Source organism: Streptomyces sp. NPDC056361 (assembly GCF_042262805.1).
In the GTDB taxonomy this organism is placed as follows: Bacteria; Actinomycetota; Actinomycetes; order Streptomycetales; family Streptomycetaceae; genus Streptomyces.
This window is the reverse complement of record NZ_JBHJQI010000009.1, coordinates 1-110147: the sequence shown is the minus strand read 5'-3', so window position 1 is coordinate 110147 and position 110147 is coordinate 1. Positions and strand designations below refer to the sequence as shown.

Annotated in this window: 97 protein-coding genes and 2 pseudogenes; 58 read left to right on the top strand and 41 right to left on the bottom strand. The window is 71.5% G+C overall.

Features of this window, described 5'->3' with window-relative positions:
- Positions 1–33: 33 nt before the first annotated feature.
- Complete coding sequence (locus ACFCY7_RS05125; protein WP_376481434.1) at positions 34–471, bottom strand: OsmC family protein; 438 nt, start codon at positions 469–471, stop codon at positions 34–36.
- Between the two features lie 101 nt (positions 472–572).
- Positions 573–1301, bottom strand: coding sequence for a type 1 glutamine amidotransferase (locus ACFCY7_RS05120; protein WP_376481432.1), 729 nt, complete (start codon positions 1299–1301; stop codon positions 573–575).
- Positions 1302–1643: 342 nt separating this feature from the next.
- On the opposite strand from ACFCY7_RS05120, the gene ACFCY7_RS05115 reads away from it, so the two are divergent.
- The 4 genes from ACFCY7_RS05115 to ACFCY7_RS05100 all read left to right on the top strand — a co-directional run bounded on the left by ACFCY7_RS05115 (position 1644) and on the right by ACFCY7_RS05100 (position 5419).
- Positions 1644–1970, top strand: a complete 327-nt coding sequence (locus ACFCY7_RS05115) for a hypothetical protein (RefSeq protein WP_376481430.1) — start codon at positions 1644–1646, stop codon at positions 1968–1970.
- Between the two features lie 58 nt (positions 1971–2028).
- Positions 2029–4413, top strand: coding sequence for a molybdopterin cofactor-binding domain-containing protein (locus ACFCY7_RS05110; protein ID WP_376481428.1), 2385 nt, complete (start codon positions 2029–2031; stop codon positions 4411–4413).
- A 14-nt stretch (positions 4414–4427) separates the two neighbouring features.
- Entirely contained in the window at positions 4428–4907 is a 480-nt protein-coding gene (locus ACFCY7_RS05105; protein WP_376481427.1) for a (2Fe-2S)-binding protein, read from the top strand.
- 80 nt (positions 4908–4987) lie between these two features.
- Entirely contained in the window at positions 4988–5419 is a 432-nt protein-coding gene (locus tag ACFCY7_RS05100; protein WP_376481436.1) for a MarR family winged helix-turn-helix transcriptional regulator, read from the top strand.
- 124 nt (positions 5420–5543) lie between these two features.
- On the opposite strand, the gene ACFCY7_RS05095 is transcribed toward ACFCY7_RS05100, so the two are convergent.
- Positions 5544–5921 carry a MerR family transcriptional regulator gene (locus ACFCY7_RS05095; RefSeq protein WP_376481426.1) on the bottom strand — a complete coding sequence of 126 codons (378 nt, stop codon included), beginning with the start codon at positions 5919–5921 and terminating at the stop codon, positions 5544–5546.
- 64 nt (positions 5922–5985) lie between these two features.
- On the opposite strand from ACFCY7_RS05095, the gene ACFCY7_RS05090 reads away from it, so the two are divergent.
- Positions 5986–7221: an MFS transporter gene (locus tag ACFCY7_RS05090; protein WP_376481424.1), complete on the top strand. Its 1236-nt coding sequence runs from the start codon at positions 5986–5988 to the stop codon at positions 7219–7221.
- An 85-nt stretch (positions 7222–7306) separates the two neighbouring features.
- On the opposite strand, the gene ACFCY7_RS05085 is transcribed toward ACFCY7_RS05090, so the two are convergent.
- Genes ACFCY7_RS05085 through ACFCY7_RS05075 form a run of 3 tightly spaced genes read right to left on the bottom strand, consistent with a single transcriptional unit; the run spans position 7307 to position 9991 of the window.
- Positions 7307–8146 carry a hypothetical protein gene (locus ACFCY7_RS05085; protein WP_376481422.1) on the bottom strand — a complete coding sequence of 280 codons (840 nt, stop codon included), beginning with the start codon at positions 8144–8146 and terminating at the stop codon, positions 7307–7309.
- The gene (locus ACFCY7_RS05080; RefSeq protein WP_376481420.1) at positions 8146–9417 is read right to left on the bottom strand and encodes a VWA domain-containing protein; all 1272 of its coding nucleotides are present in this window, start codon (positions 9415–9417) and stop codon (positions 8146–8148) included. Before ACFCY7_RS05080 ends, ACFCY7_RS05085 begins: the two co-directional genes overlap by 1 nt.
- Before the next feature lie 37 nt (positions 9418–9454).
- A complete protein-coding gene (locus ACFCY7_RS05075) occupies positions 9455–9991 on the bottom strand; it encodes a hypothetical protein (protein ID WP_376481438.1) in 537 nt (178 codons plus the stop codon).
- Between ACFCY7_RS05075 and ACFCY7_RS05070 the strand changes: the two genes are divergently transcribed.
- Positions 9884–10504 carry a peptidoglycan-binding protein gene (locus ACFCY7_RS05070; RefSeq protein WP_376481419.1) on the top strand — a complete coding sequence of 207 codons (621 nt, stop codon included), beginning with the start codon at positions 9884–9886 and terminating at the stop codon, positions 10502–10504. The two genes, ACFCY7_RS05075 and ACFCY7_RS05070, sit on opposite strands and share 108 nt — an antisense overlap.
- A 401-nt stretch (positions 10505–10905) precedes the next feature.
- Entirely contained in the window at positions 10906–11361 is a 456-nt protein-coding gene (locus ACFCY7_RS05065) for a hypothetical protein (protein ID WP_376481417.1), read from the top strand.
- Between the two features lie 304 nt (positions 11362–11665).
- Here ACFCY7_RS05065 and ACFCY7_RS05060 read toward each other — a convergent pair whose 3' ends face one another.
- Positions 11666–14374 carry an ATP/GTP-binding protein gene (locus ACFCY7_RS05060; protein ID WP_376481415.1) on the bottom strand — a complete coding sequence of 903 codons (2709 nt, stop codon included), beginning with the start codon at positions 14372–14374 and terminating at the stop codon, positions 11666–11668.
- Positions 14375–14760: 386 nt separating this feature from the next.
- Here ACFCY7_RS05060 and ACFCY7_RS05055 point away from each other — a divergent pair, with 386 nt between their 5' ends.
- Positions 14761–15531, top strand: a complete 771-nt coding sequence (locus ACFCY7_RS05055; RefSeq protein ID WP_376481413.1) for a hypothetical protein — start codon at positions 14761–14763, stop codon at positions 15529–15531.
- A 223-nt stretch (positions 15532–15754) separates the two neighbouring features.
- Here the strand turns inward: ACFCY7_RS05055 and ACFCY7_RS05050 are convergent, their stop codons facing one another.
- Entirely contained in the window at positions 15755–16333 is a 579-nt protein-coding gene (locus ACFCY7_RS05050) for a histidine phosphatase family protein (protein ID WP_376481412.1), read from the bottom strand.
- Positions 16334–16629: 296 nt separating this feature from the next.
- Complete coding sequence (locus tag ACFCY7_RS05045) at positions 16630–17511, bottom strand: winged helix-turn-helix transcriptional regulator (protein ID WP_376481410.1); 882 nt, start codon at positions 17509–17511, stop codon at positions 16630–16632.
- A gap of 138 nt (positions 17512–17649) precedes the next feature.
- Here ACFCY7_RS05045 and ACFCY7_RS05040 point away from each other — a divergent pair, with 138 nt between their 5' ends.
- Both ACFCY7_RS05040 and ACFCY7_RS05035 read left to right on the top strand, forming a co-directional pair.
- Entirely contained in the window at positions 17650–18906 is a 1257-nt protein-coding gene (locus ACFCY7_RS05040; protein ID WP_376481408.1) for an MFS transporter, read from the top strand.
- A 197-nt stretch (positions 18907–19103) separates the two neighbouring features.
- Positions 19104–20159, top strand: coding sequence for a helix-turn-helix domain-containing protein (locus tag ACFCY7_RS05035; RefSeq protein WP_376481407.1), 1056 nt, complete (start codon positions 19104–19106; stop codon positions 20157–20159).
- Between the two features lie 362 nt (positions 20160–20521).
- Here ACFCY7_RS05035 and ACFCY7_RS05030 read toward each other — a convergent pair whose 3' ends face one another.
- From ACFCY7_RS05030 to ACFCY7_RS05010, 5 genes are all read right to left on the bottom strand, one after another.
- On the bottom strand, positions 20522–21115 hold the full coding sequence (locus tag ACFCY7_RS05030) for a hypothetical protein (protein ID WP_376481405.1): 594 nt from the start codon (positions 21113–21115) through the stop codon (positions 20522–20524).
- Entirely contained in the window at positions 21112–22371 is a 1260-nt protein-coding gene (locus ACFCY7_RS05025; protein ID WP_376481404.1) for a hypothetical protein, read from the bottom strand. The genes ACFCY7_RS05030 and ACFCY7_RS05025 overlap by 4 nt, the downstream gene beginning before the upstream one ends.
- Positions 22372–22374: 3 nt before the next feature.
- The gene (locus tag ACFCY7_RS05020; RefSeq protein WP_376481401.1) at positions 22375–23166 is read right to left on the bottom strand and encodes an ATP-binding cassette domain-containing protein; all 792 of its coding nucleotides are present in this window, start codon (positions 23164–23166) and stop codon (positions 22375–22377) included.
- 72 nt (positions 23167–23238) lie between these two features.
- Positions 23239–23649: a hypothetical protein gene (locus tag ACFCY7_RS05015; protein WP_376481400.1), complete on the bottom strand. Its 411-nt coding sequence runs from the start codon at positions 23647–23649 to the stop codon at positions 23239–23241.
- An 83-nt stretch (positions 23650–23732) separates the two neighbouring features.
- Positions 23733–24155 (bottom strand): hypothetical protein, encoded by a 423-nt coding sequence (locus ACFCY7_RS05010; RefSeq protein WP_376481398.1) that lies wholly within the window; start codon positions 24153–24155, stop codon positions 23733–23735.
- A 628-nt stretch (positions 24156–24783) separates the two neighbouring features.
- Between ACFCY7_RS05010 and ACFCY7_RS05005 the strand changes: the two genes are divergently transcribed.
- Positions 24784–25299, top strand: coding sequence for an RICIN domain-containing protein (locus tag ACFCY7_RS05005; RefSeq protein WP_376481397.1), 516 nt, complete (start codon positions 24784–24786; stop codon positions 25297–25299).
- A 340-nt stretch (positions 25300–25639) separates the two neighbouring features.
- On the opposite strand, the gene ACFCY7_RS05000 is transcribed toward ACFCY7_RS05005, so the two are convergent.
- Positions 25640–26356 (bottom strand): flavodoxin family protein, encoded by a 717-nt coding sequence (locus ACFCY7_RS05000; RefSeq protein ID WP_376481395.1) that lies wholly within the window; start codon positions 26354–26356, stop codon positions 25640–25642.
- A 600-nt stretch (positions 26357–26956) separates the two neighbouring features.
- Here ACFCY7_RS05000 and ACFCY7_RS04995 point away from each other — a divergent pair.
- The 22 genes from ACFCY7_RS04995 to ACFCY7_RS04890 all read left to right on the top strand — a co-directional run bounded on the left by ACFCY7_RS04995 (position 26957) and on the right by ACFCY7_RS04890 (position 51796).
- The gene (locus ACFCY7_RS04995) at positions 26957–27619 is read left to right on the top strand and encodes a hydrolase (protein WP_116157574.1); all 663 of its coding nucleotides are present in this window, start codon (positions 26957–26959) and stop codon (positions 27617–27619) included.
- 5 nt (positions 27620–27624) lie between these two features.
- Positions 27625–28134, top strand: a complete 510-nt coding sequence (locus ACFCY7_RS04990) for a DoxX family membrane protein (RefSeq protein WP_376481392.1) — start codon at positions 27625–27627, stop codon at positions 28132–28134.
- 93 nt (positions 28135–28227) lie between these two features.
- On the top strand, positions 28228–28806 hold the full coding sequence (locus tag ACFCY7_RS04985; RefSeq protein WP_376481391.1) for a Dps family protein: 579 nt from the start codon (positions 28228–28230) through the stop codon (positions 28804–28806).
- Complete coding sequence (locus ACFCY7_RS04980) at positions 28806–30230, top strand: dihydrolipoyl dehydrogenase family protein (RefSeq protein WP_376481389.1); 1425 nt, start codon at positions 28806–28808, stop codon at positions 30228–30230. Before ACFCY7_RS04985 ends, ACFCY7_RS04980 begins: the two co-directional genes overlap by 1 nt.
- A gap of 151 nt (positions 30231–30381) precedes the next feature.
- On the top strand, positions 30382–31212 hold the full coding sequence (locus ACFCY7_RS04975; RefSeq protein WP_376481387.1) for an alpha/beta fold hydrolase: 831 nt from the start codon (positions 30382–30384) through the stop codon (positions 31210–31212).
- A gap of 46 nt (positions 31213–31258) precedes the next feature.
- Entirely contained in the window at positions 31259–32212 is a 954-nt protein-coding gene (locus ACFCY7_RS04970) for an alpha/beta hydrolase (RefSeq protein WP_376481386.1), read from the top strand.
- A complete protein-coding gene (locus tag ACFCY7_RS04965) occupies positions 32209–34095 on the top strand; it encodes an amidohydrolase (protein ID WP_376481384.1) in 1887 nt (628 codons plus the stop codon). Before ACFCY7_RS04970 ends, ACFCY7_RS04965 begins: the two co-directional genes overlap by 4 nt.
- Positions 34096–34109: 14 nt before the next feature.
- Positions 34110–34850, top strand: a complete 741-nt coding sequence (locus ACFCY7_RS04960; protein ID WP_356084746.1) for a GPR1/FUN34/YaaH family transporter — start codon at positions 34110–34112, stop codon at positions 34848–34850.
- A 45-nt stretch (positions 34851–34895) separates the two neighbouring features.
- On the top strand, positions 34896–35210 hold the full coding sequence (locus tag ACFCY7_RS04955; RefSeq protein ID WP_376481382.1) for a GNAT family N-acetyltransferase: 315 nt from the start codon (positions 34896–34898) through the stop codon (positions 35208–35210).
- A 47-nt stretch (positions 35211–35257) separates the two neighbouring features.
- Complete coding sequence (locus tag ACFCY7_RS04950) at positions 35258–35983, top strand: alpha/beta fold hydrolase (RefSeq protein WP_376481381.1); 726 nt, start codon at positions 35258–35260, stop codon at positions 35981–35983.
- A gap of 127 nt (positions 35984–36110) precedes the next feature.
- On the top strand, positions 36111–37442 hold the full coding sequence (locus ACFCY7_RS04945; RefSeq protein WP_376481379.1) for an ABC transporter substrate-binding protein: 1332 nt from the start codon (positions 36111–36113) through the stop codon (positions 37440–37442).
- Positions 37442–38407: a carbohydrate ABC transporter permease gene (locus ACFCY7_RS04940; protein WP_376481378.1), complete on the top strand. Its 966-nt coding sequence runs from the start codon at positions 37442–37444 to the stop codon at positions 38405–38407. The genes ACFCY7_RS04945 and ACFCY7_RS04940 overlap by 1 nt, the downstream gene beginning before the upstream one ends.
- Positions 38404–39291, top strand: a complete 888-nt coding sequence (locus ACFCY7_RS04935) for a carbohydrate ABC transporter permease (protein ID WP_376481376.1) — start codon at positions 38404–38406, stop codon at positions 39289–39291. Before ACFCY7_RS04940 ends, ACFCY7_RS04935 begins: the two co-directional genes overlap by 4 nt.
- Positions 39288–42065, top strand: coding sequence for an AAA family ATPase (locus ACFCY7_RS04930; protein ID WP_376481374.1), 2778 nt, complete (start codon positions 39288–39290; stop codon positions 42063–42065). The genes ACFCY7_RS04935 and ACFCY7_RS04930 overlap by 4 nt, the downstream gene beginning before the upstream one ends.
- Before the next feature lie 110 nt (positions 42066–42175).
- Positions 42176–43012, top strand: a complete 837-nt coding sequence (locus tag ACFCY7_RS04925; RefSeq protein ID WP_356084533.1) for an alpha/beta hydrolase — start codon at positions 42176–42178, stop codon at positions 43010–43012.
- 113 nt (positions 43013–43125) lie between these two features.
- Complete coding sequence (locus ACFCY7_RS04920; protein WP_376481372.1) at positions 43126–44211, top strand: LLM class flavin-dependent oxidoreductase; 1086 nt, start codon at positions 43126–43128, stop codon at positions 44209–44211.
- On the top strand, positions 44208–44822 hold the full coding sequence (locus ACFCY7_RS04915; RefSeq protein WP_376481370.1) for an FMN reductase: 615 nt from the start codon (positions 44208–44210) through the stop codon (positions 44820–44822). Before ACFCY7_RS04920 ends, ACFCY7_RS04915 begins: the two co-directional genes overlap by 4 nt.
- Before the next feature lie 59 nt (positions 44823–44881).
- Positions 44882–47716, top strand: a complete 2835-nt coding sequence (locus ACFCY7_RS04910) for a helix-turn-helix transcriptional regulator (protein ID WP_376481369.1) — start codon at positions 44882–44884, stop codon at positions 47714–47716.
- A gap of 135 nt (positions 47717–47851) precedes the next feature.
- Positions 47852–49099, top strand: a complete 1248-nt coding sequence (locus ACFCY7_RS04905) for a PucR family transcriptional regulator (protein ID WP_376481367.1) — start codon at positions 47852–47854, stop codon at positions 49097–49099.
- Between the two features lie 138 nt (positions 49100–49237).
- Entirely contained in the window at positions 49238–50089 is an 852-nt protein-coding gene (locus tag ACFCY7_RS04900) for an alpha/beta fold hydrolase (protein WP_376481365.1), read from the top strand.
- Positions 50090–50129: 40 nt separating this feature from the next.
- A complete protein-coding gene (locus ACFCY7_RS04895) occupies positions 50130–51038 on the top strand; it encodes a helix-turn-helix domain-containing protein (RefSeq protein WP_376481363.1) in 909 nt (302 codons plus the stop codon).
- Positions 51039–51082: 44 nt separating this feature from the next.
- Positions 51083–51796 (top strand): alpha/beta fold hydrolase, encoded by a 714-nt coding sequence (locus tag ACFCY7_RS04890; RefSeq protein WP_376481361.1) that lies wholly within the window; start codon positions 51083–51085, stop codon positions 51794–51796.
- 454 nt (positions 51797–52250) lie between these two features.
- On the opposite strand, the gene ACFCY7_RS04885 is transcribed toward ACFCY7_RS04890, so the two are convergent.
- The 3 genes from ACFCY7_RS04885 to ACFCY7_RS04875 all read right to left on the bottom strand — a co-directional run bounded on the left by ACFCY7_RS04885 (position 52251) and on the right by ACFCY7_RS04875 (position 56956).
- A complete protein-coding gene (locus ACFCY7_RS04885; protein ID WP_376481359.1) occupies positions 52251–54416 on the bottom strand; it encodes a glycoside hydrolase family 9 protein in 2166 nt (721 codons plus the stop codon).
- A gap of 185 nt (positions 54417–54601) precedes the next feature.
- A complete protein-coding gene (locus tag ACFCY7_RS04880) occupies positions 54602–55882 on the bottom strand; it encodes a glycoside hydrolase family 6 protein (RefSeq protein ID WP_376481357.1) in 1281 nt (426 codons plus the stop codon).
- Positions 55883–55990: 108 nt separating this feature from the next.
- Positions 55991–56956, bottom strand: coding sequence for a glycoside hydrolase family 6 protein (locus ACFCY7_RS04875; protein WP_376481355.1), 966 nt, complete (start codon positions 56954–56956; stop codon positions 55991–55993).
- Between the two features lie 348 nt (positions 56957–57304).
- Here ACFCY7_RS04875 and ACFCY7_RS04870 point away from each other — a divergent pair, with 348 nt between their 5' ends.
- Both ACFCY7_RS04870 and ACFCY7_RS04865 read left to right on the top strand, forming a co-directional pair.
- Positions 57305–58318 carry a LacI family DNA-binding transcriptional regulator gene (locus ACFCY7_RS04870; protein ID WP_376481353.1) on the top strand — a complete coding sequence of 338 codons (1014 nt, stop codon included), beginning with the start codon at positions 57305–57307 and terminating at the stop codon, positions 58316–58318.
- A gap of 22 nt (positions 58319–58340) precedes the next feature.
- Positions 58341–58730, top strand: a pseudogene (locus ACFCY7_RS04865) (family 1 glycosylhydrolase); the annotation flags it as partial.
- Positions 58731–58769: 39 nt separating this feature from the next.
- On the opposite strand, the gene ACFCY7_RS04860 reads toward ACFCY7_RS04865, so the two are convergent.
- The gene (locus tag ACFCY7_RS04860) at positions 58770–59741 is read right to left on the bottom strand and encodes a zinc-binding dehydrogenase (RefSeq protein ID WP_376481351.1); all 972 of its coding nucleotides are present in this window, start codon (positions 59739–59741) and stop codon (positions 58770–58772) included.
- 489 nt (positions 59742–60230) lie between these two features.
- On the opposite strand from ACFCY7_RS04860, the gene ACFCY7_RS04855 reads away from it, so the two are divergent.
- The 5 genes from ACFCY7_RS04855 to ACFCY7_RS04835 all read left to right on the top strand — a co-directional run bounded on the left by ACFCY7_RS04855 (position 60231) and on the right by ACFCY7_RS04835 (position 66160).
- Entirely contained in the window at positions 60231–61232 is a 1002-nt protein-coding gene (locus tag ACFCY7_RS04855) for an ABC transporter substrate-binding protein (RefSeq protein ID WP_376481349.1), read from the top strand.
- 67 nt (positions 61233–61299) lie between these two features.
- Complete coding sequence (locus ACFCY7_RS04850) at positions 61300–62862, top strand: sugar ABC transporter ATP-binding protein (RefSeq protein ID WP_376481347.1); 1563 nt, start codon at positions 61300–61302, stop codon at positions 62860–62862.
- Complete coding sequence (locus ACFCY7_RS04845) at positions 62859–63974, top strand: ABC transporter permease (protein ID WP_376481346.1); 1116 nt, start codon at positions 62859–62861, stop codon at positions 63972–63974. The genes ACFCY7_RS04850 and ACFCY7_RS04845 overlap by 4 nt, the downstream gene beginning before the upstream one ends.
- On the top strand, positions 63971–64978 hold the full coding sequence (yjfF, locus tag ACFCY7_RS04840; protein WP_376481344.1) for a galactofuranose ABC transporter, permease protein YjfF: 1008 nt from the start codon (positions 63971–63973) through the stop codon (positions 64976–64978). The genes ACFCY7_RS04845 and yjfF overlap by 4 nt, the downstream gene beginning before the upstream one ends.
- 111 nt (positions 64979–65089) lie before the next feature.
- Positions 65090–66160, top strand: coding sequence for an aldose epimerase family protein (locus ACFCY7_RS04835; protein WP_376481342.1), 1071 nt, complete (start codon positions 65090–65092; stop codon positions 66158–66160).
- Positions 66161–66236: 76 nt separating this feature from the next.
- Here the strand turns inward: ACFCY7_RS04835 and mmsB are convergent, their stop codons facing one another.
- The 3 genes from mmsB to chvE are packed head-to-tail and all read right to left on the bottom strand — an operon-like array spanning position 66237 to position 70188.
- Positions 66237–67481: a multiple monosaccharide ABC transporter permease gene (gene mmsB, locus ACFCY7_RS04830; protein ID WP_376481340.1), complete on the bottom strand. Its 1245-nt coding sequence runs from the start codon at positions 67479–67481 to the stop codon at positions 66237–66239.
- On the bottom strand, positions 67478–69022 hold the full coding sequence (gene mmsA, locus ACFCY7_RS04825; RefSeq protein WP_376481338.1) for a multiple monosaccharide ABC transporter ATP-binding protein: 1545 nt from the start codon (positions 69020–69022) through the stop codon (positions 67478–67480). Before mmsA ends, mmsB begins: the two co-directional genes overlap by 4 nt.
- Positions 69023–69078: 56 nt before the next feature.
- Complete coding sequence (gene chvE, locus ACFCY7_RS04820; protein ID WP_376481336.1) at positions 69079–70188, bottom strand: multiple monosaccharide ABC transporter substrate-binding protein; 1110 nt, start codon at positions 70186–70188, stop codon at positions 69079–69081.
- Positions 70189–70409: 221 nt separating this feature from the next.
- Here chvE and ACFCY7_RS04815 point away from each other — a divergent pair, with 221 nt between their 5' ends.
- The 4 genes from ACFCY7_RS04815 (at position 70410) to araD (ending at position 75880) form a co-directional block, all read left to right on the top strand.
- The gene (locus ACFCY7_RS04815) at positions 70410–71456 is read left to right on the top strand and encodes a LacI family DNA-binding transcriptional regulator (protein ID WP_376481335.1); all 1047 of its coding nucleotides are present in this window, start codon (positions 70410–70412) and stop codon (positions 71454–71456) included.
- Between the two features lie 346 nt (positions 71457–71802).
- Positions 71803–73509: a ribulokinase gene (gene araB / locus ACFCY7_RS04810; RefSeq protein WP_376481334.1), complete on the top strand. Its 1707-nt coding sequence runs from the start codon at positions 71803–71805 to the stop codon at positions 73507–73509.
- Between the two features lie 101 nt (positions 73510–73610).
- Positions 73611–75119 carry an L-arabinose isomerase gene (araA, locus tag ACFCY7_RS04805; RefSeq protein WP_376481332.1) on the top strand — a complete coding sequence of 503 codons (1509 nt, stop codon included), beginning with the start codon at positions 73611–73613 and terminating at the stop codon, positions 75117–75119.
- 47 nt (positions 75120–75166) lie between these two features.
- Positions 75167–75880 carry an L-ribulose-5-phosphate 4-epimerase AraD gene (araD, locus tag ACFCY7_RS04800; RefSeq protein WP_376481331.1) on the top strand — a complete coding sequence of 238 codons (714 nt, stop codon included), beginning with the start codon at positions 75167–75169 and terminating at the stop codon, positions 75878–75880.
- Positions 75881–75937: 57 nt separating this feature from the next.
- Here araD and ACFCY7_RS04795 read toward each other — a convergent pair whose 3' ends face one another.
- From ACFCY7_RS04795 to ACFCY7_RS04780, 4 genes are all read right to left on the bottom strand, one after another.
- The gene (locus ACFCY7_RS04795; RefSeq protein WP_376481329.1) at positions 75938–77383 is read right to left on the bottom strand and encodes an endo-1,4-beta-xylanase; all 1446 of its coding nucleotides are present in this window, start codon (positions 77381–77383) and stop codon (positions 75938–75940) included.
- A gap of 280 nt (positions 77384–77663) precedes the next feature.
- Positions 77664–79103 carry a glycoside hydrolase family 43 protein gene (locus tag ACFCY7_RS04790; protein WP_376481327.1) on the bottom strand — a complete coding sequence of 480 codons (1440 nt, stop codon included), beginning with the start codon at positions 79101–79103 and terminating at the stop codon, positions 77664–77666.
- Positions 79100–81319 (bottom strand): glycoside hydrolase family 3 N-terminal domain-containing protein, encoded by a 2220-nt coding sequence (locus ACFCY7_RS04785; protein ID WP_376481326.1) that lies wholly within the window; start codon positions 81317–81319, stop codon positions 79100–79102. The genes ACFCY7_RS04790 and ACFCY7_RS04785 overlap by 4 nt, the downstream gene beginning before the upstream one ends.
- 9 nt (positions 81320–81328) lie before the next feature.
- Positions 81329–82342 carry a LacI family DNA-binding transcriptional regulator gene (locus ACFCY7_RS04780; RefSeq protein ID WP_376481325.1) on the bottom strand — a complete coding sequence of 338 codons (1014 nt, stop codon included), beginning with the start codon at positions 82340–82342 and terminating at the stop codon, positions 81329–81331.
- A gap of 264 nt (positions 82343–82606) precedes the next feature.
- On the opposite strand from ACFCY7_RS04780, the gene ACFCY7_RS04775 reads away from it, so the two are divergent.
- The 9 genes from ACFCY7_RS04775 to ACFCY7_RS04735 all read left to right on the top strand — a co-directional run bounded on the left by ACFCY7_RS04775 (position 82607) and on the right by ACFCY7_RS04735 (position 92442).
- Positions 82607–83899, top strand: coding sequence for an extracellular solute-binding protein (locus tag ACFCY7_RS04775; RefSeq protein WP_376481323.1), 1293 nt, complete (start codon positions 82607–82609; stop codon positions 83897–83899).
- On the top strand, positions 83892–84881 hold the full coding sequence (locus ACFCY7_RS04770; RefSeq protein WP_376481321.1) for a carbohydrate ABC transporter permease: 990 nt from the start codon (positions 83892–83894) through the stop codon (positions 84879–84881). Before ACFCY7_RS04775 ends, ACFCY7_RS04770 begins: the two co-directional genes overlap by 8 nt.
- Positions 84878–85708: a carbohydrate ABC transporter permease gene (locus ACFCY7_RS04765; RefSeq protein WP_376481319.1), complete on the top strand. Its 831-nt coding sequence runs from the start codon at positions 84878–84880 to the stop codon at positions 85706–85708. The genes ACFCY7_RS04770 and ACFCY7_RS04765 overlap by 4 nt, the downstream gene beginning before the upstream one ends.
- 112 nt (positions 85709–85820) lie before the next feature.
- Complete coding sequence (locus ACFCY7_RS04760) at positions 85821–87230, top strand: glycoside hydrolase (protein WP_376481318.1); 1410 nt, start codon at positions 85821–85823, stop codon at positions 87228–87230.
- Positions 87231–87274: 44 nt separating this feature from the next.
- On the top strand, positions 87275–88321 hold the full coding sequence (locus ACFCY7_RS04755) for an endo-1,4-beta-xylanase (protein WP_376481317.1): 1047 nt from the start codon (positions 87275–87277) through the stop codon (positions 88319–88321).
- Positions 88318–89364 (top strand): Gfo/Idh/MocA family protein, encoded by a 1047-nt coding sequence (locus ACFCY7_RS04750; RefSeq protein ID WP_376481315.1) that lies wholly within the window; start codon positions 88318–88320, stop codon positions 89362–89364. The genes ACFCY7_RS04755 and ACFCY7_RS04750 overlap by 4 nt, the downstream gene beginning before the upstream one ends.
- Positions 89361–90221, top strand: a complete 861-nt coding sequence (locus ACFCY7_RS04745) for a PmoA family protein (RefSeq protein ID WP_376481313.1) — start codon at positions 89361–89363, stop codon at positions 90219–90221. The genes ACFCY7_RS04750 and ACFCY7_RS04745 overlap by 4 nt, the downstream gene beginning before the upstream one ends.
- On the top strand, positions 90218–90973 hold the full coding sequence (locus tag ACFCY7_RS04740; RefSeq protein WP_376481435.1) for a cupin domain-containing protein: 756 nt from the start codon (positions 90218–90220) through the stop codon (positions 90971–90973). Before ACFCY7_RS04745 ends, ACFCY7_RS04740 begins: the two co-directional genes overlap by 4 nt.
- The gene (locus ACFCY7_RS04735) at positions 90970–92442 is read left to right on the top strand and encodes a non-reducing end alpha-L-arabinofuranosidase family hydrolase (protein ID WP_376481311.1); all 1473 of its coding nucleotides are present in this window, start codon (positions 90970–90972) and stop codon (positions 92440–92442) included. The genes ACFCY7_RS04740 and ACFCY7_RS04735 overlap by 4 nt, the downstream gene beginning before the upstream one ends.
- Here ACFCY7_RS04735 and ACFCY7_RS04730 read toward each other — a convergent pair.
- The 5 genes and pseudogenes from ACFCY7_RS04730 to ACFCY7_RS04710 all read right to left on the bottom strand — a co-directional run bounded on the left by ACFCY7_RS04730 (position 92409) and on the right by ACFCY7_RS04710 (position 96106).
- Positions 92409–92858: a hypothetical protein gene (locus ACFCY7_RS04730; RefSeq protein WP_376481309.1), complete on the bottom strand. Its 450-nt coding sequence runs from the start codon at positions 92856–92858 to the stop codon at positions 92409–92411. The two genes, ACFCY7_RS04735 and ACFCY7_RS04730, sit on opposite strands and share 34 nt — an antisense overlap.
- Before the next feature lie 185 nt (positions 92859–93043).
- Positions 93044–93341 (bottom strand): annotated as a pseudogene (locus ACFCY7_RS04725) (NAD(P)H-dependent oxidoreductase); the annotation flags it as partial.
- Positions 93342–93458: 117 nt separating this feature from the next.
- On the bottom strand, positions 93459–93740 hold the full coding sequence (locus ACFCY7_RS04720) for a DUF6296 family protein (RefSeq protein ID WP_376481307.1): 282 nt from the start codon (positions 93738–93740) through the stop codon (positions 93459–93461).
- Between the two features lie 36 nt (positions 93741–93776).
- Positions 93777–95192: a DUF4157 domain-containing protein gene (locus tag ACFCY7_RS04715; RefSeq protein WP_376481305.1), complete on the bottom strand. Its 1416-nt coding sequence runs from the start codon at positions 95190–95192 to the stop codon at positions 93777–93779.
- A 122-nt stretch (positions 95193–95314) separates the two neighbouring features.
- A complete protein-coding gene (locus tag ACFCY7_RS04710; protein WP_376481303.1) occupies positions 95315–96106 on the bottom strand; it encodes an N-formylglutamate amidohydrolase in 792 nt (263 codons plus the stop codon).
- 305 nt (positions 96107–96411) lie between these two features.
- Between ACFCY7_RS04710 and ACFCY7_RS04705 the strand changes: the two genes are divergently transcribed.
- Both ACFCY7_RS04705 and ACFCY7_RS04700 read left to right on the top strand, forming a co-directional pair.
- Complete coding sequence (locus ACFCY7_RS04705; RefSeq protein WP_376481301.1) at positions 96412–96957, top strand: HPP family protein; 546 nt, start codon at positions 96412–96414, stop codon at positions 96955–96957.
- Positions 96958–97208: 251 nt separating this feature from the next.
- Positions 97209–98672: a SulP family inorganic anion transporter gene (locus ACFCY7_RS04700; RefSeq protein WP_376481299.1), complete on the top strand. Its 1464-nt coding sequence runs from the start codon at positions 97209–97211 to the stop codon at positions 98670–98672.
- A 5-nt stretch (positions 98673–98677) separates the two neighbouring features.
- On the opposite strand, the gene ehuA is transcribed toward ACFCY7_RS04700, so the two are convergent.
- From ehuA to ectA, 8 genes are all read right to left on the bottom strand, one after another.
- Positions 98678–99457, bottom strand: a complete 780-nt coding sequence (ehuA, locus tag ACFCY7_RS04695) for an ectoine/hydroxyectoine ABC transporter ATP-binding protein EhuA (RefSeq protein ID WP_376481297.1) — start codon at positions 99455–99457, stop codon at positions 98678–98680.
- Positions 99447–100082 carry an ectoine/hydroxyectoine ABC transporter permease subunit EhuD gene (gene ehuD / locus ACFCY7_RS04690; protein WP_376481295.1) on the bottom strand — a complete coding sequence of 212 codons (636 nt, stop codon included), beginning with the start codon at positions 100080–100082 and terminating at the stop codon, positions 99447–99449. Before ehuD ends, ehuA begins: the two co-directional genes overlap by 11 nt.
- Positions 100082–100756 carry an ectoine/hydroxyectoine ABC transporter permease subunit EhuC gene (ehuC, locus tag ACFCY7_RS04685; protein WP_376481293.1) on the bottom strand — a complete coding sequence of 225 codons (675 nt, stop codon included), beginning with the start codon at positions 100754–100756 and terminating at the stop codon, positions 100082–100084. Before ehuC ends, ehuD begins: the two co-directional genes overlap by 1 nt.
- A gap of 12 nt (positions 100757–100768) precedes the next feature.
- The gene (gene ehuB / locus ACFCY7_RS04680) at positions 100769–101686 is read right to left on the bottom strand and encodes an ectoine/hydroxyectoine ABC transporter substrate-binding protein EhuB (RefSeq protein ID WP_376481291.1); all 918 of its coding nucleotides are present in this window, start codon (positions 101684–101686) and stop codon (positions 100769–100771) included.
- A complete protein-coding gene (gene thpD, locus ACFCY7_RS04675; protein WP_376481289.1) occupies positions 101683–102579 on the bottom strand; it encodes an ectoine hydroxylase in 897 nt (298 codons plus the stop codon). The genes ehuB and thpD overlap by 4 nt, the downstream gene beginning before the upstream one ends.
- A gap of 127 nt (positions 102580–102706) precedes the next feature.
- Positions 102707–103111 carry an ectoine synthase gene (locus tag ACFCY7_RS04670; protein ID WP_376481287.1) on the bottom strand — a complete coding sequence of 135 codons (405 nt, stop codon included), beginning with the start codon at positions 103109–103111 and terminating at the stop codon, positions 102707–102709.
- A gap of 62 nt (positions 103112–103173) precedes the next feature.
- The gene (gene ectB / locus ACFCY7_RS04665; RefSeq protein ID WP_376481285.1) at positions 103174–104457 is read right to left on the bottom strand and encodes a diaminobutyrate--2-oxoglutarate transaminase; all 1284 of its coding nucleotides are present in this window, start codon (positions 104455–104457) and stop codon (positions 103174–103176) included.
- Between the two features lie 64 nt (positions 104458–104521).
- Positions 104522–105052, bottom strand: coding sequence for a diaminobutyrate acetyltransferase (ectA, locus tag ACFCY7_RS04660; RefSeq protein ID WP_376481283.1), 531 nt, complete (start codon positions 105050–105052; stop codon positions 104522–104524).
- Positions 105053–105428: 376 nt separating this feature from the next.
- Between ectA and ACFCY7_RS04655 the strand changes: the two genes are divergently transcribed.
- Both ACFCY7_RS04655 and ACFCY7_RS04650 read left to right on the top strand, forming a co-directional pair.
- Positions 105429–106526 (top strand): serine hydrolase domain-containing protein, encoded by a 1098-nt coding sequence (locus ACFCY7_RS04655; protein ID WP_376481281.1) that lies wholly within the window; start codon positions 105429–105431, stop codon positions 106524–106526.
- Complete coding sequence (locus ACFCY7_RS04650; protein WP_376481279.1) at positions 106523–107299, top strand: MerR family transcriptional regulator; 777 nt, start codon at positions 106523–106525, stop codon at positions 107297–107299. The genes ACFCY7_RS04655 and ACFCY7_RS04650 overlap by 4 nt, the downstream gene beginning before the upstream one ends.
- A 57-nt stretch (positions 107300–107356) precedes the next feature.
- Here the strand turns inward: ACFCY7_RS04650 and ACFCY7_RS04645 are convergent, their stop codons facing one another.
- Both ACFCY7_RS04645 and ACFCY7_RS04640 read right to left on the bottom strand, forming a co-directional pair.
- Positions 107357–108160, bottom strand: coding sequence for an endonuclease I family protein (locus tag ACFCY7_RS04645; protein WP_376481278.1), 804 nt, complete (start codon positions 108158–108160; stop codon positions 107357–107359).
- A gap of 188 nt (positions 108161–108348) precedes the next feature.
- Complete coding sequence (locus ACFCY7_RS04640) at positions 108349–108813, bottom strand: Lrp/AsnC family transcriptional regulator (protein WP_376481277.1); 465 nt, start codon at positions 108811–108813, stop codon at positions 108349–108351.
- Between the two features lie 119 nt (positions 108814–108932).
- Between ACFCY7_RS04640 and ACFCY7_RS04635 the strand changes: the two genes are divergently transcribed.
- Entirely contained in the window at positions 108933–110048 is a 1116-nt protein-coding gene (locus ACFCY7_RS04635; protein ID WP_376481275.1) for an asparaginase, read from the top strand.
- The last annotated feature ends 99 nt before the right edge of the window (positions 110049–110147 follow it).

The following is a 110147-nucleotide window of genomic DNA, read 5'->3' as shown; positions in this document are numbered from 1 at the left end:
GCCTTGTGAGGCGCGGCCAGGCGGGGGCGGGCGTCAGCCCTCGAAGCCGACCGTGCCGTCGGGCAGGATCGCCTCCACCCGGGCGCCGTGCTCGACGGTCCGGCTCACCGTGCAGAACTTCTCGTGCGTGAGGCGCACGCCGCGGGCGAACACCTCGGCCGCGCGCGGGTTGTTGTCCGGGAGGTCGAACTCGTAGCTGACCCTGATGCGCCCGATGCGGCCGTCGTCCTCGGGCCCCGACACCGACTCCACCACGATCCGCAGGTCGTCGTGGTCCACGGCCCGCGCGGTCCGGTCCACGACGAGGCCGCCGCAGCCGCCCATCGCGGCGAGCAGCAACTCGACCGGAGTGAACGAGGGCTGGGCGTCCGCGTCGTCCGCGGCGGCCATCCGCACCTCGGCGCCCCGGTCGTTGCGGGCGGTCCAGTTGCGGTACCCGGTGCGGACGGTCTCGATGCGGTAGTCGGCCATGACGGCGGTGCTCCTCGTGCTCGTACGGTACGGTCGCCGCCACGCAACCCCACCGCCCGCGCACCGCCAAGCGGACGCGCCGGACGCGCGCGGCGGCCCCGTCAGTATCCGTGGTCGCGGACGGCGACCGCACCGGCACGGGCTCGTACGACCGAACCCCACGCCTCCGCCACCGCGCCCCAGACCGTGCGGAGCACGGGCTCGGCGCGCCGTACGGAATCCACCGCCGCCTCCGGCGAACCGCCCGCCGCGCGGACGTCCTCGCCGTCGCCCGCCGCCCACTCCGCCACCGTCTCCGCGCCGACCTCGGGATGGAACTGCACCCCCCACCCCGCGCTTCCGACGCGGAAGGCCTGGACCGGGCAGTCGTCGCCGCCCAGGAGCGGTACGGCGCCGGGCGGCAGCGCGGCTATCTCGTCCCAGTGCCACTGCGCGGCCGGGGCGCCGTCCGGCACGCCGCCGAGCACCGGGTCCGCGGCGACGGCGGACAACCGGCGCACCGGTACGGCCCCCACCTCGGGTCCCTGGGGCCGTCGGGCGACCGAACCGCCCAGGGCATGGGCGAGGATCTGGCCGCCGAGACATATCCCGAGCAGCGGGACCTCGCCGGCCACGGCCTCGCGGACCAGCTCGCGGACCCGGGGGAGCCACGGCGCGGCCAGGTCGTCCTCGCAGTTGGCGGACCCGCCCAGGACCAGCAGCCCTGCGTGGCCGCCCAGCGACGCGGGGAGGGCCTCGCCCCGCCAGGCCCGCACCACGTCGAGACGGAGCCCTGCCCCCGCGAGGCGCTCGCCGACGAGGCCGGGCCCGGCCTCGCCCTCGTGCTCCACGACGAGGACGGCGGGCGCGGCGCCCAGGGCGTCCGGGGTGTCCGCCGTCGTTCTTACTGTCCCGGCTGTCCCGGCTGTCCCGGCTGTCCCGGCTGTGACAGTCGTGTGGGCTGTCGCAGTCGCCTCAGTCGCCTCAGTCGCCTCGATCGCCTCGGTCGTCATCGTCGTGCCCCTCCGTCGTCGTCACCCGGAACGCCTCGTCCGTTCGACCTCCCCGAGGATCTCCGATGAACCTCCGCCGCGGGACCCCCCGGAGCCGTCCCGCGCGGATGAGTAGCCCGCCGAACGCGCCTGAGTACGTCGACCGATACGCCGAGCGCCGCCCGCTGGTGGACTGGGGTCATGACTTCCGACGCCCGGCGCACCCGCTCCCTCCAGCACGTCACCGCCACCGGCACGGCCCTCGCGGTGGCCCTCGGCCCGCTGGTGATCGGTGCGCTGCTCGCCCGGTCGGTGGGAGGGGACCCGATGGTCTCCGTCAACGCCCTGATCGCGGGCGGCGGTCAGCGGGCCCGGATCTCCCGGGCGCAGCTCCGGTCGGGCGCGCGGATCGGCGCCCGGCGGCGGCCCCGGCTCCGCCGGGTGGCGTCCGGTCCGGGGACGCGGGGCGCGGCGGGACGGCGCCGACCTCTCCGAAGGGCTCCCGGAGCAACGGCGGATGAGCGATGATCCTCGCTGACGATACTCGGCAGTAGCAGGCCGGGGTCATGGCGAAAGGGCACACCGAATGGCGAGGCGGCACCCCGTGGGGGACGACCACACGAGCGACGCCGGGGACGGTGGCGCGGGCCCGGCCGGCGGGGGTGAACCCGGCATCGGCCGGCGTCGGTTCCTCGGGTACGTGCTGGCCGCGCCCACCCTCACCGTGGCGGCCCAGATCGGCGTCGAGGCGCTCGTGCCGCGCCAGGCGCAGGCCGCGGCTCCCGCGCTCGTGCCGTCGCTGCCGGGACCGGCCGAACTCCTCGACCTGAACGAGCTGCTGACGCTCGCGGCGCTGCCCACCAGCAACCTCATCACGATCCGGATCGACGCGGACGGCACGGCCCACTTCGCCCTGCCCCGGGCCGAGGTCGGCCAGGGCGTCACCACCTCCAGCGCCATGATCGTCGCCGAGGAGCTCGACCTGCCGCTGGACAAGGTGAAGGTCACCCTGGCCGACGCGCGGCCCGAACTGCTCTTCAACCAGCTGACCGGCGGCTCCAACACGACCTACTCCACCTACACCCCGATCCGGGTCGCCGCCGCGGTCGCGCGCGGCCGCCTCCTGCACGCCGCCTCGCTCGTCCTCGGCGAGGCCGTCTCCACCCTCACCACGAAGGCGGGCGCCGTCCTCTCCCCGGCGGGCGCGCTGCTCGGCTACGGCGACCTCGCCGCGAAGGCGGCCTCCGTCACCGACTCCGCGGTGGAGGTCACCCTCAAGGACCCGGCCCGCTTCCGTGTCGTCGGCACCGGTCAGCGGCGGGTGGACGCGCTCGAAGCGGTCACCGGGCGCAAGAAGTTCGCGATGGACCTCCAGGTCCCGGACGCCCTGCCCACCATGGTGTGCCGCCCGCCCACCATCAACGGCACGGTCCGCTCGGTGGCCAACCTCGCCGAGGTCCGGGCGATGCCCGGGGTCACCGACGTCGTCGCCGTCTCCACCGGCGTGGCCGTCCGCGCCCGCACCTTCGGCCAGTGCGTCGACGCCGTACGGGCGCTGAGCGTCGCCTGGGGACCCGGTACCGCCGAGGGCGCGTCCGACGCCACCGTCCTGGAGAAGCTGCGCCGGGCCGAACTGCCGCTGGTCGTCCCGGCCCTGCCGCTCCTGACGAAGGCGGTCGACGCCCGCTTCACCTTCCACTTCGCCAGCAACGCGGCTCTGGAGACCAACTGCGCCATCGCGGACGTCCGCGCGGACTCCGCGGAGATCTGGGCCTCGCTGAAGGCGCCGATCGTCGCCCAGGAGCAGATCGCCCTCAAGCTGGGCCTGCCGCCCACCGCCGTCCGCGTCCACGTCACCGAGGGCGGCGGCTCCTTCGGCCGCAAGCTGTTCTCCGACGCGGCCCAGGAGGCCGCCGAGATCTCCAAGGCCCTCGGCAAGCCCGTGAAGCTGATGTGGCACCGCACGGACGACTTCCGGCAGGGGCGTACGCACCCGATGTCCACGTCCCGGGTGCGGGCCACGTACGCGCTCGGCGAGGTCCTCACGTACGAGCAGCGGCACACGTCCGTCGCCACCGACTTCGGGCACGGCATCGGCGAGGTCCTGACGGCGGAGGCGGCCCGGCTGCCGGTTGCCGACGCCGCCTTCTCCCAGACGATGTTCCAGCTCACCCAGATCAGCCCCTACCACCTCGGCGTCACCACCCAGCTGCTCGCCGAGACGGACAAGGGCTTCAACACCGGCTCGATGCGCAACATCTACTCGCCCAACGTCCGCTGCGCGCAGGAACTCGTCATGGACGAACTGGCGAAGCGGATGGGCCAGGACGGGTACGCGCTGCGGCGCCGGCTCGTCAAGGACGCACGGGCCCGTGCCGTCCTGGACAAGGTCGCCGAGGTGGGGGAGTGGGGCCGGTCCATGCCGGCCGGGACGGCCCAGGGCATCGCCGTCCACACCGAGTACCACTCGGCCGTCGCGATCCTCGCCGAGATCGACTGCCGGCCGGAGACCGCCGGCCGCAAGGTCCCCAACGCGTACACCGGGCCGCGGGTGACCAAGGTGGTCTGCGCGGTCGACGTCGGCCTGGCGGTCAACCCGCGCGGACTCGAGGCCCAGATGATGGGCGGGATCGCCGACGGCATCGCGATCACCCTGACGTCCGGCCTCCACCTGCGTGACGGGCACTTCCTCGAAGGCAGCTGGGACCAGTACTTCTACACCCGGCAGTGGAACACCCCGCCCGAGCTGGAGATCATCGTCATGCCGCCGACCGGCGACAAGCCGGGCGGCGCGGGCGAGCTGGCCGTCGCCGGCGCGATGGCCGCCGTCGCCTGCGCGTACGGCCGGGCGACCGGCACGATGCCGACGGTCTTCCCGGTCAACCACGCGGAGCCGCTCGCGTTCACCCCCCTGCCGACCGTTCCGCCCGTCCCGGCCTCGCCCACCGACGGCCGCGACCGCACCATCTGAGAGCTGGAGTCCCCGTGCCGCAGCACACCTTCATCCTGAACGGCAAGGCCGTCACCGCCGACGTCGAAGGCGACGTCCGGCTCCTGTGGGTCCTCCGTGACGTCCTCGGCGTCACCGGCCCCAAGTACGGCTGCGGGGTCGGCGTCTGCCGGGCCTGTACGAGCCACCTCAACGGCAAGGCGTTCACGCCGTGCGCCGTGCGCGTCGACGACGTGGCCCCGACCGACGAGGTCACCACCATCGAGGGCCTCCCCGACACCGTCGGCAGCGAGCTCCACCCCATGCAGGAGGCCTGGCTCGACCTGGACGTCGCCCAGTGCGGCTACTGCCAGCCGGGCCAGATCATGACCGCGGTGGCGACCGTCCGCAAGGCGCGCGAGGCCGGCCGGGAGATCACCGAGGCCGACCTCGACGCCATCCGGAACATCTGCCGGTGCGGCACCTACCACCGCATCCGGCAGGCCGTCCTGGAGGGCGCTCAGCGGATGACCTGACCGGTAGTTCGTGCCACGAAGGCATTCTGTTCGTGCCACGAAGGTATTCTGTTCGCATGGCGAAGGACGATGGCGGGACGATGAGCGTGGTGACCGCCCTGGTGCGCGGCGCCTTCCTGGTGAACGCGGTCTACGCGGACGCGGGCCGGGAGTACGGGCTGACGCCGCAGCAGGGCCAGTTGCTCTGCGTGCTGATGCCCGGCCCGTCCGGGATGGGCGAGCTCGGCACCAAGCTGGGGCTCGCCAAGTCCAGCCTGACGGGCCTGGTGGACCGCACCTCCCGCCTCGGCTTCGTCCACCGCGAGCCGGACCCGGAGGACCGCAGGGCCGTGCGGGTGGCGCTCACCGAGGAAGGGGAGCGGATCGCCCGGGACTTCTACACGGAGACCTGCCGCCGCGTCGAGGAGCTGCCCGCGGGGCTCGGGGCCCCCGAGCGCGCGCAGTTGGCCGCCCTGCTCGGCCGGGTCGTCCAGGACAACGAGGTGCCCGTCGTCTTCGTCGACCCCGCCTGAGCTTCCCGGGCGCCTCACGCGGGGCGGGCACACCCGTGCCGAAGAGTTCGGCGAAGCGGCCGGTGAACAGGTCGTTCCCCTTGTACTCGGCTTGTACTCGGCGACCGGTCCGAAGGGGGCTCGGCTACGGCGATCCCGCCGTCAGCTTCTCCCGCACCGCGTCCAGGTACTCGGCCACCGCGTCCCTGTTCCGGGTCAGGCAGCGGATCCGGTCGGTCATCCGGTCCCGCTCGTCCTCCAGCGTCGCCAGCATCTCCGGGGTCGCGTCGGGGAAGTGGATGGTCCTCGGCTTGTTCAGGCAGGGCAGGATCTGCTTGATGATCCGGGTCGGCAGGCCGGCGTCGAGCAGTCCCCGGATCTGCATCACCCGGTCGACGTTCGACAGGTCGTAGACGCGGTAGCCGTTCGGCAGCCGGTCCGCGACGATGAGGCCCTGCTCCTCGTAGTAGCGCAGGAGTCTGCGCGGTGTTCCGGTCCGCTCGGACAGCTCGCCGATCCGCATGGGAAGCCCCCTCCGGGCAATCGCTTGACCCTCACACCGATGTGAGGGTTCGAGCATACGGAGCATGAGCCACGACACGACAGCGGCGGCCGGTCCGGCGACCCGCGCGCCCGCACACGACGAACACCGCCCGACCTCCGCCCGGTTGCCGCTCCCCGCCCTGCTCGCCCTCGCCACCGCCGTCTTCGTCACCAGCCTCACCGAGACGCTCCCCGCCGGCCTCCTGCCCGCCATGAGCGCCGGACTCGGCGTCGGCGAGGCCGCGGCGGGCCAGTCGGTCACCGTCTACGCCCTCGGCACGGCCCTCACCGCCATCCCGCTCGCCGCCCGGACCGCCGGATGGCGCCGCAAGCGCCTGCTCCTCACCTCGGTCGCCGGCTTCGCCGCCGCCAACACGGTCACCGCCGCCTCCTCCTCGTACGCGCTCACCCTGGGCGCCCGGTTCCTCGCCGGCGTCGCCGCGGGCGTCGCCTGGGCCCTGCTCGCCGGATACGCCCGCCGGATCGCGCCCGCACACCTCCAGGGCCGCGCGGTCGCCGTCGCGATGACCGGGATCCCGCTCGCGCTCTCCCTCGGCGTGCCGGCCGGCACCTTCCTCGGCGAGGCCGTCGGCTGGCGGACCGCCTTCACCGCGATGACCGTGATCGCCGCCGGGCTCCTCGGCTGGATCGCCCTCGCCGTCCCCGACCTGCCCGGCGAACCGCGCGGAGCCCGAGCCCCCGCCGCGCGGACCCTCAAGGTCCCCGGCGTCCTCCCCGTCCTCGCCGTCACCTTCGTCCTCGTCCTCGCCCACACCGTGCTCTACACCTACGTCGCCGCCTACCTCGGCCACATCGGCCTCGGCGGCTCCACCGGACTGGTCCTGCTCGTCTTCGGCGCCGCCTCGCTCGCCGGCATCGGGGTGACCGGCCGTCACATCGACCGCAGGCTCCGGGCCCTGACCCTCGCCGGCACGCTCCTCGTCGCCGTCGCGGCCGCCGCCCTCGCCGTACCGGCCGGGAGCACCGCCCTGGTCCTCGTCGCCGCCGCCCTGTGGGGGCTCGGCTGGGGCGGGGCGCCGACCCTGCTGCAGACGGCCGTCGCCGAAGCGGGCGGGGACGCCGCCGACACCGCCCAGACGATGCTGGTCAGCCTCTGGAACGCGGCCATGGCGGCCGGCGGCCTCGCGGGCGGCCTCCTCCTCGACCTGCTCGGCGCCGGCGCCCTGCCCTGGAGCGTGCTCCTCCTGCTCGTGCCCGTGGTCGCCGTGGTCGCCGGCGCCCGGGCCCACGGCTTCCCCGCCCGGCGCCGTCCCGCCTGACCGGCGGCCCCGCCCGAGCACGCCGGCGGAAAGGGCGCAGGCCCCCACCGTGGACGGTGGGGGCCTGCGCCGCGTACGGGACCGGTCAGACGGCCGGCGGGACGCGGGGCGGACGACCGGTGCCGCGCGTCAGCACGTATCCGCCGATGCCGGCCAGCGCGGCGAGGACGCCGCCCGCGGCCGTCCAGAGCCAGCGGTCGGACCACCAGCCGGAGGACCAGCCGTCCTCCGGGGCCGCGGCCTCGACGGCGGTGCGCCGGCCCGCCTCCTCGTCCGCCTCCGCCTGGTCGGCGGTGGTCGCCCCGGGCACGAGCGGCGCGCCGAGCGAACCGTCGCTCGCGTAGGCGCCGCCCTTGTCGAGCGTGTCGACGCCGATCCGCGCCGTGAACGGCTGCCCGAGGTCCTCCTCCGGCAGCCCGGTGACGGTCAGCCGGACGTAGTAGCTGCCCGGCAGCGGGTCGTTCGCCCACGCGTCGGCCGACGCGCGCACCGGCCGCAGCACACAGGCCAGCTCGGCGGTCGCGGCCTCCGGCGCCGCCGCACGGGACTGCATCCCGTACATGCACGGCTGCCGCCGCCGCAGCCCGTCGTACACGTCGATCCGCCAGGTGGCGGCCCCGTGCCGCAGGGCCGCTTCGGGCAGGGTCACCGTCGCCCGGACGGTGGACCGCTGCCCGGTGTCCGCCGGGAACACCCAGTACAGGTAGTCACCCGTCGCGGCCTGCGCGGTGGCCTGCTGCCCCGGGAGGAACCGGGCGGCGGTGCGGAACGTGGTCCCGGCCTCCGTCGGCCCCGCCCCCGAGCCCGCGCTCGCGCTCGGATCCGGCGTGGCGGAAGGGGAGTCGGCCAGGGCGGCGGGACCCGCGAGACCGAGCAGGGCGGCGCCCGCGAGCGCGGCCGTGGCGAGCATGCGTACGGTACGCATCAGTGGGTCCTCCAGACAGCGACGCGCCAGCGGGACAGCCAACCCCAGACCAGACCGGCCAGGAACCCGACGAGCACCAGCGCGCCGAGCAGCCACCAGCCGCGACCGAGACCGAACGAGGCCACGTCCGACGCGGTCGACGGACCGTCGACGACGTCCACCGTCAGTTCGATGGGCATGCCCGGCGTGGTCTTCACCGACGGCGGAGCGGAGAAGGAGTTGCTGACCTGGAGGCAGACGGTCTCGGCCGCCGGCTTGGCGTCCCCGGGGCCGTCGTCGAGGTCCGGCTTCGGGTAGCGCAGACCGGTCGAGACGACGTCCGTCCGCCCGTCGCCCGCCTCGGAGCCGCGGACGATCTCGCGACCGTGGAGGGTGACGGCCCGCAGCAGCACGCCGTAGTCGTTGTTGACCGCCCGGTCGGCGGACACGCTGACGGAGGCGCGCAGCTCCTGGCCGGGCAGCAGGTCCACCCGGTACCAGCGGTGCTCGCCGAAGGACTCGCGGTCCGTGTACAGGCCGGGCTTGAGCTGCGGGGCCTTGTCGCACCGCCCCGCGCCCTGCGTGGCCACCGGGGTGACGACCGGGTCGGCCGCGCGGTCCACCAGCTGGCGGACGCGGCGGGAGAGGTCCTCGGTGCGGTGGATGGAGGTGTACGTGCCTCCGGTCGCCTCCGCGATGCAGGTGAGCTGCTGCCGGGTCTTGGCGTCCGGCACCAGGCCCAGGGTGTCGATGACGAGGTGGATGCCCTTCGCCGCGATCTCCCGCGCCACCTGGCAGGGGTCGAGCGGGGCGCAGGTGTCCTCGCCGTCGGTGATGAGCACGATCCGCTTGGTCGCCCCGTCGTCGCCGAGGTCGTCGGCCGCGCCGAGCAGCGCGGGGCCTATCGGCGTCCAGCCCGTCGGGGCCAGGGTGGCCACCGCGGTCTTGGCCTCGGTCCGGTCGAGCGGCCCGACCGGGTACAGCTGCCGGGTGTCCTTGCAGCCCCGCTTGCGGTCCTGGCCCGGGTAGTCGGCGCCGAGGGTGCGGATGCCGAGCCTGACCTCCTCGGGGACCGCGTCGAGGACCTCGTTGAAGGCCTGCTTGGCCGCGGCCATGCGCGACTGGCCGTCGATGTCCTTGGCCCGCATCGAGCCGCTGACGTCGAGGACCAGCTCGACCTTGGGTGATTCCTTCGCCGGCTCGTCGGCGGCCGCGCCCGTCGGCAGGAGCGCGACGCTCAGGGCGGCGAGCAGCGCGCAGGCCCCGGTCGCCAACCGTTTTCTCGTGATCATCGCCGGATCGTATTGATGATTCTCCGACAAACCCAAATCACGTCTGGCTGTTGAGGAACCCGATCAGGCAGGCGCCCCACCAACCGGCCTGGCTGACGGTCGCCGCCAGGCCCGAGCGGACGAGCAGCCGCCGGGGAACGGCGGTGCTGCGGTGGGCTTCCAGGAGCTGGCCGAGCCGGTGCGCCCAGAGGCCGTTGACGGTGACGGCGACGACGAGCCCCAGCTTGACCAGGGTCAGCGGGGAGTGGAGGTCGGGGCGGAGGAAGAGCCCGGAGACGACGAGTCCGCCCAGACCTGCCCAGATCGGGGTCTGCAGGGCGACGGCGGTGTCGAGGACGCCGGCGAGCGGCCGCTTGCCCGTCAGCCACAGGACGGCGAACCAGTCGACGGCCAGGACCGAGCCGAGCCCGACGACGAGGAACGCCACGTGCAGGAATCGCGCCACGGTCAGCAGGGAGGCGTCCACGTGGACGTGTCCCGAGCTCCAGCAGGCCGCCGCTATCCCGGCGGTGGCGGCGAGCCCGAGGGCGGTGAGGAGCCAGGAAGGGGTGAGCTCCTGCGCGGTTCTGGACATGCAGTGATCTTTCGGACGTCAGGACGACATTTCTTAGGTAAGGCGAAGCTAAGTGTCGTCCGTGTGCACGTCAAGCCGGTGTGTTCCACGTCCCAATCGGCGAACCGGCCCGTCCGCCCGGTCCGGCTGCCCCGTCCGCCGGCCGGTCAGCAACGCCTCCTGAACGCCCACGTGCCGGACCTCCAGGCCCTCGCGGTCGACGGGAGGTTCGGCCCCGTCACGGAGCAGCACGTCCGCAAGTTCCAAACCCGCCTCGCCATCACCGTCGACGGCATCGTCGGCCCTCAGACGGGGGGGCGCACTCACGCGCTGAGCGAGCCTCTCGCCCAGACCCGGGGAGGGGGCCGCCTCACTCGTGGACGACGACGGCCTCCAAGGCCCAGGGCGAAGAACGTCCAGCCGTCGACCTCGGGGGAGTCCCTTTCCGCTGAGGCGGGAGGCGCTGGAGAGCGGACACGTCGGCGGTCGACATGTCTGCTACGTCCTCGACGAGTGAACCCAATGAGTTTCTGATCAACAGGACAAGCTGCGCGGTGTCCGGGCCGGAGCGACGCCTTGAAGATCTGGACGTCGGACGCACCCTCACCCTGCTCGCAGAGCGCCTTGTACGTCTCTGGCGCCGGTTGGCCACGGCCCCGGCCCCGCGCTGACTCGCTCGACCCGGCATGGAATCTCACCCACGCATTCGCATTCATTGACCGATCCACTTTGGATCGCATCCATCATTGAATCGTGCGCGAAATGCGCAATCCTGCCGACTTGCGATCAGGATTGCGGAGTGCTGCCCTGGAATGGGCAGGGGTAAAGGCGAAATGATCCGGCCCGAATGAGTGGCGTTCAGCCGAAGTAGGGGGAGCAGCGCGTCGTGTGACGACGGGATTCCCCGCGCTGTGACCCGCTATCGGAGGTTCACGATGACACAGGTCTCTTCTGCCCGCATTCCACTGCGCCAGATCATGGCCGTGCTCTTGACGGCCGCCCTGACGCTCTCCCTCTCGGTGGTGCTCACCGTCACCTCGACGAAAGAAGCAGCCGCCTCGTGCTCCGCCAGCCGGTTCAACGGAACGTGGCGCTCGTCCGACGCGAGGCTGAAGCGTATCGACGTATGGCAGGGAGAGGACTGCCACCTGTACGCCAGAGCCTGGTCCGTCTGCGAGAACGACTCGTCGCATATCTGCAGCTGGGGAAACAGGAGAATGGGAGACAGCCCCGAGCCGAACTTCCAGTTCGTCGGATACAACTGGAGCAACGCCGATGAGGTGCTGCACCTGCGGATGAAGGACAGGTCTCACCTCTCGGTGTGGGACAGCACCGACTACCACAACGGTAAGAAGGTCAGCTTCACGGTCGCGATGTACAAGAGCCGTTGAGCCCGCGAAGGGCAGCGACTCTGCCCGCGCCGCTACTGGACGAGACCCCCTACCAAGACAGGTGGGGGGCCTCGCCGCTCGTCCCCCGCCACGGCGCCACCGTCTCCGAAATGCCCCACGGCGGCGTCGACCGCTCCGGCTACGGCAGCGACCGCTCCCTGACGGGGCTTCTGAACCACACCCACCCGAAGCACGTCATGCCGTGACGCCGGCGCCCGTCCCGGCCGACGGACGGCGACTGGTCCGGGCAGGGGCACAACCGTCACCGTCCGAGAGAGCTCGCCGACCGTAGTGGTCGACGCCCTCATCCCGATGTGGACCGGCGAGTCCGTAGGAGGTTCTGCCGCCTGAGGACGAGTCGTCGCCATCGGCTGCGGGTGGTCTGTTCGTCGTCGAGCCAGCGAGGCGGGGCGTGGTCTTCGGGGAGGGGGAGGTCGGCCATGAAGTGGACGATGTCGATGGCGTAGGCGTGCATGCCGCCGCGGGTCTGTTCGCGGAGCCGCCCGAGGGTGTCGCTGAGGGCTTGGTCGTCGTCGAGGACGGCCTGGTGGAAAGCGGCGGCGATCTCGAGGGTGGGCAGTTTCGAGATCAGGCCTGCGATGTCGAGTTCCGCGCGCAGGGTGCGGACGCGGTCGTCGACGGTGTCGTGGCCGGCGTCGCGGACCAGTGCGGCGATCTCGGTGTTGATGGTGGTGGCGCGGAGGTCGAGTCCGGTCAGGAGGTGGTAGGCCAGGTCGAGTTCGTCGTCGGCCAGGTGGGGGTCGGTGAAGGCGATGGCCAGGGCGCGTTTGGCCTGGTTGTGGGCTGCTTCGCCGCGGACGGCGTGTTCTTCGGCCTCGGTGCGTCCGGCGAGGTAGGCGGCGGCGGCGCGTTCCGGCTCGCCCTGGAGCCAGTACAGGCCGCCGAGGACGCGCTGGTGGCGGCCCTCCCATCCGAGCTGCTGGGCTGCGGTGTGGGCGGTGGGGAAGTCGCCGGCAAGGTGGGCGGCCTTTGCGAGGCCGCGGCGGGCGGCGGCAGCCAGGCGGCCGCCGTGGTCGGCGACGTGCTGGTAGTCGCGGCGCGAGGCCTCCGGGTGTCCGATGTCTCGCCGGGCTTTCGCCCGGTAGTACACGGCCATCACGGTCAGGTCGTCGCCCAGCAGGCCCGAGTCGACGAGGCGGGTGAGCTTGTCGACGGTGTGCCCGCGGTGTTCGCGCTGGCGGCGGGCGAGCGTGGAGAGCATGTCGACGACCACGTCCGCCGGCGTGGCCGCGCCCACGCCCTCGGAGTGCTCGGGGCCTTCGGGTCCGGTGGTGATCGGGGCGGACAGGGTGATGGGCTCCCACACGGAGTCGCCGACGTAGGCGAAGGCGGCGTCGGTGAGCCAGCCGGGGGAGAGGCGGAAGTCGCGGGCGAGCGCGAGGCCTTGGCGCAGGCATCCCACCAGCAGCAGCCGGTCGCGTGTGTCGGTGTGCCACTGCTCGCCGAGCGCGGCGAACGCGCGCTCGGCGGCGTGCTGCCAGTCGGTGGGGCTCCACCGGTCGTCGGTGGGGTCGTCGGCGGTGCGCAGGGTGGAACGGATCAGCGCGTGGAGGTGGTAGGGCCACAGGCCGAAGGGGTGGTGGCGGATGAAGGGGCGTTCGGTCAGGCGCAGGGCGGCGGCCTCGTGGGCGAGGCCGGAGGCCTTGGTCGCGAGCGGGATGTCGAAGGAGTCGAAGAGGGTGGCCGAGCGCAGGACGTGCCTCTCGTCAGGGGTGAGGTCCTGCAGGGTGCGGGAGATCAGCGCGGGGAAGTCGGCGTCGAAGTCCGCGGGGGTGGGCGTCCGTCCGGTGCGGTGCAGCTGCAGGACACGCATCACCGAGAGGTCGAGGTAGAGCGGCAGCCCGTGCGAGCGGTCGCTGATCACGTGACGCAGGGCGGCGTCGATGAGAGGCCGGCTGTTACGGGTGAGGCGGCGGGCGAGGTAGCCGTCGCAGTCTTCGGGACTGAAGTCGCCGATGAGGACTTGGCGCTCGGGCACCCGGGGCGAGCCGGCGGTGCGCGGGGCGGGCACCCAGGTGGCGGGATCGGCGAGGTCCGGCCAGGCGGCCGGACCGGTGTAGTCGAGCTGGCCGGCGAGCGCGTCCTCGGCCCATTCGAGACGGGAGCGACCGGTCAGGACGAACAGGGCGTTGGGCATCAGCCACACGACGCGCTGCAGAAGCCGCTCCATCTCGCGGCGGGTGCGGTCGCCGGTGTCCTCGAACGTGTCGAACAGGACCACCGGTACGACGCGTTCGCCCGGCAGCCGGGCGATCTCCCAGGCGAGCAGGTGCGGGTAGTAGGAGAGCGCTTCGAGGTCGGGTTCGGCCTCCAGCAGGTCGGCGAGCCTTCGGCAACCGGACAGCGCGCGCACGGTCTGGCGTCGCTCGCGCAGTGCGCTCACGAGTGAGCCGACGACGTCGCCGACGACCGTGCCGATCGTGCCGGGCAGCAGCAGCGCCTGGGCGACGTCGGCGAGCGCGGACTTCATCTGCTGCGGCAGTGCCTGCCCGAACGCGCGGGCCAGGCCGCCACGGTTCAGGTACTCCTCGAGCGGCTCGCCCGGGTGGACGGTCTCCCAGTAGCGGCGCAGGGCGATGTCGAAGGCGGGCAGGGGCCGCCCGATCCGGGTGAGGGCCAGGCGCAGGGTGAGGACGATCTGCTCGAAGTCCATGCCGGCCGAGCGGGCCAGGTCGATGCGAACGGGCACGACCCGGACGCCGGGCCGGGCGGCCTCCGGCCAGTGCGCGGGCCGGCCGGAACCGGCGAGCACGGCCTCGATCTTCCGCGACAGCGTGGACTTCCCGATCCCGCCGACGCCGTGGAAATGCAGCACGTTGCGACGCGGCGCCTCCAGATCCTCGACATCGAACCCTGGCGCACTCACCTGCTGCAGGTGCTCGGTGAGCGCGGCAATGACGTGAGCCCACTGCGCCTGGCGGTTGGTGAACGCCTCGTCAGTACTCAACTCCTGGTCGTTCGACCCGAACAGCATCCGCAGATCCCGCGTCACACCCGCCCCCAAAGGTGATCACTGCCGGGCGCAACCTGTGCGCCGGCGCCGGCCGAGGGCCTTCTTCCGGTAGCCCACCCGACCGGTGGGCATTGTCTCAGCCGGGAACGGTGACGGCCAACACCCGCCGTCTTCCAGTGGGCGAACCGCTGCACCACACAGGAGAGGGCGCTCCACCCTCGGCAGTCGGTCCGTCTCCGCGACAAGACGGAGATCGGGGAGGACATCGGGGAGGACATCGGCGTCCCGCGTGTGTGGGACCTCATCGCCTGGATGCATGTGTGGCTTCCCCGGAAGAACGAGCGGCCGGCCCACGTAGGTCCGTCCTGCGACCCGAAGGACGGGTGGATATCCTGGAATGGAAGGAATTCACCATCTTCTCGGACATGTGCAGGAGCAAGGACATGGACCTGCTGCCGGTCGAGATCAAGGTCAACGTCGAGGGTGACGTGCCGAGCGCGCTGACGACTCTCGACGGCTCCCACGGCGCACTGATGATGCGTCGGATCTGGTTCGCCGAGGACCGCGACGGAGTGGCCGAGGGGCGGGTGCGGCTTCTGGAGGGCGGCGTGATCGTGCGCTTCAGGACAGGCGGGGGACCGGACGACCTGGTCGTCAAGTTGCGCCCCACCACCCCGGAGAAGCTGGTCGGCCGGTTCTCCGACGCGTTCGAGGTGGAGCCTGTCACGTACAAGATCGAGGAGGACTGGTCGAGGAACACCCGTGTGCTGGCAGCCTCTCTGACGCACGTTCATCCACCCGGGACGCTCGCGGCCGCGGTGGGAGACGGCGGCGACCCCGCCGCGCCGATCGACGCCGTGCAGGACCAGTTCCTGCACGCCTGCGCGCCCACCGTCCACATCGACGGGCTCGTCGCGCTGGGCCCGATCGTCTCGATGAAGATCGACGACGTCCCGCTGGACGATCTGGAGGTCGACCTGGAGGTGTGGTCGGCCGCCGGCATGGAGTTCCTGGAGGTGTCGACCCGGGTCAAGCCCAAGCACGGGGACGACGCCGAGGAGTTCAAGGAACGGGCCGAGCGCAAGCTGCGCAAGCTCGAGGAGGCGGTGCTGGACCGGGGAGTGACGCTGTCCGGACACCCTGACAGCAAGACCAGCCGCGTTCTCACCGCCCTGGCCCAGGCGGCACGTGTCTGAGACGGTCATCTGAGACGGCGACCATGACGGTCATATGAGACGGCGACCATCTGCGACGAGCATTTCGGCGGCTCGGTGACCCGTGTGCGACTGAGCGCCGCACCACGGTCCCGGGGTGGCGGTACGGGACGCCACGGTCACCGCCCCGGGCGGGGAGCCCGGCTGCGACGGTACGGCCGATGCCGTGGGCGTCGCGCGGACCGACGGCCGTCCGGGCACATGCTCAGGACGACCCGCGGGCGATCCGCAGCTCCGTCAGGAGCGCCTCGCCCGGGCCGAGGTCCGTCCAGGTGCCGTGGCAGGTCAGGACGGCGAGCGCGCAGGTCGGGAACTTGGTCCGTACACGGTCCAGGGCCGTCCCGACCGAACCGCCCGCGAGCAGCGTGATCAGGTCCTCCAAGCCCGGGTTGTGCCCGACGATCAGCAGGGTGCCGACCTCGTCGGGCACGTCGTGGAGGACGTCGAGGAGGTCCTGTTCGTCCGCCCCGTACAGCCGCGGATCATGACGGGTCGCGACAGGGCGCTCCAGTTCCGCGGCGGCCAGCTCCCACGTCTCGCGGGCCCGCCGGGCCGGGGAGCACAGCACCAGATCGGGCAGCCCGCCGGTCTCCGCCAGGAAGCGCCCGGCCGCCGGGGCGTCGCGCAGGCCGCGCGGGCCGAGAGGGCGGTCCCGGTCGGGTACGCCCTCGGGCCAGGCGCTCTTGGCGTGTCTCAGGACGAACAGCCGGTGTGACCCGGCGTCGCCGGACCCGGTGGACGCGGGAGTCCCGGCGGGATCGGGGTTCTCGGTGGACGGTGGCACGTTCCTGAGCGTAGGGGGTGGGGCCGCTGTCGGCCATGGACGCTGGTGCGAGAGGTACTGCTCCGGCTGGAAGAGCTGCTCTTCCTGGCGGATCCGGGGATCAGGGTGGCGTCGGTGCAGGACGACGGCGAGGCGATCCGCGCCCGATGTCCGGCGCTTCACATGCCCGGACGTCTCCTGCGGGCGTCGGCCATCCGGCCGTTCACCGTGTCGATCGCCTCGCGAACCTCCCGGGGAGGTCGGTCACCGTCGATCAGCTCCTCCGCCGGATCCTTCTTGCGCTTGTTCCGTACGTGTCAGTCCTCCGCGGCCAGGCGCCGTACCTCGGCCAGCGCCTCGTTCACCGCTGCCGGGATGTCCGTCACCGGGAAGCGCGCGTGCCGCACCGTGCCGTCACGGTCGATGACCAGCACGGTCCGTTTCAGTCGCAGCAGTTGTCCGGCGCGAAAGGTGGGCAGGCGCAGGGCGGCGGCGAGGCGGAGGTCGACGTCGGAGAGGAGGGTGAAGGGGATGTCCTCATGGCTCGCGAACACGCGCTGTTCGTCGGGGCGTTGGGTGCTGACGCCGTGCACCTCCGCGCCCGCGGCGCGGAAGTCCTCGTAGGCGTCCCGGAAGAGCCGGTTCTCCAGCGTGCAGCCGACGGTGCCGGGGATGTGTGACCAGCCCTCCGGTAGGGGGCTGGGGCTCCCGGTCGCCGGATAGCAGAACAGGACGGTGGCCACGCCGTCGGCCACCGGGTCGACCGGCGCGCCGTCCCGGTGACCGGGCAGCCGCAGGCGCGGCAGTCGCCGGCCCGTCAGGTCCGCGACGCGCCGTGCCTCCGCGCTCGTCTCGTCGGCGGTGCCGCTGAGAGAGCCGTCGCCGAGGAGCCAGCGGTCGGCCCAGTCCTGCATCGACAGCAGGACCGGCAGCAGCCCCCGGCCGCTCTCGGTCAGCCGGTACTCGTGCCGCGTCGGCCGCTCCTGGTACGGGACCTTCTCCAGCACCCCCGTCTCCACCAGGTGCGCCAGGCGCTCGGTGAGCACCTTCCGGGAGATGCCCAGCTCCTCCTGGAGCGCGTCGAACTTGTGGTGCCCTCGGGCGGTCTCCCGGATCAGGAGCAGGCTCCACCAGTCGCCGACCACCGCCGCGGCCTGCGCGATCGCGCAGGTGGCGTCCCGCTCGGGAACCGACCTCATCGCTACGTCTCCACTTCTGCGCGCACGGCTGCCGTTCGTCGGGACCATCTTGCGCCATGGGGTCGGTTCCGGATAGAAACTCACCTGGAACGAGTGAGTTCCCAAAAGAGACTAACAAGACCCGGGGGTGGGCGCCGCATGAGCGGAACACAGGCGATCCAGGAGCACGACCGACGCGACGACGAACGGGAGACCTCATCGCCGGGCGTCTTCTGGCGCTTCTGGGCCGCCGCCACGGTCAGCGGCGCGGGCACCGCCGTCACGGCCCTCGCCCTGCCGCTCGTCGCCCTCACCGTTCTGGACGCCACCGCTTTCCAGGTCGCCCTGCTCGCCGCCGCCGGGCAGGTCTCCTGGTTGCTGCTCAGCCTCCCGGCGGGCGTCCTCGCGCAGCGCGTGCCGCTGCGCCGACTCCAGGTCACGCTCGACCTCGTACGGTTCGCGGCGCTCGGATCGCTGCCGCTCGCCTGGTGGATCGGCACGCTCACGTATCCGCACCTGCTGTGCGCGGCGCTCGTCACCGGCTCGGCGACCGTGCTGTTCGACATCGGCAACTCGACCTTCCTGCCCGCCGTCGTCCCGGCCCGACAGCTGGCCGCCCGCAACAGCGTCATGTCGGGCACGCACGCCGTCACCGACACCGGCGGCCCCTCCCTCGGCGGCGTCCTGATCGGCGCGACGGGCCCGGTCGGCGCGCTCGTCGTGGACGCCGCCAGCTACCTGGCCTCCGCCGTGCTCCTGCGCACCCTCCCCGAGAGCCGCCCCGCGCCCCGCACCGGCGAGAGCGCGCTGCGGCTGATGCGCGCGGGCTGGCGGTACGTCACCAAGCACCCGGTCATGCGCCCCTGCATGATCTGGGCGACCGCCGCCAACTTCCTCAACGCGGCCCTCGTCGCCCTCACCCCCCTCTACCTGGTCCGCGCAGCCGGCCTCGACTCCGTACAGCTCGGTCTCGTCCTCGCCATGGACGGGGTCGGCGCGCTCGCCGGCGCCGCCGTCGCGGTCCGCGTGACCACGCGCCTCGGCACCGCGCGGGGCGTCATCGTGGCCGATCTGGCCGGCGGCGCGCTGCTCCTGCTCGCCCCGCTGACCACGTCGGCGGGGGACGCGTACTGGTTCGCCCTGGGCAACGCCGGCTTCGCCTTCGGCACCGTCATCGGCTCGATCACCACCCGCACCTACCGGCAGACGCAGTCGCCCCCGGAACTGCTGTCCCGCGTGATGGCCACGGTCCGCTTCGTCTCCTGGGGCGCGCTGCCGCTCGGCGCGCTCACCGCCGGCCTCCTCGCCACCCACTTCGGCGCCCGTACCGCGCTCTGGACCGTCTGTGCCGCCGCCCTCCTGCCCCCGCTCTACCTCTTCTCCACCAAGGTGGGCCGCCACCGCGACCTCATCTGACGCCCCGGCGCCACGACACCGTCAGATCGGCTGACCACGTGGACGCGTTCCGGCGACGGCACACGATCTACACAGCCTGGATCGCGTGTTCGAAGGCGGGTGCTTGATAATGATCACGGCGCGGTTGGGGTGAAGCACGGCGGTGCGACACCCGGCAGGGGGCTGGAGCGCTGCTGGATCGAAGTACGGGGGATCGCATGGAATCGCTGGTTGCGTCAGGTGCTGTCGCGGTGCGTGAGGACAGGTTCGACTGGTTTTGTGAAACGGTGTCCACCGAAGTGATGCCCATCATGCTCAGTACCCGGCAGGCGGCCGACTTCCGGGCGGGCATCACCTACCTGGACCTCGGCGTGGTGCGGCTGTCCGCCGTGGCTTCCTCGCCGGTGCTCTCGCGCCGCACCTCGGCGCACGTCCGGCGTGGCGATCCCGAGCACTTGCAGCTGGCGCTCATCACTCAAGGTGGCTTGCGCATCTCCCAGCGACGCAATGAATCGGTCGTCGCGGGAGGATTCGTGCTGACCGACACCTCACGGCCGAGCGAGGGGGAGTGCACCGGCGAGCAGATCGAGTCGGTGGTCCTGCAGATTCCCCGTCAGGCCCTGGCGCTGCGATCGGATCGTCTGGACCGCCTCCTCGCGCAGAGCCTGGCCGCACGCGAGGGGTCCGGGGCGATCCTCGCCGACTTCCTGAAGACGCTGCTCTCGTACGGCCCGGGCTGTCGTCCGGAGCAGCTGAACGGGATGGGTTCCGTCGCTCTCGAACTGGCCACCGCGTTCCTCGCGGGGCAGCTCGGTGACCCTGGCGAGGCGCCTGCCGAGGCCCGTGCGCAGGAGGCACTGCAGCGGATCCACCGCTTCATCGAGAACAATCTCGGCGACCCCGGACTGACTCCCCAGATGATCGCCGACCGGCACAGCATGTCCCTGCGGCACCTGTACAACCTCTACGCCGACCAGCCTCTGACCATCGCGGCCCACATCCGCCGAAGCCGGCTGGAGCGTGCCCGTGCCGACCTCGCATGCGGAGAACTGAGCAGCCAGCCCGTTCAAGTGATCGCGGCTCGCTGGGGTTTCCCCAGCCCCACCGGTTTCAGTCGGGCATTCCGCGAGGTCTACGGGGTCACCCCTACCGAGCACCGCGCGTTCTCCCTGGGGGAGCAGCGGCACGCAGGGGACGGAGACCCTGCACGCCACGCACACCACCACGGACTGCGCGGGCCTGCATTCTCCGCTGGAGACGGCATCACCGTGTGAACGGAGCCACGGGGCGACAAACCGGCAAGGCCACCACCGTCGGGGCCGCTGCCCTGGCCGTCGCCGGGGTGTCGGGTTCTGCAGGTCAGTCGGTCGCCGGATTGAATGACCGCCCCGTTGTGCGGCCGCGCCGAGCGGGTGGGTGCGGGGGAGGCGCTGGGGCCCTCGGGCCCGGGCCGTCGGCCGCCGACTGCCGCACAGGTCTCGCGGTACTCGTCCGGCTCGAAGCCCAGCGGGTCGGACTTCCGTCGGGTCTGCCCGGCCCGAGATCCCCTGTGAATGCGGGTACGCACCGGGTGGAGAATCTCGTCGATCGATCTGCCGGTGGTGACGCTCCAGCTGCCACCCACCCGTTGAATCGGTCAGCCGGAAACGTTGCGCGGCGGCTTGAGGCTGCTGAACGTGGCCCCGGCGACCAGGACCGCGACGCCGGCCAGGAGGGCGGCCGTGCTGGCTGCCGGGTGCAGGACGACAGCCCACGGCTGCGCGATGCCGCCGCCGCTCTTCCATCCTCCGACGGCGAGGACCAGCGGCACAGCGGTGAGGACCGGGGCTGCGATCCGCGCGCCGGTGAGCGGGTTGAGGATGAGTGCCAGGCCGAGGTAGAAGGCGGTGTTCCGGCCGATCGACAGGGCCACCGGCTCGGCGCCCGCGAAGTGTCCGAGGACGGCCATGCCCAGGGCGAGGGTCGCGCAGCCGACGGCGAGGGAGGTGTCGAAGCGGTGGACCGCCCGCACGGCGACCGATTCGGTGGCGCCCCGGGCACGGCCGGTGAAGGCGAGCCATGTCACGGCGGGGACGACGGTGATCAGCGCCGCGAGAAGGAAGTGCCCGGCCCCGCCCACCATCGCGGGTACAGGGATGAGGCTCTGTCCGAATGCCAGGCCTGCGCCGGCCGTCACAGCGGTGACGGCGGCGAGGGTGGGCACGTCACGGGATGCGGCCCACCAGTTCACCGGCCTGCTCCTTCAGGGTTCAGGGTCGGCTTCTGGTCGCAGCCGGTGAGTGCGGCCCGGTTCGTGTCGTACCAGGCACGCTGGCGATCGGAGGGCAGCGTGAGGACCATCCCGGCGAGTCTGGCGTCGTCGGGGGAGACCCGGCCCGGGACCGGTGTCGGAGGGGCATGGGTGGCGATGCCGGTCAGCCATGCGGTGAGCGGTCCCCGTGCGGGGAACGCCGGGTACCTGTGACTGATGCGGGCGCACGTGGGGATGGGGGGCAGCAGGGTGTTGGCGAGGTTGACGGTGATGTCCTGCTCGCGTACCTGACCCCTGCCTCCGAAGCCGGCCTGTCCGGGCCGGAGGACGCGGTTCTGGGTGAGGGAGGACGGCACGGGAAGGCCGGCGTCCTTCAGGCGTCCGCCGTAGGTGCGGGTGGTCGCGGCGATCCGGGCGCGTCCCGGAGTCTCGGGCCACAGGCACACTTCCGGGACGCCGGCGCTGTCGCAGACCAAAGCGTCGGGGTTCCGGTCGAGGACCGGGTCGTAGTCCATGTGCACGACCAGGAAGCCCGAGGCCACGGACGCGGCGACCAGGACGGTCACGGGCTTCCAGAGGCTGGACCGGGCGATCGCGAGGAGGCACGCGGTGATGATCCCGCCGGCGAACAGGAGTGGGGCCCACACGGCCATGGGGTCGATGACCGAGCCGACCGAGCAGCAGCTGTCGTAGGCGCCGGCCACGAGGTGGCGGGGCCACGGGGTGTCCCAGGATCCGGGGAACGCGGTCAGGCAGAACCCGGCGACCATCGCCAACGGTGCGGCCGCGAGCTGCGGAAGACGCCCGCCCAGGAGGTACCCGGACAGCGTGGCGGCCGCCATCAGCAGCGCATACACCACGAACATGCCCAGGTGGGAGAACGACGGAAGCGTTCCCGCGGCCGAGACCGCGACACCGATCGCGATGAGCATCCCGACAACGCCCATGGCCCACACCGGGACCAGAAGCGGCAGTGCGATGGCGAGGCGGCCGCGGGAGGGAGCCTGCCCGAAGACGTTGCCCCGGCGGAGGCGGGCGCTCTCCCACGCGCCGCTTGCCGCGCACGCGGCCGCGGCGAACGGGATCGTGTAGGAGGCGTTGCCGAGGACGGACGGCCCGTAACCGGGGACGGTGCCCATGGTGATCGGCTCCGACAGGAGCAGCAGGACGTAGGCGGCGAGGAAGACGAGCATGAGTCCGGCGGAGGACGACCGCAGGAGGGTGGTTGTACGCATCGGTCAGATCTCCCGTCCGACGAGTGTCGCGTAGGCGGCTTCGGCCTGCTCGCGCCCGCCCGTGGCGGTCGGTGCGAGGGCGTGGAAGTCGGCGGGGCTGCCCTGGAAGGAGATCTCGCCGTGGGCGAGGACGGCCACCTGCGTGTACAGGTCGGCGAGGTCTTCGGTCTGGTGCGTGGAGACGATCACCTGCACGCTGCCGGCGAGGTCGTCGACGAGCTTTCGGAACACCAGGCGCTGCGTGGGGTCGAGGCCGGCGGTCGGCTCGTCCATCAAGATCAGTTCACTGCGGTGGGTCAGTGCCCCCGCGATTCCCATGCGGCGGAGCTGCCCGCCGGACACCTGGTTGCTCTTTCGCTCGGCGAGGCGGGTGAGGTCGACGCGGCGCAGCGCGTCCTCGGACGCTCTCCACGCCGCGTCTTTCGGCATGCCTTTGAGCCAACCCGCGTAGGCGACCTGCTCGCGCACGGTCAGCCCGGGCATGGGATCGATCCGTTGCGGGATCCACGCCACGCGTTCGCGGTAGGCGGCCTGATGGCGGCCCTTCGCCGTGGCTCCGTCGAAGGTGACCGACCCGGAGGTGGGGGTCAGGTGCGAGGCGGCGATGCCCATCAGCGTGGACTTGCCGGCTCCGTTCGGCCCGAGGAGGACCGTCGCCCGCTCATCGATCCGGAGACTGAACTCGTGGAAAACGGGCGTCTTGCGCCGGTATCGGAACGAAACATGATCAAAAACCAGAGTCATGGATGGATGCGCAATCCGCCACCCCACTTCCGGCGGGATGGCTTTGGTCATGGGACAGTGGACGGGAGAGGGTCCCGGTGCTGAATCCACCGGGACCCTCGTACTGCTAGTTCGACGACCGCACTACCAGGCGACCTTCACGTACTCGACGGAGATGAACGTGCCGCTGGACACGTCCGTCAGCGCGAAGTAGTAGTTGCCCGCGTCGTCCGGGTCGCCGTAGTCCACCCACCCGCAGTAGTTCGTCCGGGTTCCCTTGGAACGGTCCGGGGCGCCGGAGACGTCCTTCCACAGGCGCAGCGAAGCGAAGTTGAACCCGTCACCGCCGTCCGCTTCGCAGCCCTGGAAGTAGATGCCGGTGTAGTCCCAGGTGTCGTTGTTGTCCCACCAGCGACGCGACTCGTTACCGGCCCGCCAGGAGTTGATGTGGGACTCGAACTGACCCTCGGCCGCGTGTGCCGGAATCACCGACACCGTACCCAGCAGCGCGGCGCCCGCCATCGCGCCGGCCCATGCCTTCAAACCGATCTTCACTTGATCCCTCTTCCGTGTGCGGTGCCGCCCCCACCGGGCGGCACTCTCGTGGGTCGGAAGCCGACCCCTGATCCGGCCTGCGGCTACCAGGCGACCTTGACGTAGTCGATGTCGATGTAGTCGCCGTTACCGACGTCCGCCAGCGCGAAGTAGTAGTTGCCCGGGTCGTCCGGGTCGCCGTAGTCGACCCACCCGCAGTAGTTGTCACGGGTGCCCTTGCTACGGTCCGGAGCGCCGGATACGTCCTTCCACAGGCGCAGCGACGCGTAGTCGTAGCCCCGGTAGTCGTCGTCCGACCGGCATCCCGAGAAGTAGATGCCGGTGTAGTCCCAGGTGTCGTTGTTGTCCCACCAGCGGCGGGACTCCGTCGGAGCCGTCCACCACGAGATGTGGGACTCGAACTGGCCTTCCGCGGTGACGCCCGCGGTCGCCGGCGTGACGCCGCCGATCCCGAGGAGCGCAACACCTGCCATCAGGCCGGCCACTTTCTTGCGCCGGGTGCTCATCGGATTCTCCTTTCCCTACTCGTTCGCCCCGAGTGAGGGCATGTCGGAGAGAGGAGACGTTGTGCGCTGCCTCCCCCCTGAGGCGCCCCGAACGCTAACTGCCGAGCACCCCATTTTGTAAAGGGGGATTTTTCTGTGGCTCAAATGAAACCCTCCCTTTCCCTCCCCGCTCGAGACGGGTCGTTTCCACAGCCCACCGCCCGGTTCGCTGCTCGCCAAATCGCCGCAGTGTTGGCCGAGAACCGTCGCTTCGAGGGGAGGATTCCGCAATCAGGGGCGCCTGCGCCGAATGGATGCGTGACGGACACGGAGCAGGTTTGACCAGCGGATGGGTGAGCACCTGGACAGCCGGTACGGCGCGAAGGGGGGAGCCGTACGGAGAGGCGGGGCGAACCCTGCACGGAATATGGAGTGGCCGTGCATTGATCGCACAGTGCGGCCATCCCCGAAAGTGTCTAATCGATTGCCGGCCCGGCAGTAGTGGTGCGCCACGCCCAGGATCGCATTCCTGCAATCAGGTCTGCTTCCGGTCCGCACAATCGACGCCTTGGCGACGCGATTGACATCTCACCCATGCGCCCGATGTGGGTGAAAATCAAGTTCGATCGTCCATGTGAGGAGAAACTTCGTGCGCCTGAACGCCATCAAAACCGTCCGCCGCGTCCTGAGTGCCGCCGGCGGCGCCCTGCTCATCTCGATGGCCCTGCCCGCCTCACCCGCCTCCGCCGCCGACCTGTCCGAGTGGTACTGGCTGGCCAACTGGAACAGCGCCAAGTGCCTGGAGGTGGGCGGCTGGTCCACCGCCAACGGAGCCGGCGTCAACCAGTGGGCCTGCCACGACGGAAACAACCAGAAGTGGCTCGGGGTCCCCCACGGCGAGGGAAGACTGATCTACAACGCCCACAGCGGCAAGTGCCTTGAGGTCAAGGGCTGGTCCACCGCCAACGGAGCCCAGATCGGTCAGTGGGACTGCCACGGCGGCGCCAACCAGCAGTGGAAGACCGACGTCCTGGGCGAAGGCGTCCTGCGCCTGATCAACGTGAACAGCGGCAAGTGCCTGGAGATCGGTGGCTGGCGCACCGACGACGGCGCCCCGGCCACCCAGTGGGACTGCCACGGCGGCGACAACCAGGTCTGGGCCTAACGAGCTCGTGCGCGGTAAGCGGTGAGACGTCGAGGACTCCGCCGACCTGGTGCTCACCTCTCCTGTCGTGGGTTCAGGTCTCAGGTCGGGGTCGGTGTACTGCCACTGCTCACTTCCCGCACCAACGGCCATCGGGACTGGGGCGAGCAGATCGAAGCCTGCCTCGATCGTGGCGCCACCGCGCGCTTACGGTGCTCGCCGTCCGCGGCAATCGGCACTGGAGCATCCCCCGCCACCGGTCCAGCTACAGACAGCTGCCGCACCGCAGCTCGGACCGCATCACGATCGGCACCCCGAGCCGGGTCTCCTCAGCCGCATTCCCCAGGTCCGCGCTCATCGCTCAACGGTGCTCGGGGTTCTCGAAGTCGAATCGGCAGCCGGCGTCCCACCCGGAGCGCTGGTTGCCGTACGCCGGGATGCCGCCGGCGTCCTTGAGCATCCGGGCGAGGTGCAGCAGGTTCCACGTCATGAACGTGGCGTTGCGGTTGGTGAAGTCGTTCTCCGGGCCACCCGAGCCCTCGTCCAGGTACGACGGGCCCGGCCCGGCCGGGCCGACCCAGCCGGCGTCCGCCTGCGGCGGGATCACGTACCCCAGGTGCTGCAGGCTGTAGATCACGTTCATCGCGCAGTGCTTGGCGCCGTCCTCGTTGCCGGTGATCAAGCAACCACCCACCCGCCCGTAATACGCGTACTGGCCAAGATCGTTGAGGATCGACGAGCAGGCGTACAGGCGCTCGATCACCTTCTTCATGACCGAGGAGTTGTCTCCCAGCCACACAGGCCCCGCCAAGATGAGGATGTCCGCGGCCATCACCTGCGAGTAGATGACGGGCCACTCGTCGGTGTCCCACCCGTGCTCCGTCATGTCCGGCCAGACACCGGTCGCGATGTCGATGTCCACCGCCCTGAGCACCTCGACCTGCACGCCCTGGCGCTCCATGATCCCGGTGCTGATGTCGATCAGCCCCTGCGTGTGGCTGCGCTCCGGCGACCGCTTGAGGGTGCAGTTGATCACCAGGGCGCGGAGATCACGGTAAGACGTGCCGGTGTCGGTCATCGATGCGTCCCCTTGCGGACGAGTGGGTGGTCGGGCGGCGCAACACCCGGCTGCCGACGTCGATAGGGCCCCGGGTTGGTCCGGCCGAAAATCCCGTCTACTGTCTCGCCTCGTCGGGCGGAATGATCGAACGCCGCGCCTACGGTCACGGAGTCGGCCACCCGATCACCCGCATGGCCCCGCACCGGTGACAGGTATCCCCGACCCAGATCGGCGGAACACTCTGGCCCCCTATGTGACCAGCAGCGCTGGCCGGCAGTTCACCCATGGGATCGCCAACGCGACTTCCGCGCGCCGGAGGTCCCGGCGACCCGGCTGAAGGCGCGAGGTCGGGCGCGCTGATCTGGTCTTTCTTTCTTCCGGCCGATGCCGGAGGTGGCAGCTGTCCTCTGCGCGATCACCTCGGAGTGCCGGCGTCGTGGCCTTGCCTCGTTCGCGCCGGTGACGCTGCACGGCTCTCGTCCTTGACCGGTTGTGCGCTGTCGTGCCAACCCCTGGGCGCAGGAGGTCAACTCGGTCGGTCGGGTCGTTCGTAGCTTGAAGAAGTGCCTCGCCGCGGACGCGGTGGGCACGCTACCGATGGCTTCGAAAGGACCCCTCATGTTCGACATCGACAAGGTGCAGGCCGCTCCGAGCAAGGACCTGCTCACGCCCGACAACTCGGTCATGCTCTTCGTGGACCACCAGCCGCAGATGTTCTTCGGCACCGGCAGCGGCGACCGCGCCGCGATCATCAACAGCACCGTGGGTCTCGCCAAGGCGGCCAAGGCGTTCGACGTTCCGGCCGTCCTGACCACGGTCGCCGCCGAGTCCTTCTCGGGCCCCCTGCTGCCGCAGCTCGCCGAGGTGTTCCCCAAGAACGAGATCATCGACCGCACCACCATGAACGCCTGGGAGGACGAGGCGCTCGTCGCGGCGGTCAAGGCGACCGGTCGCAAGAAGATCATCCTGTCGGGTCTGTGGACCGAGGTCTGCCTGGTGCTGCCCGCGCTCTCGGCGCTCGAGCAGGGCTACGAGGTCTACGTCGTGACGGACGCCTCCGGTGGTGTCAGCCCGGCCGCCCACGAGCACGCGCTGCAGCGGATGATCGCCGCCGGTGCCGTCCCGGTGACCTGGGTCCAGGTCCTTCTGGAGCTGCAGCGCGACTGGGCGCGCCAGGAGACGTACGGCGACGTCATGGAGATCGTCAAGGCCCACGCGGGCGCGTACGGCCTGGGTGTCGTGTACGCGCAGAGCGTCATCGGCGCGCACGCGGCCGGCTGACCCCTGTGGACACCGGCATTCTGATCCTGCGTCTGCTGGTGGGACTGCTCGTCGCCGGCCATGGTGTGCAGAAGGTCAGCTCGCACCTGGGCGGCAAGGGACTCGAGGGCGGCACCGAGGAGTTCCGCACCGACGGCTTCCGAGGCGGTGTCCTCACCGCTCTGGCGGCGGGTGGTGGTCAGATCGGCTCCGGCCTGCTGCTCGCCGCCGGCCTCCTGACCCCGCTCGCCGCGACCGGCGCCATCGGCGTCATGACCGTCGCCCTCACCGTGAAGTGGCGCCACGGCCTCTGGGTGCAGAACGACGGGTACGAGTACCCGCTCGTCCTCATCGGCACCGCCGCCGCCCTCGCCGCCACCGGCCCCGGCGCCTGGTCCCTCGACGCGGTCCTCGGCCTCACGCCGTACCCGCTGTGGTGGGCCGCCCTCGCGCTCGTGGCCGGTCTCGGCAGCGGCCTCCTCACCCGGCTCGTCCTGCACCGGACTCCCGCCGCCCCGGCGATCGCCGAGCGCTGAGCGCGAGCACCACAGACCGGGTCCGGCCGGCTGTGCACCCCCGACCGGGCGGCCGGGCCCACTCACCCACTTCTCCCTGTACAGGAGCAATCGATGGACACCCTCACGGACCCGCACGGCGGCGGCCAGCCGCTGCTGCACCAGAAGGGCGCCGAGACCCAGGCGTTCGGCACGCTCAAGCAGTTGCCGATCGGCCTCGGCCACGACACCCGCATGTACGCCTGCCAGCGTCTGAATCGCGTCCTCGCCGACACGCAGATCCTCCACTCCCTCTACAAGAAGCACCACTGGCTCATGCGCGGGGCGACCTTCTACTCGCTCCACCTGATGCTCGACAAGCACGCGGAGGCCCAGCTGGCCATCGTGGACGCGCTGGCCGAGCGGATCCAGAGCCTCGGCGGCGTCGCCGTCGGCGATCCGCGGCACGTCGCGGAGCTGACCGCGATCCCCCGTCCGCCGGACGGCGTCGAGCCGGTGCCCGTCATGCTGTCGCGTCTCCTCGACGCGCACGAGCGGATCCTGATCGACGCCCGCGACGCCGCTGCCCGGCTCTCCCAGGAGGGCGACGAGGGCAGTGCCGACCTGCTCGTCTCCGATGTCATCCGCACGGGCGAGGCGCAGGTGTGGTTCCTGGCCGAGCATCTCGTGGACACCCCTCTGGTGCACGGCTGATGGACACGTACGACGTCGTCGTGGTCGGTGGCGGGCCGGCCGGCGAGGTCGTCGCCGGCCGCGCCGTCGGGGCGGGGCTGACCGCTGTCGTCGTCGAGGCCGAGGCGGTCGGCGGCGAGTGCTCCTACCGTGCGTGCGTGCCGAGCAAGGCCCTGCTGCGTCCCGGCGCCGCTCGGGCGGAGGCCCGATCGGTCGACGGGGCCCGGCAGGCGGTCACGGCGGCACTGGACCCGGTGCGGGTGCTGGCCCGCCGAGACCGCTTCACCGGGCGCGGCGACGACACCGGCCAGGCCGACTGGCTCGACGGTGCGGGCGTCGCGCTCGTACGGGGGCACGGGCGGCTCTCCGGTGAGCGCCGGGTGGAGGTGACCGGGGCCGACGGCACGATCCGCATCCTGGGGGCCCGGCGCGCGGTCGTGGTCTGCACCGGCACGGAGCCCGCGCTCCCACCGGTCGAAGGGCTCGACCGGATCGGCGTCTGGACCAACCGGCAAGCCACCACCGCCGACGCGGTGCCCGCGCGGCTCGTCGTCATCGGCGGGGGAGTGGTGGCCTGCGAGATGGCCACCGCGTGGCGCTCGCTCGGCGCCTCCGTCACGCTCCTCGTCCGCGACCAGGCCCTGCTCACCGGCTGGGAGCCGTGCGCCGGCGAAGAGGTCACCCGGGGGCTGGGCGATCTGGGCGTCGCGATCCGCTTCGGGGTGTCGGCCGTCCGGGTCGCCCGTGACGGGACCACTCGTACCGTGACCGTGGAGACCGACGACGGCACCGCCCTGGTCTGCGACGAGGTCCTTGCCGCCGTGGGCCGTCACCCGCGCACGGCCGACCTCGGCCTGGAGACCGTCGGACTGCCCGTCGGCGACTGGCTTCCGGTCGACGACACCTGTCGGGTCACCGCGGTCGAGGGCGACTGGTTCTACGCCGTCGGCGACGTCAACCGCCGGGCGCCGCTGACCCATATGGCCAAGTACCAGGCCCGTGCCTGCGCCGCCGCGATCGCCGAGCGTGCCGCGGGCCGACCGGCCGGCACAGGAGGCTGGCAGGCGTGGAGTGCGCGGGCCGACCGAGTAGCCGTCCCCCGGGCCGTCTTCACCCGTCCCGAGGTCGCGAGCGTCGGTCTCACGGAACGCGCCGCACGCGAAGCGGGTCTCGCTGTACGCGCGGTGGAGTACCGCATCGACGACGTCGCCGGTGCCGCGCTCCACGCGGACGGCTACCGCGGCCTCGCGAAGCTCGTCGTCGACGAGACCCGAGGGATCGTCGTCGGCTGCACGCTCACCGGTCCGATGGCGACCGAGCTCGTCCACACGGCCACCGTGGCCGTCGTGGGCGAGGTCCCCCTGGAGCGCCTGTGGCACGCCGTGCCCGCCTTCCCGACGGTGAGCGAGGTCTGGCTCCGGCTCCTGGAGGCGTACGGCCTCTGAGGCCTGCCCCTTCTCCCGAGCCGGGTCCCGTCCGCCCGGCCGGCGCACATCCCCCACCCGAGTGGCGCGCATCCCCACCCGAGCGGCGCACCCCTCCCGCTCGACCGAGCACGCTCCCAAGCTTCCCCACCCGACAAGGAAACACCCACCCATGCAGCTCACGAGGCGCACCCTCGCCCTCGCCGTGCCCGCGACGCTGGCCGCTCTGCTCGGCACCGCACCCGCCGCGCCGGCGAGCCGCCCGGCCGCGGCCGACACCGACCGGCACGACCCCAAGCCGACGATCGTCCTGGTCCACGGAGCGTTCGCGGACGCCTCCGGCTGGAGCGGCACGATCCGGCGGCTGCAGCACGCCGGCTACCCCGTCCTGGCGCCCGCCAACCCGCTGCGCGGTCTCGCCGCGGACACCGCCTACCTGCGCAGCGTGCTGGCCGCCGTCGACGGGCCCGTCGTCCTGGTCGGCCACTCCTACGGCGGCGCCGTCATCAGTGGCGCCGCAGTGGGCAACAGCCGTGTGAAGGCGCTCGTCTACATCGCCGCGTTCGCCCCGGACAAGGGGGAGAGCGCGGCAGAGCTCGCCGCCAAGTTCCCGGGCTCAACCCTCGGCGACACCGTGAACCCGCGGTCGTACCCGCTGCCCGGCGGTGGCGCCGGCACCGAACTCGTCATCGAACGAGCCAAGTTCCACGGGCAGTTCGCCGCCGACGTACCCGCCGCCGAAGCGGCGGTCATGGCCGCGACCCAGCGCCCGGTCGCCACCGCCGCGCTGGAGGAGAAGGCCGGGGAGGCGGCCTGGAAGACGATCCCGTCCTGGGCGCTGATCGCCACCGCCGACAAGAACATCCCGGCCGCCGCCGAACGGTGGATGGCCGGGCGTGCCGGTTCGCACGTCACCGAAGTGGACGCGTCCCATGCAGTGGCGGTCTCCCGCCCTGCCGTGGTCACCCACGTGATCCTCGCCGCCGTGCGGGCGACCCGCTGACGCTCCGACCCCGCCCGTCCCGTACACCTCCGAAGGAGAGCCCCTCATGAAGAACCGTCCGGTCCTCGAACCCGCCGCCCAGGCCTTCGCCGACGCCACCGCCCAGCCGCCGTTCCTCTACGAGATCCCGGTGGCCGACGGCCGCAAGGCCGTGGACGACGTCCAGAACGGTGAGGGCGTCCCCCTGCCGGACGTCGACGAGGAGTGGATCACCGTCCACGGCGGCCCGACCGGCGACGTCCGCGCCCGGATCGTCCGCCCCCGCGGCGCCACCGGCCCGCTCCCCGTCGTCCTCTACATCCACGGCGCCGGCTGGGTCTTCGGCAACGCCCACACCCACGACCGGCTCGTCCGCGAACTCGCCGTCGGCACCGGGGCGGCCGTGGTCTTCCCCGAGTACGACCTGTCGCCCGAGGCCCGCTACCCCGTCGCGATCGAGCAGAACTACAGCGTCGCCCAGTGGGTCGCCCGCGAGGGGCACCACAAGGACCTCGACGGCACCCGGATCGCCGTGGCCGGCGACTCCGTCGGCGGCAACATGAGCGCCGCCCTCACCCTCATGGCCAAGCAGCGCGGCGACGTCGCGCTCGTCCAGCAGGTCCTCTTCTACCCGGTCACGGACGCGAGCTTCGACACCGACTCCTACCACCAGTTCGCCGAGGGCCACTTCCTGCGCCGCGATGCCATGAAGTGGTTCTGGGACCAGTACACGACCGCCGAGGCCGAGCGCGCCCAGCTCACCGCCTCCCCGCTGCGCGCCTCCACCGAGCAGCTCACCGGCCTGCCGCCGGCCCTGGTCATCACCGCCGAGGCCGACGTCCTGCGCGACGAGGGCGAGGCGTACGCGGCGAAGCTGCGGGCCGCGGGCGTCCCCGTCACCGCCCTGCGCGTCCAGGGCGTCATCCACGACTTCGTGATGCTGAACGCGCTGCGCGAGACGCAGGGCGCCGAGCTCGCCATCGGCGTCGCCACCGACGTCCTGCGCAAGGCCCTCGCATGACCGGGCCCTCCATGAGCATGCCGGTCGCGGGCCTCGTTCCCGCACCGCGGCGGGAACACGAGCACGCCGACCTCCTCGTCCGCAACGCCAAGGTGTTCACGGGTGACTCCGACCGCCCCGATGCCCGCGCCGTCGCCCTCCGCGACGGCCGGGTCGCGGCCCTCGGCGACGACCACGACCTCGCCCACCTCGTCGGGCCGGGGACCAGGGTCGTCGACGCGCTGGGCCGACGGGTGATCCCCGGCCTGAACGACTCGCACCTGCACGTCATCCGGGGCGGCCTCAACTACGTCCTGGAGCTGCGCTGGGACGGCGTACGCAGCCTCCGCCAGGCCCTGGCCATGCTGCGCGAGCAGGCCGGCCGCACGCCCAGGGGGCAGTGGATCCGGGTGGTGGGCGGCTGGACCGCCGAGCAGTTCGCCGAGCGCCGGATGCCGACCGTCGCCGAGCTGAACGCCGCCGCCCCCGACACTCCGGTGTTCGTCCTGCACCTGTACCAGTCGGCCCTGATGAACCGGGCCGCGGTCAAGGCGGCCGGGTTCACCCGGGAGACGCCCGACCCCCGAGGCGGGCAGATCGTCCGGGGCCGGGACGGTGAACCCAACGGCGTCCTCCTCGCGGCGCCGAGCGCCCTCGTCCTGTACTCGACGCTGGCCAAGGCACCTGCCCTCGACGAGGCCGACAAGCGGACGTCGACGCGTCACTTCCTGCGCGAGCTGAACCGCTTCGGTCTGACGTCCGCGGTCGACGCCGCAGGCGGCTTCCAGAACTTCCCCGACAACTACGCGACGGTCACCGACCTCGCCGGGTCGGGGGAGCTGACCCTCCGGATCGCCTACCACCTCTTCCCGCAGACGGCCGGGCAGGAACTCGCCGACCTGAAGCGCTGGACCGAGATGGTCAAGCCCGGGGACGGGGACGAGTGGCTCCGGCTGAACGGCGCGGGTGAGAACCTGACCTGGGCCGCCGCCGACTTCGAGAACTTCTCCGAGCCCCGGCCCGAGCTCGCCGCGGGCTACGAGACCGAGTTCGAGAGCGCCGTACGGCTCCTGCTCGAGAACGGCTGGGGCTTCCGGCTCCACGCGACCTACGACGAGACCATCCGCCGCGACCTGGCCGTCTTCGAGAAGCTCGCCGCGGAGGGACTCTTCCCCGGCGGCAACCGCTGGCTCTTCGACCACGCGGAGACCGTCTCGGCGGGCAGCCTCGACCGGATCGCCGCCCTCGGCGGCGCCGTCTCGGTGCAGAACCGGATGTCCTTCCAGGGCGCCGCGTTCCTCGATCGCTACGGCGCCGAGGCCGCCGCCCACACCCCGCCGGTCCGGGCCATGCTCGACCGCGGCCTGACGGTCGCCGCCGGAACCGACGCCACCCGCGTCTCCTCGTACAACCCGTGGGTCGCGCTGCACTGGCTGGTGACCGGGCGCACCGTCGGCGGCACCGCGCTCTATCCGGCGGGGAACCTGCTCGACCGGGAGACCGCCCTCGGCCTCTACACCCGGGGCGGAGCGCAGCTCACCGGCGAGCAGGACGTCAAGGGAACCCTGCGGGAAGGCTCGTACGGCGACCTCGCGATCCTGTCCGACGACTACCTCACCGTGCCCGAGGACGTCATCCCCGGCATCGAGTCCCTCCTCACCGTCGTCGGCGGCCGCATCGTCTACGCGACCGCGGAGTACGAGGGTCTCGACGAGGCCGTCCCGCCGGTGACCCCCGAGTGGAGCCCCGTGGCCCACTTCGGCGGCTACCAGAGCGGTGCCCGTCAGGCCTCGCTCGTGGCCGAGGCCGTCGCCGAGTCCGAGCAGCACCGCCGGTGGCGCGTCGCGCGCGGCTCCCTCCCCGACACACAGCCGTCGTTCGTCGACCCCTGCTTCGAGCACTGAGAGAGATCCACACGATGAGTACCGCCTCACCCACCGCCGACAGCGGCGACGACGCCCGGGCCGTCCCGCCGGACGTCCCCCCGGGACGCCGTTTCGAGCCGGACCTCCGGTCGATGACACGGATCAACCTGCGCCCCATCGCCTCACCCATGCCGCTCGGCTTCTTCACGATCGCCATCGCGTCCGTGATGACGGGCTGCCTCCAGCTCGGGATCCTCGGGGAGGAGGCCCGTGCCGCCGTCGCCTTCACCGTGCTGCCCGCCTTCGTCCTCCAACTCCTGGTCAGCTTCCTGGCCTTCGGCGCCCGTGACGTGATCGCGGCGACCCTGATGGCGGTGTTCGCCGGCAGCTGGTTGCCCTACTCGCTCATCATGCTCAGCGGCGCGGCCGACGGCCTGAAGGTCCTCGGCGTCTTCAACCTGGCACTCCTCTGCTTCGGAGCGCTGATGACCGCCGTGACCGGGCCCAAGCGGGCGCTGTGGCTCGTCCTCGCGGTGTCCCTGCCCCGCTGGGCGGCCACCGGCCTCGCGGGCGTCACCGGCGCCGAATGGCTGACGCGCACGTCCGGGGCGCTCGGCCTGCTGGTGGCGGTCGTCGCGATGTACACGGCGTTCGCCCTGATGCTCGAGGACATGCGCAGCGAGCAGGTCCTGCCCATCGGCCGCAGCGGCCCCGCCCACCTCGCCGTCGAAGGCGACCTCGCCGTCCAGCTCCGCAACCTGGAACGCCAGGCGGGCGTGCGCCGCACCCTCTGAACGCAGCCACCGCCCCCGTCACACCACGACCGCACAGGAGCACCCATGGAAACCCGAGTGACCGACCGGCCGGAGAAGTCCCGGTACGAGATCCTCGCCGGCGACGACGGCACCGAGACCGCGGGCTTCGCCGAGTACCACCTCTCGGACGGCGAGATCGCCTTCATCCACACCGAGATCGATCCCCGCTTCGGCGGCCGGGGTCTGGGCGGGCTGCTCGCCCGCGGCGCCCTCGACGACGCCCGGGTCCGCGGGCTGCGCGTCCTGCCGTACTGCCCCTTCATCCGGGGCTGGATCGGCAAGCACCCCGAGTACGCCGACCTGGTGCCCGAGGCGCGCCGCGCCCGCTTCGGCCTGTGAAGCACCCCACCCCCGCCTTCCCCGTCCGCACTCCGAGGAGTTCCCCCATGGCGCGACACGCCCGCCCCACCGTCGTCCTGGTCCACGGCGCCTTCGCCGACGCCTCCGGCTTCGCCCGTGTCATCCCCGAGCTGACCGCCGCCGGCCTGGAGGTGATAGCCCCGGCGGTGCCCAACCGCAGCCTCGTCGACGACGCCGCGTACATCGCCTCCGTGGTCCGTGCCGTCGAAGGCCCCGTGATCCTGGTGGGGCACTCCTACGGCGGCGCCGTCATCACCCTCGCCGGTACGGAGGACAACGTCCGCGCCCTGGTGTACCTCGCGGGATACGCGCTCGAGGAGGGCGAGAGCCTGGGCGAACTGCAGGGCCGCTTCCCCGACTCCGGTCTCGCCGACGCGCTCGTCCACACCCCGTTCCCGGTGGCCGGCTCCAGCGAGACCGGCACCGACGTCTCGGTGGCGGTCGACCGGTTCCCCGCCCTGTTCGCGGCTGACGTCGACCCCGGCCTCGCCGCGGTGCTCGCCGTCTCCCAGCGCCCCCTGGCCGCGCGGGCCTTCTCGGAGGCGGCGCCGGTCGCGGCGTGGAAGACCAAGCCCTCGTGGGGCCTGGTGGCCTCCGCCGACCGCACGATCAACCCCGACGTGGAGCGTTTCGGCTACCGGCGGGCCGGCATGACCACCGTCGAGGTCGACTCCTCGCACCTGGTCATGCTTGCCCAGCCCAAGGCCGTGGCGGAGCTGATCATGGACGCGGCCCGGTCCACGGGGCACTGATCCCACCCCGATTCCCACCCCGATCCGACGCTTGAACATCGAACGATTGGTCTCTGTCGTTCGAACGCTGTAGCTTTCCGAAACGCCCGCCGAGAACATGCGGCGGGCGATCGGAGGAAGCACACCCATGAGGTTCGGCGCGAGGCTCGCGCTCGCCGTCATCACCCTCGCCGTCACCGTCACCGCCTGCGGCACCCCGCAGGACAGCGGTTCGCGCTCGCACACCACCGCGGACTGCGCACCGTACGCCCGGTACGGCAAGCACCCCGGCACCGAGGTCACCGTCTACGCGGAGAACCGGGACCGGGAGGCCGATCTGTTCGAAGAGACCTGGGCGGACTTCGCGGACTGCACGGGAATCGACGTCCAGTACGAGGGGGACGGGGAGTTCGAGGCGCAGATCCAGGTCCGGGTCGACGGCGGGAACGCGCCCGACCTCGCCTTCTTCCCCCAGCCCGGTCTTCTGGAGCGCTTCGCGCGGACAGGGAGACTGAAGCCCGTGAGCGCGGGGGTCGCTGCCCTCGCCGAGCAGGGCTGGTCGGCGGACTGGAACAGCTACGCGACCGTGGACGGCGCCCTCTACGGCACACCACTCGTCGCGAACGTGAAGTCGTTCGTCTGGTACTCCCCGAAGTTCTTCCGCGACCGGGGACTGAGCGTTCCCCGCACGTGGTCCGAGCTGATGGCCGTGACCGAGAAGGTCGCGGCGTCGGGCGTCAAGCCGTGGTGCGCGGGCATCGAGTCCGCCGAGGCGACCGGCTGGCCCGTGACGGACTGGATCGAGGACGTCCTCCTCCGCCAGCAGGGCACGCACGTCTACGACCAATGGGTCGCCCACGAGATCCCTTTCGACGACCACCGTGTGATCAAGGCCATGGACACCGTGGGGTCCATCCTCAAGAACGACCGGTACGCCAACGGCGGTTTCGGTCCGGCCCGGTCGATGGCGTCGATCTCCTTTCAGGAGGCCGGCACGCCGATCCTCTCCGGCGACTGCGCGATGCACCGCCAGGCCTCGTTCTACGCCGACATGTGGCCGAAGGGCACCGAGATCGGACCCGACAAGGACGTCTACGCCTTCCTCCTGCCGGGGGCCGACCCGGCCGGCCGGCCCGTACTGGGCGGCGGGGTGTTCACCGCGGCGTTCGCCGACCGTCCCGAGGTGCGGGCGTTCCAGGAGTACCTGGCCTCCGCGGACTTCGCGAACGCGCGGATGAAGAAGGGCCCGTTCGTCTCGGCGCACAGGGGCGTGGATCCGGCGAACGCCGCGACCCCCGTCGACCGGCTCTCGATCCAGCTGCTCCAGGATCCCCGGACACAGTTCAGGTTCGACGGTTCGGACCTGATGCCGGCGTCGGTCGGCGCCGGGACGTTCTGGAAGGGAGCCGTCGACTGGATCGGCGGCGCGAGCACCCGGCAGGTCGCCGAGTCCGTCGAACGGTCCTGGCCGAGCCACTGATGTCGTTCGAAGCCGTCGCCCAGCAGCCCAAGCTGCTGTACCTGCTCCAGGGTGTCGCCGCCTTCGGGGCGGTGGTCGCCCTGATCCTGCTCGCACTGCACCGGGCGCCGGTGCGGAGGAGAGCCGCGGCCGTGATCCTGCTGGCCCCCGCGCTGCTGCTGCTCGCGGTCGGTCTCGTCCTGCCCGGTCTGCGCACTCTGGCGCTGTCGTTCACCGACGGCGGGGGCGGCACATGGGCCGGCTTCGACAACTACGTGTGGATGTTCACCGACCACCGGGCGCTGGTGGCGCTGCGCAACACCCTGTCCTGGGTGGTCCTCGTGCCGCTGGCGTCGACCGCGGTCGGTCTGCTCTACGCGGCGGCCGTCGCACGGTCGCGGTTCAGAGCGTTCGCGCTGTCCCTCGTCCTGACGCCGATGGCGATCTCCTTCGTCGGCGCGGGTGTCGTCTGGAAGTTCGTCTACGCCTACCGTCCCGCGGAGGCCGGGCAGATCGGGCTGCTGAACCAGCTCGTCGTCGCGTTCGGCGGCGAACCGAGGCAGTGGCTCGTGGACTCTCCCTGGAACGTCCTGTTCCTCATCGTGGCGATGGTGTGGACGCAGGCGGGCTTCGCGGCCGTCCTGCTGGCCGGCGCGATCAGGGCCGTACCCGCCGAGCTGACCGAGGCCGCCCGGCTCGACGGCGCGTCTCCCCGGCAGATCTTCCGTCGGATCACCCTGCCGTCGATCAGGCCCACGCTGCTCGTCGTGCTCCTCGCCCAGGGGATCGGCACCTTCAAGGCCTTCGACATCGTCAAGACCATGACCGGCGGACAGTTCGACACGGGCGTCCTCGCCCACGAGATGTACGACCAGGCCTTCCGCTACGGCGAGACGGGCCGCGGAGCGGCGCTCGCCGTGCTCCTCTTCCTCCTCGTCACCCCCTTCGCCGCCCACCAGGTCCTGGCGCAGCGGAGGACGGGGTGAACGGCGTCCGGGAGCGTCTGACCTCCCGCGCCTTCACGTCCGCCGCCGTGGTGATCGCGGTCCTCTGGACGACACCGACCCTCGGTCTCCTGCTCTCCTCGTTCCGCCCCGAGGAGGAGATCAAGACGACGGGCTGGTGGACCCTGTTCGGTGCGCCGCACCTCACGCTCGACAACTACGGCGAGGTGCTGTCCGGTGGCGGGAACGGGTCGGGGCGGCTCGCGGAGTACTTCCTCAACTCCGTCGTCATCACCGTTCCCTCGGTGCTGTTCCCGCTCGTCCTTGCCTTCCTCGCGGCGTACGCCCTGGCCTGGATCGACTTCAAGGGGCGCGACGCGCTCGTCGTCGGCGTCTTCGCGCTCCAGGCCGTGCCGCTCCAGATGGCGCTCGTCCCGCTCCTGAAGCTCTTCTCCCAGGGCTGGCTGTTCCTGCCCGCGTGGCACCTCACCGGTCCCGCGCGGTTCGGCCAGGTCTGGTTCGCCCACACGGCCTTCGCGCTGCCGTTCGCGGTGTTCCTCCTGCACAACTTCCTGGCCGGGCTGCCCCGGGACCTGATCGAGGCCGCCCGCGTCGACGGCGCGTCGCACGGGACGCTGCTGCTCCGGATCGTGCTGCCGCTGGCCCGCCCGGCCCTGGTCGGCTTCGCCGTCATCCAGTTCATCTGGGTGTGGAACGACCTCCTCGTGGCCCTGACCCTGTCCGGCGGAACGGCCGAGACCGCGCCGATGACGGTCCGACTGGCGAGCATGGCCGGGACCTACGGCAACGAGTGGCAGCGGCTCACCGCGGGAGCGTTCGTGGCGGCGCTCGTCCCGCTGCTCGTCTTCTTCTCCCTCCGGCGGCACTTCGCACGGGGACTGCTCGCCGGATCGGTCAAGGGATGAGCCCCGACCGGCCCGAGGAACAGGGCGCGGCGACGGGGCTGAGCAGGCCCGGGCTGCGAGGCCGCGAAGCCGAGCTGGATCGGCTGCGCGCCCTGGTCGAGACGGTGCGCGACGGCGAGGGAGGAGCGATCGCGCTCCTCCTGGGCGAGCCCGGGATCGGGAAGACCGCGCTGCTCCAGGAGGCCGTCTCGCGCGCGCGGGCCCACGGATTCCTCGTCAGCCATGGACGCGCCGAGGAACTGCACGAACTGGCGCCGCTCGCCTCACTGGCCTCGGGCCTCCTGCACGGTGACCCGCCGCTGCTCTCCGGCACGGACCTCGCGGACCTCGCCGGCCACCACGACCAGCGCATCTGGCTCGTCGAACGGCTCGCCCAGCTGATCGAGGAACGCTCGGCGGGCAGGCCCGTACTGATCGCGGTCGACGACGTCCAATGGGCCGACCCGCTGAGCCGTTTCGCCCTGAGCGTCCTGCCGGCGCGGCTGCTCAGCTCCCCGGTCCTCTGGCTGCTCACGAGCAGGGAGGACCCGGAGCTCTACGGGCAGGGGCCGCTGACGACGACCCTCCCTCTGCGGCCGCTGCCCGGGACGGCCCTGGCCGAACTGGCACGCGACGTCCTCGGCGGGGACGTGCCGGCGCGGGTCGGGGAGCTCCTCGACGGGGCGGGCGGCAACCCCTTCCTCGCGGCCGAGATGCTCTCGGGCATCGCGGCGACGGGCGCGGACGGGCCGGAGCCGCCCGAGCGGCTGGTCCTCGGCGTACGCGGCCGACTGGCCGACCTCCGGCCGGACACCCTGCACTTCCTGCGGATCGGCTCGGTCCTCGGCCGCGCGTTCTCGCTCGCCGACGCCGCCGCCCTGTGCGGCCGTCCCGCCTCCGGACTCAGCGCCGAAGTGGACGAGGCGATCGCGGCCGCCCTCCTCCACGACGACGGCGAACGCCTCCTGTTCCGCCACGACCTGCTCCGCCAGGCGGTGTACGCCGACCTCGCCCCCTCCGTGCGCCGGGCACTGCACCGAGAGGCCGCGAGTCGTCTCGTCGCGGCGGGCCGGAGCTCCGTCGACGCGGTCCCGCATCTGCTGAAGAGCGCCGAACCCGGCGACATGGAGGCGATCGGACTGCTCGGCACAGCCGCCGAGGACGTGATCGCCGTGATGCCCGACCTCGCCGCCGACCTGGCCGTACGGGCCCTGGAACTCGTACCGCCCCGTGCGCCCATGGCGTACGACGTGGGGGAGCGGGCCGTCGTCGCGCTGACCCGCGCGGGCCGGTACGCGCAGGCACGGGACACCGGCGACGCGCTGCTCGCCCGACAGCCGCCCCTGGACGTCTTCGCGCGTCTGCAGTGCGTACTCGGCGACACGCTGTGGCACCTCGACGACGTCCCCGAGCTGACCCGCCGCACGACGACGGCGCTGGCAGCCGTCACCGACCCGGTGATCCGGGCCCGGCTGACCGCCCGGCAGGCCCTGGCCCGGTCCCGCGGGAGCGACCTCGGGGCCGCTCGCGAGACCGGCGAACGGGCGCTCGCCGAGGCGGAGCGGGCCGGTGACCGGGAGGCGCGCGTCCTCGCTCTGTGGGGTCTCGGCGAGATCGCGCTCAACGCGGGCGACTGCGCCGCCGCCGTCGAACACCACACGGCACTGAGTGTGTTCGACTCGGCCTTCCTCCCCGAGGAGGCCGTCGCCCTGATCCACATGGACGACTTCGAGACGGTACGGCGACTGCTCCGGACGGCGGGCGATGCCCCCCTGCGCCCCGCCATGCTCATCTGGACCCAGGGAACCCTGAACATGGGGCTCGGCCGGCTCGACGACGCGGACGCAGACTTCGTCACCGCCGAGCGGCTCGAGGCGGACCTCCATGTGCCCGGCAACCTGGTCAACATCCGCGTCAACCGCGGCCTCCTCGCGCTGCTGCGCGGCGACCGCGAGGCCGCGCGGGAACACCTGGACATCGTGCGGGCGACCGTGGCCGACCGGCCGAACACGGGCAACCACGCCACGCACCAGTACTTCGAGGCCGTCGTCGCCGACGCCGAGGGCGACCACACGGCGGCGGCCGAACTCGTCCGGTCCGTGCAGCGCGACCACCCCTTCCTCCGGTGGCGCCTCCTGCGCACGCATGTCGTCCAGGCCGTGCACATCGCCCTGCGCGGCGGGGACCGGAAGCTGGCCGAGGACCTCGCGGCCCAGGCCGCCGCACACGCCACCCGCAACCCCACCGTGCCGACCGCCCAGGGGACGGCCGCCCACGCGTCCGCCCTCGTGAACACCGACCGCGGACTCCTGGAGCGAGCGGTGGGCACCCTCCTCACCGGCCCCCGGCCGCTGGCGCTCGCCGCCGCGTCCGCCGACCTCGGGCGCACGCTGCTGACCTCCGGCGACGCCGCCGCGACACCCGCCCTGACCAGAGCGCACGACCTCTACGCCCAGGCCGGGGCCGACGCCGAGGCCGACCGGGTCCGGTCCGTTCTGCAACGGGCCACACACCGCCAGGGCCGGCGCACCGGACGCCTCCGGCCACGCACCGACCAGGGCTGGGACGCGCTCACGGCCTCGGAACGCAAGGTGGCCCGGCTGATCGCCGCGGGCCACACCAACCGGTCGGCCGCGGAGGCCCTCGTCGTCTCCCCGCACACGGTCAACACCCATCTCGCGTCGATCTTCCGCAAGCTCGCGGTGCGCTCCAGGGTCCACCTGGCCCGGATCGTCCTCGCGGAGGACGGCGCCGGAACGGCCGCCGGCGACCGAGCGACCTCTGCGCCCCCGTGAAAGGTGCGGTGCGCGGGACGGCAACAGGAGGTGCGGGACCGGTCCTAGCGTGACGGGCACACCGCGCCGCTCCGACGCGCGGACCGTCCACCCGAAACGAGGGAACCCCTATGCCGTACATCACCGTGGGCCAGGAGAACACCACCCCCATCGAGCTGTACTTCGAGGACCAGGGCGCCGGGCAGCCCGTCGTCCTCATCCACGGCTTCCCGCTCGACGGCCACTCCTGGGAGCGCCAGAGCGCCGCTCTGCTCGACGCCGGCTACCGCGTGATCACGTACGACCGCCGCGGCTTCGGGCAGTCCTCGCAGCCGACCACCGGCTACGACTACGACACCTTCGCCGCCGACCTGAACACGGTGATGGAGACCCTCGACCTGAGGGACGCCGTCCTCGTCGGCTTCTCCATGGGCACGGGCGAGGTCGCCCGCTACGTCTCCACGTACGGCTCCGGCCGCGTCGCCAAGGTCGCCTTCCTGGCCTCCCTGGAGCCCTGCCTGCTCAAGAGCGACGACAACCCGGACGGCGTCGCCCCGAAGGAGTTCTTCGACGGCGTCGTCGCCGCCGTCAAGGCCGACCGGTACGCCTACTACACGGCCTTCTTCAACGACTTCTACAACCTCGACGAGAACCTGGGCACCCGCATCAGCGAGGAGGCCGTCCGCAACAGCTGGGACACCGCGGCCCGCGGCGGCTCCTTCGCCGCGTCCGCCGCGCCGGCGACCTGGTACACCGACTTCCGCGCCGACATCCCCGCCGTCGACGTGCCGGCCCTGATCCTGCACGGCACCGCCGACCGCATCCTCCCGGCCGAGGGCACGGCGCGCCCCTTCCACAAGGCGCTTCCGTCGGCCGACTACGTCGAGATCGAGGGCGCCCCGCACGGTCTGCTGTGGACCCACGCCGAGGAGGTCAACACCGCCCTCCTCGCCTTCCTGGCGAAGTGACACCGCACTGTTGATCCGCCGGGGTGACGCCGGAACGCCCGGCGTCACCCCGCCCCCCGGTTCCCCCGTTCCCCGGCGAGGGAACCGGACGAGCTCAGGAGAGCAGACACCCCATGCAGTTCGGCATCTTCACCGTCGGCGACGTGACGCCCGACCCCACCGACGGTCGTACTCCGACCGAGCGCGAGCGCATCAAGGCGATGGTGGCCATCGCGCTCAAGGCCGAGGAGGTCGGCCTGGACGTCTTCGCGACCGGCGAGCACCACAACCCGCCGTTCGTACCGTCGTCGCCGACCACCCTGCTCGGCTACATCGCGGCCCGCACCCAGAAGCTGATCCTGTCCACGTCCACGACGCTGATCACCACCAACGACCCGGTGAAGATCGCCGAGGACTACGCGATGCTCCAGCACCTGGCCGACGGCCGGGTCGACCTCATGCTGGGCCGCGGCAACACCGGTCCCGTCTACCCGTGGTTCGGACAGGACATCCGCCAGGGCATCAACCTCGCCAAGGAGAACTACGCGCTGCTGCGCCGGCTGTGGCGCGAGGACGTCGTGGACTGGGAGGGCACGTTCCGTACGCCGCTCCAGGCCTTCACCTCGACACCGCGGCCCCTGGACGGCGTCCCGCCCTTCGTCTGGCACGGATCCATCCGGTCCCCCGAGATCGCGGAGCAGGCCGCCTTCTACGGCGACGGCTTCTTCCACAACAACATCTTCTGGCCGGCCGACCACACACGGCGCATGGTGCAGCTGTACCGGCGCCGGTTCGCGCACCACGGTCACGGCCGGCCGGAGGACGCGATCGTCGGCCTGGGCGGACAGGTCTTCATGCGCAAGAACTCCCAGGACGCCGTACGGGAGTTCCGGCCCTACTTCGACAACGCGCCGGTGTACGGCCACGGCCCGTCCCTCGAGGACTTCACCGAGCAGACCCCGCTGACCGTGGGCTCTCCCCAGCAGGTCATCGAGCGGACCCTGTCGTTCCGGGAGACCGTCGGCGACTACCAGCGCCAGCTGTTCCTGATGGACCACGCGGGCCTGCCCCTGAAGACCGTCCTGGAACAGCTCGACATCCTCGGTGAGGAGGTCGTGCCCGTACTGCGGCGGGAATTCGCCAAGGGGCGTCCGGCCGACGTGCCGGAGGCCCCCACGCACGCGTCCCTCCGAGCCGCCCGGGAGGTGTCCGCCGCGTGAAGCTGACCGTCGTCTCCGCAGGCCTCAGCACCCCCTCCTCCACTCGCCTGCTCGCGGACCGGCTGGCCGAATCGGCCCGCGACGAACTCTCCGGCCGGGGGCAGGCGCCGTCGACCGAGGTCGTGGAACTGCGCGAACTGGCCGGCGACATCGCCAACCACCTCGTGACCGGATTCCCACCACCACGACTGAGCGCCGCGATCGACGCGGTGACGGCGGCCGACGGCCTGATCGTCGTCACCCCCGTGTTCGCGGCCTCCTACAGCGGTCTCTTCAAGTCCTTCTTCGACGTGATCGACCCGGACGCCCTCACCGGGAAGCCGGTGCTGACCGCGGCGACCGGCGGCACCGCCCGCCACTCCCTGGTCCTGGAGCACGCCGTACGCCCGCTCTTCGCCTACCTCCGCGCCGTCGTCGTCCCCACCGCCGTGTTCGCGGCCTCCGAGGACTGGGGCTCGGGGGGAGACGAGTACACCGACGGCCTGCCCGGCCGCGTCCGACGCGCGGGCGCCGAGCTCGCCGCGCTCATGGCGGCGCGCCCGGTCGGGGAGGAGCCCGAGGACGACGTCACCGTCCTCGAACGGCAACTCGCCGACCTGCGTTTCGACTGAGCCGGGCCCCGGGCCGGGCGAGGGCGGGGTGGTTCACATGGTTCATACTGTTCCGCCGTATGAGCGTGAACCGAGTGACGACAAGGACCGCGCCCGAGGGGCTCGACGGCGTACGGACACCCCTCCGGGGCAGGGACGCCGAACTGGCGTTCATCGAGGAGCGGCTCGACGCGCTCGGCCGGGGCGAAGGCGGGATCGTCCGCGTCGAGGGCCCCGCCGGCATCGGCAGGTCCAGGATCCTCGCCGAGGCCGCGGCGGCCGCGAGGCGGCGCGGGACGCGGGTGTTCGAGGGGGCGGCGGACCCCGACGAACAGTTCGTACCGCTCGGCCCGCTCCTCGAAGGCGTACTCTCCGGCGAGGAGCCGCTGTCGGGAGCCCAACGTCTCCGGGACCTCGCCACCACACCCGGCCAGCGGTTCTGGCTGCTTCAGGAGCTGGGGGAGCGCCTGCGGGAGGCGGCTCGGAACGGACCCCTGCTCGTCGTCCTCGACGACCTCCAGTGGTGCGACGACCTGACCCTCCTCACCTTCCACACCCTCGCGGCGGGACTCTCGTCGCACCCGATCCTGTGGCTGGTCGCCGTGCGCGCCGGCGGCGTGCCGTCCGGGGTGCGCACGACCCTGGACAGGATCCGTCAGGCAGGCGCACGTGAGCTGGTCCTCGGAGCGCTGGGGGACCGGGCGGTCGCGCGGATCACCGAGGACGTCCTGGGCGCCCCTCCCGACCCGGATGTCCTCCGTCTCGCCCACCGCGCCGAGGGGTTGCCCCAGCTGCTGGTCGAGCTGCTCGGCTCGCTGCGCGAGGAGGCGGTGACGATCGAGAACGGCACGGCCAGGCTGTCGGCGGGACCCCCCGCCCCACGGGAACTCCCCTCTGTCGTGCGCCGCCTCGACCAGCTGTCCGACGAGGCGCGGGAGCTGGTGCAGACCGCGGCCGCCGTGGGCGGCACGGTGACCGTCGCGCGGCTCGCCGAACTGCTCGGCAGGTCCTCGGCGGCGCTCATCACAGCCGTACGGGAATCCCTCGACGCCGATCTGCTCGCCGAGAGCGGCGATCGCCTCGCCTTCCGCCACGACCTGATCCGCGAGGCGGTGGAAGCCGGCCTCCCCCTGTCCCTGCGTCAGGCCTTGCGCCGGCAGGCCGCCGGGCTGCCGCCGGGGAGGACACCGGCAGATGCGACGGAGGCCGGGAGAGCGGCGCCCGGAGACGCGGCGGAGGCCGATCGGCTGCGCACCGAAGCGGCGGAACTCGCCGCCACGGCTCCCGGACCCGCCGCGGAGCGCAGCCTCAAGGCCCTGGAACTCACCGCGGCGGACGCTCCGGAGCGGCCGCGGGTCGTCGCCGAGACGATCCCGCTGCTCTGGCAGACGGGTCGGGCCGCCCAGGCGTGTGAACTGGGAGCCACCGCCCTGGCGGCCGGCGGTCTCGGACCCGAGGACGAGGCGCTCATACGCCTGGCCCTGGCACGCCTCGCCGTACAGTTCGACTTCTCCGAGGCGGTCCGGCAGGCCCGCGCCGGGGCGGCACTTCCCGGGATCTCCCCGACAGCGAGGGGACGACTGCTCGCCATGCTCGCCGTCGGCCTGTCGATGTCGGGTGAACACGCGGCGGCCGAGCAGGTCGCCGAGGAGGCGTGGGAGACCGCGGCGGCAGCGGGGGACCGCACCGCCGAGGCCACGCTGACGACGGTCCGCTCGGCCGTGAGCTTCCACCGCATGGACCTGGCCGAGGCGTTCCGGCAGGCCGAGCGGTCCGCCGCGCTGGCCGACGCCCTGGGCGTCAGCACCTCGCTGTGGGTGCCGGAGGCCTTGTGGCACGCCCTCCTGTCGAACACCACCGGACGCACCGCGGAGGCGCTCGCGGTCGCGGAGGAGGGCATCCGGATCACCGGGGAGCAGGGCCGGACGGCCGCCACCCGGATGTGGCTCATGACCCGCACCCGCATCCTCCTGGAGACCGGACGGCTGCCGGAAGCCCGGGCCGACGCAGAGGCCGCGTCCCCGGCGGCCGACGATCCCGGCCCGGGCAACCTCGCCGACGTCACGCTCCGGTACGTGATGCTGCGCGTCGCCCTCCACACCGGCGACCGGCAGACCGCAGAGGCGTACGCGGCGGAGGCGAGGCGCATGCGGAGCGACGGCGCACCCGTCGTCCGGCACTTCGGCACCTGGATGCTGGCGCTGATGGCCGACCACGAAGGCCGGCCCGACCGCGCCATGGCCGAACTCGACGCGGTGATGGCGTCGCCCGCCGCGGACCGGCCCGCGTACGCCGGCCTGATCGACCCGGCCGACGCCCCGGTGCTCGTCCGCATGGCGTTGCGCGCGGGGCGGCACGAACGGGCCGCGCAGGCGGTCGCCATGGCCGAGAAGCGAGCCGTGCTCAATCCCGACCTCCCGTTCCTCGCCGCCACCGCCGCGCACGCCCGGGGGCTCCTCGACAACGACCTCGCCCCTCTCGTACGCGCCGTCCGGCTGTACGAGGACTGCCCTCGGGTACTGGCCCGGGCGTCGGCGCTGGAGGACGCCGGACGCAAGCTGGCGGCCACCCGCACGCCGGAAGCGGTCCCGTACTTCGAGACGGCCCTCGCGCTCTATGTGCGAGCGGGCGCCGAGAGGGACGTCGCACGGGTGCGCCGGCGCCTGCGGGCCGCCGGTGTCCGCCGGCGGCCCTCGACGACCGGACTCTGCGATGCATGGCCCGAGTTGACGGCCGCGGAGCTACGGGTGGTACGGCTCGTGGCCCGAGGGCTGACCAACCAGCAGGCGGCCGAGGACCTCTCCCTCTCACCGCACACGGTGAGCTCGCACCTGCGCCGGGCCTTCACCAAGCTGGACGTCACCTCGCGCGCCGAGCTGACCCGGCTGGTGAAGCACCGCGACGACGGAGAGTAGTCGCTTCGTATCGCACGCGGGCGTCGTGGCAATGGACGATTCATGCGATGTGCCGACGCCGTCGCCTCCTCAGAATGATCAAGAACCGCGGACTGCGGAAGTCCGCGGGGCAGTTGATCGAGAGAGGAACAGCGCATGACCGCAAGGCCCCAGCGAGCCCGCCCCGGCAGCCCCGAGCTCCAGGCACTCGTCGACGAGCTCGCCGAGCGGCTCGGCCGGTCCGTCGCCGTCGACGACCCGCTGGTCCGTATGATCTGCACCAGCCGCCACTTCGGCGACGAGGACCCGGTGCGCATCGGCACCCTGCTGCAGGGCCGCGCCGACAACGCGGCCATCCGCTACGTCCTCGCCCAGGGCGTGACCCGGTGGTCGAGGCCCGGGTTCATCGACGGCCGTGACGATCTCGGACTGCTGCCCCGGTACGTCGTGCCGCTGCGCGAGCGCGGACATCTCCTCGGTCTGCTCGTGGTGGTCGTGCCCGAGAAGAAGATGGGGGAGGAGGAGACCGCCGCCATCGCCCGGGCCGCGGACGCCATGTCGGCCCAGATGTACGGAGAGCACATCGCCGCCGACTCCCGGAAGACCGACGAGCGGGACCTGGCCCTCGCACTCGTCGGCGCCGACGTCGCCGCACGCACCACCGCCCGTCGGCACGGCAAGGAGCTCGGTCTGCTCGGGGCGGCGGAGCACGTCCTGGTCACCGTCGTCCAGCTGAGCTGCGGGACGGAGCTCGTCCGGCAGTCCGAAGCAGCCCTGTGGGCGGCGCTGGAGGGATTCCGGCAGACGCGCTCCGCCCAGGGCCTCATCGCGATCGGCAAGGAGCGGGCCATGCTGCTCCAGCTCCGCGACCGGCCGCCCGGCCCGGACGAGATCGCCGCCCAGTCCGCTCGCATCCTCGACGAACTCCGCACCTTCCTGGACCCGTCGGCGGCCCCCGTGATCGGCGTCGGAGGCCGGCACCCCAACCTGGACGACGCCTGGACGTCGTACGAGCAGGCGCTCGTGGCGGCACGCGCGGCACGCCGACTGCCCACCCTGAAGAGCATCGGTGACTGGGAGCTGCTCGGGGAACTCGCCGTGCTGCTCCAGCTCCCCGAGCACGCCCTGAACGCCTCCCTGGTCCCGAAGCCGCTCCGCACCCTGAGCGAGGCTCATGGCGGAGACCGCCTGCGGGACACCCTGCGCTGCTTCCTCGAACACGCGGGATCGATTCCCAGGACCGCGGACACGCTGGGAATCCACCGCACTTCGCTCTACTACCGCCTGCGTCAGATCCAGGAGTCGACCGGACTCGACCTCGACGACGGCGCCCACCGGCTCACCCTGCACCTCGGCCTCAGGATCGAGGAACTCCTCGCTCCGGGCGCCGACGGGGCCCTGTGACCCGGACTCGCTTTCGACAAAGCGAGGAGGATCCACGGCCCGATTCCTACAGCTCGCGGTGGTGCGGGCGGCGGGCCCCATTTGATGATGTTCGGGACGGGCGGGGAGGACGTACCGCCTCTGACCAGGGAAGAGTCCATGAAGGAACTGATCACGACGGACGGTGCGCGGCTCGCGTACCAGGACACCGGCGGCGAGGGAGTCCCGCTGGTGATGCTCCACGGCTGGGGCCAGACGCAGGCGATGTTCCGCCACCAGGTCGAGGGGCTGACGCCCGGTCGCCGCGTCGTCACCGTCGACCTCCGCGGCCACGGGAAGTCCGGCAAGCCGCATCACGGCTACCGCATCGCCCGGCTCTCCCGCGACGTGCTCGAACTCGTCGACCATCTCGGTCTCGACCGTTTCGACGCACTGGGCTGGTCCATGGGCGTCTCGGTGTGGTGGAGCTTCGTCGACCAGTACGGGACCGGACGGATCCGGCGCTTCGTCGCCGTCGACCAGCCCGCGGCGGTCGCCGCCGTGCCCTGGATGACCGAGCGGGAACAGCGGGAGTCCGGCGCCATCTTCGACGTGTCGGGACTGCTGTACCTGGGTGCGGCCCTCGCGGGTCCCGAGGGCGACACGGTCCTCGCCGACTTCGTGCGCGGCATGCTCTCAGGCGAACCCGACCCCGAGGTGCTGGCGTTCGTAGCCGAGGAGATCAGGTCGACACCGGCCCACGCGGGCGTACCGCTGCTGTTCGACCACTGCGCGCAGGACTGGCGCGACGTGCTTCCCCGGATCGATGTGCCGACCCTGGTGATCGGCTGTGAGGGAAGCCATGTGCACCCCGATTCGCAGCGCTTCGTCGCCGAGCGGATTCCCGGCGCACGCCTGCACGTCTTCCCCTCCGACGTGGCGAGCTCGCACTTCCCCTTCCTGGAGAACCCGCCGGCCTTCAACGCCGTGGTGGAGGAGTTCCTGGCCGAGGAGCCGGCGAGAGGGGCGTGAACCCGCGCCCGCCTGCACGAACCCACAGCTAGGAATCACCATGACCCTCACCCTGATGTCACGTGCGCCCGAACGGGTGCCCCGGCAGGCAACTGCTCCGACCTCGCCCTCCTCACGCTCGGGGCGGCTGGTCCAGATGCTCTCCGAGATGCCGGACACGAACGACCGGAACCACGTCTACCTCGGCGTCCACGTCCGTGGGCCCGTCACCGTCGTCCACGAGCGTGCCGAGACCCTGCTGGAGCCGAACGACCTGGTCTTCTGCGACCCGGCACGACGGCACCTGCTGCGCTTCGGCGAGGACTGCCAGATGATCTTCTTCCGGGTGCCCCGCTGCTATCTGGGTGTCACGGAGTCGGAACTGGACCAGGTGCTCGGCGTGCCCGTACGCGGCGGGGAGGGCATCGGGGCGCTGGCGTCCGACTTCCTGACCGCGCTCGCCGCCAAGGCCGAGCTCCGCCGGTCCACGATCGGGGACCGGCGCGCCCGCACGGCCGTACACCTCCTCTCCGTCCTGGTCATGGAGCTCCTCGAAGCGGACACGACGGACGCGGCCGACGCCCCCTCCGGGGCCGGCAACGAGATGCTGTCCCGTATCCACGCCCACATCGAAGAACACCTGATGGACCCGGACCTCTCACCGGAATCGATCGCACGTGCCCACCACATCTCCGTCCGGTACCTGCAGAAGCTGTTCCAGAACGACGGCAGCACGGTGAGCCAGTGGGTGCGGCAGCGCAGGCTCGAGTCCTGCCGGTTCGAGCTGGGCCGCTCCACCCGGAGAATCACGATGGCCGCGATGGCACATCGCTGGGGCTTCAGCAGCCCCTCGCACTTCAGCCGCACGTTCCGCGGGGCCTACGGCATGAGCCCCAGCGAATGGCAGGCGCTGGCGACCTCGGCCTTCGCGCCGACGACCGACGACACCCAGGGCGGGCGAAGGCGCTGAGACGCGTGCGCGCCGTCATGCCCGACACCGAGAAGAGAACTCGCATGTGCAACCCCACCGTCGTCCTCGTGCACGGTGCCTTCGCCGACGCGACCGGCTGGATAGGCGTCATCGCGGAACTGCGGAGCAGCGGTATCCCGGTGATCGCCCCGCCGAACCCCCTCCGGGGCCTGGCGTCGGACGCCGCCTACCTCGCCTCCGTCCTGACGCAGGTCGAGGGTCCGACCGTGCTCGTCGGCCACGCGTACGGTGGTGCACTGATCACCGTGGCCGGCGCCGCGGAGAACGTCGTGGGGCTCGTCTACGTGGCCGCCTACGTGCCCCACGAGGGCGAGAGCCTCGGCCGGCTCCAGGGGAGCTTCCCCGACCCTCCGCTGACGGGCAACCTGACGGAGTGGACCTACCCGCTCCACGACGGTGCCCTTGCGGTCGAGGTCACCATCGAGGAGACGGCCTTTCCCTCCGTCTTCGCGGCGGACGTGCCCGAGGATGTCGCCGGCGTCCTGGCGGCGGCCCAACGCCCTCTTGCCGCAGCCGCGTTCACCGAGACCGTAGCCGTGGCGGCATGGCGGACGAAACCGTCCTGGGCCCTGGTGGCCGGGGCCGACCGCACGATCGGCCCCGAGGTCCAGCGCTTCGGCGCCGAACGCGCCGGAGCCGTCGTCGTCGAACTCCCGGAGGCCTCGCACGCCGTCGCCCTCTCCGAGCCCACAAGGGTCGCCGACCTGATCAAGGCCGCGGTCCGAGCGACGAGCTGACCGGCCGACCGGGCCGCCTCGGCCTACGGTTCTGCCCGAATTAGCGCACCTACTCATTCCCCGGGGTAGGGAGGAAAGAGGAGTCGTGCACGGGAAGAAGTCCTTCGGGACCGCTCTGCGCGGTCTGCGGCAGCGAGGCCGTCTGACGACGGAGGAGCCGGCCGAGGCGTCGCGTGTGAGCGCCCGGGCCGCAGCGCGGTCGAGCGGGAGATCGCGCAGGCCAGTGCGTGGAAGAGGCGGGCGTCCGCCCGGCGAGGGACGACAGCCCCGAAAACACCATACTCACAAGCTCGTTGACATCACGCATGACATGTCAACGACGAACGTCACCTTCGTCACCACCGGATACGGGACAGAGCCTTTCGAAGGAGTCTGCTGTCTGCGATGGCGATCTTCGCAGGGATGTCCCTCCGGGTCCGGACGGAGGTGTCCGTCCGGACCCGGAGGGACGGGGTCAGGCGCAGGTGCTTGCGTTGAGTGTGAAGGCCGTGGGGGAGGGGGTTGAGCCGGTGTGGGTCCCCTGGACTCCGAAACTCACAGTCGCGCCGGGGGCGATCGTCCGGTTCCAGTCCGCGTTGCGGGCACTGACGGCGGTGCCGCTCTGGGTGACGGTGGCGTTCCACGAGCTCGTGACGCCCTGGCCGACAGGGTAGGTCCAGGCCAGCTGCCAGCCGTCCACGGCCGTGGGGCCTGTGTTCTTGACGGTGACGTGCGCGGTGAAGCCGGTGCTCCAGACGTTGCTCAGCGTGTACGTCACCGCGCAGGCGGCGGTGGGCGGTTCGCCGCCGGCGGAGGTCCGCTCGGCGGCGTAGGCGGCGAGCCAGGCCAGAGGGGCGTTCCAGTTGACCGCCACTTCGTTGGTCGAGTACGAGTCGATGTGGTCGATGTAGCAGGCCGCGGGGGCGCAGCCGGTCAGTTTCGCCAGTGCTACCGGGTCCTGGAGACCGCTGTTGGGGCCGCCGGCGAGCGAACCGGCCGGAGGGTGCGGCAGCGAGGCGTCCAACTGGTGGGCCCAGAAGCGGTGGTGCTGGTTCTGCGAGGACGTCTCGCCGTAGCCGGTGACGTAGGACAGGCCCAGGGCGTTGCGGCCGAGCAGGTAGTCCATGGTCTCCAGGGCGCCGGCGCGGTAGCGGCCGTCGCCCGTCAGCTCCCCGGCGACGGCCATGACGACGGCGTCGTTGGCGACCTCGCCGTTCGACCCCCAGAAGTAGCCGTCGGCGGGTACGGGTACCGCGTAACCCTGGGCGGCCATCCTGGACAGGTAGCCGTCGGCTGCCGCCGTCACCGACGCACGGACCCGGGCCAGGTCGGACGCCGGCAGTCCGTTGGGGACCGTGGCCAGGACGAGCCGGCCGAGCGCGGCGGTGTCCGCCCAGCCGAAGCCGTACGGGCTGAAGGCATCGGCGGAGGTGTGCCAGGGCGAGGACGTGACCGCGTCCCGGTAGGCGCTCTCGCCGGTCGCCGCGTACAGCTCGGCGGCGGCCCAGTAGAACTCGTCGGTGACCCGCGCGTCCTCGTAGGCGCCGCCGCCCGTGCTGTCGGAAGCCGGCGCGTACACCGCCGGGTTGGCCTTCGCGGCACTCCAGGCCCGGCGAGCGGCGGACATGCAGCGGTCGGCATAGGCGGAGTCGTACGGCCGGAACACCCGGGCGCACTGCGCGGCGGCCGCGGCGAGGTTGAGGGTGGCCGCGGTGGACGGGCGGTGAAGCTCGCGGGGCTGGGCGTCCTGGTCGGGGCGCAGGGGCATGCCCGTCCAGGCCACGTCATGGATCTTGTGGAACGCCATGCCCGCGGACGGCTTGCCGTCGGGCACCTGCATCCGCATGAGGAAGTCGAGCTCCCACCGCGCCTCGTCGAGGACGTCGGGTATGCCGTTGCCACGCTCGGGGACGCGCAGGGTGGAGTCGCCCAGCGCCGCTTCCCCGCCCGCCCGATCCGCCCGCTCGAAGGAGTTGACGACCAGCCAGGTGGAGATGCCGCCGTTGACCACGTACTTGCCGTGGTCGCCGGCGTCGTACCAACCCCCCCTGACGTCCTGGGTGTAGTCGCACACCGTGGCCTGACAGGGGACGGACGTGTCGCCCTTGTTGGGAGCGACGTCGAGGTGTGCCGCCGGGCGCGCGTAGGCGGAACCCACCAGGGAGGCGTCGATCGCGATGCCGCTGCGCTGGTGGTGGAAGAACGCCATCGCGTCGGAACGCAACGTGTCGTAGAGGTTCGCGCGGATGTCGAAGGGAGCGCTGCTGCTGCCGTCCACGGTCACGACGTATCCGGTGCCCGTCTCGCGGTGCGAGGAGAAGTCCGCGACCTGGACGGACTGCCCGGAGGGGGCGTCCGCGCCGCGCGCGACGGTCGAACCGGAGGCGACCACCGTCCCGGAGGCGTTGCGCAACTGCCAGCCGAGTGCCTGCGTCGACGTCGTGACGACGGTGGCGCGCTTCGGCCCGTCGGGCAGGTAGCCGACCTGGTTGACGCGTACGGCGGTGGTCGCCGCCGCCGTGGCGGACGCGCCCGCCACAGCCGGTGCGGACGCGAGGCCGCCGATGAGGAGCGCGCCCGTGAGGAGCGCGGCGGAGAGGCGTGAGGGGTTGCCGAGTAACGAGGTCGTGGTGGGGGGCATGTGCGGCTCCTTCGGGATGTCGCGGGGTGCCGGCAGGACGCAGCGGAGTCGGTGGACGACATGACATGGGAGCGCTCCCATATCGCGCCGCGCGGAACGGAGGTCGAGAGGTCGGGGGACTGGAGCGGAGGCTAGTGACGCCCCGCCGCCGCCGTCAACGGTTTCGACGGCGGAGGGAGCGGGTCTCAGCGGTTGAAGGCCAGCCGCGGTGCCGCGTTGCGGGCCACCGTGTGGGCCTGGGCGGGCCACCAGGTGCCGGCCGGCGGGTCGACGATGCCGTACTCGGGGTCGATCGTGCCGCCGGTGTTGCGCGTACAGCTGCCGTCGGACTCGCCGGGGATCTTGATCCACAGGTAGGCGTCGACGAGCGGGACGCCCGTGTCGGCGGTCGGGCGCGGGCCGAGGCCGCGGCCGGGCGCGTTGCACCAGATCTCCGGGTCGCCGGTGTACTTGCCGGGCTCCGGGGTCCAGGCGCCCAGACCGTTGCGGCTGGTGTCGATGACGAAGTGGTGCAGCGCGTCGACCGGCGGGGTGCCCACGCTCTGGTCGAACCAGGCGTCGGTCCAGCGCCAGGTGGCGGGGTCGGCGGAGTCGACCGCGCCGCCCGGGGTTCCGTCGTTGGGCGCGGCGGGCGAGTAGTACTGCGTGGCGCACCAGTCGGTGTGGCCGCGGGCCCACTCGGGCCCTTCGGTGGCGTACCACATGCACTTGGCGATCCAGGTGCCGTAGCGCGCGTTGTGATCGGTGGGGTGGGTGTTGGACACGTTGAGGGCGAAGCCGTCGCTGTCCCGGACGCCGGCGTCGAGCAGCCGCCGCGCCATGTCGCCGACGGGCCGCCACAGGACGTTGCCCGCGTCGAGGTAGACCGCGGTGCGGCTCTTGGCCTTGATGGTCCTGACGGCGTACGCGAGATCGGCGACGCGGGTCGCCGTGAGCTCGCCGGTCGGGTCCACGGCGGGTCCGCAGTCGCTCGGGAGGAGTGCCAGACCGTCGGGTTCGACCACGACGACGGCCTTGCTGTCGCCGATGCCGGCGGCGAAGGCGTCGATCCACCGCCGGTAGGCGGCGGACGACGCGGCGCCGCCGCTGGAGTACTGCGAGCAGTCGCGGCCCGGGACGTTGTACGCGACCAGGACGGGGGTCCGGTTCACCACGCGGGCCTCGCGGACGAGGGTTCTCACCTTGGCCCGGACCTCGTCGGGCGTGCCCTCGGTGAACCATTCGGCCTGAGGCCAGCTCGCGAGCTTGGCCATGTTCACCGCGTTCGTGACGTCGCCGTTCCCGAGGTCGGTGAGCGCCTGCCTGGCGGCCTTGCTGTGCGGGTCCACGTAGAACTTCGTGGTCGGGGTGAGCGGGGCGGCGGCGGGTGCGGCCTGCGCCTGCCCCTGCGTCGCGGTGAGAGCGGCACAGGCCGCGAGTGCCGCGAGGGCGGCGGTCGCGCGCCGCCGCAGGCTGCGTGGCTTCATGGGTGCTCCTGGTCGGAGGGATGGGGGGAGAGAGGGCCTTTGGCGTGCCGATCGTGTTCCCGTGGCCCGGCGCCCGCCGCGGGGGCGGCGGGCCACAGGAGTCGGTCGTCAGTAGCCGTAGATCATCTTGTAGGCGGCCTCGGGGAGGAACTGGCCGGCCGCGGAGCCGGTCCCGACGCCGCAGTTGCCGTCGGACTCGCCCGGGGCCTTGATCCACAGCAGCATCTCGGCGCCGCCGCCCAGCTGGGTGGGCGTGCCGATGCGGCGGCCGGCCGCGTTGCACCACTCGCCGTTGGAGCCGTTGCCGTTGCGGCTGGTGTCGACGACGAACGGCTTGGTGTAGCCGTAGCGGGCGGCGAGTTCACCGTTGACGGCGTTGCCGTAGGCGGTGTTCTGGGCGGTGGTGTAGTAGTTCGAGATGTTGAGGGAGAAGCCGTGTGCCCGCGGGAGCCCGGCTTCGTGGAGGCGCTGGGCCATCGTCCCCGCGCTCACCCACCCCGGGTTCCCGGCGTCGAGGTAGACCCAGGTGTTGGGGGCCTGGCGGCCGAACTCGGCGAGGGCGCCGCCGATCATGCCCTGACGCTCGCGGATCTGGGTCTGGTTCATGCAGCCGTAGTCCGCGAGGGAGTCCGGTTCGAGGACGACGACGGCCGGGCGGCCGGCGATCCCGCCGGCGAACTGGGCGATCCAGCTCGCGTACGCGGAAGGGGACGAGGCGCCGCCTCCGGAGTGCCCGCCGCAGTAGTCGCGGTGGTAGATGTTGTAGGCGACCATGACGGGCAGCTTGTCGTGGTAGTCCGCCGCCCCGACGTACGCGCCCGCGGCGGTGCCGATGGTGCCGCTCCACGAGCCGAACCAGCGGGCCATGGGCGTGTCGGCGAGGGACGCGTTGATCGCGGGGGCCCGGCCGTCACCGGAGTTGGCGGCGACCCACTTCTTCGCGCTGGAATCGGGATCCACGTAGAACCCGCTTGTCATGCCGGTGGGATCCGCCGCGTGGGCGGACGGGGCGACGGCGAGCGCCAGCGGCAGTGCGGAGAGGGCTGCGACGAGGACGCGGACTCTGCGGCGCATGACGGTACCTCGGTTTCCTGACGGCGGATGCGTCGCCCGGTCTCGTCCCGAGCGGGAGACGCAGTGGGGAAGTGCGGTGGTACGAGGTCCCCCGTGCGGTGGCGCACGGGCGGGGGCGGCAGCACACTCCGGCCGCACAGGAAGTCGCGGGAGCGCTCCCACCGGAAGCGGTCCCAGTCGGCGATCTGCGGGGCCGGGGTGTGGCCGTATCGTGTGGCGCTCCGATCTGGACTGTCAAGTGCCGTTGCTCGATCAGCACTTCACGGGACGAGGGGAAGGGTTTACAGTCCTGAAACTGGTAGCGCTTCCAGTCCTCCAGTGTTCGGACAGGGATCAGGAAGGCAGCTCATGGCGCAAGGCGTGCCGCACCGGCAGTCGACCCTCGACGAGGTGGCCGAACTGGCCGGAGTCTCGCGGTCGGTGGCCTCGCGTGTGCTCAACAACGCCCCGCACGTCAGTCGTGCCAAACGGGAAGCCGTCGAACGGGCCGTCCATCGACTGGGATACGTACCGAATCCCACCGCCCGGGCGCTGGCCACCCGTCAGACCGGTGCGGCCGCCCTGGTCGTCACGGGAGAGGACCCGTCGATCTTCGCGGACCCCTTCTTCGCCCAGGTGATCGTGGGCGCCTCGGCCGCGCTGGAAGACGCCGACCTGCACCTGATGCTGTGTCTGACCGCCTCCGACCGGGGGCGTCGGCGGGTGGAGCACCTTCTCCGGTCGAAGGGGGCCGACGGTGTGATGCTGATGGCGCTGCGCGAGGACGATCCGCTGGCCCGCATGGCGGAAGAGGCGGAGCTTCCCGTGGTGTTCGGCGGACGGCCGGTCGGTCTGGACCCGCGGTGGTACGTGGACGTCGACAACCTCGGAGGAGCGCGCGCGGCGACCGAGTACCTGATCTCGCTCGGCCGGACCAGGATCGCGACGATCTGCGGGCGGCTGGACACCGAGGTGGGACGCACTCGCTACCGCGGCTACCAGGACGCCATGCTGGCGGCGGGCCTCGAACCGTACCCACCGGCAGCCGGTGACTTCACCGAGCCGAGCGGAGCGGTCGCCATGGCCGCGCTGCTGGCGCGCCATCCGGACCTGGACGGAGTGTTCGCCGCCAGCGACAACATGGGGGCCGGAGCCTTGCGCACGCTGCGTGCCGCCGGCCGCCGCGTCCCCGCCGACGTCGCCGTGATCGGCTTCGACGACCTGGCCGTGGCCCGGATCGCCGAGCCGCCGCTGACCACGGTGCACCAGCCCGTAGAAGGTCTCGGCCGTGAGATGGCGCGCATGCTCGTCGCGCTCATCAACGGGCAGACACCCACCCCGCTGATCCTTCCCACGCGTCTGGTCACCCGCGCCAGCGCCTGACGGGCCGTCGTCCGGGACCGGCGGCCGCGCCGTCGCCGCGCTGTGCGCGGCACTGCCCACCCATGCCCGGATCGCGGTCTCCCTCAACCTGCACCACGTCCGCCCGCTGACCGCGGAGCCGGCCGACCTCGGCGCGACCCGCCGCATCGACGCCGTCGCCAACCGCGTCTTCACCGGCCCGATGCTCCGCGGCCGACCACACCCACGGCGAGAGCGGGCACCGTCGTCGACGCTGCCGACGCGCATGGCTACTTCCCCTGGTCCCTGCTCGACGACTTCGGAGCGGGCCCACGGATACGAGAAGCGCTTCGGCGCCGTCCACGTCGACCACGCCACCCGGCTGCGCACCCCGAAGCGCAGCGCCCGCTGGTACGCGAGGGCCATCGCCGGGCATGCGATCCCGGCGATGTGAGCTCCGAGCGCGGGGCCGCTCTTCGGGGGCGCGCGCTCGTCAGGGGCTCTGGGGGCGGAGCAGGACCTTCCCCACGCGAGGATCTCCGCTCTCCGTGAGTGCCATGGCCCGCTCGAACTCGTCGATGCCCAGCTGGTGCGTGACGAGTTCGAGCGGCGTCAGGCGTGCCGTGGAGAAGGCGCTTACGGCGTAGGACCAGGCGCCGGAGAAGGCTCCGAAGGCCGTTCCGACAGACAGTTGCCGAGCGACGACCCGGGCGGGATCGAGTCCCTCCGCCCCCTGGGCCGGGATACCCGTGAGGACCAGGTGTCCTCCCGGCCGCAGCAGGGACGTCGCGGCGCTGGCGGTCGACGTACCGCCCACGGCGTCGATCACCAGGTCGAAGTCCGAGAGACCGGAGGCGCGGTCCCACGTGCGGTAGCTGGTGGCTCCGAAGCGGTGGGACAGATCGGCTCGGTCGGGGTTCGTGCCGACGACCGTCAGCTCGATCGGGGAGAAGGCGCCGAGGAGCTGTGCGGCGAGCAGGCCGAGGGTGCCGGAGCCGATGACGGCCGCTCGTGAACCGGGCAGCGGGCACGCCTTCAGGACGGCGGCGGCCGCACAGGCGGCGGGCTCGAGGAGCGCGGCGGCCGTCAGGTCGGCGTCCGGCGGCAGCGCGTGCAGCAGGCGGGCGGGGAGGACGAGGGTGGGAGCCATCGCGCCGGGGAGGGTGAACCCCGTCTCTTCGTAGCCGGCGGCGCACAGGTTGGTCTCTCCGGCGCGGCAGGGTGCGCAGGTCCCGCAGTTCCGGATCCCTTCTCCCACGACCTTGCGGCCGATCAGGGAGGCGGACACACCCTCGCCCACGGCGGCGACGGTGCCGGACCACTCGTGGCCGGGGGTGACTGGATAGCGGGCGTACGGAGCGGGACGGCGGCCCAGGTAGAAGTCGAGGTCGCTGCCGCAGGCCCCGACGGCGTGGACGTCCACCCGGGCTTCGCCGGGCCCCGGCCGTTGAGGTGTGTGCTCCACGAGGCGATACGTCTCCGGAGCGTCGAGGGCGACAGCCTGCTTCCGGGGACTCACAGGAAGGTGCCCTGGGAGATCGACCGAGTGGAACACATGGGGACACTCCTGCTGTTCGAAATCTCGGGCACTGTTCGAAATTGTGCCGCGACCCTACGGAGGGGGGTGGGTCGTGTCAACGGGCTGCACTCCGGAGGGGTTTGCCCGGAGCCGCACCTGGACGATCTGTGTTAACGCTCACAAGCCTGCGGCCGTATTGCTCGTCGTCGCCGCGCTCCTTCGTGTCGAAAATCAAGTAACGGCCGTACGAACTCTTGAGTTACAACTCTGTTAGCGCTCACAATGACTGGCGTTGACCGGCTCACCAGTCGTCGGGAGCAGACGTTGCACCCTGCCGCCGCCGGTTCAACCACCCCTGCGCAGCCACACCTTCACCGGGCCCGTCCATCTCAGGGCTCCGGCTGGTACGACGCACGTCCCGAGAGGAACCACGACATGGCCCACAGAACCCTCCGCATCATCGCCGCCGCCGCCCTGGCCGGCAGCGTGCTGACCGCTTGCACCACCGAGCCCGCGACGACCGGTACCACCGGCGGCGCCGGCAAGGGTTCCTCCGACGGCAAGCTGGTGCTCGGGTTCGCGCAGGTGGGCGCCGAGAGCGGCTGGCGCACCGCCAACACCAAGTCCGTGCGCGACGCGGCCGAGAAGGCGGGCATCGAGCTGAAGTTCTCCGACGCGCAGCAGAAGCAGGAGAACCAGATCAAGGCGATCCGCACCTTCATCCAGCAGAAGGTCGACGTCATCGCCTTCTCGCCGGTGGTGGAGTCCGGCTGGGACACCGTCCTGAAGGAGGCCAAGAACGCCGGCATCCCGGTGATCCTCACCGACCGCGCGGTCGACTCGCAGGACACCTCCCTCTACCGGACCTTCCTCGGCTCCGACTTCGTCAAGGAGGGGCAGGAGGCCGGCAAGTGGCTCGTGAAGGAGTACGAGGGAACCTCCGAGCCGATCAACGTCGTCGAGCTCCAGGGCACCACCGGCTCCGCCCCCGCCAACGACCGCAAGGCGGGCTTCGCCGAGGCCGTCAAGGGCGACCCCAAGTTCAAGGTCGTCGCCTCCCAGACGGGTGACTTCACCCGCGCCAAGGGCAAGGAGGTCATGCAGGCCTTCCTCAAGTCCCACGAGGACATCGACGTCCTGTACGCCCACAACGACGACATGGCCCTGGGCGCCATCCAAGCCATCGAGGAGGCGGGCAAGAAGCCGGGCACCGACATCAAGGTGATCTCTGTCGACGGCATCAAGGACGCCTTCGTCGCCATGGAGCAGAAGAAGATCAACGTCGTGGTCGAGTGCAACCCGCTCCTCGGCGACCAGCTGATGGAACTCGCCAAGAAGGTCGCGGCGGGCGAGGACGTCCCGCGCCGGGTCGAGACCAAGGAGGGCGTCTTCACGCAAGACCAGGCCGCCACCGCCCTGCCCAGCCGCCAGTACTGATCCACCGCCCGCACGGACCGGGGGCGGCCCTCGCGCCGCCCCCGGACCCCTCAGGAGAGGAGGGCGGATGGCAGCCCCACCCACCCCCCGCACACCCACCCGCGCCGACCGGCCCGTCCTGGAAGCCCGAGGCATCCGCAAGGCCTTCCCCGGCGTCCTCGCCCTCGACGGCGTGGGCCTGCGCCTCTTCCCGGGCGAGGTCCACGCGCTGATGGGCGAGAACGGCGCCGGCAAGTCCACCCTCATCAAGGTGCTCACCGGGGTCCACCCGCCCGACGCGGGAACCGTCTCCGTCGACGGCGGCCTCCAGCGGTTCACCGAACCCCTGGAGGCCCAGCACGCCGGCATCAGCACGGTCTACCAGGAGGTGAACCTGTGCCCCAACCTCTCCGTCGCCGAGAACATCCTCATCGGCCGTGAGCCCCGGCGCCTGGGACTCGTCCACTGGTCGGCCCTCCACCGGCGCGCGGAGCGGCTCATCACCGAGCTGGAACTCGACCTCGACGTCCGCATGCCGCTGAACGCGCACTCCATCGCCGTCCAGCAACTCGTCGCGATCGTTCGCGCCGTGGACATCCAGGCGAAGGTCCTCGTCCTCGACGAGCCCACCTCCAGCCTCGACCGGGACGAAGTCGCCCAACTGTTCACGCTGGTGCGTCGACTCCGCGACCGGGGCGTCGCGATTCTCTTCGTGACCCACTTCCTCGACCAGGTCTTCGACCTGTGCGACCGGGTGACCGTCCTGCGCAACGGCCGCCTCGAAGGCGAGTACCGGATCGACGAGCTGACGCCCGTCACCCTCGTCCACCGCATGGTCGGCAGCGAACTGCGCACCCTGGACGAACTGGCCGACACGTCACACACTGACGCCGTCACCACTCCCGACGCCGTGGACCGCCCTTTCCTGAGCGCCCGCGGACTCGCCAGGGCCGGGTCCATCCAGCCGTACGACCTCGACATCCACCGCGGGGAGGTCATCGGCCTCGCCGGTCTCCTCGGCTCCGGACGCACGGAGGCGGCCCGGCTGCTGTTCGGCGCCGACCACGCCGACGAGGGCGAGCTGCGGATCGACGGCGACCACACCGTCCTGCGCTCCCCGCGCACCGCGATCGGCCACAAGATCGCCTTCTGCTCGGAGAACCGCAAGGCGGAGGGCCTGATCGGCGAACTCACCGTCCGCGAGAACATCGTGCTCGCCCTGCAGGCCGCACGTGGCTGGACCAGACCCCTCTCCCGCGCCCGGCAGGACGAGATCGCCGCCCGCTGGATCGAAGTCCTCGACATCCGCCCGGCCGCCCCCGAGGCACAGGTCCGCAACCTCAGCGGAGGCAACCAGCAGAAGGTGCTCCTCGCCCGGTGGCTGCTCACCGATCCCGAGCTGCTGATCCTGGACGAACCCACCCGGGGCATCGACATCGGCGCGAAGACAGAGATCCAGCGACTGGTGACACGCCTCGCCGCCGAAGGCACGGCGGTCCTCTACATCTCCGCCGAACTCGAGGAAGTCCTGCGGCTGAGCCACCGGGTCGGCGTCCTGCGCGACCACCGCCTCGTCGCCACCCTCCCCAACGACACCACCCTGACGCCCGACCGGATCCTGGGCGCCATCGCCACCGGAGCCACCTCATGACACCACCTGACGACACCGGCGCCGCCGGGCGCCCGGCCCTGGCTCCCGGCGTCCGGCGGCTCACCGGGCACCCCCTGTTCTGGCCCGCCGCCGTCCTCGCCGCCCTGCTCCTCGGGAACGTCGCGCTCACTCACGACTTCCTCGCCGTCCGCGTCCAGAACGGACACCTGTACGGCAGTCTCATCGACATCCTCCAGTTCGGCGCCCCGCTGATCCTCGTCTCGCTCGGCATGACCCTGGTCATCGCGACCCGGGGCATCGACCTCTCGGTCGGCTCGACGGTCGCCATCGCCGGCGCCCTGGCGTGCGAGCACATCGCCACGGCACAGGACCCCGGAAGTCTCTCCACCGTCGTCACGGCGATCGCGACTGCGCTCGGCGTGGCCGCCGCGATCGGACTGCTGAACGGCTTCCTCGTCGCCCGCCTCGGCGTCCAGCCCATCGTCGCCACCCTGGTCCTCATGGTCGCCGGGCGCGGCGTGGCCCAGCTGATCACCGACGGCCAGATCATCAGCGTGTCCAGCGGCGCCTACAAGATGATCGGCGGCGGCTACTGGCTCACCCTCCCCTTCGCCGTCCTGCTCGCCGCCGCTCTCGTCGCCGTCACCTCCCTCGTCACCCGGCGGACCGCGCTCGGCATGCTCATCGAATCGGTGGGCGGCAACCCGGTCGCGAGCCGCCTCGTCGGCATCCGGGCCGCCGGGCTGCTGGTCACCGTCTACGTCGTCAGCGCCGTGTGCGCGGCGGTGGCCGGGCTGATGATCAGCTCCAACGTGTCCAGCGCCGACGGCAACAACGCGGGCCTCTGGATCGAACTGGACGCCATCCTCGCCGTGGTCATCGGCGGCACCGCTCTCACCGGTGGCCGCTTCTCCCTCGGCGGGACTGTCCTGGGCGCACTGATCATCCAGACCCTCTCGACCACGATCTACACCCTCGGCGTACCGCCGGAGACCACCCTCGTCTTCAAGGCCCTGGTCGTCATCGTCGTGTGTCTCGTCCAGTCGCCCGCGTTCCGCGCGCGGCTCTCCCGCAGCCGCCGGCCATCCGGCCCTGACCCGGCCTCCGCCCCCGGCGACGTGGCGGCCCGCCGGCAGGAGGTCCACCCGTGAGCACCGCCCTCAACTCCCTCGCCAAGCCGCTCCACCGGTTCTCGGTACGGCACGCCACCCGCCTGCCGCTCATGGTGACGGCCACTCTGCTGGTCGCGATGTTCACGGCCGGCTCCCTGAACTACGAAGGCTTCTTCTCCGCGCAGGTCCTGCTCAACGTCCTGATCGACAACGGCTTCCTGCTCGTCGTGGCCATCGGCATGACGTTCGTCATCCTCACCGGCGGGATCGACCTGTCCGTCGGCTCCATGGTGGCCCTCTCCACCATGCTGACGGCCTGGCTCGTCGAACAGAACGGCCTGCCGCTCGCCCTCGCGGTGCCCATGGTCCTGCTCGTGGGAGCCGGCGGCGGCGCGCTGATGGGCTGGGTGATCCACGCCTTCGAGATCCAGCCCTTCATCGTCACCCTCGCGGGCATGTTCCTCGCCCGAGGCCTCTGCTACATGATCAGCACCGAGTCGATCTCCATCACCGACCCGACGACCACGCGGATCGCCCAGACCCGGGTGCTCCTGCCCGGCGGCCTGTTCGTCTCGCCCGCCGTGGTCATCGCCCTGGTCGTGCTGGCGCTCGCCTTCGTCGTCCTGCACCACACCCGCTTCGGTCGTACCGTCTACGCCCTGGGCGGCAACGAGTCCTCGGCCCGCCTCATGGGCCTGCCCGTGGGACGCACCAAGATCGTGGTGTACGCCGTGAGCGGCCTGTGCTCCGCCCTCGGCGGCCTGCTGCTGACGTTCTACATGCTGTCCGGCTACGCCCTGCACGCCGTCGGCATGGAACTCGACGCCATCGCGGCGGCCGTCATCGGCGGGACCCTGCTGACCGGGGGCTCCGGCTTCGTCCTGGGAACCGCGCTGGGCGTGACGGTCCTCGGCCTGATCCAGACCGTCATCAGCTTCCAGGGCACGCTCAGCTCGTGGTGGACGCGCATCGTCATCGGCGGCCTGCTCTTCGTCTTCATCCTCCTCCAACGGCTCTTCGGCGGAGCCCGCCACGTGGAATAGCCACTGGCCGAGGACGGATCCCGAGCCGCCCCCGAACACGAACGCGACCCGGAAGGGGCAGGGCCCTCCCTGCCCCTTCCGGCTGTGCCCTCTCGCCGACAAGGAGACTCCATGAACCCGTATCCGCCGCCCCCCTTCACCGGGGTCCCCCCGGTCTGCCGCCCCGACACCTACGCCGGACAACGATGGACCTTCGGCTTCCCCGGCGGGCTCACGGCGGAGGTGCACACCCGTGGCGCCCGCCTCCACGGGCTGTGGGTGCCGGACCGGTACGGCACGTCGGCCGACGTCGTCCTCGCCCCCCGCGACCCGGCCCTGACGGCCACCGCCGCCCGGTACTTCGGCGCCACCGTCGGCCGCTACGCCAACCGCATCGCACACGGCCGGTTCTCCCTGGACGGGAAGTCGCACCACCTGACCACGCAGGAGGACGGCCACTCCCTGCACGGCGGAACCGACGGCTTCGACACCCGGCTCTGGGAAGCCGAGAGCGTGCACACCCCGGAGTGGACCGGCGTGCTCCTGCACCTGCGCAGCGCCGACGGCGACCAGGGCTTCCCGGGAAACCTGGACGTCACCGTCAGCTGTCTCGTCGGCCGCGACAACGAACTCTCCTTCTCCTACGCGGCGGTCACCGACGCCCCCACCCTGGTCAACCTGACCAACCACGCCTACTTCAACCTGGAGGGCGAGGGAGCCGGCGACATCCTCGGCCACGAACTGGCCGTCGCCGCCTCCCACTACACACCGGTCGACGCGGATCTCATCCCCTCCGGCGACCACCGCCCCGTCGCCGGCACCGCGTTCGACCTCCGACGGCCCCTCGGCATCGCCGAGGCCCTCGCCCGCCCCGGCACGGTCGGCGGATACGACCACAACTTCGTCCTGAGCCCCTACGGCGACGGGACACCGCATCGGGCCGCCGTCCTGTACGCGCCGGCCACGGGCCGCCACATGGAGGTGCTGACCACCGAGCCCGGACTCCAGGTCTACACCGCGGGGCAGTTCGACGGCACGGTGCTCGGCAAAAGCGGTACGCACTACGGGGCGGGCGCCGGCATCGCGCTGGAGACCCAGCACTTCCCCGACTCCCCGAACCGCCCCGGTGACCCGTCTCCGGTGCTTCGGCCGGGCGTCGAGTACCGGTCGAGGACGGTCCTGCGGTTCAGTACCCGCGGCTGACCCTCGTACGGACACGTCGACATGGCTGTGCCCGCCGGTGGAGGAACCGGCGGGCACAGCCATGTCCGGAGGGGCGTCAGGCGCCCGCCCTGCGCTTGTTCCACACGTCGAAGCCGACCGCGGCGAGGAGGACGAGGCCCTTGATGACCTGCTGCCAGTCGGTGCCCACCCCGACGAGGTTCATGCCGTTGTTGAGCACGCCGAGGACCAGGCCGCCGATGATGGCACCCAGGACGGTACCGACTCCACCGCTCATCGACGCTCCGCCGATGAACGCGGCGGCGATGGCCTCCAGTTCGAAGTTCACGCCGGCCTTCGGCGAGGCCGCGTTGAAGCGCGCCGCGAAGACGAGGCCTGCGAGCGCCGCGAGCATTCCCATGTTCAGGAACACCGCGAAGGTCACCTTCTTGTCCTTGACCCCGGAGAGCTTCGCGGCGGGCAGGTTCCCCCCGATCGCGTACACGTGGCGGCCGATCACCGCGTTGCGCATCACGTATCCGAAGGCCACGAGCAGCGCGGCGAGGATCAGGAGGACGACCGGGGCGCCCTTGTAGCTGGCGAGCAGCAGGGTGGTGACCAGGACGGCGGCGACCAGCGCCGTCACCTTCAGCGCGAACAGGCCCGTGGGGAGCGTCTCCAGGGCGAACTCCCGCTGCCGGCGACGGTCCCGGAACTCCTGGACGACCACGTAGGCGACCAGGCCGAGGCCGAGGAGCAGGGTCAGGTTGTGGTAGTTGGTCTTCGGCCCCACCTCGGGCAGGAAGCCGTTGGCGACCTTCTGCAGTCCGCCCGGGAACGGGCCGAGGGTCTGCCCCTTGAGGAAGATCTCGGTGAGGCCGCGGAACAGCAGCATGCCGGCGAGCGTCACGATGAACGACGGTATGCCTACGTACGCGATGAAGAATCCCTGGAGAGCGCCGGCGACGGCTCCGAGCAGGAGGGTCAGGAGTACCGCCACGGGCCAGGACACATGGTGCTCGACCATGAGTACGGCTCCGATGCCACCGACCAGTGCCATGAGGGAGCCCACCGACAGGTCGATGTGCCCGGAGATGATGACGATCATCATCCCGATGGCCAGGATGAGGATGTAGCTGTTCTGCAGTACCAGGTTGGAGACGTTGCGCGGCAGCAGGAGGTCGCCGCCCGTCCAGATCTGGAAGAGGAGCACGATCAGGCCGAGTGCGAAGAGCATCCCGTACTGACGCATGTTCCGCCGGACGCCGTCCAGGAGCACCCGGGCCACCGGTGTCCCGGTGGGCGGGGACCCGCTGCCCTGGGCGGCGGGGACGGTCGTTTTCGTGCTGGCGTCGGTGCTCATGCCTGGTGTCCTTCGTCGGATGTGGCGGTGTCCTGCGTCATGAGCCGCATCAGGACTTCCTGGGTGGCGTCCTCGCGGCCGACCTCGCCGGTCAGCCGTCCGGCGGCCATGGTGTAGAAGCGGTCGCACATGCCGAGCAGTTCGGGCAGCTCGGAGGAGATGAGGAGAATCGCCTTGCCCTCGGCGGCGAGACGGTCGATCACGGTGTAGATCTCGTACTTGGCTCCCACGTCGACCCCGCGCGTGGGCTCGTCGAGGACGAGGACGTCCGGTCCGGCGAGGATCCACTTGCTGAGGACGACCTTCTGCTGGTTGCCGCCGGACAGACGGCCGACCGGTTCGAGGACGTTCGGAGCCTTGATGTTCATCGTCCGCCGGAACCGTTCGGCCACCTTGCGCTCCTCGTGCCCGTCGACGATCCCGTGGCGGGCGAGGGCGCCGAGGGACGCGAGCGAGATGTTCCGGCTCACGGAGTCCCCGAGGTCGAGACCGTAGTGCTTGCGGTCCTCGGTGACGTAGGCGATGCCGTGGGCGACGGCCTCGGGGACGGTGTGCGTCCGGACCTCCCGGCCGTCCCTGAGCACAGTGCCCCGCTCGTAACGGCCGTAGGAGCGCCCGAAGACGCTCATGGCGAGTTCGGTCCGGCCGGCCCCCATGAGTCCGGCGACACCGACGATCTCCCCGCGCCGGACCTGGAGCGAGACCCCGTCGACCACCTTGCGGGCACGGTCGAGCGGGTGACGCACGGTCCAGTCACGGATCTCCAGAACGGGTGCGGCGTCGGCCGGGCCCTCGTACGGCGTGCGCGCGGGGAAGCGACTGTCGAGGTCCCGTCCCACCATGCCGCGGATGATGCGTTCCTCGGTGGTGGCCGGGTCCCTGACGTCGAGGGTCTCGATGGAACGGCCGTCGCGCAGGATCGTGACGGAGTCGGCAATGTGGGCGATCTCGTTCAGCTTGTGCGAGATGATGATCGAGGTGATGTCCTGGTCCTTCAGCTCCCGCATCAGGCGCAGCAGCTTCGCGCTGTCCTCGTCGTTCAGCGCCGCAGTGGGCTCGTCGAGGATCAGCAGACGGACGTCCTTCGCCAGCGCCTTGGCGATCTCGACGAGCTGCTGCTTGCCGACACCGATGTCGGCGACCCGGGTCTCGGGGTGTTCGTCGAGGCCGACCCGCCTGAGCAGTTCGGAGGCACGGCGCAGCGCCCCGTGCCAGTCGATGATTCCGCGTCGGGACGGTTCGTTGCCGAGGAAGATGTTCTCGGCGATCGACAGGTAGGGGACGAGTGCGAGCTCCTGGTGGATGATGACGATCCCACGCTGCTCGCTGGCGCGGATGTCCTTGAAGCGGCACGGCTCGCCGTCGAAGAGGATCTCTCCCTCGTAGGTGCCGTGGGGGTGGACGCCGGACAGGACCTTCATGAGGGTCGACTTGCCGGCGCCGTTCTCCCCGCACAGTGCGTGCACCTCGCCGCGCGCCACTGACAGGGCCACGTCGGAGAGTGCCCTGACGCCGGGGAAGGTCTTGACGATGGACCGCATCTCGAGGACGGGGCCTGCCGGAGGCGGGGAGGGGATGCCGGGGGAGGGGGAGAGGGTCACCGGAGGTCGCCGGCGTCGATGTAGCCGGAGTCCACCAGGACCTTCCGGTAGTTCGACTTGTCGACGCTGACCGGGTCGAGCAGGAAGGCCGGAACCACCTTCTTGCCGTTGTCGTACGTGGTGTCGTCGTTGACCTCCGGCTTCTTGCCGTCGAGGACGGCGGTCACCATGTCGGCGGCGACCTGCGCGAGCGCGCGCGTGTCCTTGTAGACGGTCTGCGTCTGCTCGCCCGCGATGATCGACTTCACCGAGGCGACCTCCGCGTCCTGCCCGGTGACGATCGGAAGCGGCTTGGCGGCACTCCCGTAGTCGTCGGACTTCAGGGCGGACAGGATGCCGATGGAGATGCCGTCGTAGGGGGAGAGGACGGCGTCGACGCGGGCCGTGGAGTACGCGGAGGTCAGCAGGTCGTCCATGCGCTTCTGGGCCGTACCGCCGTCCCACCGCAGCGTGGTGACCTGGTTGAGCTGGGTCTGCTGGGAGCGCACGACCAGCTGCTTCTTGTCCAGGTACGGCTTCAGCACCTTCATGGCGCCGTTGAAGAAGTACTTGGTGTTGTTGTCGTCGTTGGACCCGGCGAACAGCTCGATGTTGAACGGGCCCTTCTTCGCGCCGGCCTTCAGTCCCAGCTTCTCGACGATGTACGTGGCCTGGAGCTCGCCGACCTTCTCGTTGTCGAAGGAGGCGTAGTAGTCGATGTGCGGGGAGCCCAGGATGAGCCGGTCGTAGGAGACCACCGGGATGTGGGCGTCGGCCGCCTGCTGGAGGACGTTGGAGAGGGCCTCGCCGTTGATGGCGGCCACGACCAGGGCGTCGACGCCCTGGGTGATCATGTTCTCGATCTGGGCGACCTGCTGGTCGGGGTCGTCCTCGCCGTACTGCAGGGTCGTGGCGAATCCGGCCTTCTTCAGGCTCGCCGTCATGTTCTTGCCGTCGGCGATCCACCTCTCGGAGGACTTGGTGGGCATCGCGATGCCGATGGTGAGGTCCTTCTTGTCCTTCGTCTCCTGGCTGCCGCCCTCGCTGTTCTGCCCGCAGGCGGTCAGCAGCAGGGCACAGCCGGTGGTCACGGCCAGGAGGGCGGATGCGGATCGGAACTTCTTCATGGGGGATACCCATCCCGTCGTCGAGGGCGGCTCCGACCGGGGCGGGCTCGATGGCAGCGCGTGTCCTCGCACCACCGGGACGGCACCGTTCCGGTTGGGGGCCAGGGCGTCGGCACCCTGGTCGAGCTAGATTGTTAGCGCTCACAACGCCGTGATACAAGAGGCGATAAGGTTTTTCTCGCATCGATACACAGCCGTGAGCACGGAGAAGGGAGGCGAACGTGGCGCAGTTCGCGGAAGATGTCCGCCCGCCGACGATGGCCGACGTCGCACGAGAGGCGGGGGTCTCCCACCAGACCGTCTCCAGGGTGCTGAGCGGTCACCCCAACGTGCGCGCGGCCACCCGTGACCAGGTCACCCTGGCCATCGAGCGGCTCGGCTACCGCCGCAACTCCGCCGCACGCGCCCTGGTGACGCGCCGCACGAGGACCCTGGGCGTCATCGCCGTCAACACCGCCCTGTACGGCCCTGCCAGCACCCTGACCGGCCTGGAGGAGGCGGCCCGGGAGGCGGGCTACCTCGTCTCGACCGTCAGCCTGCGCACCGGTGAGGGGCAGGGCCTCAAGGACGCCATCGACCATCTCGCGGCCTGGGGCGTGGAGGGCGTCGTCGCCATCACCCCGCAACGCTCGCACGTGCAGGCGCTCGCCGAACTGGACGCGCCCTTCCCCGTGGTCACCGTGGAAGGCGGTCATCAGCTCGACCTGCCCGGCGTCTCCCTCGACCAGGAGCTCGGCGCCCGCATGGTCACCGAGCACCTGCTCGCCGCCGGGCACCGCACCGTCTGGCACGTGGCCGGTCCCGAGGACTGGCTGGAGAGCGAGGCCCGCACCGCGGGATGGCGCGCCGTCCTGGAGGAGAACGGCATCCGCCCTCCGCGCGTACTGGCGGGGGACTGGAGCCCGCTGTCCGGGTACCGGGCGGGACAGGAGCTCGCCGGACTCGCTCTGGCCCGCCGCGGGGCGACACCGGTCACGGCCGTCTTCGTCGCCAACGACCAGATGGCGCTCGGTGTCCTGCGGGCGCTGCGCGAGGGCGGGATCCGCACCCCCGGGCAGGTCGCCGTCGCCGGCTTCGACGACATCCCGGAGGCCGAGTACTTCCCGCCGCCGCTGACGACGGTCCGCCAGGACTTCGCCGCCATCGGGCGCCGCAGCATCGGGCTCCTGGTGGACCACATCGAGGGCCGCGCCCGGAAGGCCGAGCACCTCCTGGTGCAACCGCAGCTCATCATGCGCGCGAGCACGCGGCCTTCGAACGAGGCCTGACGGGGCGGGCGGCTCCCGGCCGTCGGTGGCAGGCCTGCCGTCGGCCGACGTGTGCGTCCCGGCGTGTCCGCGCGCCGGGACACACGCGCCTCGGCCCGCCCGTCCGCCCGGGCAGCCCTGCGGCCCGCTCGCGCACACGCCCCTGCGGCTCGCTCCGCCTCTGCCCGTCGGCCGTCCCGCCTCCCGCGGGGCAGCTCTTCGGCATCCGTCGAGTGAGCGCTCACTTCCACGGCCCTGATTCCCGCCGAATGTTCGGCAGAACTGCATCCAGCTCTTGTCCAACGAGATTGTGAGCGTTAACAATCAGGGTGCTCCCCTGGCCCGCCCATGACGAGAGAGACGCATCGTGACCCCTCACGCCCCTTCCGGCCCCGCGGCCCGACACCACCCCGAGGCCTGCACCATCGGAGTCGACTTCGGCACCCTCTCCGGGCGCGCCGTCGTCGTCAGGGTCCGGGACGGCGCCGAACTCGGTTCGTCGGTCCACGAGTACCGCCACGCCGTCATCGAGGACCTCCTTCCCTCCACCGAGGCCCCCTTGCCCCCCGACTGGGCGCTCCAGCACCCCGAGGACTGGCGCGACGTCCTGCGCACCGCCGTTCCGGAGGCGCTCGCGGACGCCGGAGTCGACGCGGCCCACGTCATCGGGATCGCCACCGACTTCACCGCCTGCACGGTCCTACCGACCACCCCGGACGGCACCCCGCTCGCCCTGACGCCCGAATGGGCCGACCGCCCGCACGCCTGGCCCAAACTCTGGAAGCACCACGCCGCCCAGGAGCAGGCCGACCGCATCAACGCCCTCGCCCACGCCCGCGGCGAGAAGTGGATCGCACGGTACGGCGGCAAGATCTCCTCCGAATGGCAGTACGCCAAGGCCCTGCAGGTCCTCGAAGAAGACCCCGCCGTCTACGCCGCCTGCGCCCGCTGGATCGAGGCGGCCGACTGGATCGTCTGGCAGCTGACCGGCACCGAGTCCCGCAACACCTGCACCGCCGGCTACAAGGGAATCCACCAGGACGGCGCCTACCCCTCGCCGGACTTCCTCGCCGGGCTCCACCCCGACTTCGCCGACTTCCCGGCCACGCGCCTGGAGCACCCGCTGTCGCCCCTGGGTTCACGTGCCGGCGGACTGAGCGGTCAGGCCGCCCGCTGGACCGGGCTCCCCGAGGGCATCGCCGTCGCGGCGGGCAACGTCGACGCCCACGTGGCCGCCCCCGCGGCGGGCGCCGTGGAGAACGGCCGGATGCTCGCCATCATGGGCACGTCCACCTGCCACGTACTCAACGGTGCCGCCCTCGCCGAAGTCCCCGGCATCTGCGGGGTCGTCGACGGCGGCATCGTCGAGGGCGCCTACGGCTACGAAGCCGGTCAGAGCGCGGTCGGCGACATCTTCGCCTGGTGGCTCCGGCAGGGCGTACCGGAGCACTACCGCGCCGATGCGGAGGCGTCGGGCGAGGACCTGCACCAGCTCCTGACCCGCAAGGCCGCCGACCAGCCGGTCGGCGCGCACGGCCTGGTCGCCCTGGACTGGATGAACGGCAACCGCTCCCCCCTGGTCGACCACCACCTCTCGGGAGTCGTCGCCGGCCTCACCCTCGACACCCGGCCCGAGGACGTCTACCGGGCCCTGCTCGAATCCACCGCCTACGGCACCCGGGTGATCGTCGAAACGTTCGAGGACGGCGGGATTCCCGTGGAGGAGTTCATCGTCACCGGCGGTCTGCGCAAGAACGCGCTGCTCATGCAGATCTACGCCGACGTGCTCCGCCGTCCCGTCTCCGTCGGCACCTCCGAGCAAGGGCCGGCGCTCGGCTCGGCCATCCACGCCGCCGTGGCGGCGGGCGTCTACCCCGACGTCCGCTCCGCCGCGTCCGTCATGGGCAGCGTCCGGCGCCACGCCTATGTGCCCGACGCGGCGCGCGCGGACGCCTACGACGCGCTGTTCGGCGAGTACCGCGCCCTGCACGAGCACTTCGGCACCGGCGCGGATCTCCTCCTGCACCGCCTGCGACGCATCCGTAACACGGCACGCCTCGCCACCACCGGCTGACCCGCCGCCTCGCCTCCACCGACCGGCCGGGGGCGCCGCCCCGCCCCAGGCCACCATCGGCCCGACTTCTCCCACCCGCACCTCCGAGGAGCACACCCGACATGACGCTCACCCAGCCCGACCGCGAGATCTGGTTCCTCACCGGAAGCCAGGGTCTTTACGGCGCGGAGACCCTGGCCCAGGTCGCCGACCAGTCCCGCACCATCTGCGACACCCTCGCCGAGCAGCCCGAGATGACCGTCCGACTGGTGTGGAAGCCGGTCCTCACCGACGCGTCCGCGATCCGCGCGCTCATCCTGGAGGCCAACGCCGACGACCGCTGCATCGGCCTGGTCGCCTGGATGCACACCTTCTCGCCGGCCAAGATGTGGATCGCCGGCCTCGACGCCCTGAGTAAGCCCCTGCTCCACCTGCACACCCAGGCCAACAGCCAACTGCCCTGGTCCACCATCGACATGGACTTCATGAACCTGAACCAGGCCGCCCACGGCGACCGCGAGTTCGGCTTCGTCCAGACCCGCCTCGGCGTCCCGCGCAAGACCGTGGCAGGCCATGTCTCCAACCCCGAGGTCGTCGACCGCATCGCCGGCTGGGCCCGCGCCGCCGTGGGCCGCGCCGAACTGACCACCCTCAGACTCGCGCGGTTCGGCGACAACATGCGCGATGTCGCCGTCACCGAGGGCGACAAGGTCGAGGCGCAGCTGCGGTTCGGGGTCTCGGTCAACACGTACGGCGTCAACGACCTCGTCGCGGTGGTCGACGCCGCCCCCGAAGACGCCGTCTCCGCCCTCGTCAAGGAGTACGAGGACCTCTACGCCCTCGCGCCCGAGCTGCGGCCCGGCGGCGAGCGCCACGACTCCCTGCGCTACGCCGCCCGCGTCGAAGCCGGTCTCCGTGCCTTCCTCGCGGAAGGCGGGTTCCGTGCCTTCACCACCAATTTCGAGGACCTCGGCGGCCTGCGCCAGCTGCCCGGGCTCGCCGTGCAGCGCCTGATGGCGGACGGCTACGGCTTCGGCGGCGAAGGCGACTGGAAGACCTCCACCCTGCTGCGCACGCTGAAGGCGATGGACCACGGCTTGCCCGGCGGCACCTCCTTCATGGAGGACTACACCTACGACCTCACGCCAGGTCGGGAACTCATCCTCGGCGCCCACATGCTCGAGGTCTGCCCCTCGATCACGACGGCCACGCCCACCTGCGAGATCCACCCGCTCGGCATCGGCGGACGCGAGGACCCGGTCCGCCTCGTCTTCGACGCGGATCCCGGTCCGGCCGTGGTCGTCGGTCTCGCCGACATGGGCGACCGGTTCCGCCTCGTCGCCAACCACATCGACGTCGTCGCCCCGCCCGAGCCGCTGCCGAAGCTCCCCGTCGCCCGGGCCGTCTGGCGCCCGCGCCCGGACCTGCGTACCTCCACCGAGGCATGGCTGACGGCCGGAGCCCCGCACCACACCGTCCTGACCACCGCCCTCGGCGGCGAGGAGCTCGAGGACCTCGCCGAGATGCTGCGGACCGAACTCGCCGTCATCGACGAGGACACCACCGTACGGCGGTTCACGCGCGAGCTGCGCTGGAACCAGGCGTACCACCGTCTGGCCCAGAGCCTGTGAGCGCTTCCGCCACCACCCCATCCACCCCCGTGAGGACGGAGCCCTCCGTGAGCACCGCCGTTTCCAAGGAACTGCGCCGGGAGGTGCTGGAGGCCAACCTCCGCATCCCCCGGGCCGGTCTGGCCACCCTCACCTGGGGCAATGTGAGCGGCGTGGACCGGGAGGCCGGCGTCTTCGTCATCAAGCCCTCGGGCGTGGCCTACGACGTGCTGAGCGAGGAGGACCTGGTCGTCGTCTCCCTGTCCGACGGAAGCGTCGTGGAAGGCCACCTCCGGCCGTCCACCGACACGGAGACGCACCGGAGCCTCTATCTGGCCTTCCCCTCCATCGGGGGCGTGACCCACACGCACTCCACCCATGCGGTCGCCTTCGCCCAGGCCCGGTGTCCGATACCGGTGCTCGGCACGACCCACGCGGACACCTTCAACGGTCCCGTCCCGGTCACCGAGGCGCTCACCCCCCAGCAGTGCGCCACGGACTACGAGTACAACACCGGTCAGGTCATCGTGGACCTCCTCGACCGTGACGACACGCGGGCCCGGGAGGTCCCCGGCGCCCTGGTCGCCCACCACGGCCCCTTCACCTGGGGCGCCACCGCCACCGCGTCCCTGGAGCACGCCATCATCTGCGAGGCGGTGGCCGAGATGGCGCTCCACACCATCGCCCTGGGCACGGTCGAACCCCCGCAGCACGTACTGGACCGCCACTTCACCCGCAAGCACGGCCCCGGCGCCTACTACGGCAACCCTCCCTCCGCCTGACAGCACCGAGGGGAGCCAGGATGATCCTGGCTCCCCTCTTTGGCGTGGTGCGGTGGGTCAGGCGCGGGTCCAGCGCTGGTTGGTGCCGTTCCAGCACGAGTACAGCTGGATCGGCGTGCCGTTGGCGGTGCCGCCGGCGGCGGCGTCGAGACAGAGGCCGGACTGGACACCGGCGATGGTGCCGTCGGAGTTGAGGCGCCACTTCTGGTTGTCGCCGCCCCAGCAGCTGTAGATCTGCACCTTGGCGCCGTTGGCGGTACCGGCGGCGTCCAGACACTTGTCGCCGTAGACCCTGAGCTCACCGGCGGAGGTGAGGGTCCACTGCTGGTTGGTGCGGCCGTTGCAGTCCCACAGCTGGAGCTGGGTGCCGTCGGTGGTGGCGGAGCCCGGCACGTCCAGGCAGCGGCCGGAGGCGACGCCCTTGATCGGTCCGGAGCCGGGGGAGGGGGTCGGAGTGGGGTTGGGGTTGGGGGAGACGGCGTTGAGGGCGTTCAGGACGGAGGTGTAGGCGGGCTTCTTGCTGCCGTCGCCGTTGAACAGGAGCGGCGTGTGCTCGGCTCGCCAGGAGTCGGTGTCGCGCACACCCCAGACGGTGATGCCGAGGCAGCGCGGGACGGCCAGGCAGTCGTTGGCCACGTTGGCGTAGGTCGTGCCCGAGGCGCCCTGGATGTCGAGCTCGGTGACGGCCACGTCGACACCGAGGGCGGCGAAACTCTGGAGGGTGGTACGGAAGTTGCTGTTGTACGGGCTGTCGCTGTTGAAGTGTGACTGGAAGCCGACGCAGTCGATCGGCACACCGCGCTGCTTGAAGTCCTTGACCATGGCGTACATGGCCTGGGTCTTGGCCCAGGTCCAGTTCTCCACGTTGTAGTCGTTGTAGCAGAGCTTGGCGGCCGGGTCGGCGGCGCGCGCGGTGCGGAAGGCGACCTCGATCCAGTCGTTGCCGCTGCGCTGGAGGTTGGAGTCGCGCCGGGCCCCCGAAGTGCCGTCGGCGAACGCCTCGTTCACGACGTCCCACTGGGCGATCTTGCCCTTGTAGTGGGTCATCACGCCGGTGATGTGGTTGTTCATCGCCTGGCGCAGCGCGCTGCCGCTGAGGCTCTGCATCCAGCCGGGCTGCTGGGAGTGCCAGGCCAGGGTGTGGCCGCGGACCTGCTTTCCGTTCTGCACCGCCCAGTTGTAGACGCGGTCGCCGGCGGTGAAGTCGAACTGCCCCTGCTGGGGCTCGGTGGCGTCGATCTTCATCTCGTTCTCTGCCGTCACCGAGGTGAACTCGCGGGCCGCGATCGACGTGTACGTTGCGTCGCCCAGCCTGCCCGAGGCGATGGCGGTACCGAAGTAGCGGCCGCTCTGCGCCGCCGCGGCGCCGAGCGTGGTCTCGGCCGCCTGCGAGGCCGGCGCCGCAAGGACGGTGGCGGACCCTAGAGCGCCGACGAGGAGCGCCGCGAGCAGGCCGCCTCTTTTCCGGCGAACCGTGGACGGGGTAATGGCGTGGGAATGCATGGGTGGACCTCCGGTAAGGGAAATCGCGGGTGGGGGAGAGCGCGCGGCGGAACGAATCCGCGACGGCGATGTACGCGTCCGTGAAATGGGACTGCGGAAAATGGCGGTGACGCCTCGGAATCAGTGTGGAAATACGGCATGGACCTGTCAATGGTTTCGAAGATGTTTCGGAGACATCGGCCGTTCGTCAGGCCCGTCACGGCATTTCATTGGAGCGAAGACAAAGCGGTCCCTGCCGAAAGTGTTTCGACGGGGACCGCTCTCGTGAGGAAGTGATGGGTCAGTTCGGATAGGTGATGTCGAACCACGGGAAATGGGCCTGGTTCGTGGACGGGTGGCCGTCGGCGGTTGCGTACAGGCCGAGCTGGACGCCGGTGAAGAGCGGCGTGAGGAAGGTGGCCTCGACGGTGGCCAGCTCCTGCCAGGGGCCGTCCGGCGCCGCGTGGACGAAGGTGTGGCGGAAGCCGCGGATGCGGACCCCCAGGCGAACGGGGCCCGGGGAGAGGGGGACGCGGATCAGGACACCGTGCCCCTGGCGGAGGACGAGTCCCTCCGTGGTGCGCAGGAGGAGGAGGTGGGCGTCGTCGTCGACGACGACGGCGAGGCCGGCCTGTTCGCCCGGCGCGGCGGGAGCGAAGCGCAGCTCGGTGGACACGTCGCAGTCGGGCTGTTCTTGGGGGCGGACCAGAAGGGATGGGGTCGTGAAGTCGCCGAGGCGTTCCGGGCGGAGCTTGAGCCGGAGCCCGTCGCCGGTGGTCCAGAACGGCGCGCGGGGCGTGCGCAGGGTGCTCCAGTCGGGGGCGAGGGTGGCGAAGTCGTCGCGAAGGGGCCGGGGAAGACCCTTGTGTTCGACGGGAGAGAAGGACGGCCAGCCGTCGTGCCAGGCGACCCGGCTGAGGAACGTCTCGCGGCCGAGGGCGGAGCCCGGGCGGACGCCCAGGAGGACGGCCCGCCAGTCGCCGTACGGCGTCTGCACGAGGTCCGCGTGCCCGGTACAGGTCACCGGGCCCTTCGGGACCGGGGGCAGTACCGGGTTGTCGGGGGCGCCCTCGTAGGGACCGGTCACCCTGTCGGCGCGGGCGGCCACCACGCTGTGGTCCACATCGGTGCCGCCCTCCGCGGTGAGCAGGAGGTAGGTTCCGTCGATCCTGTAGAGGTGAGGGGCTTCCGCCCATCGGGCGGCCGGGTGGCTTCCCGACCACAGGACGTACTCGGGTCCCGTGAGCCGCCGTTCGAGGGGAAGGTATTCGCGCATCCAGATCTCGGTGAGGCCGGCGGACTCGTCCCGTACGCGGGAGGCGGTGAACCAGGCCCGGCCGTCGCCGTCCGGCCCGTCGTCGAAGAACAGCGACGGATCGAAGCCCTCGCCCTCCAGCCAGTACGGTTCCGACCACGGCCCGGCGGGGTCGGTCGCCGTGACGACGAAATGGCCGGGGCCGTCCATCAGCGTGCAGACGAGGTGGAAGAGCCCGTCATGGTGCCGGATCGTGGGCGCGAACAGGCCGCGTGAGGGCTCGCACCCGTCGAGGTCGAGCTGGGACGGCCGGTCAAGGGCGGAGCCGAGACGCCGCCAGCTCACGAGGTCGCGGCTGTGGAACACGGGAAGCCCCGGGAACCACTCGAAGCTGGACGTCACCAGGTAGTAGTCCGAGCCCACGCGGCAGACGGACGGGTCGGGCCGGAACCCGGACAGCACGGGATCACCGAACGACGTGGTCATGGCATCGTGTCAATCTCGATCGGAACGGACAGGACACGGTCGGCCGCCGGGTGCCGTACGGGGCCGTGGAGGACGAAGGACCCCTGGAGCGGAAGATCGCCGCTGGACCGTCCGACGGCCACGCCGATCTCTCCGGGCTCGACTCTCCTGCGCAGGTCGATCCCGGTGAAGGAGGTCCGGTCGGCGTGGACGGAGAAGGTGATCCGGGCGGCCTTGCCCGGCCGCAGCTCGACCCTGCCGAATCCGGCGAGCCAGCGCCGCGGCCGGACGACGGACGCCTCGGGGTCCGAGAGGTACAGCTGGACCACCTCGGTCCCGGCCACCTCGCCGACGTTGCGGACGGTGACCGCGACCGACACGGTTCCGTCCGTCGGGGCGACGGGATCCACCGCGAGATCCGCGTAGGCGAAGCTGGTCCAGCTCAGCCCGTGTCCGAACGGGAACAGCGGAGTCGGGTCCACCGAGCTCCAGTCGGTGCGACCGCCCAACGTGGAGTGCAGATAGGTGCCGGGCTGTCCGCCGGCCTGGCGGGGGATGGAGACCGGAAGCCGCCCGGACGGCTCCGCGGCCCCGCTGATGATCCGTGCCAGCGCCGTCCCGCCCTCCTCGCCGGGGAAGAAGGCCTGGACGACGGCCGCCGCGCGCTCAGCGAGCGCGCCGAGCGCGTAGGGCCGGCCGGAGACGAGGACCAGGACGGTCGGCACCCCGGAGTCGAGCACGGCGGAGGCGAGTGCGGCCTGGTCGCCGGGCAGGTCGAGGGTCTCGGCGTCGCAGCCCTCTCCCGAGGTGCCCCGGCCGAACATGCCGGCCCGGTCGCCGAGTACCAACACATTCACCTCTGGATCGTCCTCGGTGACCGTGAACCCGGCGGCGGTGAGCGTCTCGCGGAGCGTCGGGATCTCCACCCCGGGGTCGCCCGGCAGCGCGACATGGTTGGGGAAGGAGTAGCAGCCGAGGAAGGAGTGGGGGTCGTCGACGTACGGCCCGGTGACCGCGACCCGGCACGGCCGCAGCGGCAGGATGCCGTCGTTGGCGAGCAGCACGGTGGACCGTTCGGCCAGGGTCCTGGCCAGCGCCCGGTTCTCCGGCGGGTCGAGGTCGATCGGCTCTGGCTTGACGGGTTCCCATTCGGGGTCGAGCAGGCCGAGTTCGGCCTTCTGCAGAAGGACCCGCTCCGCGGCTCGGTCGACGAGCTCCTCGGGCACGTCTCCCGACCGTACGAGCGCGGTCAGCGGCTCGCCGTAGCAGCGGGCCGTGGGCAGCTCGACGTCGATTCCGGCGGTCAGCGCCAGCGCGCTGGCCGCGCCGCGCGATCCGGAGACGCCGTGCCGGGACTCCAGGAAGGAGACGGAGTAGTAGTCGGCGACGACGACACCGCCGAAGCCGAGCTCGTCTCTGAGCAGCCCGGTCAGCAGCCGCTCGTCGGCGGCGACCGGGACGCCGTCCACGTCGGTGTAGCTGTTCATCACCGACCGGGCGCCTCCCTCACGCAGCGCCCGTACGAAGGGCTCGACCAGCACGTCGGCGAACTCGCGCGGCCCCACGGCGACGGGGGCCATGTTCCGGCCGCCGCGCGAGGCCGAGTACCCGGCGAAGTGCTTGAGCGTCGCTACGACGCCGGCGCCCTCCAGGCCCTGTACGTAGGCGGTCCCGATCGTCCCGACGAGATAGGGGTCCTCGCCGATGCACTCCTCGGTCCTGCCCCACCGGTAGTCGCGGACGACGTCGAGCACCGGAGCGAGCCCCTGGTGGACGCCGACCCGCCGCATCCCCTCGCCGATGGCGGCGGCCATCCGCCGTATGAGCTCGGGATCGAAGGATGCGCCCCACGCGAGCGGTCCTGGGAAGACCGTGGCCCCGAGCGTCATGAAGCCTGTGAGGCACTCCTCGTGAGCGAGGGCCGGGATGCCGAACCGGCCGGCTTCGATCACCTGCCGCTGGAGTGAGGCGAGCCGTTCCATTCCGGTTTCCGCGGTGATCGGCGCGGTTCCGTACACCCGGGTGAGCTGGCCGAGCCCATGTCCGATGATGTCGTCGAGGCCCGGAGCCGGCTCGCCGGAATCGTCCTCCATCGGCGCCACAGGCGCTCCGGGATCGGAGGGCAGGGCCCAGAAGCCGGCCAGTTGCCCCGTCTTCTCCTCCAGCGTCATCCGACTCAGCAGATCGGCCACTCGCACGGAAGCGGGCAGGAGGGGGTCACGCCAAGGCTCGGTCACGGGGTTCTCCTAAAGACGGGGCGGGGCGGTGGAGACGCGGACCTTGAGTTCGGTCGAGAGCTCCACTCGGGGGCTGACCAGGGGCTGGTCCTCCAGGAGCTGGAACAGCGTGCGGGCGGCGACGCGGCCCATCTCCTCCAGCGGCTGGCGCACCGTCGTCAGCGGGGGTGACAACCAGTCGCACATCGGCAGGTCGTCGAAACCGACCACACTGAGGTCCTGAGGGATGCTCAGTCCGGCCTGTCGGGCCGCCTCGTAGACACCCATCGCCTGCTGGTCGCTGCCCGCGAAGATGGCGGTCGGCGGCTCGGGCAGGGCGAGCAGCTCCTGAGCGCACCGGAATCCGCCCTCGTGCTGGAAGTCGCCGAACCGGATCAGGTCGCGGTCGACCTCGACCCCGGCCCGCTCCAGGGCTGCCCGGTAGCCGTCGATGCGGGCCTGGCTGCAGAGCATCTCCTTGCGCCCGCCGATCGCGGCGATCCGGCGGTGCCCCAGCTCCAGCAGGTGTTCGGTGGCCGCGAGGCCGCCGCCCCAGTTGGTCGCGCCGATGCTCGGTACGCCGTTGTCCGGCAGGTCGATCGGGTCGATGACGACCAGCGCCACCCCGCCCCGCTCGACCTGGGCGCGCTGCGCCTGGGTGACCGAGGCGGTGACGAGGATGACGCCGTCGCTGTGGTGCTGGACCGGTAGCGCGGACCAGCTCGACGGCGTGGCCTCGCCCGGTGGGACGAGCGACACCACGGTGCCGACGCCCCGCTGGGCGCACTCGGCCTCGACGCCGCGCAGGATCTCCACCGCCCAGGCGCTGTCCAGACCGCCGATGATCAGGTCGACGAGGCCCGATCTGCGGGCCCTGTTCTGCCGGCCGGGCTGGAGGTAGTTGTGGGCCCGCAGCAGGCCCTCGATCCGTTCGCGGGTCGCGGGCGCGACGTCGGAACGGCCGTTGATCACCTTGGAGACGGTGGCCTGGGAGACCCCCGCCTCCGCGGCGATGACCGCCAGAGTCGCACGCTGCTCGCTCAACTTTTCTCCTCCTCGACGCCGTGGGCGACGATCGGTATCGCAAACTTTCGAAGAGTTTCTGGGCGGCGTGACGGCTTGTCAAGCCCAGGTTCCCAGTGGGTTTCCGAGATAAATCGGTGAGAAGTCTTGACCGTGCCGCCCGGCGTTCCTAGTTTGTGGCACCACGGAATTCGAGAGTATTTCGAAAAAGTTTCGAGCACGGGACCGGCATGAACCCGGCAGCGGCTCGGCATCGAACCCGGCATCCCCCCTCACGGAGGTCCCATGGCCAGCACCGTCCCGAGCCGACGCAGCTTCCTGGCGCTCGCGGGCTTGACCACCCTGTCCGTCGCCCTGACCACGGCCTGCGGGGCCGACGAGTCGGGCGGCAACCTGTCGGCCGACGGCAAGGTGACGTTCGAGTGGTGGAACATCGCCACGACGGAGCCGGGCAAGTCCCTCTTCCCGCAGATCTCCACGGCGTTCACGACCGCTCACCCGAACATCGCGATCAACACGACCTCGTTGGAGAACGAGGCGTTCAAGTCCAAGCTGGCCGCCACCACTTCCTCGGGCAAGCTCCCCGACGTCTACCAGACCTGGGGCGGCGGCGTGCTCCAGCAGCAGGTCGACGCGGGGCTCGTCGAGGACCTCACCGACCTCCTCGACTGGTCGTCCCGGCTCACCCCGGTCTCGCTCCAGGCCTACCAGATCGGGGGCCGCACCTACGGAGTGCCGTACGACATCGGCATGGTCGGCTTCTGGTACAACAAGAAGCTCTTCGCCAAGGCCGGGATCACCGCTCCGCCGGCCACCTGGGCCGAGTATCTCGGCGTCGTGAAGCAGCTCAAGGCCGCGGGCATCACCCCGATCGCCCTCGCCGGCAAGGAGAAGTGGCCGGGCCACTACTACTGGGCCTACCTCGCGATGCGCGTCGCCGGCCTCCCCGCCCTGCAGAAGGCCGCGACCACCAAGGACTTCACCGACCCCGGCTTCGTCAAGGCGGGCGTCCACCTCAAGGAACTCGTCGACCTCCAGCCGTTCCAGCCGGGCTTCCTCGGCGCGGGCTACGCCACCCCGGGCGGCCAGGCCGCGACCGTGGGCAACGGCAAGGCCGCCATGGAGCTGATGGGCCAGTGGGGACCGTCGGTGCAGAAGGACGCGGGCGCCGACCTCGGAGCGGACCTGGGCTTCTTCCCCTTCCCGACGGTCGACGGCGGTGTGGGGCAGGCGACCGAGGTGTTCGGCGGCGGCGGTGGCTTCGCGCTGCGCAAGGGCGCCCCGAAGGAGGCCCTGGACTTCCTGAAGTTCTTCGTCCTGGACAACGAGTCCAAGCTGCTGGCCTCCAACGGCTACCTCCCGGTGGTCAAGGGCGCGGAGAGCCGGCTCACCGACGCCAACAAGAAGGTGGTGGCCGAGAGCCTGGTCAAGGCGACGGGCTTCCAGCTCTTCCTCGACCAGGCGTACCCGCCGGCGGTCGGCCAGGAGGTCAACGACAGCGTCGCCGACCTCATAGCGGGCAAGAAGACGCCCGAGCAGGTCACCGCGTCGATCACCGAGGCTGCGAAGAGTGCCTAGCTCCGTGTCCACCCTGACGAAGGAACGGACGGAGGAGGCCGTGCCCGCGCGCCCGCCGCTCCAGACCCGGTCGGGCCTGCGCCGGTGGGGAGACTGGGCGTCGGTTGCCTGGTTCCTCGTCCCGGCCCTGGTCCTCTTCCTCGTCTTCGTCCTCGCCCCGATCGTCGTCGCCGTCTGGACCGGCTTCTTCAAATGGGGCGGGATCGGCCCCATGGACGACTTCGTCGGCCTCGCGAACTACACCAAGCTCTTCGACGACCAGGTCTTCCTCGGCGACCTGGGGCGCGGCCTGTACCTGATCCTCATGTCGGTCCTGGTGCAGCTGCCGTTCGCCCTGTTCACCGCGGTCCTGCTCAACCAGAAGCTCCGTGGCCGGGCCGTCTACCGGATGCTGTTCTTCGCGCCGTACATCCTCTCCGAGGTGGTCACGGCGGTCCTCTTCACGATGATCTTCCTGCCCGGCGCCGGCATGGCCGACCATCTCGCCGGCCTCCTGGGCCTGGAGGGTCTGCAGGGCAAGTGGCTCGCCGATCCCTCGACGGTCATGCCGACCCTGTTCGTCGTCATGATCTGGAAGTACTTCGGCTTCCACATGATGCTGTTCCTCGCCGGGCTGCAGAGCATCCCGTCCGAGATTCTCGAAGCCGCCTCCATCGACGGCGCCGGCGCCTGGCAGCGCTTCCGGCACATCACGCTGCCGCTGCTCGGACCGACGATCCGGATCAGCGTCTTCCTGTCGATCATCGGTTCGATCCAGCTCTTCGACCTCGTCTGGGTCATGACCGCGGGTGGGCCCAACCACTCCTCGGAGACGATGGCGATCGCGATGTTCCAGTTCGGGTTCAAGCGGTACCAGGTCGGATACGCCAGCGCGATCAGCGTGGTGCTGTTCATGATCAGCCTCGTCTTCTCGCTCTTCTACCAGCGTTACGTGCTCCGCCGCGATCTGAGCGGGGCCGTCACTTCGGGAGGTGACCGATGAACGCCCGTCGGACGGTACGCGGCCTCTCGCTGCACGCCGTGGTCTGGCTGATCGCCGCGTTCGTCGCCGTACCGCTGCTCTACGCGGTGATCTCCGGCTTCAAGAGCACCGCGGAACTGACGAACAATCCTTTCGGGCTTCCGCGGCAGTGGAAGATCGGCAACTACATCGGAATTCTCGGCGACGGCATGTTCTGGCGGCAGATCGCCAACAGCGCGGGCATCGCGATCGGTACGACGGTCTGCACCGTAGTGGCCTCCGCGATGGCGGCTTTCGTCCTGGCCAGATATGCCTTCCGTGGAAGGGAGTTGTTCTATACGCTCTTCACGATCGGGCTGATGTTCCCGTTCGCCGTGGCCGTTCTGCCGCTCTTCCTCATGCTGCGCACCTTCGGCCTGCTCGACAATCCGCTCGGAGTCATCCTCCCGCAGGCGGCTTTCGGGCTCCCCATGACGATCGTGATCCTGCGCGGTTTCTTCCGGACCGTCCCGGCGGAGATCGAGGAGGCCGCCACCATGGACGGCTGCTCGAAGTTCCGTTTCTTCTGGCGGATTCTGTTGCCGATGGCGCGTCCGGCGCTCGGTACGGTCTCGGTGCTCGCGGTCGTCGCGAGTTGGAACAACTTCTTCCTGCCGCTGCTGGTGTTCAGCGATCCGAAATGGCAGACGATCCCGGTCGGCGTCCAGCAGTTCCAGGGCCAGTACTCGACCGACTTCGCGCTCGTCCTCGCCTACATCGTGCTCGCCATGGTCCCCGCCCTCGCCTTCTACGCCGTCGCCGAGCGCCAGCTGATCGGTGGCCTCACCGCCGGCGCGACCAAGGGCTGACCGTACCGCGCGACCAAGGGCTGCCCCGTACGCACCACCAAGGGCTGCCCCGTACGCACCACCAAGGGCTGACCCGACCCGCGCGCCCTCCTTCCCTCCCCGAGGAGACCCAGTGAAACGTCTGACCGCCTTGGCGGCCGCCGTATTGTTAGCGCTCACATCGCAGGTGGCCGCCGCCGAACCCGTACCGTCGGCGGCCCACCAGGCCGCCCCCGTTCGACCCGCCATCGACTTCCGGGCCGCACTCCAGCCCATCGACGGCTTCGGCTTCTCCATGGCCTTCCAGCGCGCCGACCTACTGCAGGGCGCGCGAGGCCTCAGCCCTGCCAAGCAGCGCGAGGTGCTCGACCTGCTGCTCAGCAAGGAGAAGGGCGCGGGCCTGTCGATCCTGCGCCTGGGCATCGGGTCCTCGACCGACCGGGTCTACGACCACATGCCGACGATCCTGCCCGCCGACCCCGGCGGGCCGGACGCCACACCGGAGTACATCTGGGACGGCTGGGACGGCGGCCAGGTCTGGCTCGCCAAGGAGGCCAAGGCGTACGGCGTCAAGCGGTTCTACGCCGATGCCTGGAGCGCGCCGGCCTTCATGAAGACCAACGGCAGCGAGGACAACGGCGGCGAGCTCCTGCCCGCATGGCGTCAGGCCTACGCGAACTACCTCGTCCAGTACGCGAAGTTCTACGAGCGCGAGGGCATCGACATCACCGATCTCGGATTCACCAACGAACCCGACTGGACGGCGACCTACGCCTCGATGCGCTTCACCCCCCAACAGGCCGTCGACTTCCTCAAGGTGCTCGGACCGACCGTCCGCGCCTCCGGACTGAAGACGGGCGTGGTCTGCTGCGACGCCGCCGGATGGGACCGTCAGGTCGCCTACACCGAGGCCATCGAGGCGGACCCGGAGGCCGACAAGGCCGTGCGGACCGTCACCGGCCACCGCTACAGCGGTGCGACCACTGTCCCGCAGCCGACCGACAAGCACGTGTGGATGTCCGAATGGTCACCGGACGGCACCACCTGGAACGAGAACTGGGACGACGGCAGCGGCTACGACGGCCTCACTGTCGCCGCCGACATCCAGAACACCCTGACCGTCGGCAACGCCAACGCCTACGTCTACTGGACCGGCGCGTCCCTCGGCGCGACCCGGGGCCTCATCCAGCTCGCCAACCCCGGCGACGACTACCGGGTGTCCAAGCGGTACTGGGCCCTGGCCGCCTTCAGCCGGTTCATCCGCCCCGCCGCCGTCCGCGTGCCGGTCACGGACGCCGACCCCGCCCTGCGTGTCACGGCCTTCCGCAACCCGGACGGCAGCCGCGTGATCGAGATCCTCAACACCGCGACCACCGAGAAGTCCGCCGAGTTCACCCTCCGCGGCGGACACGACCGGCACCCCGACGGCTACGTCACCGACGAGACCCGCTCGATCACCCCGGCCGACGTCGCCTCCACACACGGCACGACCCTCACGGCCAGGCTCGCCCCGCGCGCACTCACCACGATCGTTCTCGACTGACCCGTCGTTCTCGACCGACTCGCCCATCACCCGAGGAGCCACCCATGTCCAGGCCCATGTCCCGGCATCTGATCGCCCTCTCCGCGGCCGTCTGCCTCGCCGCCGGCCTCGCCGCCACCCCCGCGACCGCCGAGCCCCGCCCCAAGACGCTCGCCGAACTGGCGAAGAAGCACCACAAGTACTTCGGCTCGGCCACCGACAACCCCGAGTTCACCGACGCCGCCTACCTGAAGCTCCTCGGCAGCGAGTTCGGCCAGACCACCCCCGGCAACGCCATGAAGTGGTACGCCACCGAGCCCAAGCCCGGCGTCTTCGACTTCACCGCCGGCGACGAGGTCACGGCCTTCGCCAAGGACCACCACCAGAAGGTCCGCGGCCACACGCTCGTCTGGCACAGCCAGCTCCCCGCCTGGCTCACCGACCGCACCTGGACCGCCGACGAGCTGCGCCCCGTCCTCAAGAACCACATCCAGACGGTGGCACGGCATTACAAGGGCAAGGTCATCCACTGGGATGTCGTCAACGAGGCCTTCAACGAGGACGGCACCTACCGCGAGTCGATCTTCTACAAGACGCTCGGCCCCGGCTACATCGCCGACGCCCTGCGCTGGGCCCACGAGGCCGACCCGCACGCCAAGCTGTACCTCAACGACTACAACGTCGACGGCATCAACGCCAAGAGCGACGCCTACTACAACCTGATCAAGCAGCTGAAGGCCGACGGCGTCCCGGTGGAGGGCTTCGGCCTCCAGGGCCACCTGGCGCTCCAGTACGGCTTCCCCGCCGGCGTCCAGGAGAACATCCAGCGCTTCGCCGACCTCGGCGTCGAGGTCGCGATCACCGAACTCGACATCCGGATGGAGCTCCCGGCGACACCGGAGAAGCTCGCCACCCAGGCCACCTGGTACGCCGACTACGTCAAGGCCTGCCTGGCGGTGGAGAAGTGCGTCGGCGTCACCGTCTGGGACTACACGGACAAGTACTCGTGGATCCCCGGTGTCTTCCCCGACGAGGGAGCGGCGCTGCCCTACGACGAGAACCTGGAGCCCAAGCCCGCCTACCACGCGATCAGGAAGGTGCTGGGCGGATGATCAGGACGGCGATCGTCGGTGCGGGCGGGATCGCGGGCATCTGCCACGTACCCGCCCTCCGGGCGCAGGCACACCGGGCCGAGATCGTGGCCGCCGTCGACGTGGACGCCGTGCGTGCCGAGGCCTTCGCGGCCGAGCACGGCATCCACGCCGTCCACACCGACCTCGACGCGATGCTCCGGGAGGAGCGTCCGGACCTCGTGCACTTGTGCACGCCGCCGTACCTGCACGCCGAGCAGGCCGTGGCCTGCCTGGAAGCGGGGGCGTGGGTGTGGTGCGAGAAGCCGGTGGCCCTGTCGCTGGCGGAGCTCGACCGGATCCACGCCGCCGAGGCGACGGCCGCCGCGGGCGCGGTGTTCCAGCACAGGTACGGATCGGGCGCCCGGTACCTGCGCGACCGCGTCGCCGCCGGGACCCTGGGCCGCCCACTGGTCGCGCAGTGCGTCACGGCCTGGTACCGCGACGACGCCTACTACGACGTGCCCTGGCGCGGCACCTGGCGGAGTGAGGGCGGCGGCCCGACGCTCGGCCACGGCATCCACCAGATGGATCTGATGCTCGCGGTGCTCGGCCCCTGGGCCGAGGTGCGCGCGATGGCCGGCCGCCTCGAACGGGACGTCCAGACCGAGGACGTGTCCACAGCCCTGGTCCGGTTCGAGAACGGAACCATCGCGACGGTCGTCAACAGCGTCCTCTCGCCGCGCGAGGAGAGCTACCTGCGGTTCGACCTCACCGACGCCACGGTCGAGCTGCGGCACCTGTACGGCTACTCCAACGCGGACTGGACGTTCACCGGCAGGACGCCCGCCACGAAGTGGGACCCGCCGGACGACCTGCCCAGCTCGCACACCGCCCAGCTCGCGGAGTTCCTGGACGGTTACGAGGCCGGGCTCCGGCCCGACCTCGGCAGGCTCACCATGGAACTCGTCACCGCCCTCTACAAGGCCGCGATCACCGGCCGGCCGGTCCTGCGCGGGGAGATCGACGCGGCCGACCCCTTCTATGACTCGCTCCACGGAGGACGACCGGAGGTGTTCCGATGACGTTCGAACTCCTCGAAGAAGAGGACGCGCTGACCGTCCGGGCGCGCGGCACCGATCTCTTCCGGTACGTGCACCGGCCGGTCATGGACCCCTTCGAGGCACCGAAGCCGTACCTGCACCCGGTGCGCACGCTCGCCGGTCAGGTGGTCACCGGATACCGCCCGAATGACCACCGCTGGCACAAGGGCGTCCAGTTCACGGCGTCATGGGTGTCGGGCCAGAACTTCTGGGGCGGCGGCACCTACCTGCGCGGGCAGGGCTACGTGGACCTGCCGAACCTCGGCACGATGCGCAGCCTCGCCGTATCCGCCGAGACGGATCACGACCGCGCCGTCATCACCGAGCACCTCGCCTGGCACACGATGGCCGGCGGGCACTGGATCGACGAACGCCGCACGCTGACCGCGTGCGACGTCGAGGCCGACTCCTGGACCCTGGAGGTCACCACCGCGCTGACCAACGTCCACGGCACCGACCTGGTGTTCGGCAGTCCCGGCACACAGGGCAGGGAACTCGCCGGGTACTCCGGCCTGTTCTGGCGCGGCCCGCGCGAGTTCACCGGCGGCGACGTGATCGGCCCCGGCATGGGCGAGCAGGGCGAATGGCTCGCCTTCATCGGCACCCACGACGAGGTCGACCGCTCCTCCACACTGCTGTTCCAGGACGACCCGGACACCCCTTGCCAGTGGTTCGTCCGCAGCGAGCCCATCCCCGCCGTCAACCCGTCCCTGGCGTTCGACAAGGAACTGCCGCTGGCCCTGGGCGACACTCTGTCGCGCCGTTACCGGATCGTCGTGGCCGACGGCGCTTGGGACCTCGCCCGCCTGACCCGGCACGTCGAGGAACACCCGTGGTGACACCGCTTCCGGGAGGTGTGGGAATCTCCGGGCTGACCGTGTACGACTGGGAGGCCGCCGACGGACTGTGCGGCGGCACCCCTCACATGCACCTCGTCTGCTCCGAGGCGTACGTCGTCATCGGCGGCGAGGGCAGCGTCCAGACCCTCACCAGCTCCGGTTTCGCCGACACTCCGCTGCGCGCCGGCGACGTCGTCCGGTTCACCCCGGGAACGATCCACCGTCTCGTCAACGCGGGTGACCTGCGGCTCGTCGTGCTGATGCAGAACAGCGGCCTCCCCGAGGCCGGCGACGCCGTCTTCACCTTCCCCGCTCCCTTAATGGCCGACCCCGACGCCTACCGGGCGGCGGCGGCCCTGACCGGCGACCACGGCGCGGCGGCGCGCCGCCGCCGCGACCTGGCGCTCGAAGGGTTCCTGGACCTGCGCCGCGAAGGAGGGCTGCCGGAGTTCCACGCCGCGGCCCACCGCCTGATACGCGAACTCCTGGACCAGTGGGAGATCCGTTGGCGTGACGGCGCTCTGGCGGCGGCCGAGGAGACCGGCCGTCAGTTGGAGCGGCTGAAGGCCGGAGACCTCTCCCACCTCGACCACGGCGCGGTGTCGCGGCTCGAACGCCCGGAGGACCCGCTCTTCGGCATGTGCGGTCTCCTCCACCCCTATTCCGTCCGCACCCTCCCGGCGCGACCGCTCGGCGGCCCGCCGGAATCACACCACCCCCACCCCCACCCCCCGAAGGAACAATTCCGATGAGATTCCGTCATCCACCCCTGATCCTGAGCCTCGTCCTCGCGGTCCTGTCGTCCCTGCTTCTCGGGACCTCGCTCCTCACCGCCCCGCCCGCCGCCGCGGCCACCGTCGACACCAACGCCTGGTACGTCCTGGTCAACCGCAACAGCGGCAAGGCCCTGGACGTCTACAACCTGGCGACCGGCGACGGCGCCCGCATCACCCAGTGGACCAGGAACGACCAGAACCAGCAGCAGTGGCAGTTCGTCGCCTCCGGCGACGGCTACTACCGCGTCAAGTCCCGCCACTCAGGAAAGGCCCTGGACGTCCAGAACAGCTCCACCGCCAACGGCGCCGCGGTTACCCAGTGGACCGACGCGAACGGCACCAACCAGCAGTGGCGGCTCGCCGACAGCGCGGACGGTCACATCCGGCTCGTCGCCCGCCACAGCGGCAAGGCCCTCGAAGTCCAGGGCGCCTCCACCGCCGACGGCGCGAACATCGTCCAGTACGACGACTGGGGCGGCGCCAACCAGCAGTGGCAGCTCGTCAAGGTCGCCGGCGGCACCCCCGGCACCTGTGCCCTTCCCTCGACGTACCGCTGGTCGTCCACGGGCGCGCTCGCGCAGCCCAAGACGGGCTGGGCCGCGCTCAAGGACTTCACCGTCGCCCCCTACAACGGCAGGCACATCGTCTACGCGACGACGCACGGCGCCGCGGGCACGGGTGCGGGCTGGGGTTCGATGAACTTCACCCCGTTCACCGACTGGTCGCAGATGGCCTCGGCCGGTCAGAACGCGATGTCGAACTCCGTCGTCGCGCCCACGCTCTTCCACTTCGCGCCGAAGAACATCTGGGTGCTCGCCTACCAGTGGGGCAGGACGGCCTTCTCGTACCGGACGTCGACCGACCCGACCAACCCGAACGGCTGGTCGGCGGAGCAGGAGCTCTTCTCGGGGACCATCGCCAACTCCGGGACGGGACCGATCGACCAGACGCTGATCGGTGACGGGACGAACATGTACCTGTTCTTCGCCGGTGACAACGGCAAGATCTACCGGGCGAGCATGCCGATCGGGAACTTCCCCGGCAGCTTCGGCACGACCTCGACGGTGGTCATGAGCGACACGACGAACAACCTGTTCGAGGCCCCGCAGGTCTACAAGCTCCAGGGCGAGGAGCGCTACCTCATGATCGTCGAGGCGGTCGGTTCGCAGGGCCGGTACTTCCGCTCGTTCACGGCCACCAGCCTGAACGGCTCGTGGACGCCCCAGGCCGCGACCGAGAGCAACCCCTTCGCCGGCAAGGCCAACAGCGGCGCCACCTGGACCAACGACATCAGCCACGGCGAACTGGTCCGCGCAACCGCCGACCAGACCTTCACGGTCGACCCCTGCAACCTGCGCTTCCTGTACCAGGGACGCGACCCGAACTCCGGCGGCGACTACGGCCAGTGGCCCTACCGGCCGGGCCTGCTGACCCTGCAGCGCTGACGGCGGGCTATGGGTGACGTGTCTCGATTACCGTCGATGAGTTCAGCGGCGAGCCACTGCACGTAAACGTGCTCGGCGTACATCTCGCGGATCTCCTCGCGGCTGTACGCCTCACGTGCGGCGCGGTCGGAGAGCTCGTGCTCGTACGCCCACCGCTCGCCGCCGGACATGTGCTCGGTGCCGTCGGGGCCGCGCTCGACGTCCGCCCCGTACGGCCCCCACTCGTCTGGGTCCGACAAGGGAGGGCCGGCGAGGCGGATCGGGTGCATCGCGTCGTCGAGGGCGTTCCGCGCGGCGACGGTGTCGGCGGCCGTCGCCCCCGCGCCCGGCGGGGGCGGAGTGGGCGGGTGCCGGCGGTCGATCTCGGCGGCGATCCGGGTGGCGTCCTCGGGGCTCGCGTACCGGATGCTCCACACGAGCAGCTCGTCACCGAGCCCGGGCAGGTCGGCGGAGAGCCGTTCGCCGGGGAACAGCTCGGCGAAGGCCCGATGGCGGTGCGCTTCGGTACCAGCAGTTGTTCGCGGATGCCGGGATCGACCTTCGCCTGTTCTCTGTGCCGGCCACCCGATCACCCGCACGGCCCCGCATCGATGACGTGCATCCCGAATCGGATCGGTCCGCACAGCACGAGGATGTCGGCGGCCATCACCCGCTCGTAGAGCTCGGGCCAGGCATCCGACTCCCGTCCGTGCTCGGTCGTGTCCGGCCACACGGCCGTCGCGATGTCCAGGTCGACCGCCCGCACCAGCGAGGTCTTCGCCCCTGCCCCTCCATCACGGCACGGCTGCGCTCCACCAGCCCTCCGCGTTGCTGACCTCGGGAGTCCGCCTTGGCGTGCAAATGATGTATAGGGCACTGAGATCGTCGTGCCGGTACTCGGCGGCGTCGGACGCGGTCATCGGCGGTCTCCTCGCTCCTGGGGGCGACCCCTCCGGGGGCCACCCCCGGCCTGCGGGCGTGCCGGGCCCCCGGGCCACCCGGGGCGACCGAACGAGGGGGGACGGCGAGGAACGGCGTCAGGCGGCGGAGCCGGCGGGATCCCCTGGAGCGCCCGGAGTCTTCGGACCGCCGTCCGGGAGGGGGCGGGCCACCACGCTCTGGGTGGGTTGCTGATGGCCGCCCGAGGCGAGGATGCGGACCTCGTCGCGGTCGCTGATCTCCGCACGGATGATGCCGGTCGCGTCGGTGTAGACGGGATGGCCCCCGGACCCCGTCGCGTGCGTGCGCTCCACGACCACGACGTCCTGGGCCGCACCCGCGGCGTCGGAGAACACCAGCTCGTACCTGAGTGGGCTCATGTGCCCGATTTTACGCTGTTCGGTCGGCTCGACCTCTTACGAGGTGCTGCCTTGGCCGCCGCCGGGCGGCTGCGGCGCGTTGTTCTGCTGCTGCTCCGCCTGCTGCTGGGCGGTGTTCTGTGCGCGCAGGAACTCGATGGCCGCACGTGTCGCGTTCAAGGCCGCGACGATGGCCCTGAAGAGCGCGAGGTAACGAGTCTGGGCTTCCGTGCGCCACGTGTCGAAACGCCGCTTGTCGGCAGTCACGGTCAGCCGCCTGTCGCGCACCTTTGCCGCCGCGTCCCCGTCGTAGATCTTCGAGGCGAGGTAGGGCGGCCAGTCGGCCGCCGTCGCCGCCGTCGCCATCTCCTGGGGGATCGCCCAGGTCTCCGCGGCACAGGAACGGGCCAGATCGGTGAGGCCGCTGCTGAACTGGCCGTAGATGCCGGAGTTCGCGTCGGCTCCCTTGGTCGAATGCTCCGGCAGGGTGGCGATGAAGGAGCTGTAGGGGGAGCCCTTCGCAGGGTGTCCGTACTCGGCCGCGGCCGTTGCGGCGGCGGTCAAGGCCGCCATGGCGTTTCGTTGCGCGGTCCTGAGGGTCATCCATTGGCCCCGCAGCGCCTCGGAGGCCCCGATGGCAGCGGTGGTGGCGCTGTCGAGGGTCCCGGAGTACGTGGTCAGTGCGTTCGCGAGCTCCGTGGCGATACGACTCGCGGCGTCGTCGAGCGAGTTGAAGACGTGGTCCCCCTGGCGCTTGCCTCCGCCCTTCGAGGACCCTTCCCCCGGATCGTTCTTCTTTCCGCCCCCCGCGCGCTGCACGAAGGCTCCACCGTCCGCCTGCCGGGCCGTGGCCCGCTGGAGCGGCGCGTCGCCGGGAGGGGCGCTCATGACGCGTTGGGCGTTGGCCTCCGCTTCGCGTTCGAAACGGTCGGAAGGGTCGGAGACCTTGAGGCCGGCGCCGTTGTCGGTGCCGGCGACGGGGCCCTGGCGCTGCTGGACGACGTGGGTGAGCTCGTGGGCCAGGGTGTGCTTGTCGGCGCCGCCGTCACCGATGACGACATGGCTGCCGGAGGTGTAGGCGCGGGCGCCGACCTCGGCGGCGGAGGCCCGGGCGGCGGCGTCGTCGTGGATGCGGACGTCGGAGAAGTCCGCGCCGAGGCGGGCCTCCATGTCGGTGCGGGTCGCGTCGTCCAGGGCGCGGCCGCCGGAGCGCAGGACGTCGTGGACGGCGGAGCGCTGCACGGCCGGCTGCTCGACATCCCCGTGCCCGCAGCCGGCGCCGTGCCGGTGCTCGTCCTGGGCCCAGGCGTGCCCGTTCTCCTTGAGGAGCTGGACCACGGCGGCGTTCCCCGCGAGCCGCTGGATCTCGGCGAGGCCGGGCCGCTCCGCCGGGCTCGGGCCCGTGGCCTGAGTCCTCGGCCGCTCCTGCCTTCTGGCGGAGGACGCCGTGTCGGGCGCCTGGTCGTGCCTCATGGAGTGCCTTTCGTCGGGTGAGGGACGGAATCGACTCCACCGGAGCGCGGTGAGGGGCGGAAGGGCCCGGGGTGCAGCTCCGCGGGCAGGTGTCACTGCCCGAAGGGGCGCGCGGCGCGCTCCTACCGGACCACCGCGTCGACCAGCGCGGCCAGGGCCGTGCCGAGGGCCTCGGCCCCCGGGCCCGCGGGGCCGCCGGGCTCGGTCATGTAGAGGTCGCGGCGGATCTCGACCATCAGGGCGGAGACCCGCGGATCGCGGCCGTAGTACCGCAGCGGCACGTACGTCCCGGCGAACGGGGTGTCCGTCGCGACGCCCCCGAACCCGCCGAACGCCTCCCGCGCCGCGGCGAGCAGCGCGGGCGGCGTGTGGAACGCGTCCGTGCCGAGGCAGACCGGCGGACGGGGCCCGTCGCCGTGGAGCTCGTACGGCAGCGGCTCCGTCGGGTACGAGTGGACGTCCACGATCACCGCCCGGCCCGTCGCCGCCAGCCGCCCCGCCACGGCTTCGGTCATGCCCTCGGCGTACGGGGTGAAGTAGCGGTCGATCAGCGGTGCCGGGTCGAACCCGGCGGGCCGCAGCGCGGCGCGGTGCGTGGTGCGGGTGTACACCGCGCCCATCCCCACGGCGAGCATCTCCTCGCGCTCGTCGGGGAAGCGCTCCGGGTCGACGACCAGCCGGGACAGCCGGTTGACGAACCGCCAGGGCGCCGTCCCCGCCGCCCCCGCCGCGACGGCGGCGATCTCCGCGGTGTGCGCGTCGGTGATGTGGGACAGTTCGGCGGCGAGTTCCCCGTCGCCGAGCACGATGCCCTCGCGCACGTCCGGCGGTACCACGGGCGACGAGTGCGGCACGTGGAGGAGGACGGGGGAGTCCGCGGCGCCGGCGAGTAGTGCGAAGGAGTCCTGGGTCATTCGGCCCACCCTTCCACAGACCGGCGGCCGCGCGGGCGCCCGGGAGTCGCTCGCCTCCGCGCGCGGGGGTCCGAGGGCCGCTCGCCTCCGCGCCCGGGCGCCCGAGAGCCGCTCGCCCCCGTGCCCGGGCGCCCCCCACCCCGCCCCTCCCGTCGAGAAACCGCTGGTTAGAGTGGTGGGAGGTCGCGCCGCCGCACCAGGAGCGGGCGCATGACCGGGCCGACTGTCGACCACAGGGTCCCGTAGACCGTCCCGACCCCTGTCTCGTCCGGCCCATGGCCGCCTGCCCGGAAACGCCGCATCACATGAGCACCGACACCGCCCTGCGCACCGAAGTCCCCTCGGGGAGCCCCCGCCGACCGAGGATGAGCGGCCGGGCCCCGGCCCGCCCCGCACCCGGCGCGGCCTTCCACAGCGTCAGCGCGGCGACCGCCGCCCTGCTCGGGCTGGTCGCCCTCGGCGCCCTGATCCACGAGCCGGTGCTGATACCGCCGCTCGCCGCCAGCGCGGCCCTGGTGCACTGCGCGCCCGCGCTGCCGCTGGCCCAGCCCCGCAGCGTGGTCGTCGGCCACCTCCTGGGCGCCGCCGCCGGATACGCGGTGGCGGCCGCCGCCGGCGGCAGCGCGTGGGCCGCCGCCGTGGCGGCCGGCGTGACCCTCGCGCTCACCACGCTCGCGAGGACCCCGCACTCCCCGGCCTGCGCGACCTCCGTCGTCATCGTGCTCCAGGCGCCCGCGCCTGCCCGGTTCGTGCCGCTCCTCTTCGGGTCCACGGTCCTCCTCGTCCTCACCGCGTACTGCGCGTCCCGCATCCGCCGCCGCGCACCCAGGTACCCCGCGTACTGGTGGTGAGCGGGGCCCTGCGCCCCACGTGAGCGCCGTACGCCCTCCCCGGCGCGGGTGAGCGGGGCGCCCGCGGCCGGTGCGCCCCGGAGTGCCGCGCTCCCGGGCGCCGTTCCCGTAGGTGATCGGGTCACGTTGCGGCCGCTTCCGGTCGGAAACCCCGGTGATGCCCCGGATCGTCCCCGCCCGGGGCCCCCGAGGGCGTATTCCCTTCCATGCGATGCCCGAACGTGCGTCGCGCAGTGAGGGGAGAGAACCGCATGCCGTCCTCCTGGCCCGATCTCCGGCAGGACTTCGCCGCGTCCCTCGTCGTCTTCCTCGTGGCACTCCCGCTGTGCGTCGGCGTGGCCGTCGCCTCCGGTGTCCCCGCCGAACTCGGCCTGGTCACCGGCATCGTGGGCGGAGTCGTCACCGGCCTCATGCGGGGCAGCAGCCTCCAGGTCTCCGGACCGGCCGCGGGGCTCACCGTGCTCGTCTTCGAGGCGGTCAGGAGCTTCGGGCTGCCCGCGCTCGGCGTCATCGTGCTCCTCGCGGGGCTGCTCCAGGTCGTGGTGGGCCTGCTGAAGTGGGGCCGCTGGTTCCGTGCCATCTCCGTCTCGGTCGTCGAGGGCATGCTGGCCGGCATCGGCCTCGTCATCGTGGCCGGCCAGCTCTACGCGGCCCTCGGCGTCAGCGCCCCGGCGTCGGGCACGGCCAGGATCGCCGGACTGCCCGCCACGCTCTGGGGGGCGCTGACCGGCGCCGCCGGCACCCTGGCGCCGCTCGCCGTCGCGGCCGGCACCGTGGTGGTGATCGTAGGGTGGCGGCACGTCCCGAAACCGCTGCGGGCCGTGCCCGGAGCGCTCGTCGCGGTCCTGCTCGCGGCCCTCGCGACCGCGCTCTGCGACCTTCCCGTGGCCACCGTGCGGGTCGGCGGGGTCCTCGACGCCGTCCGGATGCCCGGACCGGACGCCTTCGTCGCGCTGACCGACGTCGCCCTGCTCGGAACGGTCCTCGCCTTCGCGCTGATCGCCTCCGCCGAGTCGCTGTTCGGCGCGGCGGCGGTGGACCGGCTGCACGACGGACCGCGCACCGACTACGACCGGGAACTCGTCGCCCAGGGCTTCGGCAACACCGTCTGCGGCCTGCTCGGCGCGCTGCCCATGACCGCCGTGATCGTCCGCAGTTCGGCCAACGTCCAGGCCGGCGCCAGGACCAAGGCGTCCCGCGTGCTCCACGGCGTGTGGCTGCTGGTCTTCGCCGCCCTGCTGCCCGCCACCCTCGCCCATGTGCCGCTCGCGGCGCTCGCCGGGATCCTCGTCCACGCCGGCTGGAAGCTCATCCCCTTCCGGGGCGTGGTCGCCCTGTGGCGCGGACACCGGGGCGAGGCCTTCGTCCTCGTCGTGACGGCCGGCGCCATCGTCACCGTCAGCATGCTCGAAGGCGTCCTGATCGGACTCGTCCTCTCCGTCGCCAAGGCGGCCTGGGACGTCTCGCACCTCCGGGTCGAGCACACCGACGACGGCCACGGCCCGGTGCGGGTGCGGCTGTCCGGCAACGCCAACTTCCTGCGGCTGCCGAAGATCCTCGACACGCTCGAATCGCTGCCGGGCGACCGCCCGGTCGAACTCGACCTCGCCGGGATCCACCACCTCGACCACGCCTGCCGCGCGGCGCTGGAGGCATGGGCGGAGCGCCACCGCACGGCCGGCACCGCCTCCGTACTCCTCCACGGGCACCCCTGACGCGCTCAGCGCACCGCGCCGAGGAACGCCCGGGTGCGCTCGTGCGCGGGCGAGTCCAGGAGCTCGTCCGCCGGGCCCGACTCGACGACGCGACCGCGGTCGAACATGAGGACCCGGTCGGAGACGTCCCGCGCGAAGCCCATCTCGTGCGTCACGCACAGCAGGGTGATGTCCGTGCCGCGGGCGATGTCCCGCAGCACGTCGAGGACCTCCGCGACCAGCTCCGGGTCGAGGGCCGAGGTCACTTCGTCGAGGAGCAGGATCCCCGGGCGCATGGCCAGCGCCCGGGCGATGGCGACGCGCTGCTGCTGGCCGCCGGAGAGCCGGGTGGGGCGGGCGTCGACCTTGTCGCCGAGCCCGACCAGGTCCAGCAGGTCCCTGGCCGTGCGGTCCGCCTCCTCCCGGCTCTCGCCGAGCACGTGCACGGGCGCCTCGACGACGTTCTCGAGCACGCTCATGTGGGGGAACAGGTTGAACTGCTGGAAGACCATGCCGATCCGGCGCCGCCGCTCGGCGAGCCGCCGCTCGCTCGCCGGCACCAGCGTCCCCGGCGTCCTGCCCGGCATGTGGGAGTAGGGCTGCCCGTCGACGTGGATGACGCCGCCGGTGACCCGCTCCAGCGTCATGAGCAGCCGCAGGATGGTGGTCTTCCCGGAGCCGCTCGGGCCGATCAGCGTCACCCGCTCCCCGCGGCCGACCTCCAGATCGAGCGCGTCGAGCACCGTGTGATCCCCGTACCGCTTCGTGACCCGCTCGAAGCGGACCGCCGGGTCCTCAGTGGGCAAGGCGTGCCTCCAGTCGTCGTACCAGCAGGGACGTCGGCCAGCTCGCGAGCAGGAACACCGCGCCGGCCAGGGTGAAGCTCTCCAGATAGGCGAAGTGCGTGCTGCCGAACGTGTTCGCCTCGTGGACCATCTCGTGCACCGTGATCACCGACAGCAGGGGAGTCTCCTTGAACAGCGAGACCGCGTAGTTGCCCAGCGGCGGCAGGACGTTGCGGACGGCCTGCGGCAGCACCACCGCCCGCCACACCCGTCGGCGCGGCAGCGACAGCGCCGTGCACGCCTCCCACTGCCCGCGCGGAACGGCGTCGATGCCCGTCCGGTACACCTCGGAGAGATACGTGGCGTAGTGCACGCCCAGGACGAGGACGCCCAGCGCGAGCGCGTCGAGGGAGGGGATCAGCACCCAGGCCGCGAACAGCTGCACGAGGAGCGGTGTCGAGCGGACGAACCCGGCGGCGCCGGCCACCGGAACGGCCACCCAGCGGGGGCCCGCCCGCCGGACCACGGCGAGCACGAGGCCGAGCACCACCGCCACGGCGAAGCCGAGGGCGGTCGCGAGCAACGTGACGCCGAACCCTTCGAGAACCGCGGGCAGCGCGTCGCCGGCCGCTTCCCCGTCCCACATCAGACACCGCCTTCCTGGCCGAGCCGGGCCTTCGCCGCCCGCTCCAGGGCGTTCATGAGGAGGGCGAGCACGGCGGCCATGGCGCCGTAGACCCCGAGGAGCAGCAGGTACGAGGCCGCCGTCGCGCCCGTCGCGGAACGCACCTGGTCGATCTGGAAGGTGAGGTCGGGGACCGTGACCAGGGACAGCAGCGGCGTCGCCTTCAGGAGCTGCACGAGCAGGTTCTCGAACGGGGCGACCATCAGGGCGTGCGCCTGCGGCAGGACGATCCGGCGCAGCCGCAGCCCCGGCCCCATGGACAGCGCGATCCCCGCCTCGGTCTGGGCGCGGGGCACGGCGGCCACCGCGCCCCGCACCACCTCGGCGCCGTACGCCCCGAAGTTGAGGCCGAGCGCGAGGACGCCGCAGGCCAGCGGTTCGAGCCGGAACCCGAGCATCGGCAGTGCGAAGAACAGCCAGAACAGCTGGACGTACAGCGAGGTGCCGCGGAAGAACTCGACGACGAGCCGCGCCCCGCCCCGCACCGGCAGCCGCGCCGACCGGGACGCCAGCCCGAGCGCGTACGCGAGGACCAGGGCGAGCGCGGCCCCGAGCACGGTGGCCTCCGCCGTGACGAGCAGCCCGTCGGCGAGCCGGGGGAGCGCGCCGCGGACCTCGGACGGGAAGTCAGCCACGGCGGCCGCCCCTCACCCGGCGCACAGGTCCGCCGTGCGCAGGGTGCGCGGCGGCACCTCGCGTGCGGTGAAGCCGTAGCGGCCGATGAGCCCGACGAACCGGTCGGGGGAGTCCGTGATCTTCCGCAGCTCGCGGTTGAAGGCATCGCGCAGATCGGCCGCTCCCGATCGGAACACCGCGCCGCCCGCGCCCAGTTGGCGTACCCCGTCGACGACGGGGACGAACGGCTCGGTCACCCGCACCGAGGCGTCCCGGTTCGTCCGGGCCAGCCAGCGCAGGGAGATCGCGGTCAGTGCGAAGGCGTCGATCCGGCCGGCCAGCAGGGCGTCGAGCCCGTCCTGCTGCCGGGCCAGCGTCTTCACCCGCCCGTCGGGAACGCCCGCCGCCTTCGCGTACGACGCCTCGACGGCGGCCGTCAGCACGCCCACGGTGGCGCCCGCCGCCGCGCAGGACTCCAGGTCGCTCAGTGCCTTCGGATCGTCGGAGCGGACCATGAGGGCGGTGGGCGAGACGAACTCCGGCTCGGAGAAGACCACCTTGGCGCATCGCTCCGGCGTGATCGACATGCCCGCGCTGACGACGTCGAACCGGTCGGCGAGCAGTCCGGGGATGAGTGCCCCGAACTCCGTGAGCGTCGGCCGCAGTTCGCGCACGCCGAGGGCCGAGAAGATCTCCCGGTGCAACGTCGGCGCCTCGCCGGCGAGTTCGCCGCCGTCCTGGAAGCCGTACGGTGCCTCACCGGCGAACCCCACCCGCACGAAGCCCTGCCGGCGCAGCTCGGCGAGCAGGCCGCCGTCGCCACGGGGCGCGCCCGTCCCCGGCTGGGTGCGGGTGCACGCGGCCAGGGGGCCGGCCGCCAGGGCGAGGCCGGCGGCGAGCGACGTCCGGGTGAGGAACCGGCGGCGGTCGAGTCCGCTGCCACCCGTCACGACCGGTCCCCCGGGCGGGCGGCGATGAACGAGGGGCGTCGGACCGGGGCGGCGAAGGGCAGCTCCGGGAGGTTCTCGACGCTGTTGAAGACCAGGAACACGTTGCTCCGCGGGTAGGGGGTGATGTTGTCGCCCGAACCGTGCAGCGCGTTGCAGTCGAACCAGGTGGCGGAGCCCGCCGGACCCGTGAAGTGGCGGATTCCGCACGCGTCCGCGAAGGTCGTCAGCGCCTCGTGGGACGGTGTCCCGGCGTCCTGCATCCGCAGCGACTTCTTGTAGTTGTCCCGGGGCGTCTCGCCCGCGCAGCCCAGGAAGGTGCGGTGCGAGCCCGGCATGATCATCAGGCTGCCGTTGGTGGTGTGGTTCGGGGTCAGCGCGATCGACACCGAGACCGTCCGCATCTGCGGCAGGCCGTCCTCCGCGTGCCAGGTCTCGAAGTCGGAGTGCCAGGAGAAGCCGCTGGCGCCGAAGCCCGGCTTGACGTTGATCCGCGACTGGTGGACGTAGACGTCGGAGCCGAGGATCTGGCGGGCGCGGCCCACGACCCGCGGGTCCGCCGCGAGCCGGGCGAAGGCCTCGCTGATCCGGTGGACCTCGAAGACGGAGCGGATCTCCTGGGAGCGGGGCTCGACGACCGCCCGCTCGTCCGACCGCACGGCGGGGTCGGCGACGAGCCGGTCGAGCTCGGCCCGGAGCTCCTCGACCTCGCCGGCCGTGACGAGCTCGTCCACCGTGACGAACCCGTCGCGGTCGTACTCCTCCAGTTCACGGGCCCAGAACGGTCCCGCGGTGCCGGGCTCGGACCACACGACGGGGTCCTTGCGGCCGATGAGCACCTCCTCGGCGCCGCGGGTGGGGTAGAGGTCGACGGGGCGGGCGGGGGCGGAGGTCATGGGCTGGAATGCCTTCCTTTCGCGTACGGACGGAGGTGCGGGCGAGCGAGGACGGGGGCGGACCGGTGTCGCGGAGCCGTCGGCGGACCGGGCACGGTCGGGCCGGCCGCGGTCGGGCCGGCCGCGGTCAGGCCGGGCCCGGATCGGTGAGGAGCGGGTAGACGCCGTTCGCGTCGTGGTCCTCGCGGCCGGTGACGGGCGGGTTGAACACGCAGAGGCAGCGGAAGTCCCGCTTGACCTTGAGGGTGTGGCGCTCGTGCCGGTCGAGCAGGTACATCGTCCCGGGCAGGACCGTGTAGGTCCGGCCCGTCTCGTGGTCGGTGAGTTCGGCCTCGCCGGCGGTGCACACGACGGCCTCGACGTGGTGCGCGTACCACATGGACGTCTCGGTGCCGGCGTACAGCACCGTCTCGTGGAGGGAGAAGCCGACCCGCTCGCGGGCCAGCACGATGCGCTTGCTCTCCCAGGTCCCGGAGGCGGCCCGCACGTGCCGCTCGGTGTTCTCCAGCTCGTCGAAGGAACGGACGATCATGGGCGATGGCCTTTCGGTGGAGGGTGGTCGGGTGCTCCGGGCGGTGGGCCCGGGAGGCGTGATCAGGCGGCGAGGCGGCCGACGGCGTGGCGCACGGAGCGGGCCAGGATGCCGAGGCCCTCGTCGAGTTCGTCGTCCGTGGCGGTCAGCGGCGGCAGTAGTTTGACCACCTCGCCGCGCGGCCCCGACGTCTCCAGGAGCAGCCCGAGTTCGAAGGCCCGCCGGCACACGGCCTCGGCGCGCTCCCCGTCGGCGAACTCCAGGCCCCAGACCAGACCGCGGCCCCGCACGGCGACGCCGGCGCGCCCGTCGCCGCCGCAGAGGTCGAGCAGGGCGCTCTCCACCCGGCCGGCCCGGCCGAGCGTGCGCTCGCGCAGGACGCCGTCGCGCCAGTACGCGTCCAGGGCGGCGGTGGCGGTGACGAAGGCGGGGTTGTTGCCGCGGAAGGTCCCGTTGTGCTCGCCCGGCTCCCAGACGTCGAGCTCCGGTTTGAACAGGCAGAGGGCCAGGGGCAGGCCGTAGCCGCTGATGGACTTGGAGAGGGTGACGATGTCGGGCGTGATGCCCGCCTCCTCGAAGGAGAAGAAGTCGCCGGTGCGCCCGCAGCCCATCTGGACGTCGTCCACGACGAGGAGCATGTCGTGCCGGCGGCAGAGCTCCGAGAGCGCGCGCAGCCACTCGGCGCGGGCGACGTTGACGCCGCCCTCGCCCTGGACCGTCTCGACGATCACGGCCGCGGGCTGGTCGAGGCCGGAGCCGGGGTCGTCGAGGAGCCGCTCGAACCAGAGGAAGTCCGGGACCCGCCCGCCCAGGTAGTGGTCGAAGGGCATCCGGGTGGCGTGGGGGAGGGGCACGCCCGCTCCGGCGCGTTTGGCGGCGTTGCCGGTGACGGCGAGCGAGCCGAGCGACATGCCGTGGAAGGCGTTGGTGAACGAGACGACGGACTCGCGCCCGGTGACCTTGCGGGCGAGCTTCAGCGCGGCCTCGACCGCGTTGGTGCCCGTGGGGCCGGGGAACATCACCTTGTAGGGCAGGGCGCGGGGTTCCAGGACCGTCGATCGGAAGGTCTCCAGGAAGTCGCGTTTGGCCGTGGTCGACATGTCGAGGCCGTGGGTGATGCCGTCGTCGGCGAGGTAGTCGAGCAGGGCGCGCTTGAGCACCGGATGGTTGTGGCCGTAGTTCAGCGAGCCCGCCCCGGCGAAGAAGTCGAGGTAGGGCCGTCCCTGCTCGTCGTAGATCCGGCTCCCGCCGGCGCGTTCGAACACCACCGGCCAGGCGCGGCAGTAGCTGCGTACCTCCGATTCGACGGTCTCGAAGACGGAGGGGGCGATGTCGGTGAGGGTCACGGAGTGTCTTCTCCAGGGTCTGGTTCGGCGTGGGGCGGCGGGACGGCTCGGGCGGCGGGGCGGCTCAGGAGGCGGGGCGGTGGAGGGGGCCGATGCGGTACAGCAACTCGGACTCGTGTCCCGTCGTGGGGAAGGCGGCGGACGGGAACAGGACCTCCTGGGTCAGGTCCGCCCCGTGCCGTCGCGCGTAGGACCGGAAGAGCCGGTCGGACGCCAGGTTCCCCGGCGTGACGGTCGCCTCGATCCCGCGGAGTCCGTGCTCGGCGGCCACGCGGTCGGACAGGGCGTCGAGCAGGTTCCCGGCTACCCCGCTTCCGCGGTGCGAACCCTCCACGGCGACCTGCCAGACGAAGAGCGTCCCCGGCGCGTCCGGGCGCAGGTATCCGGTGACGAAGCCGATCGGTCGTCCGGAGGCGTCACGGGCGACGGCGGTGGTGTCGGCGAAGTCGCGGCACCACAGCAGGTAGCTGTACGGCGAGTTGAGGTCGAGTTCCCCCGAGCCGCGTGCGATCCGCCAGAGCTCGGCACCGTCCGCGAGGCGGGCCGGGCCGATGGAGACGCCGTCGACCGGGGAGGTCGGAGGGGCAGTGGTCATGGGCGCCGAAGTTACCGAGCGAATGACGGAACTTCCTGGGGCGATGGGGTTGTTCGAGGAGTGGTGACGTGATAGGTGCACCGAACGGCCTGAGGGGAGGAATCGGTCTCCTTGCGCACGGCGAAGTGCATCAAAGCGGGATGAGGTACCCGTTTGTTGCGGATGGGTAACGCCTGTTGGGGGAAGCGTCCGGATCCTCAACACCATGAGAAAATCCGGCGCTTCGCGTTTGAAGGTGCCGGGAGCGGTGAGGCGTACCGGTCGACTCCGCGGCCCTGTGGCCTGGATCACGCTTGAGGTTGACCTCGGGTCAGGGTGGAGGCTCGTCGCATCGGCAAGACGCCGACCCGGGCACCACCGATGTGAAGGAGTACCCATGTCCACCCACTTCTCCGGCCAGGCACAGGATCGTCCGAACCTCCGGAAGGCCATCGAGGAGCTGGTCGAGTCCGGTTTCGTCGGGGTCCAGCTCCGGGTTAACGACGAGCGGGGCGAATGGGTCGGCGGTGCCGGTGCGCGCGAGCTGGGCGGGAGCGACGAGCCGCTGACGAACGGGCACTTCCGCATCGGCAGCAGCACCAAGAACTTCGTCGCCACCACGGTGCTCCTGCTGGTGGCCGAGGGCAGGATCGACCTGGACGCCCCGGTCGACGACCACCTTCCCGAGTTCGGTCTCGACCGGCGGATCACGGTGCGGATGCTGTTGCAGCACACCAGCGGGATCTTCAACCACACCGGCGAACTCGAGCAGGACGGGACGATCGTCCCGGGGGTCCCTTGGCGGGGCAAGGAGTGGGTGGACAACCGCTTCCACACCTACCGGCCCGAAGAGCTCGTGCGGCTGTCGTCGTCCAAGCCGGCGCGGTTCGCGCCGGGTACGGGATGGAGCTACGCGAACACCAACTACGTGCTGGCCCGGCTGGTCGTCGAGAAGGTCACCGGCCGTCCGTTCGCCGAGGAGCTGCGGAGGCTGATCCTGGCGCCGCTGGGGATGACCGGCACGGTGGCGCCGGGCGCCTCGCCGGAGATCCCCGAGCCGCACCACCACGGCTACTACCGCTACGAGGACGCCGGGCAGGAGCTGACGATCGACGTCACCCGTCAGAACCCGACCTGGGTCGGAGCCGGTGGCGACCTGATCTCGACCACGCGGGACCTGCACACGTACTTCTCCGCGCTCAACGGCGGCAAGCTCCTGCCCGCCGGGCTGCTGGCCGAGATGCGCACGCCGGAGGCGACGGTCGGATACGGCCTGGGGGTGTTCGCGCAGGAGACGGAGGGCGGCACCGTCTACCACCACAACGGCGCCGTCATGGGCTCGGCCGCGCTGATGTACAGCAGTCCCGACGGCGGCAGGACCCTGACCGCCGGGCTCACCTGGGTGGACGACGCCGACCTGTCGATAGCGCCGGCCTTCCAGGCCGCCCAACAGCGTTTGGTCGGCGAGGTGTTCTGCGGCAAGCTGAGCCGATGAGCAACGGAGTCACGATCGGGCAGGCGGCGGCGTTCGTCGACGTCACGGTCAAGACGGTGCGGCACTACCACAAGCTCGGTCTGGTCGCGGAGCCGGAACGGGACGGCTCCGGCTATCGGCGCTACGGCTCCGGCGAGCTGCTGCGGCTGGTGCAGGTGAGGACCCTGGCCGCCGCGGGCGTGCCGCTGGCCGAGATCGGGCCGCTGCTCGACGCCGATGCCGCGCGGTTCGGCGCCGCGCTCGCCGACGTCGGGCGGCAGCTCACCGAGCGCATCGACGAGCTCGTCGCCCGCCGCGCCACACTGGACCGGCTCGCCGACGGCGACCGGGCCCTGCTGCCCGACCGCGCCTGCGCGATCCTGGACCGGATGCCCGGCCTCGGCTTCGGCCCCGACCACGTGGCCGCGCAACGCGAGGCCCTGGTGCTGGCCCGGGCCCTGGTGCCGGAGGGGTTCGACGGCTTCCTGGACCAGCTCGAACACGGTCTGGACGACCCCGATTACGTCGAACTGGCCAAGCGCGGCCAGGAGGCGGAGGCCTGGGAGCCGGACGACCCGAGGATCGAGGAACTCGCGACCGCCATGGCCGACCGCTACCTCGCCAACCCGGCACTGCTGGGGGATCACGCCAGCCGGCGTGCATGGGCCAAGGCCTCGGCCCAGTACGAGCTGATCAACAACCACCGGGAGGACCGGGCGCCGGTCGCGGCCCGGCTGACCGCGCTCACCGAGGCCAGGCTCCGCTCCGCGGGCGTGCCCATGCCGCAGCGGTGACGCGCCCGGTGCGCGCCGGGCCGGGCACCCGCCGGTGCCCGGTCCGGTGTGCCGGGTCTACCAGATCGCCTCGATCCACTCCGGGTGGTCGATGAACGGGTTCCGGTTGTGCTGGTAGGTGTTGAAGATGATGTCGTTGCGGCGCTCTTCGAACGCGCTCGGCGGGTCCTGCTCGTTCCACTGCTTCAGGACCGAGAGCCGGCCGTGGAAGGGGACGCTGCCGTTCGTGGTCGAGTCGTTGGGCTCCAGGTCCGCCCAGGCGTCGTCGCCCTCGTAGCGGACGGCCATGTAGAGGATCATGCGGGCCACGTCGCCCTTGTCGGCGTCGCGCGGCTCGAAGGAGTTGCTGTCCGTGTAGCTGCCGGGGGCGCCGCTGACCGCGCTGCCGCCGTTGTCGAAGTCCTTGTTGCCGCGGATGCTGTTGACCTGGACGTCCGCCGCGCGCAGGTGGTGGAGGTCGGTGCCGGGGCCGGCGGAGGTGCCGAAGTTGCCGTGGGACTGGGCCCAGGTGTGCTCGCGGTTCCAGTCGCCGACGGCGCCGCCGTTGAGGGACTTGCTCCGCGAGGTGCCGCTGTAGAGCAGGATCACGTTGGCGGTGTTGTTCGGGTCCTGGTCGGTGGTCTTCAGGGCGTTCCAGACCGCGTCGTACGAGATCTTGCTCTGGCTGCTGATGATGGTGTGCAGCGAGGACTTGAGGCTGGTGCCGGTCTTGCCGATCGCGTTCTTGTAGTACGTGCTGTCGTACGCCGTGGTCGTGGCGCTCGCGGGGGTCGCGGCGACCGTCGGCACGGTGAGGGTGACGAGGGCGGCGGCTATCGAGGCCGCCCAGGTCTTCCAGCGACCTGTCTGTGCAACGGACATGGGGGGTGCCCTTTCCCGGGTGTGTCACGCGCCGGATCGCGGCCCCGGCTCAAGGGTTCCGCGTTCTACGCGTGTTGACTTCGTGTCAGCCGGGAGCGTGGCACAAGACAGGTACCTGTCATGTAACGGGAAAGAGGCTGTTGCGTGACGTTCTCGCATCTCACACAACCGAACCGCCCCAGGGATGCTCAGACGCCCCGGACGTCCACCGGCATCCCCTTCGGCTCCTTGATCCGCTTCATGATGATCTGCGAGTTGACCTCGGTGACCCCGGCCAGGGTCGTCAGCCGCTCGATCCAGAGCCGCTCGTACGCCGCGAGGTCGGCCACCGCGATCCGCAGCAGGCACCCGGGGCTGCCGAAGAGCCGGTACGCCTCGATGACGTCCGGGACGTCCTGGAGCGCCTCCTCGAAGGCCTCCACCGTCTCCCGGTCCCGCCGCACCTCCACCGAGACGAGCACCTCGAAGCCGCGCCCCACCGCCGCCGGGTCGATGATCGCCCGGTAGCCCTGGATCACCCCGTCCTGCTCCAGCTGGCGCACCCGCCGCAGGCACGGGGACGGGCTGAGGCCGACCCGCTGGGCCAGCTCCTGGTTGCTCAGTCGGCCGTCGCTCTGGAGCTCACGCAAGATGTGGAGATCAATTCGGTCCATGGCGCAATTATCTACCACGATGAAACGTTGCCCCGGGTGATTTCGCAATCGTCTTGCGCACCTCCTGTCCTATCGTTGCGAGAGCAGGGCGATATCGGTACGGAGTAAGGACGGCAGGCATGAAGCGGACGAACGACGGGGGAGCGCGCCGGATCGTCGTCATCAGCACCGGCGGCACGATCGCCAGCCGCTGGCAGGGCACCGGATACGCGGCCGACGCCTCCGGAAACGACGTCCTGGCCACCGCCCCCCTCCCCGAAGGCGTGACCGTCGAGGTCGTCGACCTCTTCAACGTCAACAGCTCCCGCATGACCGCCGCCCACCAGCTGGCGCTGCTGCGGACCGTCCACGAGACGTTCGCCGACCCCGGCGTCGACGGCATCGTGGTCACCCACGGCACCGACACGCTGGAGGAGACCGCCTTCTTCCTCGACCTCCACCACGCCGACGCCCGCCCGGTCGTCCTCACCGGCGCCCAGCGCCCCTTCGGCACCGGCGACGGCGACGGCCCCGGCAACCTGTACGACGCGCTCCAGGTCGCCGCCACCGTCCGCGAACTCGGCGTCCTCGTCGTCTTCGACGGCCGCGTCCACGCCGCGCGCGGCACCGTCAAGACCCAGACCCTCGCCGCCGACGCCTTCTCCGACCCCTCCGCCGAGCGCCTCGGCCGCGTCGGCTTCTCCCGCGTCGACATCGAGCGCCAGCCCGAGCGCCCCGCGCCGCTGCCGCTCCCCGCCGCCGCCCGGACCGCGATACCCGGCGCGACCGGCCCCGACGCCACCCCGCTGCCCCGCGTCGACATCGTGAGCCACCACTCCGACGGCGACCCGTTCCTGTTCGAAGCCGCCGTCGCCGCCGGCGCCCGGGGCATCGTCCTCGAAGCGACCGGGGCGGGCAACGCCACCCCCGAGATCGCCGCCGCCGTCGCGGACGCCGTCGCCCAGGGCGTCCTCGTCGCCGTCAGCACCCGGGTCCCCGCCGGACCGCTCGCCGAGATCTACACCGGCGGCGGAGCCGTCGACCTCGTCGCCGCCGGCGCGGTGCTCACCGGCACGCTCCGGTCCGCCCAGGCCCGGATCGCCCTCCTCGCCACGCTCCTCGCCGACGGCGGCTCCGGCGACCCCGCCCGCGGCTCCGCCGTGCTGCGCCGGCTCCTGGAGGGCCCGGTCCGCGCCGAGCCCGCGCTCGCCACCGGCGGCTCCCGCTCGGCCACGGCCGTCGCCGGCCGCGCCTGACCGGCGCGCCCCAGGAGGTCCCGCCGATCAGGCCGGGCTCGCGGAGCCCGGGCCGGGCTCCCTGATCCGGCCCGCCCGATCGACAGGACACTCCCCAGA

What these genes read in the sequence shown, in the direction of transcription:
- ACFCY7_RS05125 (WP_376481434.1), bottom strand. Translation starts at nt 471, where the DNA reads ATGGCCGACTACCGCATCGAGACCGTCCGCACCGGGTACCGCAACTGG.
- ACFCY7_RS05115 (WP_376481430.1), top strand. Translation starts at nt 1,644, where the DNA reads ATGACTTCCGACGCCCGGCGCACCCGCTCCCTCCAGCACGTCACCGCC.
- ACFCY7_RS05110 (WP_376481428.1), top strand. Translation starts at nt 2,029, where the DNA reads ATGGCGAGGCGGCACCCCGTGGGGGACGACCACACGAGCGACGCCGGG.
- ACFCY7_RS05100 (WP_376481436.1), top strand. Translation starts at nt 4,988, where the DNA reads ATGAGCGTGGTGACCGCCCTGGTGCGCGGCGCCTTCCTGGTGAACGCG.
- ACFCY7_RS05095 (WP_376481426.1), bottom strand. Translation starts at nt 5,921, where the DNA reads ATGCGGATCGGCGAGCTGTCCGAGCGGACCGGAACACCGCGCAGACTC.
- ACFCY7_RS05090 (WP_376481424.1), top strand. Translation starts at nt 5,986, where the DNA reads ATGAGCCACGACACGACAGCGGCGGCCGGTCCGGCGACCCGCGCGCCC.
- ACFCY7_RS05085 (WP_376481422.1), bottom strand. Translation starts at nt 8,146, where the DNA reads ATGCGTACCGTACGCATGCTCGCCACGGCCGCGCTCGCGGGCGCCGCC.
- ACFCY7_RS05080 (WP_376481420.1), bottom strand. Translation starts at nt 9,417, where the DNA reads ATGATCACGAGAAAACGGTTGGCGACCGGGGCCTGCGCGCTGCTCGCC.
- ACFCY7_RS05075 (WP_376481438.1), bottom strand. Translation starts at nt 9,991, where the DNA reads ATGTCCAGAACCGCGCAGGAGCTCACCCCTTCCTGGCTCCTCACCGCC.
- ACFCY7_RS05065 (WP_376481417.1), top strand. Translation starts at nt 10,906, where the DNA reads ATGACACAGGTCTCTTCTGCCCGCATTCCACTGCGCCAGATCATGGCC.
- ACFCY7_RS05055 (WP_376481413.1), top strand. Translation starts at nt 14,761, where the DNA reads ATGTGCAGGAGCAAGGACATGGACCTGCTGCCGGTCGAGATCAAGGTC.
- ACFCY7_RS05045 (WP_376481410.1), bottom strand. Translation starts at nt 17,511, where the DNA reads ATGAGGTCGGTTCCCGAGCGGGACGCCACCTGCGCGATCGCGCAGGCC.
- ACFCY7_RS05040 (WP_376481408.1), top strand. Translation starts at nt 17,650, where the DNA reads ATGAGCGGAACACAGGCGATCCAGGAGCACGACCGACGCGACGACGAA.
- ACFCY7_RS05035 (WP_376481407.1), top strand. Translation starts at nt 19,104, where the DNA reads ATGGAATCGCTGGTTGCGTCAGGTGCTGTCGCGGTGCGTGAGGACAGG.
- ACFCY7_RS05025 (WP_376481404.1), bottom strand. Translation starts at nt 22,371, where the DNA reads ATGCGTACAACCACCCTCCTGCGGTCGTCCTCCGCCGGACTCATGCTC.
- ACFCY7_RS05020 (WP_376481401.1), bottom strand. Translation starts at nt 23,166, where the DNA reads ATGACCAAAGCCATCCCGCCGGAAGTGGGGTGGCGGATTGCGCATCCA.
- ACFCY7_RS05010 (WP_376481398.1), bottom strand. Translation starts at nt 24,155, where the DNA reads ATGAGCACCCGGCGCAAGAAAGTGGCCGGCCTGATGGCAGGTGTTGCG.
- ACFCY7_RS05000 (WP_376481395.1), bottom strand. Translation starts at nt 26,356, where the DNA reads ATGACCGACACCGGCACGTCTTACCGTGATCTCCGCGCCCTGGTGATC.
- ACFCY7_RS04995 (WP_116157574.1), top strand. Translation starts at nt 26,957, where the DNA reads ATGTTCGACATCGACAAGGTGCAGGCCGCTCCGAGCAAGGACCTGCTC.
- ACFCY7_RS04985 (WP_376481391.1), top strand. Translation starts at nt 28,228, where the DNA reads ATGGACACCCTCACGGACCCGCACGGCGGCGGCCAGCCGCTGCTGCAC.
- ACFCY7_RS04980 (WP_376481389.1), top strand. Translation starts at nt 28,806, where the DNA reads ATGGACACGTACGACGTCGTCGTGGTCGGTGGCGGGCCGGCCGGCGAG.
- ACFCY7_RS04975 (WP_376481387.1), top strand. Translation starts at nt 30,382, where the DNA reads ATGCAGCTCACGAGGCGCACCCTCGCCCTCGCCGTGCCCGCGACGCTG.
- ACFCY7_RS04970 (WP_376481386.1), top strand. Translation starts at nt 31,259, where the DNA reads ATGAAGAACCGTCCGGTCCTCGAACCCGCCGCCCAGGCCTTCGCCGAC.
- ACFCY7_RS04965 (WP_376481384.1), top strand. Translation starts at nt 32,209, where the DNA reads ATGACCGGGCCCTCCATGAGCATGCCGGTCGCGGGCCTCGTTCCCGCA.
- ACFCY7_RS04960 (WP_356084746.1), top strand. Translation starts at nt 34,110, where the DNA reads ATGAGTACCGCCTCACCCACCGCCGACAGCGGCGACGACGCCCGGGCC.
- ACFCY7_RS04955 (WP_376481382.1), top strand. Translation starts at nt 34,896, where the DNA reads ATGGAAACCCGAGTGACCGACCGGCCGGAGAAGTCCCGGTACGAGATC.
- ACFCY7_RS04950 (WP_376481381.1), top strand. Translation starts at nt 35,258, where the DNA reads ATGGCGCGACACGCCCGCCCCACCGTCGTCCTGGTCCACGGCGCCTTC.
- ACFCY7_RS04945 (WP_376481379.1), top strand. Translation starts at nt 36,111, where the DNA reads ATGAGGTTCGGCGCGAGGCTCGCGCTCGCCGTCATCACCCTCGCCGTC.
- ACFCY7_RS04940 (WP_376481378.1), top strand. Translation starts at nt 37,442, where the DNA reads ATGTCGTTCGAAGCCGTCGCCCAGCAGCCCAAGCTGCTGTACCTGCTC.
- ACFCY7_RS04930 (WP_376481374.1), top strand. Translation starts at nt 39,288, where the DNA reads ATGAGCCCCGACCGGCCCGAGGAACAGGGCGCGGCGACGGGGCTGAGC.
- ACFCY7_RS04925 (WP_356084533.1), top strand. Translation starts at nt 42,176, where the DNA reads ATGCCGTACATCACCGTGGGCCAGGAGAACACCACCCCCATCGAGCTG.
- ACFCY7_RS04920 (WP_376481372.1), top strand. Translation starts at nt 43,126, where the DNA reads ATGCAGTTCGGCATCTTCACCGTCGGCGACGTGACGCCCGACCCCACC.
- ACFCY7_RS04910 (WP_376481369.1), top strand. Translation starts at nt 44,882, where the DNA reads ATGAGCGTGAACCGAGTGACGACAAGGACCGCGCCCGAGGGGCTCGAC.
- ACFCY7_RS04905 (WP_376481367.1), top strand. Translation starts at nt 47,852, where the DNA reads ATGACCGCAAGGCCCCAGCGAGCCCGCCCCGGCAGCCCCGAGCTCCAG.
- ACFCY7_RS04900 (WP_376481365.1), top strand. Translation starts at nt 49,238, where the DNA reads ATGAAGGAACTGATCACGACGGACGGTGCGCGGCTCGCGTACCAGGAC.
- ACFCY7_RS04895 (WP_376481363.1), top strand. Translation starts at nt 50,130, where the DNA reads ATGACCCTCACCCTGATGTCACGTGCGCCCGAACGGGTGCCCCGGCAG.
- ACFCY7_RS04890 (WP_376481361.1), top strand. Translation starts at nt 51,083, where the DNA reads ATGTGCAACCCCACCGTCGTCCTCGTGCACGGTGCCTTCGCCGACGCG.
- ACFCY7_RS04885 (WP_376481359.1), bottom strand. Translation starts at nt 54,416, where the DNA reads ATGCCCCCCACCACGACCTCGTTACTCGGCAACCCCTCACGCCTCTCC.
- ACFCY7_RS04880 (WP_376481357.1), bottom strand. Translation starts at nt 55,882, where the DNA reads ATGAAGCCACGCAGCCTGCGGCGGCGCGCGACCGCCGCCCTCGCGGCA.
- ACFCY7_RS04875 (WP_376481355.1), bottom strand. Translation starts at nt 56,956, where the DNA reads ATGCGCCGCAGAGTCCGCGTCCTCGTCGCAGCCCTCTCCGCACTGCCG.
- ACFCY7_RS04870 (WP_376481353.1), top strand. Translation starts at nt 57,305, where the DNA reads ATGGCGCAAGGCGTGCCGCACCGGCAGTCGACCCTCGACGAGGTGGCC.
- ACFCY7_RS04855 (WP_376481349.1), top strand. Translation starts at nt 60,231, where the DNA reads ATGGCCCACAGAACCCTCCGCATCATCGCCGCCGCCGCCCTGGCCGGC.
- ACFCY7_RS04850 (WP_376481347.1), top strand. Translation starts at nt 61,300, where the DNA reads ATGGCAGCCCCACCCACCCCCCGCACACCCACCCGCGCCGACCGGCCC.
- ACFCY7_RS04845 (WP_376481346.1), top strand. Translation starts at nt 62,859, where the DNA reads ATGACACCACCTGACGACACCGGCGCCGCCGGGCGCCCGGCCCTGGCT.
- ACFCY7_RS04835 (WP_376481342.1), top strand. Translation starts at nt 65,090, where the DNA reads ATGAACCCGTATCCGCCGCCCCCCTTCACCGGGGTCCCCCCGGTCTGC.
- mmsB (WP_376481340.1), bottom strand. Translation starts at nt 67,481, where the DNA reads ATGAGCACCGACGCCAGCACGAAAACGACCGTCCCCGCCGCCCAGGGC.
- mmsA (WP_376481338.1), bottom strand. Translation starts at nt 69,022, where the DNA reads ATGCGGTCCATCGTCAAGACCTTCCCCGGCGTCAGGGCACTCTCCGAC.
- chvE (WP_376481336.1), bottom strand. Translation starts at nt 70,188, where the DNA reads ATGAAGAAGTTCCGATCCGCATCCGCCCTCCTGGCCGTGACCACCGGC.
- araA (WP_376481332.1), top strand. Translation starts at nt 73,611, where the DNA reads ATGACGCTCACCCAGCCCGACCGCGAGATCTGGTTCCTCACCGGAAGC.
- ACFCY7_RS04795 (WP_376481329.1), bottom strand. Translation starts at nt 77,383, where the DNA reads ATGCATTCCCACGCCATTACCCCGTCCACGGTTCGCCGGAAAAGAGGC.
- ACFCY7_RS04790 (WP_376481327.1), bottom strand. Translation starts at nt 79,103, where the DNA reads ATGACCACGTCGTTCGGTGATCCCGTGCTGTCCGGGTTCCGGCCCGAC.
- ACFCY7_RS04775 (WP_376481323.1), top strand. Translation starts at nt 82,607, where the DNA reads ATGGCCAGCACCGTCCCGAGCCGACGCAGCTTCCTGGCGCTCGCGGGC.
- ACFCY7_RS04765 (WP_376481319.1), top strand. Translation starts at nt 84,878, where the DNA reads ATGAACGCCCGTCGGACGGTACGCGGCCTCTCGCTGCACGCCGTGGTC.
- ACFCY7_RS04755 (WP_376481317.1), top strand. Translation starts at nt 87,275, where the DNA reads ATGTCCAGGCCCATGTCCCGGCATCTGATCGCCCTCTCCGCGGCCGTC.
- ACFCY7_RS04750 (WP_376481315.1), top strand. Translation starts at nt 88,318, where the DNA reads ATGATCAGGACGGCGATCGTCGGTGCGGGCGGGATCGCGGGCATCTGC.
- ACFCY7_RS04745 (WP_376481313.1), top strand. Translation starts at nt 89,361, where the DNA reads ATGACGTTCGAACTCCTCGAAGAAGAGGACGCGCTGACCGTCCGGGCG.
- ACFCY7_RS04735 (WP_376481311.1), top strand. Translation starts at nt 90,970, where the DNA reads ATGAGATTCCGTCATCCACCCCTGATCCTGAGCCTCGTCCTCGCGGTC.
- ACFCY7_RS04720 (WP_376481307.1), bottom strand. Translation starts at nt 93,740, where the DNA reads ATGAGCCCACTCAGGTACGAGCTGGTGTTCTCCGACGCCGCGGGTGCG.
- ACFCY7_RS04715 (WP_376481305.1), bottom strand. Translation starts at nt 95,192, where the DNA reads ATGAGGCACGACCAGGCGCCCGACACGGCGTCCTCCGCCAGAAGGCAG.
- ACFCY7_RS04710 (WP_376481303.1), bottom strand. Translation starts at nt 96,106, where the DNA reads ATGACCCAGGACTCCTTCGCACTACTCGCCGGCGCCGCGGACTCCCCC.
- ACFCY7_RS04705 (WP_376481301.1), top strand. Translation starts at nt 96,412, where the DNA reads ATGAGCACCGACACCGCCCTGCGCACCGAAGTCCCCTCGGGGAGCCCC.
- ACFCY7_RS04700 (WP_376481299.1), top strand. Translation starts at nt 97,209, where the DNA reads ATGCCGTCCTCCTGGCCCGATCTCCGGCAGGACTTCGCCGCGTCCCTC.
- ehuD (WP_376481295.1), bottom strand. Translation starts at nt 100,082, where the DNA reads ATGTGGGACGGGGAAGCGGCCGGCGACGCGCTGCCCGCGGTTCTCGAA.
- thpD (WP_376481289.1), bottom strand. Translation starts at nt 102,579, where the DNA reads ATGACCTCCGCCCCCGCCCGCCCCGTCGACCTCTACCCCACCCGCGGC.
- ACFCY7_RS04670 (WP_376481287.1), bottom strand. Translation starts at nt 103,111, where the DNA reads ATGATCGTCCGTTCCTTCGACGAGCTGGAGAACACCGAGCGGCACGTG.
- ectA (WP_376481283.1), bottom strand. Translation starts at nt 105,052, where the DNA reads ATGACCACTGCCCCTCCGACCTCCCCGGTCGACGGCGTCTCCATCGGC.
- ACFCY7_RS04655 (WP_376481281.1), top strand. Translation starts at nt 105,429, where the DNA reads ATGTCCACCCACTTCTCCGGCCAGGCACAGGATCGTCCGAACCTCCGG.
- ACFCY7_RS04650 (WP_376481279.1), top strand. Translation starts at nt 106,523, where the DNA reads ATGAGCAACGGAGTCACGATCGGGCAGGCGGCGGCGTTCGTCGACGTC.
- ACFCY7_RS04645 (WP_376481278.1), bottom strand. Translation starts at nt 108,160, where the DNA reads ATGTCCGTTGCACAGACAGGTCGCTGGAAGACCTGGGCGGCCTCGATA.
- ACFCY7_RS04640 (WP_376481277.1), bottom strand. Translation starts at nt 108,813, where the DNA reads ATGGACCGAATTGATCTCCACATCTTGCGTGAGCTCCAGAGCGACGGC.
- ACFCY7_RS04635 (WP_376481275.1), top strand. Translation starts at nt 108,933, where the DNA reads ATGAAGCGGACGAACGACGGGGGAGCGCGCCGGATCGTCGTCATCAGC.